This window comes from Nonomuraea sp. NPDC003804 (assembly GCF_040610675.1).
GTDB lineage: Bacteria > Actinomycetota > Actinomycetes > Streptosporangiales > Streptosporangiaceae > Nonomuraea.
In genome coordinates this window covers 1-115,343 of record NZ_JBEXMT010000025.1, presented here as the reverse complement: position 1 = coordinate 115,343, position 115,343 = coordinate 1, and the positions used below count along the sequence as shown (strand labels likewise).

At 72.0% G+C, this 115,343-nt stretch carries 93 protein-coding genes (1 of these 93 running past the window's edge); 42 read left to right on the top strand and 51 right to left on the bottom strand.

Features of this window, described 5'->3' with window-relative positions; all coding sequences use genetic code 11:
• The 9 genes in view from ABZX22_RS30730 to ABZX22_RS30690 are tightly spaced (at most 16 nt apart) and all read right to left on the bottom strand, a layout consistent with a single transcriptional unit that may run on beyond the window.
• On the bottom strand, positions 1 to 1,060 hold the 5' portion of the coding sequence (locus tag ABZX22_RS30730) for a PLP-dependent aspartate aminotransferase family protein (RefSeq protein WP_354915471.1). 68 nt of this gene lie to the left of the window's left edge; only the first 1,060 of its 1,128 coding nucleotides appear in the window; its start codon is at positions 1,058 to 1,060; its stop codon lies off the left edge, out of view.
• Positions 1,057 to 1,884 (bottom strand): class I SAM-dependent methyltransferase, encoded by an 828-nt coding sequence (locus tag ABZX22_RS30725; RefSeq protein WP_354915468.1) that lies wholly within the window; start codon positions 1,882 to 1,884, stop codon positions 1,057 to 1,059. Before ABZX22_RS30725 ends, ABZX22_RS30730 begins: the two co-directional genes overlap by 4 nt.
• An 8-nt stretch (positions 1,885 to 1,892) precedes the next feature.
• Positions 1,893 to 3,158: a cysteine desulfurase gene (locus ABZX22_RS30720; protein WP_354915465.1), complete on the bottom strand. Its 1,266-nt coding sequence runs from the start codon at positions 3,156 to 3,158 to the stop codon at positions 1,893 to 1,895.
• Positions 3,155 to 3,946 carry a crotonobetainyl-CoA--carnitine CoA-transferase gene (locus ABZX22_RS30715; protein ID WP_354915462.1) on the bottom strand — a complete coding sequence of 264 codons (792 nt, stop codon included), beginning with the start codon at positions 3,944 to 3,946 and terminating at the stop codon, positions 3,155 to 3,157. Before ABZX22_RS30715 ends, ABZX22_RS30720 begins: the two co-directional genes overlap by 4 nt.
• A 16-nt stretch (positions 3,947 to 3,962) precedes the next feature.
• Entirely contained in the window at positions 3,963 to 5,480 is a 1,518-nt protein-coding gene (locus ABZX22_RS30710) for a 4-hydroxyphenylacetate 3-hydroxylase N-terminal domain-containing protein (protein ID WP_354915460.1), read from the bottom strand.
• 5 nt (positions 5,481 to 5,485) lie between these two features.
• Entirely contained in the window at positions 5,486 to 6,799 is a 1,314-nt protein-coding gene (locus ABZX22_RS30705) for a PLP-dependent aminotransferase family protein (RefSeq protein ID WP_354915457.1), read from the bottom strand.
• A complete protein-coding gene (locus tag ABZX22_RS30700; protein WP_354915454.1) occupies positions 6,796 to 7,905 on the bottom strand; it encodes an alpha-hydroxy acid oxidase in 1,110 nt (369 codons plus the stop codon). The genes ABZX22_RS30705 and ABZX22_RS30700 overlap by 4 nt, the downstream gene beginning before the upstream one ends.
• Positions 7,905 to 8,918 (bottom strand): 4-hydroxyphenylpyruvate dioxygenase, encoded by a 1,014-nt coding sequence (hppD, locus tag ABZX22_RS30695; RefSeq protein ID WP_354915451.1) that lies wholly within the window; start codon positions 8,916 to 8,918, stop codon positions 7,905 to 7,907. The genes ABZX22_RS30700 and hppD overlap by 1 nt, the downstream gene beginning before the upstream one ends.
• Entirely contained in the window at positions 8,915 to 9,574 is a 660-nt protein-coding gene (locus ABZX22_RS30690) for an O-methyltransferase (protein WP_354915576.1), read from the bottom strand. The genes hppD and ABZX22_RS30690 overlap by 4 nt, the downstream gene beginning before the upstream one ends.
• A 122-nt stretch (positions 9,575 to 9,696) precedes the next feature.
• On the opposite strand from ABZX22_RS30690, the gene ABZX22_RS30685 reads away from it, so the two are divergent.
• Entirely contained in the window at positions 9,697 to 10,974 is a 1,278-nt protein-coding gene (locus tag ABZX22_RS30685; RefSeq protein WP_354915448.1) for an AarF/UbiB family protein, read from the top strand.
• An 86-nt stretch (positions 10,975 to 11,060) separates the two neighbouring features.
• Here ABZX22_RS30685 and ABZX22_RS30680 read toward each other — a convergent pair whose 3' ends face one another.
• The 5 genes from ABZX22_RS30680 to ABZX22_RS30660 all read right to left on the bottom strand — a co-directional run bounded on the left by ABZX22_RS30680 (position 11,061) and on the right by ABZX22_RS30660 (position 15,479).
• The gene (locus ABZX22_RS30680) at positions 11,061 to 11,660 is read right to left on the bottom strand and encodes a methyltransferase domain-containing protein (RefSeq protein ID WP_354915445.1); all 600 of its coding nucleotides are present in this window, start codon (positions 11,658 to 11,660) and stop codon (positions 11,061 to 11,063) included.
• A complete protein-coding gene (locus ABZX22_RS30675) occupies positions 11,653 to 12,936 on the bottom strand; it encodes an MFS transporter (protein WP_354915442.1) in 1,284 nt (427 codons plus the stop codon). Before ABZX22_RS30675 ends, ABZX22_RS30680 begins: the two co-directional genes overlap by 8 nt.
• A gap of 66 nt (positions 12,937 to 13,002) precedes the next feature.
• The gene (locus ABZX22_RS30670) at positions 13,003 to 13,623 is read right to left on the bottom strand and encodes a DUF6073 family protein (RefSeq protein ID WP_354915439.1); all 621 of its coding nucleotides are present in this window, start codon (positions 13,621 to 13,623) and stop codon (positions 13,003 to 13,005) included.
• Positions 13,624 to 13,746: 123 nt separating this feature from the next.
• A complete protein-coding gene (locus ABZX22_RS30665) occupies positions 13,747 to 14,514 on the bottom strand; it encodes an ABC transporter permease (RefSeq protein WP_354915436.1) in 768 nt (255 codons plus the stop codon).
• Positions 14,511 to 15,479, bottom strand: coding sequence for an ATP-binding cassette domain-containing protein (locus tag ABZX22_RS30660; protein WP_354915433.1), 969 nt, complete (start codon positions 15,477 to 15,479; stop codon positions 14,511 to 14,513). The genes ABZX22_RS30665 and ABZX22_RS30660 overlap by 4 nt, the downstream gene beginning before the upstream one ends.
• A gap of 212 nt (positions 15,480 to 15,691) precedes the next feature.
• Here ABZX22_RS30660 and ABZX22_RS30655 point away from each other — a divergent pair, with 212 nt between their 5' ends.
• From ABZX22_RS30655 to ABZX22_RS30630, 6 genes are read left to right on the top strand one after another with little or no spacing between them, the layout of a single operon-like run.
• Positions 15,692 to 16,201 (top strand): winged helix-turn-helix domain-containing protein, encoded by a 510-nt coding sequence (locus ABZX22_RS30655; RefSeq protein WP_354915431.1) that lies wholly within the window; start codon positions 15,692 to 15,694, stop codon positions 16,199 to 16,201.
• Positions 16,202 to 16,220: 19 nt separating this feature from the next.
• Complete coding sequence (locus ABZX22_RS30650) at positions 16,221 to 17,447, top strand: nitric oxide synthase oxygenase (protein WP_354915428.1); 1,227 nt, start codon at positions 16,221 to 16,223, stop codon at positions 17,445 to 17,447.
• A gap of 1 nt (position 17,448) precedes the next feature.
• Positions 17,449 to 18,912, top strand: coding sequence for an FAD-dependent oxidoreductase (locus tag ABZX22_RS30645; protein ID WP_354915425.1), 1,464 nt, complete (start codon positions 17,449 to 17,451; stop codon positions 18,910 to 18,912).
• Positions 18,909 to 19,268, top strand: coding sequence for a hypothetical protein (locus ABZX22_RS30640; RefSeq protein ID WP_354915423.1), 360 nt, complete (start codon positions 18,909 to 18,911; stop codon positions 19,266 to 19,268). Before ABZX22_RS30645 ends, ABZX22_RS30640 begins: the two co-directional genes overlap by 4 nt.
• A complete protein-coding gene (locus tag ABZX22_RS30635; protein WP_354915420.1) occupies positions 19,265 to 20,167 on the top strand; it encodes an SDR family oxidoreductase in 903 nt (300 codons plus the stop codon). The genes ABZX22_RS30640 and ABZX22_RS30635 overlap by 4 nt, the downstream gene beginning before the upstream one ends.
• Entirely contained in the window at positions 20,164 to 21,603 is a 1,440-nt protein-coding gene (locus ABZX22_RS30630; RefSeq protein WP_354915418.1) for an MFS transporter, read from the top strand. Before ABZX22_RS30635 ends, ABZX22_RS30630 begins: the two co-directional genes overlap by 4 nt.
• A gap of 204 nt (positions 21,604 to 21,807) precedes the next feature.
• Here the strand turns inward: ABZX22_RS30630 and ggt are convergent, their stop codons facing one another.
• The 5 genes from ggt to ABZX22_RS30605 are packed head-to-tail and all read right to left on the bottom strand — an operon-like array spanning position 21,808 to position 28,069.
• Positions 21,808 to 23,658: a gamma-glutamyltransferase gene (gene ggt / locus ABZX22_RS30625; protein WP_354915415.1), complete on the bottom strand. Its 1,851-nt coding sequence runs from the start codon at positions 23,656 to 23,658 to the stop codon at positions 21,808 to 21,810.
• 3 nt (positions 23,659 to 23,661) lie between these two features.
• Positions 23,662 to 25,125 (bottom strand): APC family permease, encoded by a 1,464-nt coding sequence (locus ABZX22_RS30620; protein WP_354915412.1) that lies wholly within the window; start codon positions 25,123 to 25,125, stop codon positions 23,662 to 23,664.
• A gap of 22 nt (positions 25,126 to 25,147) precedes the next feature.
• Positions 25,148 to 25,771, bottom strand: coding sequence for a flavin reductase family protein (locus ABZX22_RS30615; RefSeq protein ID WP_354915409.1), 624 nt, complete (start codon positions 25,769 to 25,771; stop codon positions 25,148 to 25,150).
• Complete coding sequence (locus tag ABZX22_RS30610) at positions 25,768 to 26,880, bottom strand: hypothetical protein (protein ID WP_354915406.1); 1,113 nt, start codon at positions 26,878 to 26,880, stop codon at positions 25,768 to 25,770. The genes ABZX22_RS30615 and ABZX22_RS30610 overlap by 4 nt, the downstream gene beginning before the upstream one ends.
• A 10-nt stretch (positions 26,881 to 26,890) precedes the next feature.
• Entirely contained in the window at positions 26,891 to 28,069 is a 1,179-nt protein-coding gene (locus ABZX22_RS30605; RefSeq protein ID WP_354915404.1) for a cytochrome P450, read from the bottom strand.
• Between the two features lie 397 nt (positions 28,070 to 28,466).
• Here ABZX22_RS30605 and ABZX22_RS30600 point away from each other — a divergent pair, with 397 nt between their 5' ends.
• From ABZX22_RS30600 to ABZX22_RS30575, 6 genes are read left to right on the top strand one after another with little or no spacing between them, the layout of a single operon-like run.
• Positions 28,467 to 32,927: an amino acid adenylation domain-containing protein gene (locus ABZX22_RS30600; RefSeq protein ID WP_354915401.1), complete on the top strand. Its 4,461-nt coding sequence runs from the start codon at positions 28,467 to 28,469 to the stop codon at positions 32,925 to 32,927.
• A 13-nt stretch (positions 32,928 to 32,940) separates the two neighbouring features.
• Positions 32,941 to 33,138: an MbtH family protein gene (locus tag ABZX22_RS30595; RefSeq protein ID WP_354915398.1), complete on the top strand. Its 198-nt coding sequence runs from the start codon at positions 32,941 to 32,943 to the stop codon at positions 33,136 to 33,138.
• The gene (locus ABZX22_RS30590) at positions 33,135 to 36,389 is read left to right on the top strand and encodes an amino acid adenylation domain-containing protein (protein WP_354915395.1); all 3,255 of its coding nucleotides are present in this window, start codon (positions 33,135 to 33,137) and stop codon (positions 36,387 to 36,389) included. The genes ABZX22_RS30595 and ABZX22_RS30590 overlap by 4 nt, the downstream gene beginning before the upstream one ends.
• A 12-nt stretch (positions 36,390 to 36,401) precedes the next feature.
• Positions 36,402 to 37,694 (top strand): LLM class flavin-dependent oxidoreductase, encoded by a 1,293-nt coding sequence (locus tag ABZX22_RS30585; protein ID WP_354915392.1) that lies wholly within the window; start codon positions 36,402 to 36,404, stop codon positions 37,692 to 37,694.
• Positions 37,687 to 39,393: a fatty acyl-AMP ligase gene (locus ABZX22_RS30580; protein WP_354915389.1), complete on the top strand. Its 1,707-nt coding sequence runs from the start codon at positions 37,687 to 37,689 to the stop codon at positions 39,391 to 39,393. Before ABZX22_RS30585 ends, ABZX22_RS30580 begins: the two co-directional genes overlap by 8 nt.
• The gene (locus ABZX22_RS30575; protein ID WP_354915386.1) at positions 39,390 to 44,870 is read left to right on the top strand and encodes an SDR family NAD(P)-dependent oxidoreductase; all 5,481 of its coding nucleotides are present in this window, start codon (positions 39,390 to 39,392) and stop codon (positions 44,868 to 44,870) included. The genes ABZX22_RS30580 and ABZX22_RS30575 overlap by 4 nt, the downstream gene beginning before the upstream one ends.
• An 83-nt stretch (positions 44,871 to 44,953) precedes the next feature.
• Here the strand turns inward: ABZX22_RS30575 and ABZX22_RS30570 are convergent, their stop codons facing one another.
• From ABZX22_RS30570 to ABZX22_RS30560, 3 genes are read right to left on the bottom strand one after another with little or no spacing between them, the layout of a single operon-like run.
• Complete coding sequence (locus ABZX22_RS30570; protein WP_354915383.1) at positions 44,954 to 45,307, bottom strand: DUF3703 domain-containing protein; 354 nt, start codon at positions 45,305 to 45,307, stop codon at positions 44,954 to 44,956.
• Complete coding sequence (locus ABZX22_RS30565) at positions 45,304 to 46,020, bottom strand: cation transporter (protein WP_354915380.1); 717 nt, start codon at positions 46,018 to 46,020, stop codon at positions 45,304 to 45,306. The genes ABZX22_RS30570 and ABZX22_RS30565 overlap by 4 nt, the downstream gene beginning before the upstream one ends.
• Positions 46,017 to 46,427: a metalloregulator ArsR/SmtB family transcription factor gene (locus tag ABZX22_RS30560; protein WP_354915377.1), complete on the bottom strand. Its 411-nt coding sequence runs from the start codon at positions 46,425 to 46,427 to the stop codon at positions 46,017 to 46,019. The genes ABZX22_RS30565 and ABZX22_RS30560 overlap by 4 nt, the downstream gene beginning before the upstream one ends.
• A 187-nt stretch (positions 46,428 to 46,614) precedes the next feature.
• Here ABZX22_RS30560 and ABZX22_RS30555 point away from each other — a divergent pair, with 187 nt between their 5' ends.
• Both ABZX22_RS30555 and ABZX22_RS30550 read left to right on the top strand, forming a co-directional pair.
• Positions 46,615 to 47,637: an MASE1 domain-containing protein gene (locus ABZX22_RS30555; protein WP_354915374.1), complete on the top strand. Its 1,023-nt coding sequence runs from the start codon at positions 46,615 to 46,617 to the stop codon at positions 47,635 to 47,637.
• A gap of 127 nt (positions 47,638 to 47,764) precedes the next feature.
• Positions 47,765 to 48,697, top strand: a complete 933-nt coding sequence (locus ABZX22_RS30550; RefSeq protein WP_354915371.1) for an NAD(P)-dependent oxidoreductase — start codon at positions 47,765 to 47,767, stop codon at positions 48,695 to 48,697.
• 102 nt (positions 48,698 to 48,799) lie between these two features.
• Here ABZX22_RS30550 and ABZX22_RS30545 read toward each other — a convergent pair whose 3' ends face one another.
• A complete protein-coding gene (locus tag ABZX22_RS30545) occupies positions 48,800 to 49,180 on the bottom strand; it encodes a hypothetical protein (protein WP_354915369.1) in 381 nt (126 codons plus the stop codon).
• A gap of 207 nt (positions 49,181 to 49,387) precedes the next feature.
• On the opposite strand from ABZX22_RS30545, the gene ABZX22_RS30540 reads away from it, so the two are divergent.
• Positions 49,388 to 51,346 (top strand): S9 family peptidase, encoded by a 1,959-nt coding sequence (locus ABZX22_RS30540; RefSeq protein WP_354915366.1) that lies wholly within the window; start codon positions 49,388 to 49,390, stop codon positions 51,344 to 51,346.
• 580 nt (positions 51,347 to 51,926) lie between these two features.
• On the opposite strand, the gene ABZX22_RS30535 is transcribed toward ABZX22_RS30540, so the two are convergent.
• Positions 51,927 to 52,931 (bottom strand): LysR family transcriptional regulator, encoded by a 1,005-nt coding sequence (locus ABZX22_RS30535; protein ID WP_354915363.1) that lies wholly within the window; start codon positions 52,929 to 52,931, stop codon positions 51,927 to 51,929.
• Positions 52,932 to 52,999: 68 nt separating this feature from the next.
• Between ABZX22_RS30535 and dnaE the strand changes: the two genes are divergently transcribed.
• The 4 genes from dnaE to ABZX22_RS30515 all read left to right on the top strand — a co-directional run bounded on the left by dnaE (position 53,000) and on the right by ABZX22_RS30515 (position 61,902).
• A complete protein-coding gene (dnaE, locus tag ABZX22_RS30530) occupies positions 53,000 to 56,539 on the top strand; it encodes a DNA polymerase III subunit alpha (protein WP_354915360.1) in 3,540 nt (1,179 codons plus the stop codon).
• Positions 56,539 to 56,862 (top strand): DUF6300 family protein, encoded by a 324-nt coding sequence (locus tag ABZX22_RS30525; RefSeq protein WP_354915357.1) that lies wholly within the window; start codon positions 56,539 to 56,541, stop codon positions 56,860 to 56,862. The genes dnaE and ABZX22_RS30525 overlap by 1 nt, the downstream gene beginning before the upstream one ends.
• Before the next feature lie 250 nt (positions 56,863 to 57,112).
• Positions 57,113 to 60,529: a protein kinase gene (locus tag ABZX22_RS30520; protein WP_354915354.1), complete on the top strand. Its 3,417-nt coding sequence runs from the start codon at positions 57,113 to 57,115 to the stop codon at positions 60,527 to 60,529.
• Positions 60,514 to 61,902: a protein kinase gene (locus ABZX22_RS30515; RefSeq protein WP_354915350.1), complete on the top strand. Its 1,389-nt coding sequence runs from the start codon at positions 60,514 to 60,516 to the stop codon at positions 61,900 to 61,902. The genes ABZX22_RS30520 and ABZX22_RS30515 overlap by 16 nt, the downstream gene beginning before the upstream one ends.
• Positions 61,903 to 62,029: 127 nt before the next feature.
• On the opposite strand, the gene ABZX22_RS30510 is transcribed toward ABZX22_RS30515, so the two are convergent.
• Complete coding sequence (locus ABZX22_RS30510; protein ID WP_354915347.1) at positions 62,030 to 63,187, bottom strand: cytochrome P450; 1,158 nt, start codon at positions 63,185 to 63,187, stop codon at positions 62,030 to 62,032.
• Between the two features lie 44 nt (positions 63,188 to 63,231).
• Positions 63,232 to 63,837, bottom strand: coding sequence for an MFS transporter (locus ABZX22_RS30505; protein ID WP_354915344.1), 606 nt, complete (start codon positions 63,835 to 63,837; stop codon positions 63,232 to 63,234).
• Positions 63,838 to 64,209: 372 nt separating this feature from the next.
• Here ABZX22_RS30505 and ABZX22_RS30500 point away from each other — a divergent pair, with 372 nt between their 5' ends.
• The 4 genes from ABZX22_RS30500 (at position 64,210) to ABZX22_RS30485 (ending at position 67,536) form a co-directional block, all read left to right on the top strand.
• Positions 64,210 to 64,722, top strand: coding sequence for a MarR family transcriptional regulator (locus ABZX22_RS30500; RefSeq protein ID WP_354915341.1), 513 nt, complete (start codon positions 64,210 to 64,212; stop codon positions 64,720 to 64,722).
• Between the two features lie 328 nt (positions 64,723 to 65,050).
• Positions 65,051 to 66,067 (top strand): alpha/beta fold hydrolase, encoded by a 1,017-nt coding sequence (locus ABZX22_RS30495; RefSeq protein ID WP_354915339.1) that lies wholly within the window; start codon positions 65,051 to 65,053, stop codon positions 66,065 to 66,067.
• Between the two features lie 171 nt (positions 66,068 to 66,238).
• Positions 66,239 to 66,595 carry a PRC-barrel domain-containing protein gene (locus ABZX22_RS30490; protein WP_354915336.1) on the top strand — a complete coding sequence of 119 codons (357 nt, stop codon included), beginning with the start codon at positions 66,239 to 66,241 and terminating at the stop codon, positions 66,593 to 66,595.
• Positions 66,596 to 67,008: 413 nt separating this feature from the next.
• Complete coding sequence (locus tag ABZX22_RS30485) at positions 67,009 to 67,536, top strand: carboxymuconolactone decarboxylase family protein (RefSeq protein ID WP_354915333.1); 528 nt, start codon at positions 67,009 to 67,011, stop codon at positions 67,534 to 67,536.
• Between the two features lie 77 nt (positions 67,537 to 67,613).
• Here ABZX22_RS30485 and ABZX22_RS30480 read toward each other — a convergent pair whose 3' ends face one another.
• From ABZX22_RS30480 to ABZX22_RS30470, 3 genes are all read right to left on the bottom strand, one after another.
• Positions 67,614 to 68,837 carry an MFS transporter gene (locus ABZX22_RS30480; RefSeq protein WP_354915330.1) on the bottom strand — a complete coding sequence of 408 codons (1,224 nt, stop codon included), beginning with the start codon at positions 68,835 to 68,837 and terminating at the stop codon, positions 67,614 to 67,616.
• Positions 68,834 to 69,904, bottom strand: a complete 1,071-nt coding sequence (locus tag ABZX22_RS30475) for a PLP-dependent cysteine synthase family protein (RefSeq protein ID WP_354915327.1) — start codon at positions 69,902 to 69,904, stop codon at positions 68,834 to 68,836. The genes ABZX22_RS30480 and ABZX22_RS30475 overlap by 4 nt, the downstream gene beginning before the upstream one ends.
• Positions 69,905 to 69,976: 72 nt before the next feature.
• A complete protein-coding gene (locus ABZX22_RS30470; protein ID WP_354915324.1) occupies positions 69,977 to 70,357 on the bottom strand; it encodes a hypothetical protein in 381 nt (126 codons plus the stop codon).
• A gap of 133 nt (positions 70,358 to 70,490) precedes the next feature.
• Here ABZX22_RS30470 and ABZX22_RS30465 point away from each other — a divergent pair, with 133 nt between their 5' ends.
• A complete protein-coding gene (locus ABZX22_RS30465; RefSeq protein ID WP_354915321.1) occupies positions 70,491 to 70,862 on the top strand; it encodes a hypothetical protein in 372 nt (123 codons plus the stop codon).
• Positions 70,863 to 70,944: 82 nt separating this feature from the next.
• The gene (locus tag ABZX22_RS30460) at positions 70,945 to 71,616 is read left to right on the top strand and encodes a DUF305 domain-containing protein (protein WP_354915318.1); all 672 of its coding nucleotides are present in this window, start codon (positions 70,945 to 70,947) and stop codon (positions 71,614 to 71,616) included.
• A 196-nt stretch (positions 71,617 to 71,812) separates the two neighbouring features.
• Here the strand turns inward: ABZX22_RS30460 and ABZX22_RS30455 are convergent, their stop codons facing one another.
• The 6 genes from ABZX22_RS30455 to ABZX22_RS30430 form a co-directional block, all read right to left on the bottom strand.
• Positions 71,813 to 73,354 carry a multicopper oxidase family protein gene (locus ABZX22_RS30455; protein WP_354915315.1) on the bottom strand — a complete coding sequence of 514 codons (1,542 nt, stop codon included), beginning with the start codon at positions 73,352 to 73,354 and terminating at the stop codon, positions 71,813 to 71,815.
• 81 nt (positions 73,355 to 73,435) lie between these two features.
• Positions 73,436 to 73,978 (bottom strand): hypothetical protein, encoded by a 543-nt coding sequence (locus tag ABZX22_RS30450; RefSeq protein ID WP_354915573.1) that lies wholly within the window; start codon positions 73,976 to 73,978, stop codon positions 73,436 to 73,438.
• A gap of 60 nt (positions 73,979 to 74,038) precedes the next feature.
• Positions 74,039 to 74,473, bottom strand: coding sequence for a cupredoxin domain-containing protein (locus ABZX22_RS30445; RefSeq protein ID WP_354915312.1), 435 nt, complete (start codon positions 74,471 to 74,473; stop codon positions 74,039 to 74,041).
• A 246-nt stretch (positions 74,474 to 74,719) separates the two neighbouring features.
• Positions 74,720 to 77,098 carry a heavy metal translocating P-type ATPase gene (locus ABZX22_RS30440; protein WP_354915309.1) on the bottom strand — a complete coding sequence of 793 codons (2,379 nt, stop codon included), beginning with the start codon at positions 77,096 to 77,098 and terminating at the stop codon, positions 74,720 to 74,722.
• Positions 77,099 to 77,201: 103 nt separating this feature from the next.
• Positions 77,202 to 77,630 carry a TIGR03618 family F420-dependent PPOX class oxidoreductase gene (locus ABZX22_RS30435; protein ID WP_354915306.1) on the bottom strand — a complete coding sequence of 143 codons (429 nt, stop codon included), beginning with the start codon at positions 77,628 to 77,630 and terminating at the stop codon, positions 77,202 to 77,204.
• Positions 77,631 to 77,737: 107 nt separating this feature from the next.
• Positions 77,738 to 78,760, bottom strand: coding sequence for an acyl-CoA desaturase (locus tag ABZX22_RS30430; RefSeq protein ID WP_354915303.1), 1,023 nt, complete (start codon positions 78,758 to 78,760; stop codon positions 77,738 to 77,740).
• A 292-nt stretch (positions 78,761 to 79,052) separates the two neighbouring features.
• Between ABZX22_RS30430 and ABZX22_RS30425 the strand changes: the two genes are divergently transcribed.
• The gene (locus tag ABZX22_RS30425) at positions 79,053 to 79,730 is read left to right on the top strand and encodes a response regulator transcription factor (protein WP_354915300.1); all 678 of its coding nucleotides are present in this window, start codon (positions 79,053 to 79,055) and stop codon (positions 79,728 to 79,730) included.
• Between the two features lie 166 nt (positions 79,731 to 79,896).
• Here the strand turns inward: ABZX22_RS30425 and ABZX22_RS30420 are convergent, their stop codons facing one another.
• The 3 genes from ABZX22_RS30420 to ABZX22_RS30410 all read right to left on the bottom strand — a co-directional run bounded on the left by ABZX22_RS30420 (position 79,897) and on the right by ABZX22_RS30410 (position 82,768).
• Entirely contained in the window at positions 79,897 to 80,256 is a 360-nt protein-coding gene (locus ABZX22_RS30420) for a hypothetical protein (RefSeq protein ID WP_354915297.1), read from the bottom strand.
• Between the two features lie 180 nt (positions 80,257 to 80,436).
• Entirely contained in the window at positions 80,437 to 81,462 is a 1,026-nt protein-coding gene (locus ABZX22_RS30415; RefSeq protein WP_354915294.1) for an alcohol dehydrogenase catalytic domain-containing protein, read from the bottom strand.
• Between the two features lie 421 nt (positions 81,463 to 81,883).
• Positions 81,884 to 82,768, bottom strand: coding sequence for an RNA polymerase sigma-70 factor (locus tag ABZX22_RS30410; protein WP_354915291.1), 885 nt, complete (start codon positions 82,766 to 82,768; stop codon positions 81,884 to 81,886).
• 194 nt (positions 82,769 to 82,962) lie between these two features.
• Between ABZX22_RS30410 and ABZX22_RS30405 the strand changes: the two genes are divergently transcribed.
• Both ABZX22_RS30405 and ABZX22_RS30400 read left to right on the top strand, forming a co-directional pair.
• Complete coding sequence (locus ABZX22_RS30405; protein WP_354915288.1) at positions 82,963 to 83,415, top strand: BBE domain-containing protein; 453 nt, start codon at positions 82,963 to 82,965, stop codon at positions 83,413 to 83,415.
• Positions 83,416 to 83,738: 323 nt separating this feature from the next.
• Positions 83,739 to 86,645: a YbhB/YbcL family Raf kinase inhibitor-like protein gene (locus ABZX22_RS30400; protein WP_354915285.1), complete on the top strand. Its 2,907-nt coding sequence runs from the start codon at positions 83,739 to 83,741 to the stop codon at positions 86,643 to 86,645.
• A gap of 88 nt (positions 86,646 to 86,733) precedes the next feature.
• Here ABZX22_RS30400 and ABZX22_RS30395 read toward each other — a convergent pair whose 3' ends face one another.
• The 7 genes from ABZX22_RS30395 to ABZX22_RS30365 all read right to left on the bottom strand — a co-directional run bounded on the left by ABZX22_RS30395 (position 86,734) and on the right by ABZX22_RS30365 (position 92,685).
• Complete coding sequence (locus ABZX22_RS30395) at positions 86,734 to 87,402, bottom strand: hypothetical protein (protein ID WP_354915282.1); 669 nt, start codon at positions 87,400 to 87,402, stop codon at positions 86,734 to 86,736.
• 103 nt (positions 87,403 to 87,505) lie between these two features.
• Positions 87,506 to 88,480, bottom strand: a complete 975-nt coding sequence (locus ABZX22_RS30390; RefSeq protein WP_354915279.1) for a radical SAM protein — start codon at positions 88,478 to 88,480, stop codon at positions 87,506 to 87,508.
• Positions 88,474 to 89,265 (bottom strand): PhnD/SsuA/transferrin family substrate-binding protein, encoded by a 792-nt coding sequence (locus ABZX22_RS30385; protein WP_354915276.1) that lies wholly within the window; start codon positions 89,263 to 89,265, stop codon positions 88,474 to 88,476. Before ABZX22_RS30385 ends, ABZX22_RS30390 begins: the two co-directional genes overlap by 7 nt.
• Positions 89,265 to 90,383, bottom strand: a complete 1,119-nt coding sequence (locus ABZX22_RS30380) for an acyl-CoA dehydrogenase (protein WP_354915273.1) — start codon at positions 90,381 to 90,383, stop codon at positions 89,265 to 89,267. Before ABZX22_RS30380 ends, ABZX22_RS30385 begins: the two co-directional genes overlap by 1 nt.
• A 41-nt stretch (positions 90,384 to 90,424) precedes the next feature.
• The gene (locus ABZX22_RS30375; protein ID WP_354915270.1) at positions 90,425 to 90,766 is read right to left on the bottom strand and encodes a hypothetical protein; all 342 of its coding nucleotides are present in this window, start codon (positions 90,764 to 90,766) and stop codon (positions 90,425 to 90,427) included.
• Positions 90,763 to 91,281 carry a TQO small subunit DoxD gene (locus tag ABZX22_RS30370; RefSeq protein ID WP_354915267.1) on the bottom strand — a complete coding sequence of 173 codons (519 nt, stop codon included), beginning with the start codon at positions 91,279 to 91,281 and terminating at the stop codon, positions 90,763 to 90,765. The genes ABZX22_RS30375 and ABZX22_RS30370 overlap by 4 nt, the downstream gene beginning before the upstream one ends.
• Positions 91,282 to 91,377: 96 nt before the next feature.
• Entirely contained in the window at positions 91,378 to 92,685 is a 1,308-nt protein-coding gene (locus ABZX22_RS30365) for a hypothetical protein (protein ID WP_354915264.1), read from the bottom strand.
• A 104-nt stretch (positions 92,686 to 92,789) separates the two neighbouring features.
• On the opposite strand from ABZX22_RS30365, the gene ABZX22_RS30360 reads away from it, so the two are divergent.
• From ABZX22_RS30360 to ABZX22_RS30350, 3 genes are read left to right on the top strand one after another with little or no spacing between them, the layout of a single operon-like run.
• On the top strand, positions 92,790 to 93,455 hold the full coding sequence (locus ABZX22_RS30360; RefSeq protein WP_354915262.1) for a glycosyltransferase family 2 protein: 666 nt from the start codon (positions 92,790 to 92,792) through the stop codon (positions 93,453 to 93,455).
• Positions 93,452 to 94,129 (top strand): TIGR04282 family arsenosugar biosynthesis glycosyltransferase, encoded by a 678-nt coding sequence (locus tag ABZX22_RS30355; protein ID WP_354915259.1) that lies wholly within the window; start codon positions 93,452 to 93,454, stop codon positions 94,127 to 94,129. The genes ABZX22_RS30360 and ABZX22_RS30355 overlap by 4 nt, the downstream gene beginning before the upstream one ends.
• A 10-nt stretch (positions 94,130 to 94,139) precedes the next feature.
• Complete coding sequence (locus tag ABZX22_RS30350) at positions 94,140 to 95,135, top strand: NAD-dependent epimerase/dehydratase family protein (RefSeq protein ID WP_354915256.1); 996 nt, start codon at positions 94,140 to 94,142, stop codon at positions 95,133 to 95,135.
• A 93-nt stretch (positions 95,136 to 95,228) separates the two neighbouring features.
• Here ABZX22_RS30350 and ABZX22_RS30345 read toward each other — a convergent pair whose 3' ends face one another.
• The 3 genes from ABZX22_RS30345 to ABZX22_RS30335 form a co-directional block, all read right to left on the bottom strand.
• On the bottom strand, positions 95,229 to 96,077 hold the full coding sequence (locus ABZX22_RS30345; protein ID WP_354915253.1) for a cytochrome c biogenesis CcdA family protein: 849 nt from the start codon (positions 96,075 to 96,077) through the stop codon (positions 95,229 to 95,231).
• Positions 96,078 to 96,107: 30 nt separating this feature from the next.
• Entirely contained in the window at positions 96,108 to 96,650 is a 543-nt protein-coding gene (locus ABZX22_RS30340; RefSeq protein WP_354915250.1) for a redoxin domain-containing protein, read from the bottom strand.
• Between the two features lie 95 nt (positions 96,651 to 96,745).
• The gene (locus tag ABZX22_RS30335) at positions 96,746 to 98,623 is read right to left on the bottom strand and encodes a LamG-like jellyroll fold domain-containing protein (RefSeq protein ID WP_354915247.1); all 1,878 of its coding nucleotides are present in this window, start codon (positions 98,621 to 98,623) and stop codon (positions 96,746 to 96,748) included.
• 292 nt (positions 98,624 to 98,915) lie between these two features.
• On the opposite strand from ABZX22_RS30335, the gene ABZX22_RS30330 reads away from it, so the two are divergent.
• The 3 genes from ABZX22_RS30330 to ABZX22_RS30320 all read left to right on the top strand — a co-directional run bounded on the left by ABZX22_RS30330 (position 98,916) and on the right by ABZX22_RS30320 (position 101,873).
• Positions 98,916 to 99,518 (top strand): TetR family transcriptional regulator, encoded by a 603-nt coding sequence (locus ABZX22_RS30330; RefSeq protein WP_354915244.1) that lies wholly within the window; start codon positions 98,916 to 98,918, stop codon positions 99,516 to 99,518.
• 73 nt (positions 99,519 to 99,591) lie between these two features.
• Positions 99,592 to 101,094 carry an FAD-dependent monooxygenase gene (locus ABZX22_RS30325; protein WP_354915241.1) on the top strand — a complete coding sequence of 501 codons (1,503 nt, stop codon included), beginning with the start codon at positions 99,592 to 99,594 and terminating at the stop codon, positions 101,092 to 101,094.
• A gap of 155 nt (positions 101,095 to 101,249) precedes the next feature.
• Positions 101,250 to 101,873: a DUF305 domain-containing protein gene (locus tag ABZX22_RS30320; RefSeq protein ID WP_354915238.1), complete on the top strand. Its 624-nt coding sequence runs from the start codon at positions 101,250 to 101,252 to the stop codon at positions 101,871 to 101,873.
• Between the two features lie 151 nt (positions 101,874 to 102,024).
• On the opposite strand, the gene ABZX22_RS30315 is transcribed toward ABZX22_RS30320, so the two are convergent.
• Positions 102,025 to 102,864, bottom strand: a complete 840-nt coding sequence (locus tag ABZX22_RS30315; RefSeq protein ID WP_354915235.1) for a LysR family transcriptional regulator — start codon at positions 102,862 to 102,864, stop codon at positions 102,025 to 102,027.
• 105 nt (positions 102,865 to 102,969) lie between these two features.
• Here ABZX22_RS30315 and ABZX22_RS30310 point away from each other — a divergent pair, with 105 nt between their 5' ends.
• From ABZX22_RS30310 to ABZX22_RS30280, 7 genes are all read left to right on the top strand, one after another.
• Entirely contained in the window at positions 102,970 to 103,695 is a 726-nt protein-coding gene (locus ABZX22_RS30310) for an SDR family NAD(P)-dependent oxidoreductase (RefSeq protein WP_354915232.1), read from the top strand.
• Positions 103,692 to 103,985 carry a zinc-binding dehydrogenase gene (locus tag ABZX22_RS30305; RefSeq protein ID WP_354915229.1) on the top strand — a complete coding sequence of 98 codons (294 nt, stop codon included), beginning with the start codon at positions 103,692 to 103,694 and terminating at the stop codon, positions 103,983 to 103,985. The genes ABZX22_RS30310 and ABZX22_RS30305 overlap by 4 nt, the downstream gene beginning before the upstream one ends.
• Before the next feature lie 727 nt (positions 103,986 to 104,712).
• Positions 104,713 to 105,645 carry a nitroreductase family protein gene (locus ABZX22_RS30300; RefSeq protein ID WP_354915226.1) on the top strand — a complete coding sequence of 311 codons (933 nt, stop codon included), beginning with the start codon at positions 104,713 to 104,715 and terminating at the stop codon, positions 105,643 to 105,645.
• A gap of 31 nt (positions 105,646 to 105,676) precedes the next feature.
• The gene (locus ABZX22_RS30295) at positions 105,677 to 107,512 is read left to right on the top strand and encodes an NAD(P)H-dependent oxidoreductase subunit E (RefSeq protein ID WP_354915223.1); all 1,836 of its coding nucleotides are present in this window, start codon (positions 105,677 to 105,679) and stop codon (positions 107,510 to 107,512) included.
• On the top strand, positions 107,509 to 110,193 hold the full coding sequence (gene fdhF, locus ABZX22_RS30290; protein WP_354915220.1) for a formate dehydrogenase subunit alpha: 2,685 nt from the start codon (positions 107,509 to 107,511) through the stop codon (positions 110,191 to 110,193). Before ABZX22_RS30295 ends, fdhF begins: the two co-directional genes overlap by 4 nt.
• A 115-nt stretch (positions 110,194 to 110,308) precedes the next feature.
• Entirely contained in the window at positions 110,309 to 110,578 is a 270-nt protein-coding gene (locus tag ABZX22_RS30285; RefSeq protein WP_354915570.1) for a DUF1876 domain-containing protein, read from the top strand.
• Between the two features lie 145 nt (positions 110,579 to 110,723).
• Complete coding sequence (locus ABZX22_RS30280) at positions 110,724 to 111,803, top strand: YbdK family carboxylate-amine ligase (protein WP_354915217.1); 1,080 nt, start codon at positions 110,724 to 110,726, stop codon at positions 111,801 to 111,803.
• A gap of 116 nt (positions 111,804 to 111,919) precedes the next feature.
• Here ABZX22_RS30280 and ABZX22_RS30275 read toward each other — a convergent pair whose 3' ends face one another.
• Complete coding sequence (locus tag ABZX22_RS30275) at positions 111,920 to 112,282, bottom strand: isoamylase early set domain-containing protein (RefSeq protein WP_354915214.1); 363 nt, start codon at positions 112,280 to 112,282, stop codon at positions 111,920 to 111,922.
• A gap of 191 nt (positions 112,283 to 112,473) precedes the next feature.
• A complete protein-coding gene (locus tag ABZX22_RS30270) occupies positions 112,474 to 114,987 on the bottom strand; it encodes a cation-translocating P-type ATPase (protein ID WP_354915211.1) in 2,514 nt (837 codons plus the stop codon).
• Positions 114,988 to 115,343: the final 356 nt, after the last annotated feature.

Genomic DNA, 115,343 nt, shown 5'->3' with positions numbered 1-115,343 from the left:
ACAGCCGGATGAGGCGATCGGACAGCCCCATGCGAAGCCGTACCTCGCGGGGGACGGGACGCTGGGTCATCATGGCGGGACACTCGATCAGGGAGTGCACCCCGCCCAGGCTCACCGCGCAGCCGAAGAAGCGCAGCCGCGCCATCAGCGCGGCGGGGTCGCCGGCGTACTCGAAGCTCAGCACCGAACCGGGGCCGGACATCTGACGCTTGGCGACGTCGTACTGGGGGTGGTCGGGCAGGCCCGGGTAGCGGACCAGGGAGACCGACGGGTGACCGGCGAGCATCGCGGCGATCGCCTCGGCGGTGCGCACCTGGCGCTCGACCCGGACCGACAGGGTCCTCAGCCCTCGGTGGATCAGGAAGCAGTCCAGCGCCCCCGGGACGCCGCCGGTGGCGGTGCGGTGGGCGAGCAGCTGGTCGTGCAGCTCGGGACGGTTGTAGACGAGCGCGCCGCCGATCACGTCGAGATGGCCCGAGATCGACTTGGTGGTGCTGTAGAGCGTGATGTCCGCGCCCCAGCTCAGCGGCTGCTGGAGCAGCGGACCGGCGAGCGTGTTGTCCACGACGACGGTGGCTCCCGTGGCGCGGGCCGCGCGGCAGACGAGGTCGAGGTCGGCGATCTTCATCAGCGGGTTGGTGGGGCTCTCCACCCACACCAGGTCGGCGCCCTGGACCGCGCGTTCGACCAGGGACGGCTCCGCCAGATCGGCGTACTCGACGGTGATGCCGTACTTGCCGGTCCACTCCAGCAGGGCGCGGGTGCCGCTGTAGACGTTGTCGGAGCAGACCAGCCGGTCTCCGGGGGACAGCAGGCCCACCACCGCGGCCGCGGCGGCCTGCCCGGAGGCGTAGGCGGTGGCGAACGCGGCGTTCTCGAGCGCCGCCAGGCACAGCTCGAGATCCTCGCGGGTGGGGTTCTCGCCGCGGCCGTAGAAGTACCGCGGCGGGTCCTGCGGTCGCCGGTCGTAGGTGGCCGACAGGTGCACGGGCGGGATCACGTCTCCGGTGCCGGATTCCCTGGGCCGCCCCGCGTGGATCAGCTTGGTGTCGGGCCTCACCGGACACCCCGCACGCACAGGCAGGTGGAGGTGAGGTCGAGCGACCCGTCCGGCCTGGCGTGGGCCGCGGCGGCCTCGGCGACCGCTTCCCAGATCAGCGGGTCGGCCGCCTCCCGTACGAGCGAACGCATCCTGGGCGGGAGCACGTCCCTGGAGAAGGCCACGAAGTGCGACACCGAGTCCATGACGAACGGCACCTTCCGCTCGGTGACGGTGACCTCGGTGAAGCCCGCCTCGGCGAGCTCGGCGGCCACCGCCTTCGGGTCGGCCATGGAGAAGGGGCCGGGCAGGCCCGGAGGCGGCGGGGCCAGCGCGAGCCGCTCGGCGATGACCCGGAAGGCCAGGCTGATCATGGGTACGGCAGGCGGCGGCGCCCACGTCGCCGCGGCCAGCACGCCTCCGGGCCTGAGCAGCCCGGCCAGCGCGCGCAGCGTGGCGGCACGGTCGGCGGCGAACATCAGCCCCCAGCGGCTGAGCACGGCGTCGAAGGCGCCAGGCGCCAGGGCCGTCGTCGTCACCTCGCCCACCACGAACTCCGCGAAGGGCAGGTGCGCAGCCCGCGCGCGAGCGGCGCTGATCATGGCGGGGGACACGTCGATCCCGATCACCCTGCCCCGTGGCCCGACCACGCCGGCGGCGGTGAGTGCCGGCTCGCCCAGCCCCGTCCCGACGTCGAGCACCGAGTGCCCGGGGCGCAGGCCGCCCAGGCGCACGAGCGCCGTGCTCACGGAGGCCGCGCCCCGCTCGAAGACGTTCTGCCAGCGCCGCCAGCCCTCGCTGACCGCGTCCCAGATCTCGCGCTGCTCGTTCACGACCGACGTCATGGCGCACCTCAGAGGAATCGGGTGGTCGGCTGCTCGAGGGTCCAGAAGCCCGGCTCGACGGTCGCCAGGACGTCGCGGAGCCGTTCGATCTCCGCCGGCGTGTTGTACACGCCGAACGAGATGCGAACGGTGCCGACCAGCCCGAGGTCGTCGAGGAAGGTGCTGGCGCAGTGCACCCCGCAGCGCACGGCGATGCCGTGCCGGTCGAGGTGGCCGCCCACGTCGTAGGGGTGCAGGCCCTCGAAGGACAGGGAGACGATCCCGCAGGGGTCGCTGCCCGGATCGCCGACGACGCGCACGCCGTCCAGGCCGGCCACGGCGTCGAGCGTCGCGCGCACCAGCGTGTCGTCGTGCCGCCGCACGGCGTCCCAGCCCAGGTGCTCCAGGTACTCGAAGGCGGCCGCGAGCGCGACCGCCCCCGCGACGTGCGGGGTGCCGGCCTCCAGCCGGTTGGGCACGGGCACGTACTCGACCGGCTCGGCGAAGGTCACCCCCTTCACCGTGCCGCCGCCCACCTGGTACGGCGGCAGCTCGGCGAGCAGCTCGCGCCTGCCGTACAGCACGCCGATGCCCATGGGCCCGTAGACCTTGTGCCCGGAGAAGCAGTAGAAGTCGGCTCCCAGCTCGGCGACGTCCACCGGCCGGTGGGGCACCGCCTGGGCGCCGTCGACCATCACGATGACGCCGTGCCGGTGCGCCTCGGCGACCAGCTCCTGGACCGGGTTGACCGTGCCGAGCACGTTGGAGACGTGCGCGACGGCCGCGAGCCTGGTGCGCGGCCCCAGCGCGGCGGCGAAGGCGGCGGTGTCCACGCGGCCCTGGGCGTTGACGGGCACGACGACGAGCTTGGCACCCGTCTCCTCGCACAGCCGCCGCCAGGGCAGCAGGTTGGAGTTGTGCTCCATGCCGGTGACCACGACCTGGTCGCCCGCCCGCACCAGCTGCCTGCCGAGGGTGTCGACCACGAGGTTGGTGGCGTCGGTCGTGCTCCTGGTGAAGATCACCTCTTCGGGGTGCCGGGCCCCGAGAGCACGCTGGACGACCGCTCTGGCCTGCTCGTAGCGCTCGGTCGACTCCATGCTCAGCCGGTAGTAGCCGCGCCCGACGTTGCTGTTGCTGCGGGTGTAGTAGTCGATCAGCGCGTCGAGGACGGCCTGCGGCTTCTGCGTGGTCGCCGCGTTGTCAAGGTAGACGAGCGGGTCGCCCTGCCGCAGGAAGGGGAAGTCCTCCCTGACCGTCTCGGACAGGACGAAGTGCTCCAGGCTGTGTGTCATCCCAACTCCCGTGTGGAGAACATGCTGTGAAACCGGTCGATGTACTTCCGCTCGAAGGGGAAGACCTTCTGCGCGGCGTACGGCCGGTCCGGAGGCGGGACGTAGCCGGGCTCGCCCGGCCTGGGCAGGAGTCCCGCCGGGTCACGCAGGTGCGGCCCGTAGAAGAACCAGCAGATCTGGCCGACGTGCTCGATGAAGATGACCGGGTGCACGTCGTCGGAGTACATGTGCATGTGGCAGTAGGCCGCCAGGAGCTCGCCCCGCGGTCCGAAGCTGTTGCCCGGCATGACGTGGCCGAAGACGTCGTGCACGACGCGGAAGATGTCGTTGTGGGTGAACTCGATGCCGCGGATCACGATCCCGGAGCCCTCCCTGAGCGGGTGGTAGCCGTGGATCCCGCCGGGACCGTGCCCGTCGCGCGTCAGGAAGACGTGGATCGTGCCCGTCCTGAACACCCCGGCCCGCAGGTCGCGCGAGCCGCGGTACGGCTGGCCGGGGCCGAGCCAGGGCTCGACCTCGATCCCGGCCGCGATGATCGCGTGGAACTGCTCGGCGTTCTCCTCCTTCATGCGGTCGTAGCTGCGCCTGACCGCGGGGGAGTAGGCCATGCGGGGGGCGCGGTCGTAGTAGTCCGCGACCTCCCTGCAGTAGTCGAGGTCCAGGTCGAGGGTGACGGAGGCGAGCCTGGACAGCGGCTGACGCCCTGACGCGAACACCGAGGCACCGTCGACGTACTTCTGTGCCACGGCCACCAGGTCGGCGCCGTCGATCAGCGGCTGGTCGCTCACCTTTCCCCCAGGATGTTCAGGGGCCGGCCAGGCGGGGGGTGATCCAGCCTGTGAGGTCGTATTCGGACAGGCACACGTCGACGAGGTCGAGCATGTCTCCCGCCACCCCCGCGGCCTTGCCCTTGCGCAGCACCTGCACCCGGTTCTCCTCGGCGTTGCCGGCGTAGCTGCGCTCGTACAGCTCCTGCCGCCCGGCGAACTCGCTGCCGACCGCGTCCCAGAGCAGCTTCATGACCTTGACCCGGTTCTCCGCGGTGTGCCCGTGCGAGCCGCGCAGGTACTGGTCCAGGTACGGCCGGACCTCCTCGTTGTGGAAGTCGGCCACGCCGGAGTTGAGGTAGATCAGCCCGCTGCCCGCGGTGTGCAGGACCAGCTCCCTGACCTTGCCGTAGGCGATGGGGGCCAGCACCCGGTAGGCCAGCGCGTACTCCTCGCTGGGCTGCACGTAACCCTCGTTCCACGGACGGCAGCCCTGGATCATCGCGTCCGACAGCGCCCACATCAGGTGCCGCCACACCATGGCCTCGCCGATGTTGGCCTGGACGCCCCTGAAGTCGTCGGTGCCGTTGATCTCCACCGCCCTGATCAGCAGCCCGCAGATGAAGTCGAGCTTGACGGCCAGCCGGGTGACGCCGTGGAGGGCGAACCTGGGCAGGAAGCCGGAGTTGTGGAAGAAGGTGTTGGCCTTCTCCACGTCGCCGTAGACGAGCACGTTCTCCCAGGGGATCAGCGCCTGGTCGAAGACGATCACCGTGTCGTTCTCGTCCATGCGGCTGGCCAGCGGGTAGTCGAACGGGCTGCCCAGGGTGGCCGCGGCCAGCTCGTAAGAGGGGCGGCACAGCAGCTTGACGCCGGGGGTGTCCATGGCGGCGATGAACACCACGCCGAACCGCTTCTCCTTCACCGGCAGGCCGTGGTGGGCGATGAAGTTGTAGTGCGTCAGGGCCGAGCCGGTGGCCACCACCTTCGCGCCGCTCACCACGATGCCCTCGTCGGTCTCCCGCTCGACGTGCACGTACACGTCGGCCACCTCGTCCGGGGGCCGGTGCCGGTCCACCGGCGGATGCACCAGGGCGTGGTTGAGGTGCAGCACCCGCTCCTGGGCGAGGCGGTACCAGCGGCGGGCGTTGCCCGCGTACTCGCCGTAGAAGTCCGCGTTGGCGCCGAGGGTGGCCAGGAAGGAGGCCTTGTAGTCGGGGGAACGGCCCAGCCAGCCGTACACCCGCCGCTGCCAGGCCGCGATCGCGTCGCGGCTGCGCCGCAGCTCGACGGCGTCGGCGGGAGAGCGGAAGAAGCGGTGGGTGAAGCCGCCGTTGCCGGTGTCGGTCTCCGTCGTCAGCACGTCCCTGTCGGGCGAGTCCCACAGCGCGTCGTAGAGACCGGCGATGGTTCTGGCGTTGTTGCGGAAGGCGGGATGTTCCGTGACGTCCTTGACGCGCTCGCCGTGGATCCAGATCTCCCGTCCGTCACGGAGACTTTCCAGATACTCGTCGCCGGTGAACGGCCGCCGGACCGCCGTTCCATCAGCAGCCATGGCAATCATCTCCTCATCTGGGCTGTGTCGCGCACCAGCAGGGCGAGCCGGCGCGCGCCCTCCTCGAGGTCGGCGGCGCTCACCGAGCTGCACGACAGCCGTATCGCGCGGGATCCGCCGCCGTCGGCGAAGAAGTAGCTCATGGGCGTCCACACCACGCCGTAGTCGCGCGCGGAGACGGTGAGCAGGTTCTCGTCCGCCGGGAAGGGCACCCTGACCACCACGAAGAAGCCGGCGCCCGGCGCGTTCCACGACACTCCGAGCCGGTGCCTGACGTCATCGGGCAGCCAGTGGTCCAGGGCGCGCAGCAGGGCGGCCAGGTTCTCGCGATAGAAGCGGATCCGCTCGGCGTTGTGCTCGCGCAGCCGGCATCGCGAACGCACCAGGATGCCGCCGATCACGGCCTGGGCCACCGACGAGGTGTTGACCGTGATCATGCTGCGGATCAGGGCGAGCTGGTCCGCCAGCGTCGAGCGCGAGCCGTCGGCGTGCCGTACCACCTGGTCGGCGACGACGTAGCCGACCCTGGCCCCGGGGAAGCACGTCTTGGCGAAGGAACCGATGTGGATCACCCGGCCCGAGGTGTCCAGCGACTTGAGGCTGGGCAGCGGCGGGTCGGCGAGAAAGCCGTAGGGGCTGTCCTCCAGGATCAGCAGCCCCTCGTCCTCGGCCACGCGCAGCAGGGCGCCGCGACGCTCCGCGCTGAGCGTGTGGCCGCTGGGGTTGGAGAAGTCCGGCACCAGATACAGGGCACGGGGGCGCCGGCCGCTGCCGCGCAGGCGGCGCGCGACGGCCGCGACGGCCGCGGGATCCACGCCGTCCTCGTCCTCGGCCACCGCGGCGCAGCCGATGCCGAGCAGCCTGGCCGCACCGAGGATGCCGATGTAGGCGGGAGAGGTGGTGAGCAGCACGTCGCCGGGCGCGTTGCAGAGCGCCCTGAGCGTGATCAGCATGCCTTCCTGCGCCCCGTTGACCACGACGATCGACTCGGCCGGCACGTGGATGCCCTCGTCGTTGGCGATCAGCTCGGCGATCAGGCCGTGGATGTGCCCGGCGGTCCTGCCGTACTGGAAGAGGCGGCGGGTGACCTCGCCGGGGGACAGGCCCTCGCGCCCGATCAGGTGCTCCTGGTAGGCCAGCAGGTTGTCGCCGAGCTCGGCGGGGTCGAAGAAGCCGTCGTACGGCCGGCCCGCGGCCAGGGAGACGGCCCGCGGGTAGCGGCCGGCGACCTCGTTGAGGAAGGCGGCCGAGCTCAGCACGGGATGCCCCAGCGCGGGACACAGGTCCTCGGCCGGGATCTCGTTGAGCAGCGCGGTCATGGCGCGCTCCACGACAGCAGGCCGGGCCCGAGATCGGCCGTGGTCGCGGCACCGCACAGGAGCATGGCCTCCTCCAGCTCCTCGAGGATCAGCGCGAGCACCTCCCGCACGCCCCGCTCGCCCGCCGCGGCGAGGCCCCACATGGGTGCGCGGCCGAGCAGCACCGCGTCGGCGCCGGCGGCCAGCGCGACCAGCACGTCGACGCCCCTGCGCACGCCGCCGTCCATGAGCACCGGCACCCGGCCGCCGAGCGCGTCCGCCACCTTGCGCAGGGCGGTGAGCGAGGACTGCGCCCCGTCCAGCTGCCGCCCGCCGTGGTTGGAGACCACGACACCCTGGGCGCCGTGCCGTACGGCCAGCGCCGCGTCGCGGTCGGTGAGCACGCCCTTGACGATCACGGGCAGCCTGGTGGTGGAGCGCAGCCACTCCAGGTCGTGCCAGGTGGCGGTGGGATCGAAGGTCCTGGCCGCGTGCGCCCTCACCCCCGACTCGCCTTCGCCGCCGCGCACCTGCACCCCGGCGGAGCCGAGGTTGACCGGGCCGAGCTCCGGCTCGATCACGAAGCGGTTGCGCAGGTCGCGCAGCCGCCTGGCCATCACGGGCATGTCCGAGGTGATGACCAGGGCGCCGTATCCGGCGCTCTCGGCCCGCCGGACGAGCTCGGTCATGAGGCCGCGGTCCCTGGTCCAGAAGAGCTGCAGCCACAGCGGGGCCCCGGCCGCCGCCCTGATGTCCTCCAGCGTCCGGCTGGCCAGCATGGGCACGATCGTGACGGCGCCCAGCGCTCCCGCTCCCCTGACGGTGGCGACCTCTCCCTCCGGGTGCAGCAGCCGGTGGCAGGCGACGGGGGCGATCGCGAAGGGCGCCGGCCACCGGTGCCCGAACACGTCGACGTGGGTGTCCGGTTCGGCCGTGCCGGTCAGGATCCGCGGGCGCAGCCGTACCGCGTCGAAGGCCCGCAGGTTGCCGGCGAGGGTGCGCTCCGCGCCGCTTCCGCCGGACAGGAAGTCCCAGACGGCGGGATCGAGCCGGGCCTGTGCCAGGACGGCGAAGTCCTCCGTCCGCAGGGCGACGGACGGCTCCTGGCCGAGCGCGGAGGTCGTCATCACGGTCTCGCCGCGAGGGAGGCCCGGCGCTCCTGCTCCACGGCCTCGTACAGCGCGCGCACATTGCCGCTGCCGAACGTCCTGGCCTCTCGCCGCTCGATGAGCTCGAAGAAGAAGGCGCCGGAGGGATGGACGGGCTTGGTGAAGATCTGCAGCAGCACACCCCAGTGGTCCCGGTCGACCAGCACGTTCCGCTCGCGCAGGACCTGGATGCGGTCGGTCATGGTGGTCACGCGCTCGGCGAGGGTGTCGTAGTAGCGCAGCGGGGCGGTGAGGAACTCCACGTTGCGGGCCTCGAGCTCGGCCACGGAGCTCACGATGTCGTCGGTCATGAGCGCCACGTGCTGCACTCCCGCGCCGCCGTGCCGGTCCAGGAACGCGTCGATCTGCCCGGGGGCGCGGGCGATGTCCGGCTCGATCAGCGTGAAGGTGATGCCGCCCGACGGGCTCTGCACCACTTTGGAGTCCATGCCCTGGTCACCGATCTCGATCTTCTCCTCGAAGATCGTCTCGAAGCCGAAGACGTCGCGGTAGAACCTGATGGAGGGGGCGAGCATCCCGGCGGGCAGGCACATGGCGACGTGGTCGACCAGGAGCAGCGGGCCGGCGCCTGAGGGCTCGCGTCCGGGCCTTTCGACGAGCGAGTGCACGACGTCTCCCGGCCCGCCGACGACCCCGATGACCGTCTGCCCGAACGTGGTGGGCTCCCGCACGGGCCTGGCCCCGCGCGCGACGGCCGCGTCGAAGGCGGCCTCCGCGTCGGCGACGCGGAGGGCGATGTCGGCGACCCCCTCGCCGTGCCTGGCGACGAAGGCGGCGGCCCTGCCCTGCTGCCGCGGCGCGCTCACGACGAGCTCGATGTGTCCCTGGGTCAGCAGCACCGACGTGCGGTCCTCGACGGGGAAGGGCACGTCGGCGTGCTCGGTGAAGCCGAGGCCGTCCCGCAGGTAGGCGGTCAGCCGGGCGGGCTCGCCGGTGAACAGTTCGAGGTGGTCGATGCCGTGCGGGGTCACGTCTGCGTTCCTCCCGGGGCACGGCGGATGAGGGTGAGCCCGTCCCGCACGCTGAGCAGCACCGAGATCAGGTCCGTACGCGCGGCCACCAGGTCGTTGAAGCGGCGGATGCCCTCGGTGCTGTCCAGCGTGTCGGACGGGTCGAGGACGGCCCCGCTCCACAGGGTGTTGTCGACGGCGAGCACGCCCCTGTCGGTGAGCTTGGGCACCAGCTCGTCCAGGTACTCGGGGAAGTGGGCCTGGTCGGCGTCGAGCAGGATGAGGTCGAAGGGGCCGGGCAGCGTGCGGATCGTCTCCATGGCCGGCCCGACGACGACCGTGATGCGGTCGTCGTGGCCCGCCGTCGCGATGTGCTTGCGCGCTATGTCGGCGTGCTCCTGGCTGAGTTCGCACGTGACAATGTGCCCGTCGAGCGGCAACTCGCCGGCCATGGACAACGCGGAATAGCCGGTGAATGTACCGATTTCCAGGACGGCCCTGGGGCGCAACGTCCACACCAGGAATTGCAGGAAACGCGCTTCCACCGGTCCCACCATCATGTGCGGCCGCTCACACCTTGCCTGGGTCTCCGCCGCGAGCGCCAGCAGGCTCGGGGGGTCCGGAGTGGTGTGCGCAAGGGCGTATTCCTCGATGCCGGGCAAAGTGATTGGTTGCATATCAGTAGATATAGGGTGCGCTTCTCTGAAATAGGTGGAATCTTTCGGGATCCAGCAATCGATCGCCATTGCCTTTTCGTATATACGGCACGCTGAGGACATCACCGACCGAGGGGCCCGCAATGGCATTTCGAACCTGGAGCCGTGCCCTCGCCATCGCCGCAGTCACCGTGCGCCGGAGCTGCGCCGCCCTGCCGGCGATCGCCCTGAGCGGCAGGGGAACACGTCGTGCGGTGCTCAGGAAGCAGCTGCGCACGCTGGTGACCGAGCTGGGGCCCAGCTTCGTCAAGGGCGCCCAGCTGCTCAGCACCCGGCAGGATCTGCTGCCGCGGGAGATCTGCGAGGCGCTCGGCCGGCTCCACGACCAGGTGGCCCCGATGAGCGAGCAGGATGCCCGCGAGGCGGTGCGGTCGGCCTACGCGGGCCGCCCGTGGCCCTTCGCCGACTTCGACTGGGAACCGATCGCGAGCGGCAGCATCGCGTGCGTCTATCGGGCCGTGCTGACCGACGGGCGGCAGGTCGCCGTCAAGGTGCGCCGCGTGGGGATCGCGCCGCGCATGCGCGCCGACTTCGCCCTGGCCGAATCGGGCGCCCGTCTCATGCGACGCCTGCCCGGCATGCGGGGGCTGCCCGCCGGCGAGATCGTCGGGCAGTGCCGCGACGCCGTGCTGGCCCAGCTCGACTTCGCGGCCGAGGCCGACGCGCTCGACGCGCTGCGCCGTAACCTCGGGGACCTGGCCTACCTGCGCGTCCCCGAACCCGTGCGCGAAGCGGGGGCCGAGGGGGTGCTGGTCATGGAGTACCTGCCCGGCCTGCGGCGGATCCGGCCGGCCGAGCTGCCCGCCGAGGTGGCCGAGCTGGTGGTCAGGCGGGTGCTCCGGTGCGCGTACCGCATGCTCTTCATCAACGGCCTGGTCCACTGCGACCTGCATCCGGGCAACCTGTACATCGCGCCGGACGGCGGCATCGTCATCCTCGACGCGGGCTTCGTGGTCCGGCTGGAGCCGAAGGTGCGCCGCCTGTTCGCCGAGTTCTTCCTCAACATGGCGCGCGGCAACGGCCCCTACTGCGCCGGCATCGTCATCCGCAGCGCCAGGAGTATCGGCGAGCACGCCGATCTGGACGCCTTCCGCGAAGGCATCGGGGCGCTGGTCGCCGGGGCGGCCAGCCGTCCGGCGCGCGACTTCCGCCTGGCGCCCTTCGCCGCCAAGCTCTTCGACCTGCAGCGGCGCAGCGGCCTGTACGCCGCCCCCGAGTTCGTCTTCCCGCTGCTGTCGTTGCTGGTGCTGGAAGGGATGATCAACGACTTCCACGCGGACGTGGACTTCCAGAACGAGGCCAAGCCGGTGCTGTTCAAGGCGCTGCTGACCGGCGTGCCGATCGAGCGCAAGGCGAGCTGACCGGCGTGCGGGTCCGCAGGACCTGCTGACCGGCGTGCCCGTCCAGGAACGTGCTGACCGGCTCCCGCGGCGAGGGCGGGAGCCGGTCAGCTCGCCGGCTCGGCGACCGCCAGCACCAGCCCGCCCCGCACCCGCCCGATGCTCCGCACCTGGAAACCCGCCTGCGTCAGCAGGTGCCGCGTCTCGTCCGGAGTGCGGTGCGCCGGCAGCTCGCCGCCGACCAGGCGCAGGAGCGGTCGGGCCCAGCGCGGCGGCGGCCGGTGCTCGGCCAGCACGAGCCGGCCTGGACGGCGCAGCACACGGGCGATCTCCCGCAACCCGGCGGGCTGGTCCTGCCAGTGGCCGAACGCCGTGGTGCTGAGCACCAGGTCGAAGCTCCGGTCCGGAAACGGCAGCCGCTCGGCGCCGCACACGTGGAGGCGGGCCCGCGGCAGCTTCTCGCCCGCCACGCGAACCATCTCGCCGGCCGGGTCCACGCCGTACAGGCGGGCCCGCGGCCACCGGCCGGCGGCCAGGCTCAGCAGCCGCCCGGTGCCGCAGCCCACGTCCAGCACCGTGTCAGGGGACAGGTCGGCCGCCGCCGCGAGCACCTCGGGGTCGGCGCGGCGGCAGCCGTACTGGCCGGGGCTGCTGTCGTAGCGGCGGGCCATGCGGTTGAACTGGTCCACTGAGCCGGTGTCACGCATCGGGCGCTCCGACGGGCTGGGGCCTGCGGAGCAGGCGCGACAGGAGGGAGGGCAGGCAGGCCAGCAGCGCCACGCCCATCATGGCGAAGGCGGAGATGAGGATGGTGGGCTGCGGCCCGAGCCGCTGCACCATGACGCCGCCGAGGGCCGAGCCGATCGGCTCGGCCACCAGGATCATGCTCGACCAGGCGGTTCCCGCGGCCACCATCGCGGCGGCGGGAATGGACTGCTGGAGCAGGGTGGTCGACAGGGCGGGGTAGGGCGCGAAGACGAAGCCGCTGATGGCGAAGCCGATGAGGGCGGGCAGGAACATGGCCGTCAGCCCGAGCGGCAGCACCGCGGCGCCGCAGCCGAAGGCGATGGCGATGGTGGCCGGCCAGAGCGGGATCCTGCGCAGGGCGCCGCCCAGGATCGCCCCCACGAGGCCGCCCACGCCGTACAGCGTCCAGAACAGCCCGAGCGTGCTCGCCGAGCCGCCCAGGATGTCGGCCACGTAGACCGGCAGGGCGACGTCGACGGGGGTGGCGATGACGGCCACCACGAAGGTCATCACGATCAGCGTGGCCACCCGCACGTTGCCGAACAGGGCGCGCAGCCCGGGGAGCATGCTGCCCAGCCCCTCGGCCTCCTCCGCCGGGGGCCGGCCGAGGCGCGGGAAGCCCACGAGCGAGACGGCCAGCACCAGGAAGCACAGCCCGTTGGTGGCCAGCACCGCGTCGGGGCCGATCGCCGTGGCCAGCAGGCCGGCGACGGCCGGGCCCAGGATCAGGCTGAGCTGGCCGCCGGAGTACAGCAGGGAGTTGGCCGCGCGCCGGTCCTCCTCCTCGTCCACGAGCTCGGCCACGACCGCTGTCCTGGCGCCCATGCCCCAGGTGTGGAAGAGGGAGGAGAGCGCGAGGATGCCGATGTAGCCGAATGCCGACAGGGCGTCGAACCGGTGCAGCACCATGACCGACGACAGCAGGGCGGCACGCAGCAGCGCGTCGGTGATCAGCAGCGTGCGGCTGTCGAGGCGGGCGCACCACCGGCCGAGCAGGAGCCCGGACAGCGCTCCCGGCAGCACGTAGGCGGCCAGGGCCAGCCCGACGACCTGGCCGCGCTGATCGGCGGGCGCCAGTTCGAGCGCCAGCCAGGTCAGGGCCACCCCGCCCATGCCGTCGCCGAATCTGGAGATCAGCAGGCCCGGCAGCAGCCGCATGAACCGGCGGTTGCGCAGGACCGGGCGGTAGCCGGGCGGGACGAGCCTCCAGCGGCGGTCTGTCGTACCGGTGTTCACACATTCTCCTCGCGCACGCTTTGAGGCGGGGCCGCTACGCGCCCCCGCCTCGAATCGGGTCGGACCTCACACCTCGGCGATGGAGCCGAGCCTGCCGGTCCGGGCGAACTCGGCGGCCTGCTCCTTGACCGCCAGGAAGTCCTCCTTGCGGGCGGCGTAGTCGCCGGTGACGTACTGCCCGACGATCTTCCTGGTGGCCAGCATGTACATCACGGGCTCGGAGTCGGGGTTGTCCTTGTCGTACATGCCGACGCGGTCGCCGGGGGCCATCTCGCCGATGGCGCCGATCGGGGGCAGGGCGCCGAAGACGCCCTCGATCACCACGGGCTCCTTGTTGATCAGCGTCTTGCCCTGGTCCAGCAGCTCGAGCTGGAAGTAGACGTTGAAGTAGCCCTTGAACCGGCTGTCGAACTTGTTGACCGCGAAGGTGGTCTCCTCGCCCATGGTGGGGATCTGCGGGTTGAGGCTGAAGACGAAGTTGCCGAGGTGCTCGCTGCGGCCGGGCAGGTACATCTGGATGATCTGCGTGACGATCGCGTTCGGGTTCTGTCGCTCGGGGTTGCTGCGGGTCACGCAGAACCAGCCGTCAGCCTCGATGGTCTCCTCGCCGCCGGCCAGCTCGATGACGGCGTCGGTCCAGAGCCGGAGGTAGTCGGTGCCGGCGGGGGGGAAGTAGTTCACGGTCATGCTCTGCTCCTGTGGTTGGCCGTGATGCTTTCGCTTTAGATTTATCTAGCGAGCGAGGGGTGTCAAGGGGCAGCATTCCTCGGCATTCGCCACATCTATGTAGTTATTTCGCTATATAAAAAGTTATCTGCCAATGCGACGCTGATAGAGCGCGGCCGTCACCGGCGCGAGGACCGCGACGATCGCCAGCGACCACGCCACCGCCGCCCACAGGTCGCCCCCCACCGGCCGGTCCAGCAGCAGCGCACGGGTCGCGTCGATGGCCGCGGTGACGGGCTGGTGGTCGGCGAAGGCGCGCAGGGGCCCTGGCAGGGTCTCGATGGGCACGAAGGCGCTGCTCAGCATCGTCAGAGGGAACAGCAGGCCCAGCCCGATGGTCTCGGTGGCCTCCACGCTCCTCAGGATCAGGGCGAGCGTCAGCGTCACCCAGGCCATGGCCACGCCGTACAACCACAGCAGGATCAGCGCGAGCAGCGCCTGCGACGGGCTCGCGGCGGGCCGGAAGCCCACCGCCACCCCCACCAGGGCCATCACCAGCACCACGACCGAGCTCCGGAGCAGCCCGGCCAGCGCGTGCGAGGCCACCACCGACACCCTGGAGATCGGCAGCGACCGGAACCTGTCCATCAGCCCCAGCCGCAGATCCTGGGCCAGGCCCGCGCCGATGGTGATCGAGCCCAGCGTGACGGTCTGCACCAGGATGCCCGGCACCATGAAGTCGGGATAGGCCAGGTCCGTGCTGAGGCCGACGGCGCCGCCGAAGACGTAACGGAACAGCAGCACCAGCACCACGGGCTCGACGATCGAGAACACCAGCAGCTCGGGACGCCGCCGCAGGTGGATGAGGTTGCGGCGGACCAGCGAGGTCACCTCGACCGCGACCGCGGTCACCGCCGGTGCCCGTTCGCCGCGGGCTCGGCGCCGGTGAAGGCGAAGAACACGTCGTCGAGGGTGAGCCTGCGCAGCCGTACGTCCGTCACGTCCACTCCCGCCTCGTCCAGCCCGCGCACCGCTCGGGACAGCACGCCCGGCCGGTCGTCGGTGAGCACGCTCACGGTCAGCGCCGCCGCGTCCACCTCGGGACGGCCGCCGAGCAGCGTCTCGAGCTCGGCCGCCGCCAGCGGGAGGGCGGCCGGATGGGCCAGGGTGACCTCGATGCGCTCACCGCCGATCCTCGCCTTCAGCTCGTCCGGCGTGCCCTCGGCGACCGCGCGGCCCTGGTCCACCACGTAGATGCGGTCCGCGAGCTGGTCGCCTTCCTCCAGGTACTGCGTGGTCAGCAGGATCGTGGAACCCGCCCGCGCTCGCGCGCGGATCAGCTCCCACAGCGTCCTGCGGCTGCGCGGATCCAGCCCCGTCGTCGGCTCGTCGACGAAGAGCACGGGCGGGGCCGCGACCAGCGCGGCCGCCAGATCCACCCGCCGGCGCAGGCCGCCGGAGTAGGTTCGCACCGGCCGCTCGGCGACCGGTCCGAGATCGAAGGCCTCGACGAGCTCGGCGACCCTGCTGCGCGCGAGACGGCGGGCCAGTCCGTTCAGCCGGGCGAACAGCCAGAGGTTCTCCATCGCGGTGAGGTGCTCGTCGACCGCGGCGTCCTGGCCGGTCAGGCCGATCAGCGCGCGGACCCGGCCGGCGGCCTGGACCACGTCGTGGCCGCACACCATCGCTGTGCCGCCGTCCGGCCTGGTCAAGGTCGACAGGACGCGGATCACGGTGGTCTTGCCGGCGCCGTTGGGGCCCATCAGGCAGACCACCGTCCCGCGGGCCGCGTGCATGGTCAGTCCCCGCAGCGCGGCGGTGCGCCCGTAGGACTTGACGAGGCCCTCGACCGCTATCGCGGAGGCTTCCGGTCGCATGCTCCGGATTAAAACCCTTATCGGCTATTCCGGTAAAGAATCTGTTAGCAGATGAAAGGTACACCTCGTGTCGCTCGGCCTTCCATCATCTCCGCCCTCAGGTGTACGGCTGGGCATACCCATTCGGGTAGGTTCAAGAATATGTAGTGCCTTTGTTAGAGTCCGAGTTGCCGATGGGTACGCAGAAACCGACCGACAAAGGGTGGGATCACATGCGGTCCACGCACAAGGACATCGACGTCGTACTTGTTCGGTGGCCCGCCGAGGAGAGTCGCCGCGAGTACTTCCGAGCCCTGGGTGTGCCGCGGCTGCTGATCGTCGAAGGCGGCTCCAAACCGCCGTTCTGCGGTGACGTCAAGGAGGACTGGGTCCGTCCGCCGATCAGCCGCGACGATCTCGAGGCGCGGGTCGCCACCCTGCGCGCCCGCGTACGGGTCGACCGGGTGCCGGAGATCGACCCCATCGGGGTGATCAGATACGCCTCCCGGTCCGCGGCGATCTCCCCGACGGAGGCCGATCTCCTCCAGTGCCTGGTCAACTGCTTCGGGGACGTGGTGCGCCGCGAAGAACTCGAGCAGTGCCTGCCTGAGCGTTCGGGCAGGTCCCTGCGCAACGCGCTCGACCTGCACATCATGCGGATCCGCCGGCGTATCCAGCCGCTCGGCCTGGTGATCCGCACCGTCTGGGGACTGGGCTACCAGCTTGAGCTCCACGAAGTCTGACCGGAGGGCCGAGGTGACCGTGAGCGGGAAGAGCGCCGCGCCTGCGCCGCGCACGGCCACGCTGTGGCCCGTCAGGGAGCGGCGCGACCTCGCCGTCCGGCGCCTGCTGGCCGAGGCGGAGCACTTCGTCAGCCTCTACCATCACGAGCAGTTGGGCGGCCACGGCCTGACCAGGCGGCTGGCGCAGGTGCGCGCGCAGATCGAGGACTCCGGCACCTACTGGCACACCCAGGCCGAGCTCACCTTCGGCGCCCGGGTGGCCTGGCGCAACTCCGCGCGGTGCATAGGGCGGCTCTACTGGCGCAGTCTCAAGGTGCTCGACCGGCGCCTGGTCGGCGACGCCGAAGGAGTCGCGGCCGGATGCCTGGAACACCTGCACGCCGCGAGCAACGGCGGCCGGATCCGCCCGGTCATCACGGTGTTCGCGCCCGACCAGCCCGGCCGTCCAGGACCTCGCATCCGCAACGACCAGCTCATCAGGTACGCCGGATACCGCACGCCCTCGGGAGTCGTCGGCGACCCGCGCAACGTCGGGCTGACCGCGGCCGCGGCGTCGCTGGGCTGGCAGCCGCCCGAACCGCGGGGCCGCTTCGACCTGCTGCCCCTGATCGTGCACTCCTCCGGCCGCGACCCGCTCCTGGTGGAGCTGCCGTCCGAGGCCGTGCTCGAGGTGCCCGTCACGCATCCCGACGAGCCCGCCCTCGCCGGCCTGGGCCTGCGCTGGCACGCCGTACCCGCGATCAGCAACATGGTGCTGCGCGTCGGCGGGGTCGACTACCCCGCCGCCCCGTTCAACGGCTGGTACATGGGCACCGAGATCGGCGCGCGCAACCTCGCCGACCGCGACAGGTACGACGTGCTGCCCGCCGTGGCCGCGATCTTCGGCCTGGACACCTCGGCCGAGCACCACCTGTGGCGAGACCGCGCGCTCGTCGAGGTCAACCGCGCGGTGCTGCACTCCTTCCACCAGGCGGGGGTGACCATCACCGACCACCACACCGAATCCGAGCGCTTCATCAACCACCTGAACCGAGAGGAGCGGGCCGGCCGCAGGTGCCCGGCGGACTGGAGCTGGATCGTCCCGCCGATGTCGGGCTCGCAGACCCCGGTGTTCCACCGCTACTACGACACCAGCCACCTGCTGCCGAACTTCCTCCCCTCGGAGATCCGCACCGGCGCCGGCCACGTGGTCTCCGACGGATCGGCCCTGGTCTTCTCACCATCCTTCGACCCTTGGGAGCCATGAGATGAGCGCACGAAAAGCCGACGTCATCGTCGTCGGCAACGGTGTGATCGGCATGTCCATCGCCTACGAACTGGCCAGGCGAGCCCCCGGCACCAGCGTCCTGGTGGTCGGCCCGGCGCAGCGGGCGGGCGCCGCGTCCGTCGCCGCGGGCGCCATGCTCAACTGCTTCGGCGAGGTGACCAAGTACACCCTGCTCTCGCCCGCCGGGCAGGCCAAGTTCCAGCTCTGCAAGGACGCCCTGGACGCCTGGCCCGACTGGCGGGCCGGGCTGGCGGAGGCGTCGGGGAACGGCGGTCTCGGCGACGGCGCGCCCACCGGCACCACGGTGCTGCTGAACGCGAAGTCCGGGCACCTCGACGATGAGAACTTCGCCGCCCTGCTGAGCGCCGCGGCCAAGTTCGACGAGCCGCACGAGGAGATCGATCCCCAGGACGTCGTGGGTCTGCAGCCCGTGGCGGAGGCCAGGCCGCTGCGTGCCGTCCACCTGCCCAGAGAGGGCGCCATCGACGCCCGCGAGGTGCTCCCCGCGCTCGAGCAGGCGCTGTCGGAGCTGCGCGTCGGCACGATCGACGACCAGGTCGCCGGGGTCGAGACGAGCGGTGGCCGGGTCAGCGGGGTCAGGCTGGCCGGCGGCGAGGTGCTGGCCTGCGACAGCGTCGTGCTGGCCGCGGGCGCCTTCAGCCGCGCCCTCCTCGACGTGCTGCCGCCCGGCAGCGTGCCGCCCGTGCTGTGCGGCAAGGGCATCGCCGTCGAGACGGTACGGCAGGCGCACCCCGGCTTCCAGCACGTGGTCCGCACACCCAACCGATCGGGCTCCTGCGGCCTGCACCTGGTCCCGCAGGGCGACGGCGTGGAGTACATCGGCGCCACCAACCTGGTCTACAGCGCGCCCGCCTACGTCCAGGACGTCGGCATGAGCGAGTTCCTCGTCCAGGTCGCCCGCGAGCAGCTGGACCAGCGGCTGTTCTTCTCCGACGTGCGCCGCTGGCTGGTCGGCAACCGGCCGGTGGCGGTCGACGGCTACCCCCTGATCGGCCGGACCTCCGTGGCGGGGCTCACGGTGGTCGCGGGCACCTACCGGGACGGCTTCCACTGCTCTCCCGAGATCGCCCGGCTCGTGGTCGACGACCTGCTGGGCGGCGCGAGCCTGGCCGAGGCGCTGCCGCACTTCACGCCCGAGCGGCGGCCGATCGAGTCGCTGACCGTCGATGAGGCGGTGAAGGAGTTCGCCTTCCACGGCGTGTCGGCGGCCATCGAGGCGGGGCTGCGGCTGCCGTCCCACACCGACACCTCCCTGTTCGAAGGCCACTACCAGGCGGCGGCCCGGAGCTTCTACGACGGCCTGGAGCACCCGATCGGCCTGGCGCCGGAGATCATCCTGGCGATCATGAGCGACCCCGACGCCAAGAGCCTGGTCACCGACTACCTGGCCGCCTCCTACCGGCACTACGGAGGCGTGTCGTGATCCCCGGACGCGTCGACTGGTTCGAGCTGCGCACCCCCGACCTCGAAGCGGCCACCGCCTTCTTCGGCGCGCTGCTCGGCTGGAACTTCAAGCCGTTCGAGCCGTTCGGCGTGACGGTGTGGAACGGCGCCGACGAGATCGGCATGATCACTACGACGGACTCGGCGCCCGGCGGCCCGCCCGGCACCCTCGTCTACGCCTTCGTGGAGGACCTGCGGTCCTCCGTCGAGCTGGCCATCCGGCTCGGCGCGCGGGTGGACGTCCCGCCCACCTTCGTCGACGCGGAGTCGGGCGCCTTCGCCTGTCTCACCGCGCCCACCGGGACGGCCTTCGGGCTGTGGGCGGGGGCGCTGTGACGCACGCGGACCTCGTCGCCGTCGTCGCCGGCGCCACCCGAGGGGCCGGCCGCGGCATCGCGGTCAGCCTCGGCGCGCTGGGCGCCACCGTGTACGCGGCGGGCCGGTCCACGCGCGACCGGCCCTCCGCCATGAAACGGCCCGAGACCATCGAGGAGACCGCCGAGCTCGTCGAGAAGGCCGGCGGGCGCGGCATCCCCGTGCGCTGCGACTTCACCGAGCCCGCCGAGGTCGACGCGCTGCGCGAGCGGCTGGAGTCGGAGGGGGCGGGCAGGCTCGACGTCCTGGTCAACGACGTGTGGGGTGGCGACCCGCTCGTGGAGTGGGGCAAGCCCTTCTGGGAGCACGACCTGGCCAACGCCCTGACCGCCTGGCGCAACGGCATCCAGAGTCACCTGGTCTCCCTGCACCGCCTGGTTCCGCTGATGGTACGGCGGGGCCGCGGGCTCGTGGTGGAGATCACCGACGGCGACGGCGACGACTACTACGGCTCCCTCTTCTACGACGTTGTCAAGGCCGGCGTACGGCGGCTGGGCCGCGTGCTCGGCGAGGATCTCGGCAAGCACGGCCTGACCGCCGTCGCGCTCACCCCCGGCTTCCTCCGCTCGGAGGCGATGCTGGAGGGCTTCGGCGTCACCGAGGAGAACTGGCGCGACGCCGTCGCCAAGGACCGCCACTTCGCGCTGGCCGAGTCGCCGCACTACGTGGGCAGGGCGGTGGCCGCCCTCGCCGCGGACCCGGACGTGGCCAGGTGGAACGGCCGCGTGCTGTCGTCATGGCAGCTGGCCGGCGAATACGGCTTCACCGACCTCGACGGTTCCCGGCCCGACTGGGGCCGCTACCGCACGGTCGCGTTCGGGCCAACGCAAGGACAGACCAATCCGGAGGACTACAGATGACCTCAGAGCAATCGACGAGCCGCGGTCCGGGCATCCTGCTCGCGGTGCTGTGCCTGGCACAGTTCATGCTGATTCTCGACGTGGCCGTGGTGGCCGTGGCACTGCCCACGATCCAGCCCGACCTCGGGATCAGCCCGGCCGACATCCAGTGGGTCGGGACCGCCTACGCGCTGGCGTTCGGCGGCTTCCTGGTCACGACGGGCCGGATGGCCGACCTGTTCGGCGCCCGCAGGCTGATGGTGATCGGCCTGGTCGTCTTCGCGGTCGCCTCCCTGGGCTGCGGGCTGGCCGAGACCGGCTGGATGCTGTTCGCCTCACGCGGCCTGCAGGGCCTGGGTGCCGCCCTCGTCTCGCCCGCCGCGCTCTCGATCGTCACCACCAGCTTCGGCGAAGGCGAGGGCCGGGCCAGGGCCATGGGCGTCTGGGGAGCCGTCTCGGCCGGCGGCGCGGTGGCGGGCCAGCTGCTCGGCGGCGTGCTGATCGGCCTGGCCGGCTGGGAGTGGATCTTCTTCGTCAACGTCCCGATCGCCGCCCTGGTCCTGCTGGCGGTCCTGCTCGGCGTCTCCGCCACTCCCGGCCGGGCCGCGGGGCGGACCGACGTCGTCGGTGCCGCGCTGCTCACCGGCGCCTTCGTGCTCCTGGTCACCGGCGCCTCCCAGGCCGCCGAGCAGGGGCTCTCGGCCCAGGTGGCGCTGCTCGGCCTGGCGGCGGTGGTGCTGCTCGGGGCGTTCTGGTTGACCGAACGGCGAGTCCAGGACCCGATCGTCCCCCTGGGGCTCTTCCGCAACCGGCACGTCACCCTCGGCAACGTGATCTGTTTCGCCTCGTCGGCCACCGTCATGGCCACCGTCTTCCTGGCCGCGATGGTGATGCAGCAGGTGCTCGGCGCGAGCGCGCTGCAGGCGGGGCTCAGCTTCGCCCCGGTGTCGGCCGTCATCACCGTCGTGGCGCTCAAGTCGGGGGCGGCCGTCGGGCGTTTCGGCGTCCGGAACGTGCTGCTGGCCTCCGCGCTCCTGATCGCCGCGGGCTCGCTGCTGCTGGCCACCGTCCCGGCTGAGGGGAGCTTCCTGCTGCACGTCGTGCCCGGACTGCTCGTCTCCGGCATCGGCGGCGGGCTGGGCTTCGCCCCCGGCATGTTCGTGGCCACCACCGGCGTCGCCGACCACCAGCAGGGGCTCGCCTCCGGGCTGCTCTCGACCTCCCAGCAGCTGGGCGGCGTGTTCGGGCTGGCCGCGCTCAACCTCGTCGCCGTCCAGGCCGCCTCCGCCGCGGCCGGGTCAGCCGACGCCGCGGTGGCCGGATACCGGGCCGGCTTCCTGGCCGCGCTGGTGTTCCCCGCCGTCGTCGCGGTCTGCTCGCTCGCGCTGCCCCGCCAGCAGGCTCCCGCCGCGATGCCGACCGGCGACTCCCCGGCCGCGCCTGACCCGGTCGGCTGACCCCGGTCGGCCGGTCGGCTGACCCCGGTCGGCCGACGCCGGTTGGCCGATCCGGTTGGCCGACGCCGGTCGGCCTTTCGGGTTGGCCGACCCCCGTCGCCTGACGCCTCCCGCGTCGGCTGGTAGCAGCGACGCCCGGCCGGGCATTGCCCGGCCGGGCGTCGCGGTGTCCGGTAGCGGTCCCCCGGACACCCGGGTCGTGCGTCAGCGGGGGCGGACGACGAGGGCGCTGCCGCCGCCGAGGCGGGTGGGTTCGGCCACGGCCAGCACGCGGTCCCCGTCGAGGAACTCCAGGGCGGTGGCGGCGCCGAGCGGCCACGGGGCCCAGGGGGGCGGCTCGAAGGCGTGGCCACGAGCCGTCAACGCGGCGCCGTACTGCTCGACGAAGCCGGGTTCGGCGAGGGTGACGGGCAGGTTGAGCTGGCCGGCCCGGGGAGCGGCCACCGCCTCGGGCAGGGGCATCCCGAAGTCGACCCGGTTGAGCAGGATCTGGATCACGGTGGTGATGATGGGCGTGCCGCCCGGTGACCCCAGCGCGAACAGCGGCCGGCCGTCACGGAGCACGATCGTCGGCGCGATGGAGGATCGCGGCCGCTTGCCCGGCCCGGCCAGGTTCGGCCCGCCGGCCGAAGGGTCGACGGTGAACCCGGACAGCTGGCTGTTGAGCAGGAACCCGCGCCCGGGGACGACCAGGCCGCTGCCGCCGATCTCACCGAGGGAGACGGTGTAGGAGGCCACGTTGCCCCAGCGGTCGGAGACCACCAGGTGCGTGGTGTGCCCGCCTTCGGCGGACGAACCGGCGGACGAAGCGGCGGACGGCGAGGCGGACGAGGGCGCGCCCGGGGCCTGGCACGGCTGGTAGGAGCCGTCGGGCGAGCCGGGGGCGGCGGGGTGCGGCATGGCGGCAGGCCCGATGAGGCAGGCGCGTTCGCGGGCGTAGCCGGGGGACAGCAGCTCCGACACCGGCACCTCGGCGAAGTCGGGGTCGCCGACGTAGCGCTCGCGGTCGGCGAAGGCCAGCCGCGAGGCCTCCAGGTAGCGGTGCAACGCCTCGACCCGGTCGGCGGGCGCGTCCATGGCCGACAGGATGGCGAGAACCTCGCCCACGGTGGTGCCGCCGGAGGAGGACGGCGGCATGCCGTACACCTCGAGGCCACGGAAGCGGGATCGGGTGGGGGCGGGTGACAGCGTGCGGTAGGCGGCCAGGTCGCGGGCGGCCATCAGACCGGGGCGGATCCGGCGGCTCGCCGAGGGGGCGACGGGCGGCTGCTTGACGGTCCTGACGATCTCCCGCGCGACGGGGCCGCCGTAGAACCAGGCGGATCCGTGCCGCGCCAGTTCCTCGTAGGTGCGGGCCAGGCCGGGGTTGCGGAAGACCGAGCCCACCGGCGGCGGCCGGCCGCCGGGCAGGAAGAGGTCCTTGGCGGAGCTGACGTCGGCGAAACGGTCCTGGTTCAGCGCGGTCTGGGCGTTGAACTCGGCGTCGACGAGGAAGCCGGAGCGTGCCACGCGGATGGCCGGGCGCAGCGCCTGCCGCAGCGGGATGGTGCCGAACGTGCGCAGGATCGTCTCCCACTGGTGCACCACGCCGGGGACGCCCACGGTCAGGCCGCTGGTGACGATCTCGTCCTCGGGGATGGGCGTGCCGTCGTCCAGGAAGGAGTCGGCCCGCATGGCGGCGGGGGCGCTCTCCCTGGCGTCCAGGCTGTGGACGCGGCCGGTGCGGGCCTCGTAGTACATCAGGTAGCCGCCGCCTCCGATGGAGGTCATGTGCGGTTCGGTGACGCCGAGCGTGGCCGCGGCGGCGACCGCGGCGTCGGCGGCGTTGCCGCCCCGCCGCAGGATCTCGAGGGCGGTACGGCTGGCGTCGGGGTCGACGGTGGCCACGGCGCCGCCGGTGCCCTCGGCGACGGGCCGTCTGCCGTCGGCGGTCACCGGTTCGGCCGTGCCCTCGGTGGCGGGCCGCTCGTCGTCCGAGACGGCGGCCGCTCCGGGCACGGGGATCATGCAGGTGCCGACGATGAGGCAGAGCGCGGGGTGCAGGATCTTTCGCATGGCTCACGGCTCCCTGTCGGCGCCGAGCCCGATGCCGGCGTACACGTCGGGGCGGCCGGCACGGACACGCAGCGCCCAGACGACGCCGGCGACGGCGGCCAGCGGGTAGATCGCGGGCAGGATCCAGCGCCAGGGCGAGCCGGGGCCGACGCCGAGCACGGTGTCGAAGTTGCCCACCCCGAAGGCGAGGACGACGCCCAGCGCGCAGCCGGCCAGCCCGGGGGCCACCAGCCGCCGCCAGAGGTTCTCGATGCCCGGCCGCCGGGCGAAGAAGACGATCACCGCGACGGAGGTGACGACAAGCAGGGCAAGGGTGCCGAACCCGCCGAAGCTGCCGACCGCGACGAAGAGCTGCCGGACGGGGTCGAGCCCGGCGGCCGCCCACAGCACGATGACGAGCAGCGCGGCCCCGCTCTGGGCCAGGGAACCGGCCACGGGTGCGCCGCGCCGGGAGGTGCGCGCGAAGACGGCGGGCAGGGCGCGCTCGCGCCCGAGGGCGAAGACGTAGCGGGCGATCGCGTTGTGGAAGGCGATCAGCGAGGCGATCACGCTGGTCGACCAGACGATGTAGGCGACCGAAGCCGCGCCCGCCCCGGCGTTGGCGCCGAGCAGGTTGAAGAACAGCGCCGAGCTCTCTGCCTGGGAGCGCGCCACGACCTGGCCGGTGCCGGTGGAGACCGCGGTGCTCCAGGCCGACAGGGCGTACAGGCCCGCCAGGACGGCCAGGGCGAGGAAGGTGGCCACCGGAATGGTCCGCGCCGGGTTCTTGGCCTCCTCGGTGAAGACCGCCGAGGACTCGAAGCCGGCGAAGGAGGCGATGGCGAAGACGAACAGCGCCCCCACTCCCGGCACGAAGAGCTGCTGCGGGCTCAGCGGCGCGAGATCCAGGCCGCCGGCGGCCGGGTTGAGCAGGTTGGCGGCGTTGAAGAGCAGCACGACGGCCAGCTCGCCGAGCAGCAGGACGGCCAGCACCTTGCTGTTGACGTCCACGCGCAGCATGCCGAGCAGCGCGACCACGGCCCAGGCCACGAGCGCGACCGCCCACCAGGGCACGGTCAGGCCCGACAGTTCGGCGACCAGGGGACTGGTGGCGGCGCCGACCAGCCCGTAGAGGCCGATCTGCAGTCCGTTGTAGGCCAGCAGCGTCATCCAGGCCGCACCGACCCCCAGCGGCCTGCCCAGCCCCTGCGCGACGAAGGCGTAGAAGGCGCCCGCGTTCCGCACGCGGCGCGCCATCTCCAGATAGCCGAAGGAGAACAGCGCGAGAACCGCGCCCAGCAGCAGGAAGGCCAGGGGGAGGCCGAGCACGCCGGTGATGGCGTAGGCGGCCGGCACGCCGCCGGCCACCACGGTGAGCGCGGCCGTCGCCGAGATCACGAAGTAGACCACGGCGGGGATGCCGAGGCGGTCGCTGGCCAGGCCCCGCGCGGCCGGCCGGAGTCGGGGTGGTCGGTCGGTGATCGTCATCGGGCAGCTCCGTGGGTGTGCGTCACGTGAACACGTGTGGTGCGGGTTCTTCCTCGGGCGTCATCTCGGGGCTGAGCCGCCCGTAGCGCCGGGACAGCCGGAGCACCGGGTCCAGCAGCGCGCTGTCGACCCGCCCGTCGTCCCACACGCTGGGCTCCACGTGGATGTGCACGACCCGGCCGATCACGAGGTTGCCGTTGCCCACGGGGTGCACGTCGACGAGCCTGCACTCCATGTGCGCCTTGGCCTCGGCGACACGGGGCGCGCGCACCACGGCCGACGGCGCCGCGGTGACCCCCACCTCGACGAACTCGTCCAGCTCCGGCGGGAAGGACGAGCCAGAGCGGTCGAGCATGTCGAGCAGGCTGCGGTCGGCGACGTTGACGACGAACTCCCGTGTCGCGCGGATGTTGCGCAGGGTGTCCTTCTCGCCGATGGAGCTCACGGCGATGTGCGGCGGGTGGTCGGCGACCAGGCTGAAGTAGGAGTACGGCGCCAGGTTGCGCCGGCCCGACATGGACTGCGTCGACACCCACGCGATCGGCCGCGGCACGACGAGGGAGGTGATGAGCTGGTACAGGTCGGGCTTCGGCAGCGCGTCGGGGTCGATCTCCCGGCCCGTGGCGAGTGTCGGGGACACGGTCATCTGGTCGTCACCTCATCGGGTCTGCGGCTTGTCGCGGTCACCCAGCGATCGCCGAACCGCATGTACTGGCAGTAGGCCGCGGCACGCAGGTGCCGCATCTTGCGCAGCGTGCTGGCGGCGTTCTGGACGGTCGTGCCCGGCTGGACCAGCGAACGCTCGCCGCCGACCATCGTGTCGGCCACGATCACGTGCCGCTCCAGGTCGATCAGGTCGGCTTCCAGCACGGCGTTCCTGGCCTCCGCGAGGGCCGGCGCGCGCGCGGCGAGCTCGTCGTAGGGGGCCGCCAGCTCCTCCAGGAGGCGGCCGAGCGCGGCGCGATACCTGCGGTGCTCGAGCTGCATGACACCGGTCAGGTTGGTCCGGACGTGCGGCGGGGCCATCGTGGGCCGGACCACGTCCAGGTAGTAGCGGGCGGGGAAGGCGCAGGAGTGCACCATGGCCGCCGTGAACCCCCTGACCAGCACGGCCGCCTGGTCCATCGCCGCGGCGGCGGGCTCGTCGCGGCCGTCGCGGGCCAGCTCCGCGGCCCGGTCGAGCCGTTCGGCCGCGAGCAGGTTGAGCAGGAAGTAGTAGTGGTGGGCCAGGAACCAGCGGTCCATCCAGTCGCCGCCGGGCACGTACCACGACTCCGGCGCGCCCTCGGAGGAGGGGTCGGCGAGCTCGTGGCTGGGCTGCGGACGCAGCAGCTCCATCACCGTGATCATGCTCTCGACCTCGCACAGGAGGTCGTTCGGGTCGAGCATGGCGACGTCGAGGTCGGCGAGCATGCGGGAGATCAGGATCGCGGCCGTCGTGGCCTGCTGCTCGGCGGTGAGCGGAGCATGCCGGATGCGGAAATAGTCCGAATGCACGGGCACGGGGGGCGGGTACGCCGACGGATCAGGCAGCGGGACGGCCGCCGCCAGCGACCTGGCCACGGCGTCGGTGGCCGCCGCGGCCTGCCGTACGGGCCGGCCCGAGCCTGAGCCGACGGCGGCCACGACGGCACGCAGGGCGGCCAGGCCCTCCGCCCAGAGCCCGCACAGGGAGGGGCGGAGCAGGGCGGTGGCACGCTCCACCGGGTCGGCCAGCAGCGCCATGGGGACGGCGCTGCCATGGCGGGTGTTCATGGCCTCTCCCTCACCCGATCGTCGCGGACACCCGGCCCAGGCTGACCGGCATCCGGGACAGCCCGCGCAGCGTGGCGTTCTCCCACCACTGCAGCTCGCCCGCCAGCCGCACCTCCGGATAGGTGCGGAACAGCGTGGTGAGCACGACCCGGCCCTCGATCCTCGCCACGGCGTTGCCGAGGCAGGAGTGGGTGCCGCGGCCGAAGCCCAGGTGCGGGTTGGGGTGCCTGGTCAGGTCGAGCTCCTCGGGCCGGTCGAAGCGCTCCGGGTCACGGTTGGCGGCGGCGAGCACGGTGACGACGAGGTCGCCGCGGCTGATCTCCCGCCCGCCGACCTCGGTGTTTTTGGTGCACATACGGCTGACCACGTGGACCGGGCCGGAGAAGCGGACCAGCTCCTCGACCGCCGTGTCGACGTCCTCCAGCGTCCCCTCCAGCAGCTCGGGGTGCCTGAGGAGGGTGGTGACGGCGTTGCCGAGGAAGCGCGCGGGCACTTCGAAGCCGGCGTGCCAGAAGGCGCGCAGCGAGTTGCACAGCACCTCGTCGGAGTAGTCGAGCTGGCTGCGGTTGTCGGCCACGTAGGCCGAGATGCCCTCGGTGGGCTCGCCGGCCAGCCACCGGGCGACGTAGTCGCTGAAGGCCTCGCGGGCCGCCAGGCCGGCCTCCTCGCTGTCGGGGTCGAGCCCGGCGTCCATGCTGCGGTGCAGCTGGTCGTTGCGCCGGCGCCACTCCTCGTCGGCCTCCGGCGGCGGCATGCCGACCAGGCGCGAGATGGTGCCCAGCGTGAACGGCGTGGCGAAGTCGTGCACGAAGTCGAAGGTCTGCCGGTCGCGCAGGCCGTGGAGCAGGACCTCGGCCCGCTGCCAGGCGTCCCGCTCCAGCTCGCCGAAGTCCTGCGCGCGCATCGCGTCGATGGCGAAGTGCCGCAGCGGCGTCTGGTCGGGCGGGTCCAGGGTCTGCAGGCTGAGCAGCGGCCCGGGGGTGGGCACGCCGACCTTCCTGAAGTCGGTGGTGAACAGGTCGGGGTTCTTCAGTGCGTGGGTGCAGTCGGCGTGCCGGGTCAGGATCCACGCGCCGAGCTGCTCGTGCCAGTAGACCGGATCGGTCTCCCTGAGCCTGCGGTAGATGGGATACGGATCGCGGATGACTTCCGGGTCGAGCGGGTTGAACAACTCGTCTCGCTTGCTCACGGCGACCTGCCCATCCGGCCTGAGGGCCGACTCTGATTCGTGCGGCGGTGGCGGGAATCGCGGCCCGAATTCCGGTAATTGATTCAGGCCGCGATCCACCGGTTTTCATTAGTGGAGGTAACGCACGTCGATCCCCTCCTCTCCGGTTCCCGGCAGGGCTTGGAAGTCGAGGATGTAGGGCGTGATACCGCCTCCGCATAGCCCTCATCATCGAGCGCCAGCACCTCGGATTCTTCGGACCATCAACCGATCCCGTCAAGAAACTCAGACAGATCTTTCGATCCCCTTCAGATACGCAAGAAGTCCGTCAGGAACGGCCGTACGGCATTTTCACTTATTAATGTGACCAGAACTGGATAGTCCAATGAATTGCGCCCGACAGAGAGGACGCGGTGCGGTGTCAACAGTTGCCGATGAGGTCGGCCGGCTATCGGAACAAGACAAACGCGCGCTCCTGGCACAGCTCCTCGGCCAGGACGGTGACCAGGGCGGGGAACGCCTGCTACCCGCGCAGCGCCGCTACTGGGTGTTGCACCAGATGGCTCCCCAGCTGCCCACACACGTCGTCCGCGTGCTCGAGGTCGGCGGAGAGCTGGACCACGAGGCGTTGCGGTCGGCGCTGGCCGCACTCACGGACGCGCGCGAGGAACTGCGGGCGCGCTTCCTGTCGATCGAGGGCAGGCCGGTACGGCCCGTCGCCGACGCAGGGACCGTCGCGCCGGAGCTGAAGACCTTCTCTGTCGCCGACGCCGAGGAGCTTCGCAAGGTCAGGCACCGCGAGGCCGGCCGCCCCTTCGACCTGGAGACGGCGCCGCTGCTGCGGGCGGCGGCCATCAGGGTCGCGGAGGACCGGCACGAGGTGGTGCTGACGGCTCACCAGGTGGTCTGCGACGAGGTCGCCATGGACCTGATCGTCGGCCAGTTGCTGGAGGCCTACGACGCCGTCCGGCGCGGCGAGCGGCCCGAGCCGCAGCCCAGCGGGATTCCCTACGCCAAGGTGGTCGACCGCCAGCGGGCCTGGCTGCGCACCCCGCTGGCGCGCCGCCAGCTGGCCTTCTGGTCCAAAGCGCTCGCCGGGATCACGCCCGTCGACCTGCCCACCGACCACCCCAGGCCGGTGGGGCGCATGCCGTCCCTGCGCGGCGCCAGGCGAAGCCGTACGCTCGGCGCGCAGGCCGCGCGCGGCGTCGGCGAGCTGGCCGCGCGGTGCGAGGCGAGCAGGGCGTCGGTGCTCCTGGCCGCCTACGCGGAGGTGCTGGGCCGCTACACCCGCGAGCGTGACATCGCCGTCGGCATCCCCGCGCCGGGGCGCGACCACACGCAGAGCGAGATCCTCGCGCCGCTGGAGAACACGCTCGTGATCCGCGCTTCCCTGGCCGACGAGCCCACCTTCGAGGAACTGGTCCGCAGGGTCCACGCTGCCTGGGCCAAGGGCCGCGACCACCAGCTGATCCCGTTCGAGCACATCGTCGGCAAGGTGCAGCCCGACACCGACCTCGGCAGGGCGCCGTTGCACCAGGTCCGGTTCGTCCCCCACCAGGCGGCCGAGCCGCGGCGTTCGGGCGGCGCCACCTGGACCGCGACCCCGGCCGATGTCGGGCTGTCCGCGTTCGACCTGAGCGTGCACCTCGTCGAGGGCGCCGACGGCGGCCTCGACCTGCACGCCGACTACAGCACCGAGCTGTTCAAGCCGGACAGCGTGGACCTGGTGCTCGGCCACATCGAGGTGCTGCTGGCCGCCGCGGCGGCCGATCCCGGCAGCCCGAGCCACCGCCTGCCCATGCTCTCCGACCGCGAGCTGGACACGGTGATCGAGCAGTGGAACCGCACCGACAGCCCCTTCCCCGGCGACCGGTGCCTGCACGAGCTCATCGCCGACCAGGTGGCGCGCACCCCCGACGCGCTGGCCGTGGTGGCGGGACCCGACCGGCTGACCTACCGCGAGCTCGACGAGTGGGCCGGTCGGCTGGGCAACCGCCTGCGCGCCGAGGGCGTCGGCCCCGAGACCCTGGTCGGCGTCGTCGCCGGCCGGCGGGTGGCCACCGTGGCGGCCTTCCTCGGCGTGCTCAAGGCGGGCGGCGGCTACGTCCCGCTCGACCCCGAGCAGCCGACCGAGCGCACCCGCGCGATGATCGCCGACGCGGGCATCAGGATCGTCGTCGTCACCGACCCCGAGGCCGCGGCGCCGCAGCCCGAGCCGGGCGAGGCGTGGATCGACGTCCACGGGGTGGGCGAGGAGTCCGCGGACCTGGCGCCGGCGGACGTCGACCCGGCCAACGTCGCCTACGTGATCTACACCTCGGGCTCCACCGGGCAGCCCAAGGGCGTCGTGGTCCCGCACCGCCAGATCGTCAACTCCACGCTGGCGCGCGGCGCCGACGGCCGTCCCGCCCCCGAGGCGTACGCGATCCCGGTCTCCCTGACCTTCGACGCCTCCGCCGCCGGGCTGTACTGGACGCTCGTCAGCGGTGGCCGGATCGTGCTGCCCAACGAGGACGAGGTCGGCAACCCGGCGCTGCTGGCCCGGCTGGTGCAGGCGGAACAGGTCACGCACATCACCCACATGCCCTCCTACTACCAGCTGCTGCTGGCGGCGGGCGGGCGCAAGCTCATCTCGCTGCGCGACATCTCCGCCGGAGGCGACGTCTTCCCCTCGCAGCTGGCCGTCGACCACTACCGGACGCTGCCCTGGGCCAAGCTCTACAACGACTACGGGCCCACCGAGGTCACCGTCTGGGCGACCGCGCAGCTGGCCAAGGCGGACGAGGACGGCGCCAGCGTGCCGATCGGCCGCCCGATCCAGAACACCAGGATCTACCTGCTCGACGAGGAGCTGAACCCGGTCCCGATCGGGGTGCCGGGGGAGATCCACGTCGCGGGCGAGGGCCTGGCCCGCGGATACGTGAACGCCCCCGGCCAGACGGCCGACCGGTTCATCCCCGACCCCTTCTCCCCGGCCCCGGGCGGGCGGCTCTACCGGACCGGCGACCTGGCCAGGTACCTGCCCGGCGGGCAGCTGGAGTTCATCGGCCGGGCCGACACGCAGGTCAAGGTCCGCGGCTTCCGGATCGAGCTCAGCGAGGTCGAGAACGCGCTGCAGCGACACCCCGAGGTGCTCAGCGCGGTGGTCGACGTCCGGCGCAACCTGGCCGGCGACGAGAACGAGCTGATCGGCTACGTGCTCCCGGCGGAACCCGGGCGGGAGGTGGACACCGAGCACCTCGCGGCGCACCTGCGCACGATCCTGCCCGACTACATGATCCCGGCCACCATCGTCGTGTGCGAGCGGTTCCCGCTGAACGCGCACGGCAAGGTCGACCGCAAGGCGCTGCCCGACCCGCAGGTGCGCACCGTGACGGTGCCCACCGAGGCCGTCCCGCGCAGGCGCATCGAACGCGAGATCGCCGAGGTGTTCGCCGAGGCGCTCGGGCTGCCAGGGGTCGGCCTGCACGACGACTTCTTCTCCTTCGGCGGCAGCTCGCTGCAGCTGTCCAAGGTGGGCGCCAAGCTTGCCCAGGTCTACGGGCTGGAGCTGCCGCTGCACGCGCTGTTCAGCACCCCGACCGTGGCCGGCGTGGCCTCCCGCATCGAGCTGTTCGAGCGCGAGGGGTTCGAGGGACTGCGCGCCACCCGCGACCCGGCCGACGACCTGGACAGGGAGGCGTTCCTGGAGGAGTCGATCACCGCGGAGAACCTGCCGCTGGCCGACATCTTCTCGCCCAGGGCGGTCCTGCTCACCGGCGGCACCGGCTACTTCGGCGTCTTCCTGCTCGACCAGCTCATCGCGCAGACCACCGCGGACATCTACTGCCTGGTGCGGGCCAAGGACGCGGCCGCCGGGCTGGCCCGGCTCAAGGCCAGCTGCGAGCAGTACGAGGTGCCCTGGGACGACCGCTTCGACCGGCGGGTCAAGGCCGTCAACGGCGACCTGGGCCGGCCGCTGTTCGGGCTGTCGCCCGAGCAGTTCGACGACCTGGCCAAGCTGGTGGACGTCATCTACCACAACGGCGCCCTGGTCAACTTCTCCATGCCGTACTCCGCGCTCAAGGCCCCCAACGTGGACGGCACCGTCGAGATCCTCCGCCTGGCCTCCCGCTACAAGGCCAAGCAGGTGCACTTCGTCTCCACGATCGACGTGTTCATCGCGGGCCACATGACCCGGCCCTTCCTCGAGGTGGAACTGCCCAGCAAGCCGCCCCAGGTGCCCTTCAGCTACCCGCAGAGCAAGTGGGTCAGCGAGAAGATCATCCTGAAGGCCAAGCAGCGGGGCCTGCCCATCACGATCTTCCGGCCGTCGATCATGATGGGGCACCCCAAGACGGGCGCCTGCCACGCGCAGAACTACGTCCTGACGGCGCTGCGCGGCTTCCTCGAGTTCGGCATCCTGCCCGACTACGCCGAGTCGATGAACGCGATCACGCTCGACTACGCGAGCGCGGCCATGGTGCACGCCTCCCGGCAGGAGTCGTCGGTGGGCAACATCTTCCACCTGTGGAACACCGACGCGATCTCCCACAACATGCTGTACCCCTGGATCCGCTCCTACGGCTACCCCTTCGAGGTCGTGCCGTTCGACGAGGCGCTTGAACTGGCCATCAACGCCGGTCCCGACCACCCGATCTACCCGATGGTCCCCGTGCTCCTGCTCTACTCCAGCGGCGACGCCGGCGTGGAGATGACCATGGAGACCGAGGACGCCATCGACAACCGGCTGGAGTGCGTCAACCTGCTCGAGGCCATCAAGGGCACCGGCTGGGAACCCGCGCCGCTGAACGAGAAGTACATGCACGACTGCCTGGACTTCCTCGTCAGGCACGGCCAGCTCGACCCGCCCGACCGTTACCCGCGCAAGCGCTGACAGGAGAGGACCGATGAGCGACATCGACGCCGCCACCTTCACGGTGGTGGTCAACCACGAGGAGCAGTACTCGGTCTGGTGGGCGGACCGGAGCCTGCCGGCCGGGTGGCGGGAGGCGGGCTACCGCGGCACCAGGAGCGAGTGCCTGGCCCACATCGACCAGGTCTGGACTGACCTTCGTCCCCTCAGCCTCAGGGAGCGGTCACAGTGAGCGACGCGAAGCAGGGCTCCGAGCTGTCGGAGCTCAAGGCGGCCCTGCTTCGCCAGTGGCGTGAGGGCAGGGTCGCGGCACCGGCGACACCGGTCATCCCGGTGCACGGTCCTGGCCCCGCGCCGCTGTCGTACGCCCAGCGCCGCCTGTGGTTCCTGGACCAGCTGACCCCCGGCTCCTCCGCCTTCAACCTCAGCCACTGCGTGCTGCTCGACGGCCGGCTGGATCCGGCCCTGCTCGCGCGGGCACTGGACGACCTGGTGGCACGGCACGACACGCTGCGCACGGTGATCAGGGTCGTGGACGACGAGCCGCTCCAGATCGTGGACGAGACGGCCAGGCCGTCCCTGGAGACCGTCGACCTGCGTGACCTGCCCGCCGCGCAGGCTCTCGAGGCGGCCCTGAGCAGGGCGAGGGCGGCGGTGGACGGGCCGATGAACCTGGCCGGCGGCCCGCTGGCCCGCCTCCTGCTCATCCGGCTGCCCGAGCAGGACATGCTCGTCATGGTCGTGCACCACATCATCGGCGACGGCTGGGCGCTGGCCGTCGCCCTGCTGGAGCTGTCGTCGGCCTACCAGGCCAGGGCCGCGGGCAGCGCCCCCGTGCACGACGCGCTGCCGATCCGCTTCGCCGACGTCGCCGCCCACGAGCGCCGCAGCGGCGGCCAGGCCGGCGACCTGGCGTACTGGCGCGACCGGCTGGCCGGGATCAGCCCGCTCCGGCTACCCGCGGACGAGCCCCGGCCGCCGGAGTTCACCACTGCCGGCGACTGGCGGGCGCTGCCGTTCCACGACGACGACGACGCCCTGATCCGCGCCGCCGCGCGCGCGGCCAACGCCACGCCGTACATGGTCCTGCTCACCGCGCTGGCCGTCCTGCTCAGGCAGACGACCGGGGTGCGGGACATCGCGATCGCCGGCGTGGTCGCGGGCCGGGACCTGCCGGAGACGCGAGGACTGATCGGCAACCTGACCAACACCGTGGGGCTGCGCGTCGACGTGGAGACCCGGCAGAGCTTCCACGAGCTGCTGGCCTCCGTCAGGCGGACCTGCCTGGAGGCGCTGGAGCACCAGCACGTGCCCTTCGACCTGCTGGTGGAGGAGCTGGACCTGCCCAGGGACGCCTCGTCGAGCGGGCCGTTCCCTGTGACGTTCGTGATGCAGCCGCCCTCTCCCGTCAGCGACTTCGCCGGCCTCCGGTTGGAGCCGGTCCAGCTCGGCTGGCGTACCGCCCGCGCCGACCTGGAGTTCTTCCTCTGGGAGCGGCCCGCCGTCCACGGCAGCCTGGTGTTCCGCGCGGACCTGTTCGGCCCGGACACCGCCGAGCTGCTGGCGCGCCGGTTCGTGGCGACGGTGCGGACGCTGCTCGCGCGGCCCGACACGCCGATCGCCGAACTCGACCTGCCCTCCGCCGAGGAGCGGCGGGAGCTGGCCCGCCTGGCGACCGGCCCGCGGCGGGAACGGCCGCCGGTGTGCCTGCACGAGCTGATCGCCCGGCACTGCCGCGAGCGGCCGGAGGCGGTCGCCGTGACCGGCGCGCTGACGTACGGCCGGCTGGACCGCCGGGCCAACCGGCTCGCGCGACGCCTGACCGAGCTGGGCGTCGGGGCGGAGTCGATGGTCGCCGTGTGCCTGGAACGCTCGCCCGACCTGGTCGTGGCCGCGCTCGGGGTGCTCAGGGCGGGCGCGGTCTACGTCCCGATCGACCCGGCGCACGGCCCGCGCCGCCGCGCCGAGGTCCTGGCCGACAGCGGCGCCACCGTCGTGATCGGGACGGCGGCGCCCGACCTGGTCCTGGACGAGGACGAGGACGACGCGCCCCCGGACGTCCCCGTGGCACCGGAGAACCTGGCCTACATGATCTACACCTCCGGGTCGACCGGCACGCCCAAGGGCGTCGAGATCAGCCATCGCGCGGCGGTGAACTACGTGCACTCCCTGTCCGAGGTGCACGGCATCGGCCCGGACGACGTGGTCGGCGCGGTCGCCAGCCCCGCCTTCGACGCCTCGATCGCCGAGATCTTCGGCACCCTGGCGCTCGGCGGCCGGATCCACCTGGTCGATCAGGACGACCTCGGCGACGGCCTGGAGAACGCGTTGGCCGAGGGCGGCGTCACGGTCCTGTCGGCCACCCCGACCCTGTGGCGGCTGCTGCGCCCCGGCAACCTGCTCCTCACCGCGCTGGTGGGCGGCGAGCGGGTCAGCCGGCGGCTGGCCACCGAGCTCGCGGCCACCCAGCGGGCGGCCTGGACACAGTACGGTCCCACCGAGACCACGGTGTGGGTGACGGTGGCCGCGCTCACCCTCGACTCCCCGGTTCCGCTGGGCGAACCCATCGCCAACACCCGGGTGCACCTGCTGGACGAGGAGCTGAGGCCGGTCCCGATCGGGGCGGTGGGCGAGATATGCGTGGGCGGGGTCGCGCTGGCCAGGGGCTATCACGGCCGGGCGGCGGCCACGGCGGAACGCTTCGTGCCCGACCCGTTCGCCACCGTGCCGGGCGAGCGCCTCTACCGGACCGGCGACCACGCCCGCTACCGCCCCGACGGCACCCTGCAGTTCATCGGCCGCAACGACGACCAGGTCAAGGTGCGCGGCCACCGGGTGGAGCCGGGCGAGATCGAGGCGGCCATCGAGGCCAACCCCCGGGTGCGGGAATGCGCGGTCGCCGTCCAGGACGACCTGCTGGTCGCCTATCTCGTCAGCACCAACAAGGCCCTGTACGAGGACACCGAGCTGATCCCCGCGGTGCGCAGGCGGCTGCGCGAGCAGCTGCCCGCCTACCTCGTGCCCGACCGCTTCGTGCTGCTCGACGAACTGCCCAGGACCCGGACCGGCAAGACCGACAGAGCGCGGCTGCCGGCGCCCGCCCAGGGAGAACGGACATCCGGCACGCCGTACGTCGAGCCGTGCACGGAGCTCGAGATCGAGCTGGCCACGCACGTCGCCGAGTACCTCGAGGTGGACCGGATCGGGCTGCACGACGACTTCTTCGACCTGGGCGGCAACTCCATCCGCGCCGCGCAGCTGGTGGTGCACCTGCAACGCCGCTACGACGTCGAGCTGGTGCTCCAGAAGGTGTTTCGTACCCCGACGTTGCAGAACCTGGCGCGGATGATCCAGGAGGACCTCGACCGGCGGCGGCAGCTCGCCGACGAAGGGGAACGCATCCGTTCCCTGGTCGAGGAGGTTCCGGCGGACCGGCTCGACGCGTTGCTCGCGGGCCTGCTCGGCGAGCGAGAACAGAGTTAACGGAGGTGAGCCATGCGGTTCGGCATGTTCTTCGAGCTCCAGCTGCCCCGGCCCTGGCGCCAGGACAGCGAGCAGGAGCTGGTCTCCAACGCCCTGGAGTGGGCCGAGCTGGGCGAGGCCGCGGGCATCGAGTACGCCTGGGCGCAGGAGCACCACTTCCTGGAGGAGTACTCCCACTCCACCGCGCCCGAGGTGTTCCTGGCGGCGGTGAGCCAGCGCACCACGCGCATGCGGCTGGGGCACGGCATCACGCTCATGCCGCCCGCCTACAACCATCCCGCCCGGGTGGCCGAGCGCATCTCCATGCTCGACCTGGTCAGCGGCGGGCGGGTCGAGTGGGGCACGGGGGAGTCCAGCTCCCGGCTCGAACTGGAAGGCTTCAGGGTCAACTACATCGAGAAACGCGCCATGTGGGCCGAAGGCGTGCGCGAGGCGGCCCGGATGATGACGGCCGAGCCGTACCCGGGCTACCAGGGTGAGTACTTCTCGATGCCGCCGCGCAACGTGGTGCCCAAACCGGTCCAGCGGCCCCACCCGCCGCTGTGGGTGGCCTGCACCAACCGCGACACGCTCAAGCTGGCCGCCCGGCTCGGCATGGGCGCGCTGACCTTCTCCTTCATGGACGCCGGGGAGGCGCGGTTCTGGGTGCGGGAGTACTACGACACCTTCAAGCGCGAGTGTCAGCCCATCGGGCAGACCGTCAACCCCAACATCGCGATGCTGGCCGGGGTCATGGTCAACGAGGACGGCGACCTCGCCCGCGCCCGCGGCGTCGAGGGGCAGCAGTTCTTCAAGTGGGCGCTGGCGCACTACTACCGGTTCGGTGCGCACGTGCCGGGCCGTACCAACCTGTGGGAGGAGTTCAAGCGCACCGAGCCCGAGCCGATGGCGGGGCTGGGGGCGGTCGGCACCCCCGAGGAGGCGGCCGAGCACTTCCGCGGGCTGGAGGAGGCCGGGGTGGACCAGCTCATCCTGCTCCAGCAGGGCGGCCGGTACGAGCACGAGCACATCTGCGAGTCCCTGGACCTGCTGGGTCGCCGGGTGCTGCCCGAGTTCGCCGAACGGCACACCGAGCGCGAGCGGGCCAAGCAGGCCGACCTGGCGCCCTACATCGACAAGGCGATGGACAGGGTCACCCCCATCGAGGACGCGCCGCCCCCGGTCGTGGAGTCCTATCCGCGGCTGTGGGAACGCGACGGAGTCACCGTGCAGCAGGTGGGCACCCAGCGCGCGCTGGACGCCGCCTCGCTGTGGCGGCTGCACATCGGCGGCGCGGGCGGGGGAGAGAGGCCGGCTCATGGCTGACACCCTGGTCGGGCTGGTCCGTGAGCGTGCGCAGGCCGGCGGTGACGGACACGCCTACGGCTTCCTCGTGGACGGGGAGCAGGACCTCAGGTCGATGACGTACGGCGAGCTGGAGCAGCGGGCCGCCGCGATCGGCGCGCTGCTCGGCGAGCGCGTCGCCCCGGGCGGGCGGGTGCTGCTGGTCTTCGAGCCCGGCCTGGACTTCCTGGCCGCCTTCTTCGGCTGCCTGTTCGCGGGCGTGGTCGCGGTGCCCGTCTACCCGCCGGCGCCCGCGCGGCCCGACGCCGGGCTCGCGAGCGTGGCGCGGGTGGCGGCCGACTGCGGCGCCGAGGCGGTGCTCGCCTCCCCGCTGACGGTCGCCCTCGCCGAGGCCGCCGCGGGCCTGGACGGGCTCCGGGGGCTGCCGTGGCTGGTGCCCGACGGACGGCCGGCGGACGCGTGGCGCGCTCCCAGGGTCCGGCCCGACACCGTGGCCATGCTCCAGTACACCTCCGGTTCGACCGGGTCGCCCAAGGGGGTCGTGCTGCGCCACCGGCACCTGCTCGGCAACCTGGCCTCGATGGACTGGTTCACCGGCCGTCCCGCCACCGGGACGGTGGTCTCGTGGCTGCCGCTCTACCACGACATGGGCCTCATCGGCACCGTGATGTACCCGCTGTTCCGCGGGATGCCCTGTTACCTGATGTCCCCGATGCACTTCCTGCACCGGCCGCTGCGCTGGCTGGAACTCATCAGCAGGGTCGGCGGCACGATCAGCGGCGGTCCCAGCTTCGCCTACTACCTGTGCACCCGGCGGGCCGACGCGATCCCGCAGGACCGGCTCGACCTGTCCAGCTGGGAGGTCGCCTTCAACGGGGCCGAGCCCATCAACCCGGACGTGCTGCGGGCCTTCGAGGCCGCCTTCGCGCCCAGCGGCCTGCGGCCGGGCACGGTGGTCGGCTGCTACGGCCTGGCCGAGGCGAGCCTGATCGTGACCGGCGCGCGGCGCGGCGAGCCGAGGTTCGCCCATGTGCTGCGCGGGGAGCTCGGCGAGGGCAAGGCGGTGGAGTGCGACTCCGCCGACCCGCGCGCGGTCGAGCTGGCCGACGCGGGTGGCCTGCCTCCTGATCACGACGTGCGGATCGTGGACCCCGGGTCGGGACGGGAGCTGCCCGACGGCGTGGTGGGCGAGATCTGGGTCGCGGCGCCCGGTGTGGCCGACGGCTACTGGCGCAAGCCCGAGGAGACCGGGGCGGCGTTCGGCGCCCGGCTGCCCGCCACGGACGCGGGCTACCTGCGCACCGGCGACCTCGGGGTGCTGCGCGACGGGCGGCTGTTCGTCACCGGCAGGCGCAAGGACGTCGTGATCGTCCGTGGCCGCAACGTCTACCCCCACGACATCGAACGGGTGGCCCAGCAGGTGGACCGCCGCCTGCGTCCGGGCGGCGGGGTGGCGTTCTCGACCCAGGGGGCGGACGGCGAGGGCGTCGCGTTGCTCCAGGAGGTCACCACGCGGGATCCGGAGGAACTGCGCACCCTGGCGACGGCGATCGCCGGGGCCGTCCTCGCCGACCAGCAGGTGCCGATCTCGCGGCTGTACCTGGTGCCCCCTCGCAGCGTGCTCAAGACCTCCAGCGGCAAGCCACGCCGGTCGGCGACCAGGGACGCGCTGCACAACGGAGACATCACGATCTTGCACACGGACGGTGATATCTCGTGAACCGGGATGATCTGCGGGAGTGGCTCGCCACCCAGGTCGCCGAGCTGGGCAGACGGCAGGACGCCGACCCCGAGCAGACCTTCGCGGCCAACGGCCTCGACTCGGTGCGCGTCGCCGAGCTGGCCGAGCGCATCGGCCGCCGGCTGGGGCGGCCCATCGACCCCGCCCTGCTGTTCGAGCACTCGACGATCGCCGCGCTCGCCGCCCACCTGAGCCGCCTCGACGGCGGCGGGGACGCCTCGGCGCCGCGGCCCGTCGGCGGCTGGGCCGTGCCCGCTTCCGGTTCCGTGCCCCGGGGCGCCGCCACGGCCGCGACCGGCCCGGCCCCCGGCCCGGTCGCCGTGGTCGGACTGGCCTGCCGCATGCCCGGCGCGGCGGACGCCGAGCAGTACTGGAACCTCCTGCTGACCGGCACCGAGGCGGTGCGGGAGGTACCACAGGACCGGTGGCCCGACGGCGTGGCCGACCCCGACCCGGCCGCACCCGGAAGACTGATCAGCACCCGAGGCGGTTTCCTGGACGGCCTGGCCGACTTCGACGCGGCCTTCTTCCGCGTCTCGGAGGCGGAGGCGCTGCGCATGGACCCGCAGCAGCGCCTGCTGCTGGAGACCAGCTGGGACGCCATGGAGGACGCGGGCAGCCCACCGGGCCGCCTGAGGGGCTCACGCACCGGGGTCTTCGTCGGCATCGCCACCGGCGACTACGCCCACCGCCAGGTGTCCGACCCCGACCGCATCAGCGTCCACACCACGACGGGCAACTCCTTCGCGGTCGCCGCCAACCGGCTGTCGTACTTCTACGACTGGCACGGCCCCAGCGTCGCGGTGGACACCGCCTGCTCCTCCTCGCTGGTCGCCACCCACCTGGCGATCCGCGCCCTGCGGGCCGGAGACTGCGACCAGGCCCTCGCCTGCGGGGTCAACGCGCTGATCGAGCCGGAACCCTCCATCGGGCTGAGCAAGGCGGGCATGCTCGCCCCCGACGGCCGCTGCAAGCCGTTCGACGCCTCGGCCAACGGTTACGTGCGCGGTGAGGGTTGCGGCGTCGTCGTGCTCAAGCGCCTGGAGGACGCGCTGGCCGCAGGGGACCGGATCTACGCCGTCCTCCGGGGGAGCGCGGTGAACCAGGACGGGGCGTCCAACGGCCTCACCGCCCCCAACCCGGCCGCCCAGCGCGCCGTCCTGCACGAGGCCTACGCCGATGCCGGGCTGGCCCCCGCCGACGCCCGGTACGTGGAGTGCCACGGCACCGGAACCCCGCTCGGCGACCCCATCGAGGCCGGCTCGCTCGCCGCGGCCCGCGGTCCCGAGGCGGGCGAGTGCCTGATCGGCTCGGTCAAGGGCAACATCGGGCATCTGGAGGCCGCGGCCGGAGTGGCCGGGCTGATCAAGACGGTCCTGGCTGTGCACCACGGCCTCATCCCGCCCAGCCTCCACTACTCCACCCCCAACCCGCGCATCCCCTTCGACGAGCACCGGCTCCGGGTGGCCACCCGTGCGGCGAACTGGCCGGACGGGCGTCGCCTCGCGGGCGTGAGCAGCTTCGGTTTCGGCGGGACCAACGCGCACGTCGTCGTCGGCGAGGCTCCCGCCACCGCGCCGGCGGCCCCGAGCGCGGGCCCCCTGCTGCTGCCCCTCACCGCGCGCGGTCACGACGAGCTCGCCGAACTCCTCTCCCGTACGGCCCGCCGCATCGACTCCGCCGACGAGCCGGAGATCCTCGCGGTGGCCGCCACCATGGCCACCCGGCGCACGCACCACCGCCCCTACCGGACGGCCGTGGTCGCGGGCGGTCCGGCCGAGCTGCGCCAGGCCGTCGCCGCGGCCCGGCCCGAGGAGGCGTCCCCTGTCCCCGCCGCGCCGCCGCGCGTCGCCTTCGTCTTCTCCGGCCAGGGCAGCCAGTGGCCCGGGATGGCCCGCGGGCTCCTGACCGGCGAGCCGCTGTTCCGCTCGGTGATCCGCCGCTGCGACGAGGCGGCGCGCGAGCTGCTGGGCTGGTCGATCGAAGCGGCGCTCGACGGCGGTGAGCCGGTGGACCTCGAGCACACCGCGGTGGCCCAGCCGCTGATCGTGGCGGTGCAGATCGCCCTGACCGAGCTTCTCGGCTCCTACGGCATCGTGCCCGCCGCCGTGGCGGGGCACAGCGTGGGCGAGATCTCCGCCGCGGTGGCCGCCGGTGAACTGGACCTCGAGGCGGGGATGCGGCTGGCCGTCGCGCGCGGGCGGCTCATGGCCGAGGCCGCACCCGGCGGCGGCATGCTCGCCGTCGGCCTGCCCGTCGCCGAGGCACGCCGGTGGTGCGAGGACGGCGTCGAGGTGGCCGCGGTGAACGCGCCCACCGCCACCGTGCTGGCCGGCCCGGCCGCCAGGCTGGCGGAGGTGGCGCGGGCCCTGACCGAGGCGGGCGTCTTCGCCAGGCGCCTGCCCGTCGCCTACGCCTTCCACTCCGCGTCGATGGCGCGGGCCGCCGAACTGCTCGACGCCGAGCAGGCCGGGTCGGCCGGGCCGGCCGAGCCGGAGGTGCCGCTCTATTCCACGATCACCGGCCGCCGCGTGACGGTGACGGACGGCGAGCGGTGGGGCCGCGGCGTCCGCGAGCCCGTCCTGTTCGCCGACGCGGTCACCGCCGCGCTGGACGACGGCGTGGACGTGCTGCTCGAGGTCGGGCCGAAGCCGGTGCTCCAGGCTTCCCTGCGCGCCCTGGCCGGAACCCGCGCACGGGTGCTGACCTGCGTCGACGACGGCGATGGGCAACAGCTCGCCGTGCTGCGCACGCTGGGCGCGTTGTTCGGGCTGGGCGCGGCCGTCCGGTGGCGGCGCCTTTACCCGTCCGGCTCGCCCGTCGTGAGCGCCCCGGTCACGCCGTGGCGCCGCCGCCGCTTCTGGCTGGACCGCCCCGCGGGCGACCGCCGCGCCGGCGCCGACCCGCTGCTGGGCGGCGCGCTGGACCTGGCCACGTCGCCGGGCCACACGATCTGGCAGGGCGACCTGGACCCGGTGACGCTGCCGTACCTGTCCGACCACAAGGTCGGCGAGCAGGTGGTCTTCCCCGCGGCGGGCTACGCGGACCTGCTGCGCCGCGCGGGCGGGCGGCACGAGGCGGTGGCGGGGCTGCGCCTGCACCGCCCGCTGGTGCTGGTCGGCAGACGCCGTCTGCAGACGACCCTCGACAGGGAGCGGCGGACGGTCACCGTCCACGCCCGCGATGACGACGGCCAGTGGCGCGAGCACGCGGCCGGACGTCTCGTGGCCGCCCCGCCCGCCCCCGCCCCCCTGGACCTGGCGCGCGTACGGGCACGCTGCCCCCACGAGGTCGCGGGCGCCGAGCTGTACGAGCTGCTGCGCCGGCACGGCCTCGACTACGGGCCCGCCTTCCGCGGGGTCGAGCGGGTGTGGAAGGGAAGCGGCGAGGCGCTGGGCGTGCTCTCCGGCGGCGGGGATCGCGTCCGCCTGCTCGACGCGGCCTTCCACGTGGTCGCCGCGCTCGTGGACCCGGGCCGCGGCCCCGCCCTTCCCGTCGCCGTCGAGGAGCTGACGTGGTGGGCCGAGCCGGACGCGGCCACCCACGTGCACGTGACGCTCGGAGCGTCGAGTGGCGCGGAGCTGACCGCGGACCTCGACCTGACCGGTGAGGACGGGGCGCCGGTGGCCCGCGTCACCGGGCTCACCCTGCGGCGTGCCGTCCTGGACCCGCAGGCCGCCCGCCTGCCCGGACTCCGGCTCTACCAGGTGACCTGGCGCCCCCGGCCCGTCCCCGCGTGCCCGACCGGCCTGTTCCCCGACGGGTGGGTGGTGATCGCCCCGCCGGGGGAGCGGCTGGCCGACCGGCTGGCCGAGCGGGCGGGATTCCGGATCTGCCGCACGACCGGAGATCTCCGGCTGGACGCCGGGGAACTGTCGATCGACCCGGGCCAGGCCGGCCACTACCGGCAGCTCGTGCACCACCTGACGGCCACGGGCCCGCTGCGCGGCGTGATCCACCTGCCCGGCGCCGACGCGGACACGGGGACGCTGTCGGCCGCGCTGCTGCTGCGGGCGCTGTCGTACGGCATCGCCGGGCAGACCCCGCGGGTGCTCTTCGCCACCACCGGCGCCCAGCCCGTGGGCGGGCACCCGGTGCGCGACCCGTTCGCCGCGGCCGTCTGGGGGCTGGCGAAGGTGATCCCGCTGGAGCACCCCTCGCTGGAGTTCCTCTGCCTCGACCTCGACCCCGACGATCAGGACCCGGTGTCCACGATCCGCGAGGAACTGGCGGCGCAATGGGCGGACGCCGAGGTCGGGTACCGCTCCGGCCTGCGGTACGTCAGGCGGATCGCGCCCGACGACGGGCCGGTGGGCCCGCCGGTCCCGGTCCGTGCCGACGGCGGCTACGCCATCACCGGCGGCACCGGCGCGCTGGGCCTGCGGGTGGCCGCGCACCTGGTCGAGCTGGGCGCCCGCCGGCTCGTGCTGATCGGCAGGACGGCACGCGAGGGCGCCGAGGTGTCCGCCTGGCGGGCGCGCGGCGTGGACGTGCGCGTCCTGGCCGCGGACGTGGCCGACCGTCGCCAGCTCGACGGCGCGCTGCGGCAGGCCCGGGCCGGCGGGCCGCTGCGCGGCGTCGTCCACGCGGCCGGGCTGCTGCACAACGGCCCGCTGCTCGACCTCGAAGCCCGCGGGGTGCAGGACGTCTTCGGCCCCAAGGTGTCGGGCGCCCGGCACCTGCACGAGCTCACCTCCGGTGACGACCTGGACTGGTTCGCCCTCTTCTCCAGCGCCGCGGGAGTGCTCGGCTCGCCGGGCCAGGCGGGGTACGCGGCGGCCAACGCCGTCCTCGACGCCCTGGCCCACCACCGCAGGGCCGAAGGCCTGCCCGCGGTCAGCTTCGACTGGGGACCCTGGGCGGCGGGCATGGCCGCCGCCTGGGAGACCGACAACGACCGCGAGCTGCGCACCGCGGCCAGGGCCATCCTCCCCGACGCCGGGGCGGCCGCGTTCGCGAGCCTGGCGGCAGGGGAGCGCGCGCAGCCCGTGGTGCTGCCGTTCGACCTGCGGAACCTGGCGCAGTTCTACCCATCCGACACGGGCCGGTCGTTCCTGTCCGAGATCGCCACGGCCGAGGTGGACCGGCTGCGGTCCATCGGCACGCAGTCCTCGCACCGGCCCGACCTGGCGACGGAGTACGTCGCGCCGCGCAACGACCTGGAGCGGCAGATCGCGGCGATCTGGCAGAAGGCGATGAGCATCCAGCCCATCGGCGTCCGGGACGGATTCTTCGAGCTCGGCGGGGACTCGGTGATGGCCAACCAGATCCTGATCGACGTCAACCGCGCCCTGGGCGTCACCGTCTCGCCGGAGCGGGCCTTCGACGACTTCTCCATCGCCAACCTGGCGGTGCTGGCCGAGCAGGAGATGCACCGGCTGCTGGAATCACTCACCGACGAGGAGGCCGAACGGCTGCTGGCCCAGGGCAGGGCCGCCCACAGCACGAGCACCTGAGCCGACGGCGGCCCGCGACCGGGATCGGGCGCCTCCACCGGGAAGGCCCGATCCCGTCGCCGCCCGGCCGGCGGCGCCCGCGATCAGGCGGCGGCGTGCAGCAGCTCGGCGAGGTCGGCAGGCATCGGCATGGGCTGGGTCAGGCCGACCCGGGCGCGGCCCGTGTTGCCCTCGGGATAGCGGCCCAGCGCGGAGCCGGGCGCGGCCACGATGATCCTGATCACCTGCCCGAACGCCTCCCGGCGATCGCGCTGGGCGACGGCCAGGGCGAACATGGCCACGTGGTTGCGGGTGTGCGGCCACGGCCAGGGCTGGGACAGGATGTGCGCCCGTTCCAGATGCCGCCACCGGGTCGCGGCGTCGGCGGCGGCGCGGGCGGCGCTCATCTCGGCGCGATATGCGGCCCGCACGTGAGCGGGCATCGGACGGCCGGTCATCGGGTGTCCTCCGTGGTGTTCGAGCAGCAGCCATCGCCGCAGGCGACGGACGTGGCAGCGGCCGACCGGCGCGACGACGTGGCCGGTACGGCGCAGCAGCCGTCCCCGCGCCAGGCCGCCCGCCCTTCCCTGACCGCCACGCCGGCGATCACCAGGGCGGCGACCGGGTCGGCCCACGACCAGCCGAACAGGCTGTTGAGCGCCAGCCCTGCGAGCAGGACCGCGGACAGGTAGGTGCACAGCAGCGTCTGCCGGGAGTCGGCCACCGCCGAGGCCGAGCCGAGCTCGCGGCCGGCCCGGCGCTGCGCGGCCGACAGGAAGGGCATCACCAGCAGGGACACCGCGGCCAGGATCAGCCCCGGCGTGGAGTGATCGGCCTGCCCGGCGCCGAGGAGCGCGCGCCCGGCCTCGACGGCGACGTAGGCGGCCAGCGCGAAGAACGAGATCGCGATGACCCGCAGTGCGGCTCGCTCCCGCCGTTCGTGGTCGGCGGCGGAGAACTGCCAGGCCACCGCCGCGGCCGAGGCGACCTCGACGACCGAGTCCAGACCGAAGCCGATCAACGCCGCCGAGGAGGCGATGCCGCCGGCCGTGATGGCGACGGCCGCCTCGATCACGTTGTAGGTGATCGTCGCCGCGACCAGCAGCCGGATGCGGCGCCGCAGGACGGCGCGCCGCGCCGGGTGCGGGCCGGGCAGGTCCAGCGCGGTCACGACACGCCCTGTCCCGCGACGAGATCGGTCCCGTCGGCGTGCTCGTCCGCCGCGATGCCGTGGACGGGGCACAGGGTGACCGCGTGGCCGGTGGCGGCCAGCAGGTGCTCGGCCGAGGCCAGCAGGTCCATCAGCTCGGGCCGGGTCAGGGAGTAGAACGACTGGCGGCCCGCGGGCCGGTAGTCGACCAGGCCGCAGTCGCGCAGGCAGGACAGGTGCTTGGAGACCGTGGACTGGGCCAGGCCGAGTTCGCAGGTCAGGTCCACCACCCTCGCCTCGCCTCTGGCCAGCCGCTGCACGATGCGTAGCCGGTTCTCGTCGGACAGGGAGTGGAACAACGCGGTCGCGGGGGACATCCCCGCGGCGATGTCGGCGCTGACGCACCGGCCACCATCATTGATCGCCATATGGCGATGATATCCCAGAATCGGATCGATAGGGAGGTCCGCGAGGTGCGGCGGCCTTCTTCGCGGTGGCTGGGTGATCGCGTCGTCCCAGGTCGGCGGGCATGTCAAGCCTTATGCCGGGAGTCGCGGAGCGATAAGGTGGGGCAGGCAGCCTCGACCTGTTCGACTTTCTGCGTGGTGAGGCTTCGTGGGGCACGACGGAGGGCTCCGGGGTCACGCTGCGACGGGCCTGCGCGTCCTGCTGGTCGCGGGCCTCTACGTCGCGGCGGCCAAACTGGGGCTCCAGCAAGAGCTGGTCCGGGGGCAGGTCACGCCGTTGTGGCCACCCACCGGCATCGCCCTGGCGTGCCTTCTGCTGCTGGGCGTGCGCATGTGGCCGGGGATCACCCTGGGCGCCTTCATCGTCAACATCACGCTCGGCCCGTCGATGCCCGCGGTCGTGGCGATCTCCGTGGGTAACACGCTCGCCCCGCTGTGCTCCTACCTGCTGCTCACCAGCGTGGGGTTCCGTAGCTCGCTGCTACGGTTGCGGGACGCGCTCGCGCTGGTGTTCCTCGGCGCCCTGGCCGGGATGCTGATCAGCGCCACGGTGGGCAGCGCCACGCTGGTGCTGGCCGACGTGGTACGGCCGGGCGAGTTCTGGCCGACGTGGTCGGTGTGGTGGACGGGCGACGCCATGGGCGTGCTGGTGGTCACGCCGTTCCTGCTCGCGCTCCACCGGGCCTTCCAAGGGCCGTGGCACCCGCGTCCGGCCCGGGTGGCGGAGGCGGTGGCGTTGCTGGTCAGCATCTTCCTGGTGACGCTGGTGGCGACGAGCAGCTCCATCAACCTGCTGTTCCTCGTCTTCCCGTTCCTCATCTGGGCCGCCCTGCATTTCAGGCTGCTGGGCGCGACGGCCTGCGCGCTGGTCGTCTCCACCGTCGCGATCGTCGCCGCCGCCCGCGGCACCGGTCCGTTCGCGCACCATGATCTGCTGGTCGACATGGTCACGCTGCAGGCCTTCAACGGGTCGGCGGCGCTGACCGCGCTGCTGCTCGCGGTGATCATCGCCGAGCGCGACCAGGCGTACCAGAACATCGAGCAGATCTGCGCCCGGCTCGTCGCCATGGCGACCAGCCTCGAGCGCGGCCAGATCGTGAAGCCGTGGCCGGCCCCGCCTGAGCAGGACTCGTCACCGACCCGCCACGCCGACAGCGAGCTGCCGGGCTGACCTGTCCCGAACTGTCACATCCGGACGGGCTGTCTCGTCCCATCCACCGAAGCGGCGCACGCCGACGTCGATGTGCACAGGGAGGACAGGTGTCGAACCACAAGCACCACGCGAAGCGAGGATCGCGATGAAGGTGCTGCTCGCCGGGGCGACCGGCGCCATCGGGCTGCCGCTGCTGTCCGCGCTGGAGGCGGCGGGTCACCAGGTGACCGCGATCATCCGCGACCCCGCCAAGGGGAGGCTCGTCGCGGATCGCGGCGCGATCGCGGTGGTGGCCGACGTGATGGACCGGGACGGGCTGCTGCGCGCCGTGGACGGCCGCGCCGTCGACGTGGTCATGCACCAGGCCACGGCGCTCCGCGGCGCGCGCCGCACGCTGCGCCCCGACGACCCCACCCTCGCCCTGCGCGGCAGGGGGACCGCGCACCTGCTCGAGGCCGCGCGCGTGACAGGCGCCCGGCGCTTCGTCACCCAGTCGCTGATCACCGGGTACGGCTACCGCGATCACGGCAGCCGGGTCCTGACCGAGGACGACGTCTTCGGCCTGCGCGTCGGCAACGTGGGCGATCTGGTGACGGACGCCAGCGTGGCCACCGAGCAGCAGGTCTTCGCCGCGGACGGCATCGAGGGCATCGCCCTGCGCTACGGGATGTTCTACGGCAGGAACGCGTTCAGCGACATGTTCGCGGACCTGATGCGCAGGCGAGCTCCGGTGCTACCGCGTGGCAGGACGGCAACCACGTCGTTCATCCATGTGGAGGACGCGGCGGCGGCCGCGGTCGCGGCCATGGAACGCGGCAGGGACGGGCAGGCCTACAACATCGTCGACGACCACCCGGCGAGCTGGCGTGACTTCATCACCGCGGTCGCCCGGGCACACGGCACCCCGCGGCCGCTCGCGCTGCCCCGGTGGATGATGCGCCTGGCCGTTCCCTACCTGGGACATCTGATGATCGACACCTCGATGCGGGTCTCCCATGCCAGAGCGACGCGAGAACTCGGCTGGACCCCGACCTACCCCGACCTGCGGGCCGGTCTCGGCCTGGCACCGTCGAGCTGACCCGCGCTCGTGACGCCGAAGCGCGTGGTCGGCCGTCCGTGTGATTGATCACGAGCCCCGGTCCGCCTTACCGGTGCACCGGGGTGTTCTCACCGACATCCGTCATCGCCGAACGGGCGGAATCTGAACGCCGTGTGCCTGGAGCCGAGAAACGATCAGATCTCGAAGCTCACGTTCCTGAGCGGCCGTGTCGTGATGTCCCACCCGGTCACCGGTTGCCGCCCAGCGCTCGAGGACGTCAACCGTGAGAAGCCATCGGGCGATCGTGAGTTCGGGTTTCACGATCTCGTCCGGCGGCGGCCACTTTCCTGAGCCCGGAACGCCGGGTGTCCAGTGGGCGATCTGATCCCAACCGGCCCGTCGGACGCTGCGCGCCCGCTGACGACTGCCGTCTACCGTCTCGACGCCGGCGTCGTTGTCCATGCACGCGTCGACGAGCCCCCACTGACGGAGGGGCATCGCGATGACGAGGCCGACACTCATGACGGGCATGGTGCCGAGATCGCGGGAGGCGGTCAAGGTGGGAATTCGGGAAAGGCTACGTCGCAGCCCTCGGAGGTTACCCGTAACTGATCTGGGGCTCATCGCGTTCCAGGATGAAGGGCCTGCCGGAGATGCCCGGTCGTCACGGATCTGAGGCATGATCGCCGAAGGGCGGATCAGCACCTTCGACGCTGGGGGACGAGTCTCATGAGTAAGGTCACGCCGCAGCTGATCGTGGACGGTGCCGCGCCGCTGCACCCGGTGATCTCTCCGGACGGTCGGCGGGTGGCCTACACGGTCGCCGCGATCGGGCGGAAAGAGCAGCACGCGATCAGCGCGATCTGGGTCGCCGCGACTGACGGGAGCGCACCGCCCAGGAAGGTGACCGCGGGTACGGCGAAGGACTTCCTCCCGCGCTGGGCGCCCGATTCGGCCTCGCTCTTCTTCGGGTCGGATCGGGTGGAGCGAGGCACCGTCCAGATACATCGGATATCGCTCGACGGCGGCGAGGCGGAGGTGCTGACCACCTGGACGAGCGGGATCTCCGACCATCTTCCGCTCGCCGACGGCCGGCTGGTCGCGGTGGTGGCCGCGGCGCAGCCGACGGATGAGGACGAGCGCCGGCAGGCTGAACGCGACGACGCCGAAGTGTGGGGAGAGCGGGTGCCTCACGGCCGGTTGTGGCTGCTCGACCTGGACACCGGTCAGTTCCGCGAGGTGGACGGATTCGGCGACAGGCACGTCGTCGAACTGGCGCAGCGTCCGGACGGCGGACCGCTCGCGGTGCTCACTTGGGCCACCCCGGACATCGATCCTGTCCGCTTCACCTGCGACCTGCATGTCGTCGACCTGGAGACCGGCAAGGTCCGGGATCTCGGCCCGGCGGCGTCGGAGGCGTCCTCGCCGACCTGGTGGAACACGGACGGCAGCTGGCATCTGTGCTACCTGGCGACGACCCCGCCTGGTCCGGTCGGGGGCCGCGCTGTCTTCGAACTCACCGTGCCCGAGTCCGGCGCTGCGGGGGATCACCGAAATCTGACCGGCGGCATGACCGTCTGCCCGTCTGGTCTGGCGCAGGTTGCCGACGGGCCGCCGCTGGCGCTGTTCGCCGACGGGCTCGACACCGCGGTCTACCGGCTCGATCCCGAATCGCGGCGGTTCCAGTGGATGTCCTCCGTGGAGGGCCACGCCGCCTCACTCACCGCGAGTCGCTCGGGCGAGGTCGTCGCCGCGCTGGCGAGCACGGCGTACGAGCCGATGAACGTCCACGCCGGGCCGCCTGACGGTCGGCTCATCCGGCTCAGCGACACCAGGCCTGAGCTGCGCGAGCTCGGGTGGGGAAGGCAGGAACGCCTCTCGTACAAGGCGTCCGACGGGCTCGACCTCGACGGGTTGCTGATCCTGCCGGCTGGGAGAAGCCGCCACGACGGCCCGTTCCCGCTCATCACGCTGGTGCACGGCGGGCCGTACGACAGGCATGCCGACCGGTTCATGCTCAGCGTGAACCCGTCCGGGCAGTGGCTCGCGACCGCCGGCTACGCCGTCTTCCTGCCCAACCCACGGGGCGGCGAGGGGCACGGGCACGCGTTCGCCGCGGCCGTGGCGGGCGCGGTCGGCATGGACGAATGGACGGACATCGTCAGCGGCATCGACCTGCTGATCGCCGACGGCGTCGCCGATCCGGATCGGCTCGGAATCGGCGGGTGGAGCCACGGCGGGTTCATGGCCGCCTGGGCCGTCGGGCAGACGAGCCGGTTCAAGGCCGCGGTGATGGGTGCCGGCATCAGCGACTGGGGCATGCTCGTCGCGACCGGTGAGTGGGGAATCCTGGAAGCAGGGCTCGGTGGAAGCTGCGGCTGGGAGGGCACCGGCCCACACCGGCACGACCAGGTCAGCCCCATCGCGTACGCCTCGAAGATCCGCACGCCGGTGCTGATCCTGCACGGCGAGGACGACACGAACGTGCCGGTCGGCCAGGCCACGTACTTCCATCGTGCGCTGCGGTGGTTCGGGGTCGAGCACGAGTTCGTCGTCTATCCGAGAGAAGGCCACGCGATCCAGGAGCGCAACCACCAGCTCGACGTGCTGCGGCGCACCCGCGCGTGGTTCGACCGGTGGCTCGCCGATCCCGCATCGGATCGCACCCACGGAGCGGCGGCTCGTTGATCTCCCATCTAGAGTGCGAGCACGAGGCCAACCGATGGTAGGCGCCTTCCCTGCGTCTGCGGAGCCGACTGCCTGAAAGGTGACTGACTGGTGACGAGGTTGAGAACTGAGCGACTGGTGCTGCGCCGCTGGCGTGAGGAGGATCAGATCCACAGCCGGTGCTGAGTCGGCACCTGGTGGTGCACAGGCCGACCTCGGTGAGGGTCCGCAGGTCCACGCACCCGCGCCGGTAGGCCTGACTTGACCGATCGCCGCGGAACGCGGCCGGATGGTCCAGGACCTGCACGCCGAGCTTGATGCAGGCCCGGTACTCGCGCCGCCGTACCTCGCAGGTCATCGTCATCATGTCCGGTTGGCGCTCCTGCCGGATCATGCCCAATAAGGGCAGGACCGAGGGTCTGGGTGTGCCATCGATGGCTGGGTGGCGGGGCGCCGACCACCCGGGGCGCCCGCGCCGATCACGAAGGCCGGCAGTCCGCCTTCTCATGGCCAGGACGGTAGGCACGCCACTGGGAGAGATCCTGCATCCGGCTGGGTCAACGGCGCCGGTGACCCGTACGGTCCAGCGGGTGAGCGCCGGCTAACGCGGTCCTGGACCGGCGGCGATGACGGCGCGGTCGGGGTCCGGCAGCCACTGGTGCCGCGGGTCGAACGGCCGGAAGGTGGCCTCGACGAAGCGGATGAGCCGGGCCAGCACCGGGTGATGGTTCTGCCGGTGGCACAGCAGCGAGCACGGGTACACGGGCACGGGCTCGACGATCGGGACCTGGACGGTGCGCGGATGCCAGGGGAGCCGGCACAGCTTCCCCACAAACCCGATGCGCTCGCCGGCGCCGATCTCCTCCACGAAGTACTCCCAGCCGAAGTCCGGCCCCGAGGTGTCGATCCGGATGTCGAACGCGGCGCCGAGGAAGCGGTAGAACTCGGCCCACTCGCTGTCCGGGACGTTGCCGGGCATCCACACGGTCGATCCCGACAGCTGTTCCATCGTCACGTCCCGCCGCTCGGCGAGGGGATGGTCGCGGCCCATCAGCAGGTGCAACGGTTCCAGGTAGGCCGGGACGTACCGGAGGTCCTCCTCCAGCGTCCCGCTGACGCGGGCGAAGGCGGCGTCGACGGACCCGCGGGCGAGCGCGCCGCGCGCCGATCGCAGCCCGTTGGAGGTGACGACGTCGATGTCGACGTCCTCGGCGGTCTGGTGGAAGGCCCGGATCAGGTCGATGGACCCGAGCCGGGTGTCCAGCACGTCGACCCGGAGCGAGCGGCGCCGGCCGCGCAGCACCTCGAGTGCCTGGTCGGCGATGCCGACGAGGGCGCGCGCGTGATGCAGGAACGTCCTGCCGTCCTCGGTGAGGTCGGCCCCGTTACGTGACCGGAAGAACAGCCGCACGCCGAGGTCGGACTCCAGCCTCGCGATCCGCTTGGAGACGGCCTGCTGGCTGATGCCCAGCCGGGCCGCGGCCTCGCTGAAGGACCGGTCCTCGGTGACGGCGACGAAGGCGCGGACCGTGCCGAGATCGAGGTCCGCCCTGCCTCGCTCGACAACCGCTGGTTGTGGCGTATCGGCGTGTCGATTGTTGGACAACCGGTCCTGCTCTCGGGTCGAATGCTCGGGTTCGCAGCCGAGCCTACAACTGGGAGGCGTGGTCTTCGGTGAGGTCATTCGTCCATCTCCACGTGCACACCGAGTACAGCATGCTCGACGGCGCCGCCAAGGTCGGCCTGCTGATGGACGAGGTCTCCCGGCAGGAGATGCCGGCCGTGGCGATGAGCGACCACGGCAACGTGCACGGCGCGTACGAGTTCTACCGAACGGCTCGCCGGGTGGGGATCAAGCCGATCATCGGCATCGAGAGCTACGTCGCGCCCGCCTCTCGGCACCAGCGGCAGCCGGTGTTCTACAGCGACAACCTGGCGCTGCGCCGCTCCGACGACGAGACCGGCGAGGGCGGTGACGTCTCCGGGCGCGGCCTGTACACCCACATGACGATGTGGGCGGCCGATGCCCGGGGCCTGCGCAACCTGTTCCGCCTGCAGTCCCGCGCCTGGCTGGAAGGACACGTCCAGAAATATCCGCGCATGGACGATGAGCTGCTCGCCGAGCACAGCCAGGGCCTCATCGCCACGACCGGCTGCCCGTCCGGCCAGGTGCAGACCCGGCTGCGGCTCGGCCAGTACAGCCAGGCCGTCGAGGCCGCCGCCCGCTGTCGCGACATCTTCGGTCCGGACAACTACTTCCTGGAGTTGATGGACCACGGCCTCCCCATCGAGCGCCGGGTCCGCGACGACCTGCTCAGGCTCGGCAAGGAGCTCGACCTGCCGCCCCTGGCCACCAACGACTCGCACTACGTCACCGAGGACCAGGCCCAGGCGCACGACGTGCTGCTGTGCGTCGGCACCGGCAAGCGGCTCACCGACGCCGGCCGCTTCCGCTTCGGCGGCAGCGGCTACTTCGTCAAGTCCCCCGAGCAGATGCGCGCGCTGTGGGACGCCGAGGTGCCGGGCGCCTGCGACAACACCCTGCTGGTCGCCGAGCGGATCGGCGACTACGACGAGGTGTTCGCCCATCGGGACCTGACGCCGCGCTTCCCCGTCCCCGAGGGCGAGAGCGAGTCCAGCTGGCTGCGCAAGGAGACCCTGCGGGGAGCGCGGCGCCGCTACGGCGGGCACCCGCCGCAGGAGGTGCTCGACCGCATCGACTACGAGCTGTCGGTCATCGACACCATGGGCTTCCCCGGCTACTTCCTGGTGGTGGCCGACATCTGCCGGTACGCCCGGGAGAACGGCATCGGCCTGGGCCCCGGCCGCGGCTCCGCCACCGGATCACTCGTCGCCTACTGCACGGGGATCACCCAGCTCGACCCGATCGAGCACAAGCTGATCTTCGAGCGTTTCCTCAACCCCGAGCGCGTCTCCATGCCGGACGTCGATCTCGACTTCGACGACCGGCGGCGCGACGAGATGATCGACTACGTCACCCGCAAGTACGGCGCCGACCGGGTCTGCCAGATCGTCACCTTCGGCACCATCAAGGCCAAAGCCGCCATCAAGGACTCCTGTCGCGTGCTGGGCCTGCCGTACGCCCTGGGCGATCGCATCACCAAGGCGTTCCCCGCGGCGGTCGGCGGCAAGGAGATCCCGCTGGCCGCCATCCACGACGAGCGCCACGCGCGCCACGGCGAGGCGGCCGAGCTGCGCCAGATGTACGAGCAGGACCCCGACGTCAAGCAGGTGATCGACACCGCGGTCGGCATCGAGGGCCTCACCCGCGGCACCGGCATCCACGCCGCGGGTGTGATCCTGTCCAGCGAGCCGCTGATCGACGTGATCCCGCTGGCCAGGCCCAAGGCCGACGGCCCGGTCATCACCGGCTTCCCCTTCACCCAGGCCGAGGACATGGGCTTGCTGAAGATGGACTTCCTCGGCCTGCGCAACCTCACCGTGATCGGCGACGCGATCGCGGGCGTCCGCGCCAACAAGGGCATCGACATCGACATCTTCGACGTCCCGCTCGACGACGCCAGGACGTACGAACTGCTGGCCCGCGGTGACACGCTCGGCGTCTTCCAGCTGGACAGCGGCGGCATGCGGGTGCTGCTGAGACTGATGCAGCCCACCACGTTCACCGACATCGCCGCGGTGAACGCGCTGTACCGGCCCGGCCCGATGGAGATGAACGCCCACACCAACTACGCGCTGCGCAAGACCGGCAGGCAGCCGGTCGAGCCGATCCACCCCGAGCTCGGGGAGGTCCTCGAGCCCATCCTGGGCGACACCTACCATCTGGTCGTCTTCCAGGAGCAGGTCATGGCCATCGCCCAGCAACTGGCCGGGTACTCCCTCGGCGCCGCCGACATGCTGCGCCGCGCCATGGGCAAGAAGAAGAAGGAGGTCCTGGACGCCGAATGGGACCGGTTCTCCACCGGCATGCGCGAGCGCGGCTTCGCCGAGGAGGCGATCACGGCGGTCTGGGACGTCCTGGTCCCCTTCAGCGGCTACGGCTTCAACAAGTCGCACACCGCCGGCTACGGGCTGGTCTCCTACTGGACCGCCTACCTCAAGGCCAACCACCCCAGCGAGTACCTCGCCGCGCTGCTCACCTCGGTCGGCGACGACAAGGACAAGATGGCCGTCTACCTGGCCGACAGCCGGCGCCTGGGCATCAGGGTGCTGCCCCCCGACGTCAACGCCAGCCGGCTCGACTTCGCCGCCGTCGGCTCCGACATCCGCTTCGGGCTGGGCGCCGTGCGCAACGTCGGAGCCGGTGTCGTGGACGCCATCGTCGCCACCCGGGAAGCCGCCGGCCACTTCACCGACTTCAACGACTTCCTCGCCAAGGTCCCGTCCGCCGTCTGCAACAAGCGCGTCATCGAGTCGCTGGCCAAGGCCGGCGCCTTCGACAGCCTGCGGCATCATCGCAAGGCCCTGGTCGCGGTCCACGAGCAGGCCGTCGACGCGGTCATCGACGTCAAACGGAACGCGGCCCGCGGCCAGGAATCGCTGTTCGGGCAGCCGGGCGAGAGCGGCGCCTTCTCGATCGCGATCCCCGAGGGAGAGTGGGACAAGGCCACCCTGCTCGCCTTCGAACGCGAGATGCTCGGCCTCTACGTCTCCAGCCACCCGCTCGACGGCGCCGAACGCGTCCTGGACGCCAACCGCGACACCACCATCGCCGACCTCCTGGCCTCCGGACGGCAGGACGGCGTGTGCCGCGTCAGCGGCATCGTCTCCGGCCTGCAGCGCAAGGTCACCAAGCAGGGCAGCCCGTGGGCGATCGTCACCCTCGAGGACCACGACGCCGCCGTGGAATGCCTTATCTTCCCCAAGACCTACACCCTGTACGGCGAAGCACTGGCCCAGGACCGCGTGATCTCCGTGCGGGGACGGATCAACGTACGCGACGAGACGGTGAGCGTCTACGGCGAGGAGGTCAAGCTCCTCGACGTCTCCCAGGCCGGCACCGAGCCTCCCGTGGTGATCTCGGTCCAGGAGACTCAGCTGAACCCGCGGCTGGTCCGGGAGTTCAGGCACATCCTGACCGCCCATCCCGGCCGGGCTCCCGTCCACGTGCGCGTGCACCGCCACGGGACCACCAGCGTGCTGATGGACCTGCCCTTCCGGGTCGCGCCGGAACCGGCGTTCTACGGCGACGTCAAGGCGCTGCTCGGGGCCAACGCGATCGGCCACGCGTGATGGGCGACTGGGCGTGCCCCCGATGCCGCGCCGACAGCGTCCTCGCCGTCCTGCGCCGCCCCCACGCCTGGACGAACACGTCGGGAAACCCGGTCCGGGGCCGCAGCGACGTGCTCCTGTGCGCCCGCTGCGACGCGGACGATCCCCTCACCGGCCCGATCGTCACGTACTTCGCCGTCCACGGATCAGCGCGGCCGGACAACGTGGGGCAGCTCGCCCGGCTCCTGCTGCGCTGGGCCGACCGGGCGCGACCGCCGGCGCCGGACGAGAAGGCGCTGCGAGCCGAGGCCGAGGCCGAGGCCTGGCGCCGGGGCGAGCTGTGACCGCCGGCGATCAACGCCGCCCGCGGTGGCGGGCCGGCGGCGGGTCCCGGCATCGGACCGAGTTCCCGTGCGCGGCGCGGGGGTGTGGCGCTGGACGGCGGGCGGCGGCGGCCACTACCAGCGCCGATCCGACCCGTGATCGCGACGTGTCACTGGAGCTTCCAGTGCCGTGAAATTTTGCGCCATCAGTGCCGATATCCCCGTACGGATATTGGTTAGGGTGATGCGGGTGGGTGACGCGGCGGGGTCCATGAGCGAGCCTTGGCGGGTCGGTGATGTCATCGACGGCCGGTACGAGGTGACCCGAGTACATGAGCACGGCGGGATGGGGCTGGTGTATCGGGTCCGGCACCTGCTGTGGGGCGCCGATCTCGCGGTGAAATGCCCCCGCTCCGAGCTGTTCCGCGACGCAGCCGACAAGGAGCGGTTCGTCACCGAGGCCGAGGTGTGGGTGTCGCTCGGGCTGCACCCGAACGTGTGCGCCTGCCACTACGTTCGCACGCTCGGCGGCATTCCTCGCGTGTTCGCGGAGTACGTCGCGGGCGGCAGCCTGCGTGACTGGATCGACGACCGCAGGCTGTACGAGGGTACGGAACGTGAGGTGCTCACCCGCATCACGGATTTCGCGATCCAGACCGCGTGGGGCCTTGAGCATGCGCACAGCCGTGGCCTGGTGCACCAGGACATCAAGCCCGCGAACGTCCTGCTCGATGAAGAGGGCACCGCGAAGGTCACCGACTTCGGGCTGGCCAGGGCTCGCGCCGTCGCCACGACGACGCCCACACGCGACAGCGCGCCCGGCGTCAGCGTGCTGGTCCCTTCCGGTGGCCTGACCCGTGCCTACGCCTCGCCTGAACAGGCCTCTGGCGAGGCGCTGGGCAGGCGTACCGACATCTACAGCTTCGCGGTGTCGGTGCTGGAGATGTTCACCGGCGGGATCAGCTGGATGGCGGGGCCGATCGCGGGGGAGGCGCTCGCGGCCTACCGCACCGAAGGACCGGGCGCAGCCGGGCTTCCTGCCATGCCCGGTGAACTCGCCGACCTGCTTGAGCGGTGCCTGAGCTTCGACCCCGCGGATCGGCCGGGCACGATGGCCGAGGTCGCCGCCAGCCTGGCCGGGATCTACCAGCGGATCTCGGGTGGCCTCTATCCACGTGCCACGCCTGTGGCGGCCGATCTGCGGGCCGGCGAGCTCAACAACAAGGGAGTGTCGCTGCTCGACCTCGACCGCACGACCGAGGCTCGGGAGACGTTCACAGCGGCGCTGGCGGCGGACCCGCAGCACCTGGAGGCCACCTACAACGCCGGCCTGCACCAGTGGCGCCACGGCGAGATCACCGACGAAGAGCTCGTCACCGGGCTCGAAGCGATCCGCGCCGATGCCGGGGACCCCTGGCAGGCCCGCCACCTGCTCGCCCAGGTACACCTCGAGCGCGGCGACCTCACCGCCGCCCGCGCGCTTCTCGAAGAGATCGGTGACGAGCCCGAGGTCCAGGCGGCCATGCGGACCGTCCAGTCAGGACGGCTCACCGACGCGCGCTGCGTCGAGGCCAGGGCGATCCCGTGGGCGCTGTACCGGGATGACGAGCTGACCGAACCTGACGGGCCGTACAGGATGGGCCCTTACATTCTCACCAGCCTCACCCCCGACGGTCGGCTGCTGCTGACCGGTGGCCGCGACGGCATGGCGAAGTTATGGGACCTGCGCAGCGGGGAGTGCCTACGGGAGATCAGGGCGCACAGCGGAGAGCTGTGCTCGGTCGCTCTCACCTCTGACGGGCGCTTCGCCGCCTCCACGGGCAAAGACGAAACCCTGCGGCTGTGGGATCTCGGCACGGGCCGCTGCGTGCGCGCTTTCCCACTCGAACCGCCGCCCCGGTTCGGATACGCGACCAATCCTGTCGCGCTGAACGCCGACGCGAGCACGGTGCTGGTGTCGAACGCGGACGGGCCGATCCAGGTCTTGGACGTCCATGGCGGAAAGATCAGGCGGACCCTCGCAGGGCTCGCCGGCGGCGTGCGCTCGATCGAACTGACCGCCGACGAGGGCTTCCTGCTCTCCACCGGCAAAACCACAGGCGAAGTCCGGCTCTGGGATCTCAGCTCAGGCCGCCACCGGACGATCCGCGCCGCCGACACTCCGACGGTCAGCGCCAGTCGCCTTGACCCGGAGGGCCGTTTCGCGGTCATCGGCGCCAAGGACGCCACGATCAGCTTGTGGGACCTCCGCACCGGCCGCTGCCTGCGGACCATGAAGGCACCCTCCGAGGTGGAGACCCTGTCACTGAGCGCAGACGCGCGTTTCGTGCTCTCCGGCTCGATGGACAAGACCGTCCGCCTCTGGGATGTCGCCGGCGGGCGTTGTCTGCGGACCTTTCGTGGGCACCGCTCCGCTGTGCGTGCCGTACGGCTGAGCGTGGACGGCCGCTCCGCGGTCTCCGCGGGCCAGGACAACGCGGCCCGTACGTGGGGCCTGCCCCTCGATTGGAACGCCACACCGCAGCTGAGCAAGCCGCGGCGGCACGAGGAACTGAGCCGGCTCGCCACCGAGGTCGAGGCCCTGGTCTCCGAGGCGGAGCAGGAGATCGCTGCCTCCCGGTACTCGCGCGCGCTCGACCTGCTCACCCGGGCAAGGGCGATCCCTGGTCACGAGCGAGCGGCTCAGGTGCTCACCGCCTGGCGGGCGCTGGGCCGGCACACGGTCCGTATCGGCCTGCGGGGGGTCTGGCCGACGACGACCTTCGCCGGGTACTCCGTCGCGCTCTCCGCCGACGGCAAGATCGCGGTCACTGACGGCGGCGACGGGGCCGCCCGGCTCTGGGACGCCGCCAGCGGAGCCTGCGTGCGCGTCCTTGAAGGCCCTGCGAGCGCGTTGAACGACCTCGCCCTGAGCGCCGACGGCCGACGAGTGCTGGCGGCAGGGCACGATGGCAAGCTCCGGCTGTGGGACGCGGGGACCGGTAAGTGCCTGCATGTTCTGTTCGCGGCCACTCACAGCGCGCACTCGGCGCGGTTCTACGACGGCGGCCGGAAAGCGGTGGCCGCCGTCAATGACCGGCTGCAGTTCTGGGACCTGGCCGAAGGCCGCCTCCTGCGGGCCGTCGAGAAATGTGACATGGCGGACTCGATCTGGGTCAGCCCTGACGAACGCGTCGCCGTGACAACCGGTCGAAGCACGAAGATCACGCTGTGGAATCTCCGAAGGCAACGGCGGTTGCGCGTCCTGGAGGGGCACGAGGACCGGGTGAGGTCGGTGTCGATGAGCACCGACGGGCGTTACGTGGTCTCGAGCGGCGACAGGTGCATCCGGTTGTGGGACGTCGTGTCGGGGGCGTGCGTGCGAGTTCTCGAGCACCCGGGCTATGCCATGGAAGCCAGGCTCAGCAGCGACGGGCGCTTCGTGCTCTCGGCTGACGGCGACTCCGTTCTCAGGGTCTGGGATGTCCAGAGCGGGCAGATGCTGCGCGCCCTGGAAGGACACCACAGGCGGATAAGCGGGCTCGCGTTCGCCCCCGACGGCAGCTTCGTCCTGTCCGCGGGCGGCGGGACCGTCCAGCGCTGGGAGCTCGACTGGGAACTGGCCGCACGCGAGCCGGCGGACACGGCCGAACACCCAGGCGCGATGTGGAGCAGGATGATGTGGAGCAGGACATGGAAACGGCGATGACGCGGCCGGCCACCGTCACGTTGAAACTGGTCAAGGGCACGCTCGCCCGGACCGACTACGTGTTCGACGAGCGGACCACCTGCGTGCTCGGCCGCGCCGACGACTGCGCGCCGCAGTTGCCGAACGACAAGGACCACAGCACCGTCTCCCGGCATCACTGCCTGCTCGACCTCAACCCGCCCGACGCGCGCATCCGCGACTTCGGCAGCCTCAACGGAACCTACGTCAACGGCAAGAAGATCGGCCAGCGCGAGGCGCACCAGACGCCCGAGGAAGGCGCAGCGCTGTCGTTCCCTGAGTACGACCTGGCCGACGGCGATGAGATCAGGATCGGCGAGACGGTCTTCAAGGTCGGCATCCTGCCCGCCGAGGGCGTGGTGAAGCGCACGCTGGAGCTGGCCAGGTGCAAGGTCTGCGACAGGGAGGTGGGCAGCGAGGTCGGCGCCCGCTCCGGTGCGTACGTCTGCGCCGCCTGCCAGGCCAAACCGGCGGAAGTGGCCGCGATGCTGCTGAACCTCGCGCGCGGCGGGCGCCGCGACCTCGCCTCCGTCGCCGGGTACACGATCCTTCGCGAACTCGGCCGAGGCGGGATGGGCGCGGTGTTCCTCGCCCGCCACGAGAGCACGGGCGAGGAAGTGGCACTGAAGGTGATGCTGCCGAGGGTGGCGGCCGGCGCCGAAGCGCACGCCCGATTCCTGCGCGAAGTGCAACTCACCAGGGCGCTGCGACACCCGAATGTCGCCGCCCTGTACGACGCCGGATCAGCAGACGGCACGTTCTACTTCACCACGGAATTCTGCGCGGGAGGCAGCCTCGACCAGCTCCTGCACCGCAGGGGCGGGCGACTCCCCGCCACGGAGGCCGTCAGCCTGGCACTGCAGGCGCTGGAAGGCGTGAGACACGCGCACGAGCAGGGCATCGTCCACCGCGATCTCAGTCCACAGAACATCCTGCTGAGTAAGGAGGCCGACGGCGCACTTACGGCGAAAGTGGGCGACTTCGGCCTCGCCAAGGCCTTCGACCAAGCCGGACTGAGCGGGCTGACCAGGACGGGAACGGCTGCGGGCAAGCCCTGGTACATGCCCCGCCAGCAGGTCGTCAACTTCCGCAACGCCTCGCCCGCCGTCGACGTCTGGGCGCTCGCCGCCTGTCTCTACCACGCCCTGACCGGCCAGTACCCGAGGGATTTCCCCGCAGGAAGGGATCCGTGGCAGATCGTCCTGCAGTCACCGCCGGTGGCGATCCGCCGCAGGGACCCAGGCGTACCCAAAGCACTGGCCGCCGTCATCGACAGAGCGCTGCAGGAGAAGCCCGCGATCGGTTACCAGAGCGCGGCCGACCTCCACGACGCGCTCCGCACCCTGACCCCGTGACCGCGACTACGGGCTCACCCGGCAGCCGCCGATGGCCCTGGTCAAGATCGCCGGGGTTCGGTGGGCGGTGGCGGCGCCGACGCCACCAGGCCACGGCCGCTGGCCGGCTACAACTGTCGACGGGTTATCACCCCCGTAGGTTCACCGGGAGAGCGGTCAACCGGCTTCCCTGGATGCCGCCGAGGTCGGTCTGCTGGAGTTCGGCGAGCGGCACCGCGAGGCGTGCGCTGGGGAAGTCGGCCCGTACGACCGCGACGATCGCGCTCAGCTCGAGTTGGGCCAGTTGGGCGCCGGTGCAGTAGTGGGGGCCGGCGCCGAAGGTCAGGTCCGGTCCGATCGACCGGCCGGGATGGGTGTTGATGCCCTGGATGTCGATGAGCACCGGGGAGCGGGCGGGCAGCCGTACCCCGGCGAGCTCGACGTCGGCGGCGGTGAACCGCCAGAGGCTGAAGGGCGCCGGCGCGTGGCGGCGCAGCGTCTCCCGGACGAAATCCTCGATCGTGACCTCCTCCGCTGGGACGCCGTCGCCGTCGAAGACGTGAGCGAGAAGGAATCCCAGCGACGGGTCGGTGGTGAGCTGACCGGCGTAGATCAGCGTGAAGATCAGGTAGTGCATCTGGGCCTCGGTGAGCTCTTCGGGGACCCGTTCGCGCAGCTCGGCGGCCAGGCCGTGCCGGCCCTCGTCGAGTGCCGCGGCGGCCAGTTGCCCGAAGGCGGCCATGGCCGCGCTCACCTCGCGGGGGTCGGCGCTGTGCATGCCCCGGCAGGCCGCGATGGCCTGGTCGATCCGGTCGAGGGGTACGCCGAGCACGTCGCAGACCACGGTGAGGGGGAACCGGGTGGTGAAGTCGGCCATCAGGTCGACCGTCTCACCGGTTGCGGCGAGTGCGGTGAGCTGTTCGCGGGCGAAGCTCGTGATCCGTCCGGCATAGTCCTGCATCCGCCGGGCGGTGAAGAGGGGAGCGTGCGCCCGGCGCAGCCGCGCGTGCGCCGGGCCGTCGAAGGTGGTCAGCGACGGCTGCGCGGCTGCGGTCGGCTCCAGACCCGCGGTTCGCGGGTCCCAGTGCGCCGGCGCGTAGGCGGTGTCTTTCACGATGTGCGGGTGGACGAGGGCCTCCCGGGCGAGGGCATCGTCGGTGATGATCCATGCCGGGCCGCCGGCCGGGGCGTCGGCCTGGACGATGGGACCGGCGGCGCGCAGGGCGGCGCGGGCGGGATGGGGTTCGCCGATCCCGCGGACGGTGACGGCGAACGGGTCGACGGTGGCACGGGGCGCGTCGGTCATGGAGTCTCCTTGGGGGCGGTCTGGATCGGAGGGTGCGGCAGGCGTCACGTGTGGGTGTGCTTGGGGAGCGTGTCGGTGTTCTTGGGGAGGAGGAACATGAGCGCGGCCGCGGCGGCGTAGCAGGCGATCTGCCAGGGCAGGATCGTGGTGAGGGCGTCGCCGTACGCGACGAGACCGGAGGCTCCGTCGCGCAGGGAGCCGTCCAACCGGGCGAAGAACACGACGCCGAGGACGGCGACGCCGAGCGCGTTGCCGATCTGCGTGATGGTGGTGAGGACACCGCCCGCGGCTCCGGCGTCCTGGGCGGGCACGCCGGCGAGAACGACGTTGATCAGGGACGGGGCGGTGAGACCCAGCCCCGAACCTCCCATGAACAGGGGCATGGCCAACTCCCAGGAAGAGGGTTCGCCGCCATCGCCGACGATGAGGAGCAGGACGACCTGGGACGCGGCCAGGAGCAGCGCGCCGTAGACGAGGAGGGCTCGACCGGCACGGTGAGCGAACCGGACGCCGATCCCGGAGGTGGTGATCGAACCGACGGCGTACGGCAGGATGACCAGCCCGGTTTCGAGGGCGGTACGTCCGGCGCCGAGCTGGAGGTAGAGGGACAGCAGCAGGAAGAAGGAACCGAGCGCTCCGAAGAACAGCACGGAGACCGACAGGCGCCCGCTCCGACCGAGAGCGTGTAGCCGGCCAGCATCCACTGCAGTGCGGCCTGGCCGGCGCCGAGGTCCTGGGCGATCGCCGGGGCCGCCACGCTGACGATCGTGGCATCGAGGAGCTCCATGAAGGACGCGGTGAGGATCGCGGCCAGGACGACGGTCGCCGTGCGGCCGGTCAGGAAGAGCGCGGGTGCCGCTCGGTCGCCGTGGCGGCGGGTGGGGGTGGTCATGCTGGGCTGAACTCCCTTGTCAGGAGGCAATGGGATAGCATGTCTGCGCAACACAGTAGCTGCGTCACGCAGCAAAAGTATCACGAACTTCACTGCGCGACGCAGCGAAATAATGGGGAGGGGTGCCACGATGGCGGAGCCGGGACCGGGCAGAGAAGCGCTGCTTGCCGAGGTCACGAAGGACGTGGTGCCAAGCTGGGCGATCCTGGTCGTCCAGCTCAACAGCCTGGTCGCCGAGCGGCTGGGGGTCACCGACACCGACGTGCAATGCCTTCACGTACTGGGCCGTCACGGCCCGACGACACCGGGCATCCTGGCCAAGCACGTGAACCTCACCACCGGATCGGCCTCACGCATGATCGACCGGCTCGTCGCCGCAGGCTGCGTCCGCCGGGTGGCCGACCCTCACGACCGCAGGAAAGTGCTCATCGAGCCCACCCGGGAAGGACTCGACCGGGTCAGTGCCGCCTACTCGGGACTGATCACCCGCACACGAGACGACCTCGGCGACTTCGACGACGCGGAGCTCGCCACTATCGTCCGATTCATGAGAACGGCCGAACGCAGCACCGCCGCCGAAATCCACCGGCTCCAAGCCACGGACGGCGGCGCGGGAGTGCACGCCCAGCACACCGCTGGTTAGCCGACGTCGGGAACCCATCGAACGACGGCGGGAAGGGACTGGCGCGCAGCATTGCCCAGGTCGAATTCGCCCGGCCAGGAGAGTGCGCGCGGTTGTCCGACCAGAACGTCGCGCCCGCTGCCCGGCCGTTACCGGCGTTCCCGGCCACTGCGGGCTGCTCGCGGTGTGGTCCGGCCCTTGATCGTTTCTGGTCGCAGGACCGGCGATGTCGGTGGTCGGTCGGCGGGTGTCCACGATCCCCCTCATCTGGTCGCCCTGACGTCGGGATTAGGGTGAAACTCGACGGAGGAATGAGGTGCCGAGATCGACGATCGGCAAGGAGACCTCGATGGACTACGACCTATTCGAACAGGGCGACATCCAACTGCAGAGCGGCGCCACACTGCGCGACGCCAAGCTGGCTTACAAGACCTACGGCGAGCTCAACGCTGACAAGAGCAACGCGATCGTCTATCCGACGTGGTACTCGGGCCAGCACTACGACAACGAGTGGCTCATCGGCGAGGGCATGGCACTCGATCCGTCGCGATATTTCATCGTCATCCCCAACATGTTCGGCAACGGGCTCTCGTCGTCGCCGAGCAACACCCCGCCGCCACATGACGGGGCACGGTTCCCGGACGTGACGATGTACGACAACGTCCGAGCCCAGCACCGTCTCATCACCGAGCGGTTCGGCATCGAGCGTCTGGAACTCGTCACGGGCTGGTCGATGGGGGCCGGGCAGACCTACCAGTGGGCGCTCAGCTACCCGGAAATGGTCCGTCGGATCCTTCCCTTCTGCGGCTCGGCGAAGACCAGCATCCACAACATCGTCTTCCTTGAGGGCGTCAAGGCTGCGCTCACCGCCGACTCGGAGTGGAACAACGGCTGGTACCGCGAGCAGCCGCGGGTCGGACTTCGGGCGATGGCCCGCGTCTACGCCGGCTGGGGCTTCTCCCAGCAGTTCTACCGGGAGAAGCGCTACGAGCGCGAGCCGCTCCGCTACGGCTCTCTGGAGGACTTCCTCGTCGGCTTCTGGGAGGGATTGTTCCTCAAACGCGACGCGAACAATCTCCTCGCCATGCTGTGGACGTGGCAGAACGCCGACATCGGCAAGACCCCGGGTTTCAGCGGCGTCGAGGCGGCACTCGCCGCCATCCGCGCACCGGCGATCGTCATGCCGGCCCAGCAGGATCTCTACTTCCCGCCCGAGGACAACGAGTGGGAGGTCGCCCACATGCCCCTTGCGGAGCTGCGGATCATTCCCGGCTCGTGGGGGCATTTCGCCGGAGGGGGCCTCAATCCGGTGGACACGAAGTTCATCGACAATGTGCTCAAGGAATTGCTCGCGCGGGAGGTCTAGAAGCTGTGTCTCAGCTCTCCTGACGGTGCGCGCCGGTTTGTCGCTCTTGGTCATCCCAGGCACCGTGACCGGCAGATTTGCGCAATCGCGTGCGGGTAGAGGTGCCGCGACCGGCCCACCGTGGCGCCGGTCCGGGGGCGCAATCTGCCACTGAAACGCATGGAGACGCGTATGACGTACGGGATTTGGGACTATCGGCCCTCGTCCAACTACAGCGCGGACGCCGGCCTGGTCGGCTACAAGGTCGAGGCGACCGACGGCTCGATCGGCAAGGTCGACGAGGCCAGCGAGCAGGTCGGCTCGGCCTACCTCATCGTCGACACCGGGCTGTGGATCTTCGGCAAGAAGGTCATGCTGCCCGCCGGCACCATCGACCGGATCGACACCGAACAGCGGAAGATCTACGTCGACCGTACCAAGGAGGAGATCAAGAACGCTCCCGAGTACGACCCCGACAGAGGCCACGACGACGTGGACTACCGCGAGCGGATCGGCGGCTACTACGGCCCGTTCTACGGCGGTGCCTAGCCCCGATGCCGTGCAGTTGACGGCGGATGTGTGAGCGGGCCGCGCAGCCGCAACGTCTCCAGAGCGATCTGGATCAGGCTCGGGCCGAGACGCGTGCCGTGCGTGAGCAGCCGGCAGGCGAAGGGAGGAACTGCGTCAAGCGCGCGCCTGAGCTTGCCCTGCTGGATGCGGCTGGTCCTGGGCCCGATCACCAGAGCGCTGATCGCGGCCCTGTCACGCCTGTCACGCCTGTCACAGCGCGACCGGCGTATTCGTCGGCCATGACCCCACCACCGACGGGTCGCATGGGTACATGCCGGAGAAGCGGGTCCCGCGCCCGCGTGCGGGCGCCGCACCCGTCAGGGCCGCGGTCAGGTCCGGACCGGCCTCCTCGTGGTATACGGTAGGGGGGTACCGTACGTTGAGGAGGACGCATGCGACGCCTGACGGCACTGGACCCGGCAGAGGCACCCGAGAAGTCCCGGGAGCTGTTGAACGACATCATCGGCAGGAGGGGCGGCGTGGGCCAGATGGTGTCCACGATGGCCCACTCACCTGCGCTGCTGCAGGGATACCTCGACTTCTCCAAGGCCATGAAGCGGACGAAGCTCCCGCGGCCGCTCAGCGAGAAGATCTCGCTGGCCGTACAGGAATGGATCGGTTGCGCCTACTGCCTCGACGCGCACGCCGAGGCCGGTCGCGCGGCCGGCCTGAGCGAGGCGGACATCGCGCTCGCCCGCCAGGGCACCTCCGTCGACGCCCGTGAGGCGGCACTCATCGCCGTGGCCGTTCGCGTGCTGGCCGAGCCGTCCTCGCTGACCGACGAGGACGTGGCGGAGCTGCGGGCGCACGGCTGGAGCGACCGGATCATCGCGGAGATCGTCGGCCTGGTCACCCTCAACCTGCTCACTGGCGCCTTCAACCTTCTCGCCGGCCTGGAACCGGCCGAAGAGAGCGTGTAGGGGGCGGGACGTCACCCCGGCCGGCTCCGGGACGGCCGCGGCCGATGGCGCCCGCGGCCGTCCCGGCGGAGGCCGTCCTACGCTCGGGCGATGCGGCCGGTCGCCGGGGCGCGGTCATCGCGGCCGGCGGGGGATCGGCCCTGCAGGTGCACGGCCGCCGCGCACGCCCACCCCACGACGGCCAAGCCGCACCACGGCAGCGCGGGAAGACCCAGCGACCGGCTCGCGTCGAGGGCCGCGCCGGTGAGCAGGTTGCCCACCGCGACGCCGATGCCGGACAGCGTGCTGTAGAACCCGTAGGAGGTCCCCACCAGCCGGTCGCCGCCCAGCTCCGTGATCGTCGCCATCTCGAACGGATAGACGACCATCGTGGCCACGGTCAGCAAGGCGGTGGTGAGCAGCACGGGAGCCAGCACGAGAGCCGGTGGCGGTGTCATCGGAACGGCCAGCGGCAGGAACGCCGCCCCCATGAGCGTCAGACCCCGCACGATGGCCTGCCGTGCCGTCCATCGGGCCCTGATCCAGGCGGTCAGCCGTACCTGGCCCGCCACGGCCAGCCCGCCGGACACGGCGAACAGCAGCATGACGCCGACCTCGCCCCCCGTGAGCCGCCGCACCTCCAGCGGCAGCCCGAGATAGACCTGGAAGTTCAGGACGTACGAGCCGGCCATGGCCAGGGAGAACAACAGCAGAGGGCGGTTGCGGAGCACCTGCCGCCAGCCGTACAGGATGGATCCGTCACGGTGGCCGGCCCGCGCGGGCATGGCCCTGACCTGCGCGACGGCCAGGAGGGCGAAGAGCGCGGCCGCCACCAGACACGTCAGCCGGAAGCCCGCGCCCTGGAGAAGCAGCCCGATGAGCGGCCCGATCAGGATGCCGGCCTGGTAGAAGACGTTGAAGGCGGCGAACGCCGCCACCTTGCTGTCGCCCGCTTCGTGGGCGAGGTAGGCGCGCGCGGCCGGGTTGAACAGGGCGCCGGCCAGCCCGGTGAGCGCGGAGGCGATGATCAGCACGGGTACCGCCTCGGCCAGGCCCAGCAGCGCGAATCCGGCGGTGCGCAGGACCAGCCCGGCCAGGATCATCGGCTTGTAGCCCAGCCGGTCGGCCAGGCTGCCGCCGAGCAAGAACATGCCCTGCTGGCTGAGGTTGCGCACGCCGAGGATCAGTCCGACGAGCCAGACGGCCAGGCCGAGGTCCCCGGCCAGATGGTTGGCCAGGTAGGGCATCAGCATGTAGAAGCCGATGTTGATGGTGAGCTGGTTGATCAGCAGCAGCCTGATCGGCTTGGTGAACGACCTCATGGCGCCACCGGGTCGATGACGGTCGTGCACCGGGTCCAGCGCCGCACTTCGGCGTCGAGCGGGTGGCCGACCTCGTCCGGCTCGGGATCCGGCTTGCGGGAGAGCAGGCCGTGGTCGTCACAGTAGGCGTCGTTGTAGATCGTGTCGGCGTAACGGTGCGGACCGTCGGGGAAGATCGCGGCGATCCGCGTGCCGTCGGGGTGCGTCCTGGCCAGCCACGAGGAGACCAGGGCCACTGCGCCCACGCTCCAGCCGCCGCTGGCGTAGTGCCCCGACGCCAGGCGCCGGCAGGCCCAGACCGCCTCGTCGGGCGCCACCCAGTGGATCTCGCTGAAGCTGTCGTAGGCGACGTTGCGCGGATGGATGCTGCTGCCCAGGCCGCGCATCAGCCGCTGCCGGGCGGGCTGACCGAAGATCGTCGAGCCGATCGTATCGACTCCGACCAGGCGAACGCCGGGGCAGAGCCGCCGAAGCGTCCGATGGACGCCCGCGCTGTGACCGCCGGTGCCGACGCTGCAGACGAGCACGTCGATCCGGCCGAGCTGGTGGGCGAGTTCCCTGGCCAGGTCGTCGTAGGCGCTGACGTTGTCGGGGTTGTGATACTGGTCGGGGCAGTGGCTGCCCGGGTTCTCCTCGAGGAGCGCGCGCACGCGCTCGCGCCGTGCCTGCTGCCAGCCGCCGGTGGGGTGCGGCGCCGGCACCGTGTCGACGCGGGCGCCGTAGGCGCGCAGCAGCCGATGCATCGCGGGCTCCATGCCAGGATCGGTCACGAGGACGACCGGGTGGCGGTAGACGATCCCGGCCAGGGCCAGTCCCAGGCCGAGCGTTCCGCTGGTCGACTCGATGATCGAGGCTCCCGGCCGGAGCGCTCCCCTGCACCGGGCCTGCGCGATCATGTACAGCCCGGGGCGGTCCTTGATGCCGCCGGGGTTGCATCCCTCCAGCTTCGCCCAGAAGCCGCGCTTCCCGTCGCCCCAGAGTTCCGGCACCCACAGCACGGGGGTGTCGCCGACCAGGCTCGACAGTTTCGGCGCACGGCAGAGCCGGCGCCTCTCGGTGGTTCCCATGATGAATGTCCTTGCCATGACGCGTGCGTACGGATGTCTCGGGCAGGCGTGTGCCGGGCACACGCCTGCCTGCTACACCCGTGTCACGCACACCATGGTGAGGATGGCGACCCCGCTCGGCTTGGCGGCGTCGGCCGGCCGGTCCGGCCGTGACGGGGGCCGCTCCGTCAGTTCCTCGGCGGCCACCCGCGCGCCGGCCGGTACGGCGAGGCCGGACCCTGGGCTCGGCTGGGTGGCCGGCATGTCGCAGCTCTCGGCGTGTTCACGGCCGCCTGGAGCATGGTGGTGCGAGTGAGAGGTGGTGGCGCCCGCCGCGTGAACGTCGGCGGCGGCGTGGTGACCGTGCGGGCCGAAGGCGCACATCAGGAGGTGGAGCACGACGGTGACCGCCAGCAGCCCGAGCACGATGGAAGCTCGGCGAGCTGGCGTCCGTGGCGCGCGGCTCCAGGTCACGCTGACGACGCTAGCTCACTGAACGTATGCATTGCTTCTACACTGAGTTAACGAGATGTGCGAGTCGCGACGCCGTCCTTTCCGGAGTCCGCGATCTACTACAGTGGATAGGACGTGTGATCGGGGGAGTGCTGTGATCAAGGGGGCGGGCGCGAGGCTGCCGCGCTGGCTCGTCGTGGTCGCGCTCGCCTTCGGCGTCGCCTGCATGCACTCGCTGGGCCACGTGAGCGCCGATCACGCGATCTCCGAGCACGCGATGCCGCACCACGGGCAGACGCCCCAGGCGGTGCCGCAGGGCGGTGACACACCCGGGCTCGACCCGACGGCGGTGTGCCTGGCCGTCATGACGCCCTTCCTGGTGCTGTGGCTGATCGCCGCGAAGGGGAGCGCCGGACGGCGCCTCCTCGTCGTGCCGGTCTCCCTCCCGGGCCCGCACCGGTTGGCCAGGCCGCCACCCAGGAAGACGGCGGTGCGCCTGGCCGAGCTCTCGGTTCTCCGCGTATAGGCCGGCCACTTCCGCGGACAGCCGGACCGGCTCTGTCCGCGGCACGGTCCAACGCATCGGAGATCGAGAGAAGGCAAGCAGTATGGACGACAACCGATCCGCAATCCGCAGGCTCGCGCTGACCGCGGTCGCGGGAGCGGCATCCCTGGCGGTGCTGACGGCGTGCGGCGGCGGCGCGACGGCCGGGCACGGCATGAGCGCCACCGGTGCCCCCGCCGTGACGACGACCGGTGCCGGGCCCGGCATGAGCGCCACCGGCAGCCCTGCCGTGACGCCGACCGGCGCCCAGCCTGGCGCCGGCTTCAACGACGCGGACGTGATGTTCGCGCAGATGATGATTCCGCACCACCAGCAGGCGGTCGAGATGGCCGAGCTGGCCGGGACCCGCGCGTCCGGGGCGGAGGTCAAGGACCTGGCCGTGAAGATCAAGGCCGCGCAGGACCCCGAGATCCGGACCCTGCGGGGCTGGCTGAAGGACTGGGGCAAGCCCGAGTCGGCCGGGCACATGGCGGGTCACGGCATGTCGGGGATGATGAGCGAGGACGACCTGAAGAAGCTCGAGGCGGCCAAGGGCGCGGCCTTCGACCGGCTGTTCGCCCAGCAGATGATCGCCCATCACAACGGGGCCATCGAGATGGCCAGGACCGAGCAGGCCCAGGGGTCCAGTCCTGCGGCCAAGGAGCTCGCCAAGACGATCGAGACGACGCAGCAGGCCGAGGTCGCCCAGCTGCAGCAGATCCTCGATCGGCTCTGAGCGGGTCAGCGGCGGCGTCGGGGCGAACCGACGCCGCCGCTGAACGGCCGATCGTCCGGGACCCGGTCGCCGGCGACAGCGGCGGCGTGGGGCGAGCCCCGCTGCCGCCCCCGAACGGCCGATCGCCCGAGGCCCGGCCCTACCGGGACGCGGGCGATCGGGGCCTGCGCCCGTCACGGGGCGCAGGCATGGCCGGTTACCGCAGGTAGCCGAGGAGCGTCATCATGCCGGACTCGGCGTGGTAGACGTTGTGGCAGTGGATCATCCACAGCCCCGGGTTGTCGGCGTCGAAGTCGACGTCCAGCGTGCCGTTCGGCATGACGATCGCGGTGTCCTTGCGGATGCCTCCCCGGGCCAGCGCGAACGTGTGGCCGTGCAGGTGCATCGGGTGCCACATCGTGGTGCGGTTCACGAACGACAGGCGGACCCGCTCCCCGGAGCGCACCGCGGAAACGATCGCCGGGTCGTACTTCCTGCCGTTGATCCCCCAGTCGTAGGCCATCATGCCGCCGGTGAGCTCCAGCTCGACGGTGCGGTCGGGCTTCCTGGGCGCGAGCCGTACGGCCTCGCCGGGGCGGAGCTCGGCGTAGCGCACCACCTCGCCCTCGAGTTCGCGTGGGCGCAGGTCCGGCTCGGGCGCCGCGGGGGTGCGGCTGGTGCGGATCAGCCCGCGCGCCACGGCGTCCTTCCCTTCCGCGAGGGCGACCAGCGGGAACACACCGTCCTTGAGGGTGACCAGCACGTCGTAGCGCTCGCCCATGCCCAGCAGCAGGGCGTCCGTCTCGGCCGGCCGGACGGCGAAGCCGTCGGTGTGCGTGACGGTCATGCGGTGCCCGGCCAGGGCCACGCGGAAGGCGGTGTCACCGCCCGCGTTGATGATCCGCAGGCGCAGCCGGGTGCCCGGCCTGGCGCGGAAGGTCTCCGGCGCGGTGGCGATCCGGCCGTTGAGCAGGAAGTGCGGGTAGCGCACGTCGCCCGCGTCCCCGCCAAGAAGCGCGCTGGTCGCGCCCATCAGCATGTGCGTGGCCGTCCCCGGCCGGGGCGGGGTCGTGCCATGGTCCATGCCCGGCATCCGCTCAGGCGTGGCGGTCGCCGTACCCCCGCCGTGATCCATGCCCATGCCGCCGGACAACGCGGCGAGCACCTCGTCCGGGGTGCCGGTGATCCCGTCGAGCCAGTCGTCGAGGACCACGATCCATTCGTCGTCGTAACCCAGCGGCTCGTCCGGGTCCTCCACGATCAGCGGGGCGTACAACCCGCGGTCGAGCTGGGTCCCGGTGTGCGGATGGAACCAATAGGTGCCCGGATCGGGAGCGGCGAACTCGTAGGTGTACGCGGTGCCGGCGGTGACGGGCCGCTGGGTGACGGCGGGCACGCCGTCGGCGTCGTTGCGGAGGGCCAGACCGTGCCAGTGGACGCTGGTGTCGGTGGGCAGGTCGTTGGACAGGCGGGCGCGGACCACCTCGCCGGCCTTGACCCGCATCGGGGTGCCGGGGATCCGGCCGTCGTAGGCCCAGGTCCGCGCGATCAAGCCGCCCAGGTCCACCTCGGCGGGGGCGGCCGTCAAGCGGAAGTCGCGCACCGCTCCCGTACGGCGGGCCCGCTCGGCGGCGCGGACCTGTTCGCTGGTCGGGCTGAGGAACGGGGACGAGGGGGTCTGGGCGCACGCGGTGAGGGCGGCGCCGCCCAGCAGGCCGAGACCGGTTCTGAGCAGGGTACGCCGGCTGATGTGGTGCATGATCGATGCCTCGCTGAAGGTCGTGCTGACGGATGGGCGGGACCGGACCGGGCGTGGAGCCGCCGCGGTCCGGGTCTCCACTCAGGTCCGCAGCACGACCGTGCGCGTCAGGGTGAGCGACAGGGGAGGCGTCCCCGCAAGCGCGGGCGGTGCTCGCCGTCCGGCGCCTGGTCGGAGCCACGCGTCGAACGGGTCGGCCAGCCGCATCCGCAGCGGGGCCAGGGCCAGCAGCGCGGCGATGATCGCCAGGCAGATCGACACGGTGCCGGGTGCCCCGCCCGGTGCGTGGCCGGGATCGGCGTCCGCACGGCCAGGATCGGCGTCCGCACGGCCGGGATCGGCATCCGGGTGGCCGGGATTCGCCTGTGGGTGGCCGGGACCCGCATCCGGGTGGCTGGAATCGACGTCTGGACGGCCGGGGTCGGCCTGTGGGCGGATGGGTCCGGCGTCCGGCCTGGTGGGGTGAGCGCCTTCCGGGTGGAGCGCGCCCGTCGTCGCGTGGGGTGTGGCTTCGTGCCGGTTGTCGAGGTGCCCGAAGGTGTGCATCGCGGCCACACCCACCACGAGGAACACAAGGAGCAGAAGGCGCGACAGCGCGCCGGTCAGCGATGCCTCCCGCTCCATTCCCACGGTCGCATGCTACCGGTATCTCCTATGTAGCGTCGTAGAAAGGTGGTCCGCCGCTCAGGTCACGGTGAGGGTGGTCTGCATGCCCTGCGCCCGGTGATTGCCGATCGGGCACCACACCGCGTACCGGCCGCGCTGGAGGGTGACGGTGAACCGGCCCTTCTGGCCGGGTTCGACGGTCTTCGACTGCTGCCCCTTCTTCATGCCCGGCCCTATGATCGCCATCGCGTGGGGTGCCTTGCCCGCGTTGTCCAGCACGAAGGTGTAGGTGCCGGCGGGCAGGGTGTTCCTGGCGAAGGCGAAGGAGAACTCCTTCATCGTCACCTCCACCAGGGAATTCTTGGGGGCGGCGGATGGCGCCGCGGTCGCGGTGGCGGGACCGGGCGCCGCGGACGCGGCCTGGAGACCGCCGGCGCCAGCGAAGCCCGTGACGGCGAGCAGGACGACCGCCGCTCCGGCTCCGGCCAGTGGAAGCTTGTTGATCGCACGCATCGAGTGATCTCCTCCCTGCGGTCGCGACGCCCGGCGTGGAGGCTGTCGGGCGCGGCCGTTCCGGATCGGCGGCAGGGCCGCCTCTGCCGAACACGTACTACCAGCCATAGTGAATTCTGCCCGGATGTCGGCCGGCTATCCTTCGCGCCGCGTCTTTGCCGTCACCCGCCGCCCGGCCGTCACCCGTCGCCCGGCCGTCGGGCGTCCGGCGGTCGGGCGTCCGGGCGGTGGCTCAGGGCCGCGGGGTCATCGAGGCGGCCCGGGGAGGCGGAGCCGCTTCAGGGCGAGCGCGTTGAGCGCGACGATGACGCTGGACCCGGACATCGACAGGGCGGCGATCTCCGGACGGAGCACCAGGCCGAAGGCAGGTTCGAAGACGCCCGCCGCGATCGGCAGCGCGATCGCGTTGTAGCCGACCGCCCAGCCCAGGTTCTGCCGCATCTTGCGCAGCGTGCCGCGGCCGATGGTCAGGGCGGTGGGGACGTCCAGCGGATCGGAACGCATGAGCACCACGTCGGCGGTCTCGATCGCCACATCCGTGCCCGCGCCGATGGCGATGCCGAGGTCGGCCCTGGCCAGCGCGGGGGCGTCGTTCACCCCGTCGCCCACCATGGCGACCTTCCGGCCGCCGGCCTGCAGCTCGGCGATCCTGGCCGCCTTGTCACCCGGCAGCACCTCCGCGATCACCGTGTCGATTCCCAGCCGCTCGGCGATCCGCCGCGCCGTGGCCTCGTTGTCGCCCGTCAGCATGATGACCTCGACGCCTGCCTCGTGCAGGGCCGCCACCGCCGCCGCGGACGTCTCGCGCGGCGCGTCGGCGATGCCGAACAGCCCGGCGGCCCGACCGTCCACCGCGGCGATCACGGCCGTGCGCCCGCCGGCGGCCAGCTCCTCGCGGCGGCCGGCCAGCTCGCCCAGCTCGATGCCTTCGGCCGCCATCAGCCTGCGGTTGCCCACCACGACGCGGCTTCCGTCCACGACGGCGATCGCGCCATGGCCTGGGACGTTCTCGAACGTGACCGCACGCGCGGAGTCGACTCCCCGCCCGTCGGCCTCCCGGACGATGGCCTCGGCCAGCGGATGCTCGGACTCACGCTCGACGGCGGCGACCAGGCGCAGCAGCCGGTCCTCGCCGATGCCCTCGGTGATCACGTCGGTGACCTCGGGCTCGCCCTTGGTCAGCGTCCCGGTCTTGTCCATGACGACCGCCTGGATGCGGGCGGCGCTCTCCAGCGCCATCGCGTTCTTGAACAGCACGCCACGCTTGGCGCCCAGTCCCGTACCGACCATGATCGCGGTGGGTGTGGCCAGGCCGAGGGCGTCCGGGCAGGTGACGACCACCACGGTGATGGCGAAGAGCACCGCCGTACTGAGGCCCGCCCCCGCCGCCAGCCAGGCGGCGAAGGTCAGGGCACCGCCGACGAGAGCGACGAGCACCAGCCAGAACGCCGCCCGGTCGGCCAGCCGCTGACCGGGCGCCTTGGAGTTCTGCGCCTGCTGGACCAGCTTGACGATCTGGGCGAGCGCGGTGTCGGCTCCCACCTTGGTGGCCCGCACGCGCAGGGTGCCGTTCCTGTTGATGGTCGCCCCGATGACGGTCGAGCCGGCGGTCTTGTGCACCGGCAGGCTCTCGCCGGTGACCATGGATTCGTCCACGTCGCTCTCGCCGTCCTCGGCCACTCCGTCGACGGGGATCTTGGCGCCGGGCCGTACCAGCAGGAGATCGCCCGTGACCACCTCGGCCGTGGGCACCTCGACCGGCTCGCCGTCGCGGACGACGAGCGCCTTGGGCGGCGCCAGGTCGAGCAGGGCCCGGATGGCGTCGTTGGCCCCGCCTCTGGCGCGCATCTCGAACCAGTGGCCGAGCAGCACGAAGGCGGCGAGCACGGTGGCCGCCTCGTAGAACACCTCGCCGCCGCCGGTGAAGGTGACGATGACCGAGTACAGCCAGCCCGCCCCGATGGCCACCGCCACCAGCACCATCATGTCGAGCGTGCGGGCGCGCAGAGCCCGCACCGCGCCCTCGAAGAAGATCCACGACGAGTAGAAGATCACCGGCAGGCTGAGCAGCAGCGCCCACACGTCCTCGCGCAGCCCGAACGGAACCGGCACGCGCAGGCCGAACACCTCGCGCCCGATCGGCGACCAGATCAGGATCGGTACCGACAGCGCGGCCGCCACCAGGAACCGGTTGCGCATGTCGGCGACCATCGCCTCCATCGACAGGCCGGCGTCACCGTCGTGCCCCGTCATGTCGTGCGGCGACGGCTCACCCTCGTGGCCCGCACCCGCCGCCTTCTCCCGTACGGCGGTCGCGGCGCCGTGGCGCGCGTGCTCATCTCCCGGCGGGTCGGGCTCCAGCATCGGATCGCAGATGTGGGCCGGCACGGACTGCCCGGCGCAGTGATAGCCGCACTCCCGCACCCACCGGCGCAGGTCGGCCACCGACGTGGCCCTGGGGTCGAACACCACGGTGGCCGTCTGCGCCACCGGATTGACCTCGACGTCCAGCACCCCGGGGCGGCGGCTCAGGACCGCGTGCACGACGCTCTGTTCCGAGGCCCACCGCAGCCCGCTCACGTCGAGGATCGCGGTGCTGCGGTCCTTGAGCTCTCCGATCGACACGTCCGCCTCCGTCCGTCCGGCGGCGCCGCGCCCCACGGCGCCTGTCCCGTTAACTACTATGCAAAATAGTTAGACGTGGCGCACGCGAGGGTCGGCGCCGGCGTCAGGAAAGGTCCAGGGCCGTGCCGTACAGGCGGGAAAGCTTGATTTTGATCACCACGCGCCGCTCGAGCGCCTGCTGCTCCAGGAAAGCCGCCGGATCGGTCACCTCTCCGGCGAACGCCAGCAGTTCCTCGGGACTGTCCAGCACCTCGGCCTCCCCCTCGGCCACCGCGAACGACCACACGTCGGGGCCACTGACATGGAGGGCGACATGCGGGTCGTTACGGACCTGCCGCGCCTTCAGCCGGTCGGCCGTGGTGGAGATCCGGATGACGCGCTCGGCGGGGCTCCAGCGGTACAGGACGGTCGACATGGCCGGGTGGCCGCTGCGCTTCACCGTCGCCAGCACCCCGAACTGCTGCTCCTGCAGGAGTGACTCCAGTTCCTCGGGGGTCAGGCGGCGCGGGGCGGGTCCAGTCTGCTCACTCATGGGCCCTTCCTATCAGCCGAACCCGCGCACCCTGGCGCCCCGCCGCCTCACGCGGGATCGGCGGCCCCTCGACCAGCGGCCTTCGCCCTGGCGGGCGGCCCCGGGCGCTACACGGCGCGGATCGGCGCGCCCACCGTGTGCAGGTGGCGGAGCATCAGCCGGTAGGACTCCAGCAACCCCGTCTCGCAGTAGGGGAGTCCGATCTCGGCGCAGTACTCCCGCACGATGACCTGGGCCTTCCCCAGGTGCGGCGTGGGCATGTTCGGGAACAGGTGATGCTCGATCTGGTAGTTCAAGCCGCCCATGGCGGTGTCGATGAACCAGCCGCCGCGAACGCCGCGGGTGGTCAGTACCTGGCGGCGCAGGTAGTCCAGCTCCTCCCCAGGCTTGAGGGTGGGCATGCCCTTGTGCCCAGGCGCGAACACCGACCCCATGTAGAGACCCCACAGACCCTGGTGCACCACGAGGAAGACCAGCGCCTTGCCGGGGGAGAGCACCAGGAAGAGCGCGGCCAGGTAGGCGATCACGTGCGCGGCCAGCAGGGTGCCCTCGACGGGGCGGTGCTTGACGGCCGGGTTGCGCAGTGAGCGGAAGCCCGACACGTGCAGGTTCAGGCCTTCGAGCAGGAGCAGCGGGTAGAACAGCGCCGCCTGACGACGTCCGATGAACCTGGACAGGCCGCTGCTGGCCCGGGCCTGGTCGGTGGACCAGACCAGGATGTCCGGCGCGACGTCCGGATCCAGCTCCTCGTGGTTGGGGTTGGCGTGGTGGCGGGTGTGCTTGTCCATCCACCAGCCGTAGCCCATCCCGATCATGAGATTGCCGGCGATCCACCCGCTGATCCTGGTCGGGCGCATGGTGCGAAAGACCTGGCGGTGGGCGATGTCGTGGCCGAGGAGCGCCACCTGGGCGAACATGATCGCGAAGAAGGCGGCGACGAGCACCTGCCACCAGGAGTCGCCCAGGGCGAAGAAGGCGGCCAGCCCGGCCAGGTAGAGTCCTGCGACCAGCGCGATCCTGCGGGCATAGTAGCCGGGCCGGCGCCCTAGCAGCCCGGCCGCGGTGACGCGCTTGAGGAGCCGGGCGTAGTCGCTGCCGGTCTGGGGCCGGACACTCTGAACGTTGGACATGCCGAGGAGTCTGGCCAGGATCCCTCCTGGCCGGGATCATGACTGCACCCGTCTCGATGGGAGGGTAAGCCCTACCATCGGAGTACGGTTGCCCACCGGTCGACCGGTCGCGGACCGTCGGGTACATGACCGCTCCTCGCTGCGGTGGGCCGGATGCCGGGCGGGTCCGCTGTTCGGCGGACCCGGCAGACCGGCAGGGTCCGCCATCCGGCGGAGTCGGCCGATGCCGCGGATGGTTACGATCGGTGGCCATGACGATGACCCGGCTGCCGGACGTCCGAGGAGCGACATCATGACGATCTCGGTAGCACTCGTCGACGACGAGGTGATGGTCCGCGTGGGCCTGCGCATGGTGCTGAGCGGCGAGCCGGACATCGAGGTCGTCGGCGAGGCCTCCGACGGTGTCGAGGCTCTCGACCTGGTCGCGCGCACCCGGCCGGACGTCGTGCTGATGGACGTGCGCATGTCCAGGATGGACGGGCTGGAGGCGTCACGGCGGCTCGTACGGGATCACCCGGACAGCAAGGTCATCGTGCTCACCACGTTCGACGAGGACGAGCACGTCGCCGCCGCCCTGCGCGCCGGGGTCAGCGGCTTCCTGCTCAAGATCGCCCCGCCCGAGCAACTGGTCGAGGCGGTCCGGACGGTCGCGGCCGGCGGGGGACTGCTGCACCCGGCGGTGACCCTGCGGGTGATCGCCGCGTTCGCCGGTCAGCCGGAGCCCACCCGCACGACGAGCCGGACAGCCGAGCTGGACTCGCTCACCAGCCGGGAGACGGACGTGCTGAGGATGCTGGCACAGGGCCTGACGAACACCCAGATCGCGGCCCGGCTGTACCTGGGCGAGGCGACGGTCAAAACCCACCTGTCCCGGATCCTCATGAAGCTCAACCTGACCACCCGCGTCCAGGCGGTGGTCTTCGCCTACGAAAGCGGCCTCGTCCGCCCCGGAGAACACGACCGTCCCTAGCCGGATGTCGCCGGCCTGTGTCCTCCTGGTCGAGGTGTCGGAGGTGGCTGTGCCCGTCGCCGGGCGGTGGGCGACAGCACTGCCGGTGCGAGGTGGGAGAGCGCGGGACTCGACATCGTGGGACAGCAGGACGCTGTCCCACCTCGCCATGAGCCGGCGCTGCCGGTCAAGGCTTCAAGGCGTAGCACTCGACCTCGGCGCGGCGGAAGGGGAGACCCTTCGCGACCGAGTCCTTCACGCACGCGCGTTCGGAGGGGCTCAGTCTCAGCTCGCCGCACACGCTCACCCCGGAATACGTGCGGCAGTCCAGCGTCGGGTCGGCTCGCCCGATGCGATAGGTCCGCCTGACCTCCGAGCGGCACTCGGCCCGCGCATCCGGCGTGTCCGCGTACCGGCACTGATTGATCAGGATCTCGTACTGCTGCTCGCTCACCTCATGCACGGGGCCGATCCCGCCCTGGGCTGAGCCCGCGGACAGGCCGAGGACGGCCACCACCCCGAGCCCGGCGACGACGATTCTGTTCATGATTCCCCCTACAGCGATCCCACCAGGCATCCTTCGGGATGCCGTCGGTCGAGCAGGCAGAGCTGGTTGTCCTCGGGATCGGCCGGCGCGACGAAGCCCTCGTCGCCGGCCCGGACCGGTGGGCCGCCACGGGAAGGGCCGGGCGTCCCGCACACGAGATATGTCCCGCACACGAGATATTCAGTTACCGGTGGTCAGGACCATGCGGAAGCGGGCCTGACCGGACATCATCTTCTGGACAGCCGCACCGGCCTCCTCCAGCGGGACCTCCTCGGTCCAGGCCCGGACGCCGCTCTGGGCCGCGAACCTCATGGTGTCCTGGGTGTCGACCGCGATGCCCGAAGCGTGGCCGTACACCCGCCTGGCCCCGCTGACGAGCTGCAGGGGCGTGATGTCCAGCGGCTCCATGTCGACGCCGACGATGATGAGCTCACCACGGCGCCCCATCCCGTCGACCGTCGCGGACATCGCCGCGGCGCTGGTCACCGTCGCCAGCACCACCTTGGCTCCCCCGTACGCCTGCAGCGCGTCGGCGGTCTGCTCGGTGGCGCTGTCGATGTAGCGGGACACGCCGAGCTTGTGAGCCAGCGACGCCTTGTCGGGACCGCGGGCCATCGCGACGGTGTTGAAGCCCATCCTCGCGGCGAACTGCACGCCCAGGTGCCCAAGCCCGCCCAGGCCGAGGACCGCGACGGTGTCGCCGGGACGCGCGCTGCTGCGGCGCAGCGCGTTGTACACGGTCACGCCGGCGCAGGCCAGGGGCGCGGCCTCCACCGCCGTCAGCTCGTCCGGGACTGCGGCCAGGGCGACGGCCGGCACCACGACCGAGTCGGCGAACCCTCCGGCGTACGCGGCACCCGGCACCTGGAGCTCGGGGCACAGGACGCCGTCGCCCTCCCTGCAGGCGTCGCAGTGGCCGCAGCTGCCTCCGTACCAGCCGACCGCCACCCGGTCACCGACGGACCAGCCGGTGACGTCGCCGCCGACCGCGTCGATACGTCCGGCGATCTCGTGTCCTGGCGTGACCGGGAAGGTGGTGCCCGGGAGGTGTCCGCCGGTGATCAACGCGTCGGAGTGGCACACCCCGCACGCCTCGACGGTGATCCGCACCTGGCCCGGGCCCGGCTCCCGGGTATCCACCAGGACCAGGGACATCTCCCCGCCGGGCTCGGCGACCTGCATGGAACGGTGTGTGGTCGCAGCCATGCCGGCTCCTTTCTCTCGAGGCTTCGCCGGCTGTCCTTCGCCGGCAGGAGGAGCACCCGTCACCCTGCCGTTCGCATCGGGCTCACCGAACGGGGCGGAGGAAGGGTGGCTCTGGCGGTCCGGAACCGGGCCGGACACCCGTCGTGCTCCGGTCCCCGCGTGGGGCAGCGCCCCGGCACCTGTGTGCCCGGGAGAAGTCCTCGGCACGGTCCAGGCCGGCGACCGGCCCCACCACGACCTCGAGCTTCATGTCCACGAGCGCGGCTCCTCCCGTCCGGTGCCGGCGGCCTGTGCGTGCCGCCGGGCCTGCTGTCGTGCGGGGGGAGTGCTCCCTTCTACAGTCGCGCCCCTCGCCGCCGAAGTCCAGGCGACCACCCTGCGTCCTTTGCTGTCGACGGTGCGGTCGGGTGGGTCGCCGGGTTCAGCGGTGCAGGGCGGTCTCCCGCTCCATGCGCGACAGCTTCTCGGGATTGCGTACGGCGTAGAGCCCGGTGATGAGGCCGTCGTCGATGCGTACCGCCATGACGGTGTCGATCTCGCCGTCGCGCCGGAGGACCAGCGCCGGGTAACCGTTGACTTGTGCCGGCCGCAGCGACGCCGCGGGGGTGATCCTGCCCAGCAGGTGGGCCACCCGGTCGGCCCCCACGACGGGCGCCGGCGCGGCCTGCACGACTCCGCCACCGTCGGCCAGGAGGACGACGTCCGGCGCGAGGACGTCGAGCAGTCGTTGTAAATCGCCGGTTTCGATCGCCCGCTGGAACGCCTCGAGCGCCTGGCGGGTCTCGGCCGCGGACACGACCCCGCGCGGCCGGCGCGCGGCGACGTGCGATCGTGCCCGGTGGGCGATCTGGCGGACCGCGGCCGGGCTCTTGCCGACGGCTTCGGCGATCTCGTCGTACTCCAGATCGAACACCTCGCGCAGCACGAACACCGCCCGCTCGGTTGGTGTGAGTGTCTCCAGCACCAGCAGCATCGCCATCGAGACGCTGTCGGCCAGCTCGACGTCCTCGGCCACGTCGGGCGCGGTCAGCAGCGGCTCGGGCAGCCAGGGGCCGACGTAGGACTCCTTGCGCCGGCCGAGCGTACGCAGCCGGCCCAGCGCCTGCCGGGTGGTGATGCGGACCAGGTAGGCACGCTGATCCCGTACGGTGCCGAGGTCGACGCCCGCCCATCGCAACCAGGTCTCCTGCAGGACGTCCTCGGCGTCGGCGGCCGAGCCGAGCAGTTCGTAGGCGACGGTGAACAGCAGGTTGCGGTGGGCGACGAACGCCTCGGTGGCGGAGCGCCGGCTGTCGTCCTGCCTCATGCCCCCGCCGCGGTCTTCGGGCGGGGTCTGCGACGTGCCGTGTGGAAGGAACATCATGAGCTCAGCGCTTGAAACCCTTCGCCGTCACTTCGGTGGCGACATCATCGAACCGGGCGGAGCGGAGTACGAATCGGCTCGTCGCTCGGTGCTGGCTTCGGGCAGTCCGGCCTATAAGACCCTATGCGGACACGCTCGTGGATGGCGCGACCCCGCCGCCTGGCATCCAGTTGCTCACCCGAAGCGCGTTCGTCGACAGGGAATCGGTGCCCGAGGTCCTTCGGATCCTTGCTGAGGTGGGGGCGTCGGAGCGGTCGCCGTTGATCGCCGTTCGCAGCGTCGGCGGGGCGGTGTCCCGGGTTCCCGACGATGCCACCGCCTACGCGCATCGCCGAGCTGAGTTGATGTTCGTGACCACCACCGCGGGTCCGCGGCCGGTCGTCGAGGCCGCTCGTCCTGCTCTGGAAGCCATCTGGGGCAGACTCGCGCCTCACGTCAACGGCGCCTACGCGAACTTCCTCGCCTCCGCCACCGAGAAGGACGTCGCCGCGATCTACCCACCGCAGACCTATGAGCGGCTCGCGGCGGTCAAGCGTCAGTACGACCCCGGCAATCTGTTCGCCGGCAACCACAACGTCCGACCTCGGTAGGCCCGGCGGACGAGTTCGGACCACAAGGAGGAGCCGGCACCCCATCCTCGACGGAACGCACGGCATGCGGGAAGCGGTCGGGCGACCGCCGCCGATCGTCAAGACGCGTCGCAGACGGAACCCCCGGCTGGAGCCGGGGGTTCCGAGGCGCTCCATCGGGGTGCCGCGCCCGGCGTGCGAGCTGCGCGGTGATCGGCCGGTACGCCAGTGGTGGGAGGTCTCCCGGGATGTGTCATCTCGCTTGACAGGCCTCGTCGGGAGTGATCCCATCAATCGCAAGTTAGGAAATATTCTTAACTATCACCCCCCGCTTAGGAGGATCCATGCGATCTCTCTCCCGGGCGCGCGCGTTGGCCGGCGCGCTCGTGGCCGCATTACTGGTGAGCGCGTTGCAGGCGGTGCCCGCCGAGGCCGCGCCCACCCGGTACGAGGCCGAGGACGCGACCGTCTCCCAGGGCGCGGTGGAGTCCAACCACGCGGGCTTCTCCGGCGCCGGCTTCGTCAACGGCGACAACGTGGCGGGCAGCCACGTCGAGTTCACCGTCAACGCCGCCACGGCCGGCCAGGCCACGATCGGCATCCGCTACGCCAACGGCACCACCGCCGACCGGCCCGCCGACATCGCGGTCAACGGCAGCGTGATCTCGGCCGGACACGTCTTCGCCGGCACCGGCGCGTGGACCACGTGGGCCACCGCCACGTTCACCGCGCCCCTCACCGCCGGTACCAACAAGATCCGTGTCACCGCCACCACGGCCAACGGCAACCCGAACCTCGACTTCGCCGACGTCGAGGTGGCCGCGCCGAGCACCGAGCTGCAGGCGGAGAACGCGACCATCTCCCAGGGCGTGGTGGAGTCCAACCACGCCGGCTTCACCGGGACCGGCTTCGTCAACTACGACAACGTGGTCGGCTCCCACGTGGAGTTCACGATCAACGCCGCCACGGCCGGCAACTACGAGGTGAAGTTCCGCTTCGCCAACGGCACCACAGTCGACCGGCCGATGGGCGTCTCGGTCAACGGGGCGGCGGCCACCAACGTCAGCTTCCCCGGCACCGGCGCCTGGACGACGTGGGTGGAGAAGACCGTGACCGTCCCGCTGATCGCCGGCGCCAACAAGCTCCGCGCCGCCGCCACGACGGTGAACGGCGGACCCAACCTGGACCGCATCACCGCCACGGTGCCGCCTGACGGGCAGCCCCCCACCGCGCCGGGCAACCTCAGGGTCGTCGGCGACGTACGGCCGAACGCCGTCGATCTGGCGTGGGACGCCTCGACCGACAACGTGGGCGTCTCCAGCTACGTGATCTACAACGGCGGCAACGTGGTCAAGACCGTCGGCGGCAACCAGACGACCGCCACGGTCACCGGCCTGACGCCCAACACCACCTACGTGCTGAGCGTGCTGGCCTACGACGCCGCCGGCAACGGCTCGCCGGCCAGCGACAACGTGTCGATCACGACGCCGCCGAGCGACGACCACGAGGCACCCGGCGTGCCCGCGAACCTGCGCTCCACGAACGTCAGCGCCACCAGCGTCACCCTGGCGTGGGACGCAGCGACCGACAACGTCGAGGTGACCGGCTACAACGTCTACCGTGGCGGCGTCAAGTTCGCCACCGTGCCCGACCTGACCGCCACCGCGGACGGGCTCACGCAGAACACCGAGTACTCCTTCGCCGTGGAGGCGTTCGACGCCAACGGCAACGTCTCGGCCAGGAGCCCGGCGCTGACGGTGCGGACCTCCACGCAGGCCACCGGCGGCGACCCGCTCTTCGACCGCGACGTCGCCAAGCTCGACCTGCCCTGGGGCGTCGCCTTCCTGCCCGACGGCAGCGCGCTGGTCGCCGAGCGCGACCGCTTCGAGGTCGTCAGGGTGACCGCCACCGGGCAGAAGACCACCGTCGGCAAGGTCACCGAAGCTGTGACCACCGTCGGCGAGGGCGGCCTGCTCGGCCTGGCGCTGTCGCCGACCTTCGCGACCGACCACTACGTCTACGCCTACCACACGGCCGCCAGTGACAACCGGGTCGTGCGCTTCAAGTACGAGAACGGCTCCATCGGCCCGCGCGAGCCGATCGTCACCGGCATCTCCAAGGCCAAGTTCCACAACGGCGGGCGGATCAAGTTCGGTCCGGACGGCATGCTGTACATCACCACCGGAGACGCGCAGACCAGCAGCAGGTCGCAGGACCTGAACTCGCTCAACGGCAAGATCCTGCGCGTGACGCCCACGGGTGCCGGCGCCCCCGGTAACCCGTTCCCGAACGCGCCGCGCGTCTACAGCCTCGGCCACCGCAACCCGCAGGGCATCGCCTGGGACTCGCAGGGCAGGCTGTGGGAGTCGGAGTTCGGCGACGGCACCTGGGACGAGCTCAACCTCATCCAGCCGGGCAAGAACTACGGCTGGCCGACCTGCGAGGGCACCTGCAGCGACACCCGCTACGTCAACCCGGTCAGGGTGTGGAGCGTCTCGTCGGCCTCGCCGAGCGGCCTGGAGATCGTCAACGACTGGATCTACATGGCGGCCGTCCGCGGCCAGCGGCTGTGGGTCATGAAGATCACCGGCAACACCACCGACACCCCGCGCGCCTTCTTCAACGGCCAGTGGGGCAGGCTGCGCACCGTCGTCAAGACTCCCGACGGCGGCCTGTGGCTGACCTCGACCAACAACGACAAGGACGGCGGCACACCCACCGTCATCGACAACGACATCGTCAGGCTGAAGTTCGCCGGCCCGCCGTTCACGCTGACCAGCACGGCCTTCGCGCACAACGGCACCATCCCGGCGAGGTACACCTGCGCGCAGGACGGGGTGTCAGGCAACGACATCTCGCCCGCTCTGGCCTGGGCGAACGGACCGGCCACGGCCAAGAGCTACGCGATCACCTTCATCGACACGGCCAACGGCGGCAAGCACTGGGCGATCTGGGACATCCCGGCGGCCAAGGCCTCGCTGCCGGAGGGACTCGGGCTCGGCTACGACGTGCCCGGCCAGGCTCCGGCCAGGCAGAAGGCGATGAGCAGCGGCAACAAGGCCCTGCAGTACTTCGGGCCGTGCCCGGGCGGCTCCACGCACAAGTACGAGTTCACCCTGTACGCGCTGGACACCGCGACCCTGCCGGGCGTGACGCAGAGCTCGTCGGTGGCCGCGGTCGAGACCGCGATCCTGGCGCACGACCTGGCCGCCACCAAGCTGGCGGGCAACTCCAACGCCGCCACCGGCTGACCCGTTTCCGGGGGCCTGGAGCGCCCAGGCCCCCGGAGACATCGGACGGGACGCGCGCGATCCCGGCGGGAGAGATCCCATCTCCACTCTAGGGGCGAGCTGGGGCCGGGCCGACGGCCTCGCCGGCCAAGGCGAAGCGGGCGACGACCTCGGTACAGGTGCCGTGCTCGCCCATCACGCACAGCGCGAGCGTGTCGAAGGCCGCCGTGAACGACCGCGCGGGTGGCAGCAGCGCCGGCGCGACTCCCTGACCAGGCTTCTGGAAACGGGTCAGGGTGATGTGCGGGCGGAACAGCGCGCCGACCTCGTCGTAGCCGTACCGCTCGAGATTGTCGCGGGCGGCCGCGGGAGCGGTGCGCCGGTAGTCCGCCAGGACGCGCCCGACCGGATCGCGCCGCCGCCATCCCGTGCGCAGCGGCGCCACCGTGGCCAGGATGTCCTCCTGCAGGGTGGTGACGGCCGCGGTCTTCTCGTAGAACAGCTCGAACATGCCGTGCTCGTTGCCCGCGAAGTGATCACCCCGCAAGGGGATCATCGTCGTCCGCGCGCTGATGTCACCCAGCAGCCGCACGGCGGCCGCGCACTGCTCGGGTGCGAAGGTGGCCATGAACAGCGACAGGTGCGGATACACCCGCTCCTCGGCCAGGACGAACTCGGCGGGAGCCGCCTCCGCGCACTGCTCGCTCAACCGGACGGCCGCCGCGGCGACGTCGGCCGGGGGCAGCAGCACGACATCGTAAACGGGAAGATCACCCATGCCGCGCAGTCTACGACCCGCAGCCTCTCCATGGCAGCGCGGAGCGTGCACCAACCAGGCCGGCGGGCCGTTTAGCGAGAACGACCGCCGCGACGAGGACGCTTCACGCGCAGGGGAAGCTCGCGGCCGCCTCCATCGCGCCACGCCGGTACTCGGCGAAGCGGCGCCGTACCTCCTCGATCGCGGCGGAGAGGGGGAAGATCTCCCGAGTGACCAGCTGGTCGAGGTGGTCGGCGCCGACGGGGTGCCAGTAGACGCCTTCGGCGGTCACGGTCACCTCGGGCACGAGGGTCTCCACGGTGAGGGCGACTCCCTCCTCGGCGGAGCCGCGCCTGGCCACCGGCCGGACGACCCGATCCTGGACGGCGATGCCGAGCCCGTCGAGACAGGCGTGGAACGCTTCGGCGTCGGTGTCCTCCCCCGGCGCGATGGTGGCCGCCACGCGGACGCGGAACCCTTCGTCGAGCGCGGTCCTGATGCCCGCCATCGCGCGGTCCCAGCTCCCCTTGCCGCGGTGCCGGTCGTGCCGGTCGGGGGTGGGCGAGTCGAGGCTGATCTGCAGCGCCAGCCGGTCGCGCGGCATGGCGCGCAGCATATTGAGCCGGTGGCCGCGGAAGAGCATCCCGTTGGTCAGCAGCGTCGTGTGGAACCGGTCGGTGCAGGCGCGCACGATCTCGTCCAGGTCCGGCAGGAGGAACGGCTCCCCGCCGGTGAGGAAGACCTCGGTGACCCCCTCGGCTTCGGCCATGATCCGGCGCACCCGGTCCAGGCCGAGCGCGCGGCGCGCGGTCCGTGGCGAGGAGCGCGAGCAGCAGTAGTCGCAGGCGAGGTTGCAGTCGAAGTTCGTGTAGAGCCAGAGCCGGGCTCCCGGCCGCCGGTCGGCCGGGAGATCGGCGACGGGATCGGGCGGGCGGCCCCGCCGGACCACGGCCACGCCCCGGCCGATCTCGACGAGCTCGTTCCCGGTCCGGGCACACCAGCGTTCGACGAGCTCGGCCTCCCCGGCGCCGAGCGGGACCTCGGCCGTCGCCCCGACGGGGAGCGCGCCCATCCGCTCGACCAGGTCGAGGATCACCATGTCGGCGAGAGTCCCTGCCGTCGCACCGCCTCGAACAGCGAGGCGTAGCCGTCCAGCTCGGGCCGCACCCACCGGCGCAGGCCCTCCATCTCGAGGATGGGCCGGTGGGCGGGATCGTTCCAGTCCATCGCGAGAAGGTGCTCCACCCACGGCTCGGTGCGCTCGGGCGGCAGGAGGGTGGTGAAGTTGCAGTGGCAGTACGGCTCGGAGCGCCACACCTCCTCGAGCGCGTCGGGCATGAGCTCGTCCTTGCCGATGGCCTCCCAGGTGGTGATGCCGATCGCGGCGGCGTCGGCCTGGTCGTCGAGCACCGCGCGGATCGCGTCCAGCTCGCTGCGGCCGGTGTCACCGTGCTTGCCCAGATCGCCGTCGATGCGGAGGTACTCGACGTCGGTGACGCCGGCGCGGGTGAGGAAATGCACGGGCAGGATCGCCGCCTGGGCGGAGTCGCGGGATCCGAGCGCGATGCGGCGACGGTGCAGGGCGTCCAGACCGCTGAGGCCGCTGCCCGCCCGCGCCACCAGGACGCTGGCGAAGGTCAGGTCGGTGTCGCGCATGGCCAGGGCGCGGCAGCTCCCGCCGGTCTGGAGCACGGTTCGCACCCAGGCCAGGTTGGTGTTCCAGGCGATGTCGACGGTGCCGGCGAGGAGGGAGTCGACCTGCCTGCCGTAGTTGGAGAACAGCACGAAGTCCATCTCGGCGCCGCTGCCGTCGAAGTAGCCGCGGATGCCCTCCCAGATGGGCACGACGTTGGGTGTGTAGGCCACCGCGCCGATCGTCAGCATCAGAACAGCTCCCGTCCGGTGATCGCCTTGCCGTAGAAGTCGTAGAGGACGTCCGCGGTCGGGGCCATGACATGGCCGGCTCGGGCGTCCCGGAAGAACCGCTCGAGCTGAAGGTGCTCGGAGAAGGCGGCGCCGCCGCAGACCCGCATCGCCGTGTCGGTGACGCGCAGGGCCATGTCGTTGGCGGCCGCCTTGACGCCGAGCACGTGCAGCATGGTCGAGTCGTCGGGCGCGGCGAGGCTGCGGGCCGCCTTCTCCACGTAGGCGCGGGCCATCGCGAGGTCCAGCGCGATGCGGGACAGCTGCGCGCGGATGGTCGGCAGGTCCGCCAGGCCCTCGCCGGTGTGCTGGAACCTGACGCCGCTCGCGTGCGTCACGGCCGCGTCCACCGCGGCCTGCGCCAGGCCGAGCGAGACGGCGGCGTTGCCGAGGTTGAACCACGGCATCACCGACTGGAGCATCAGGGGGAAGCCGCCGCCCGGCTCGCCGATCCGCTCGCGGTCGCCGGCGAGCACCTCGAAGCGCATCGGAGAGGACGCGTTGCCGCGCAGGCCGAGCCCCCGCCACGAGCCCGCGACCTCGACCCCGGGATTCTCGGCGAAGACGGCGTAGAGGTCGACCGCCCCCTGCTCGCCATCCGGGGCGAGGGTGGACACCACGTACACCTGGGCATGACCCGCCGAGGTGACCCAGCTCTTGGCGGCCCGCACGGCGATCGTGTCCCCTTCACGGCGGGCCTGCGAGACCGGGGCCCAGAAGTGGGAGCGCGATCCCGCCTCGCTGAAGGCCAGCGTCGCCAGGCAGTCCGAGGCGAGCCGCTCGAGCAGCGCGGGATGGCCGCTCGGCGGTGCCGCGGCGACCGCCATGGCCGCGCTCACATGCATCAGATAGACCATCGCCGTGGACCCGCAGACGGCCGCGAGGCTGCTCAGCACCTCCACGAGCGCCTCGGGACCGCCGCCGAGACCGCCCCGCCGCGGCGGCAGGGTCAACCCCAGCAGGCCGGAACGGCGCACGGCGTCAACCGCCTGGACCGGGAAGCCGCCGTCGGCGTCCACCGTCCTGGCCGACTGCCGTGCGATGTCCAGGACAGGTTCGAGGCGGGCTGAAAGATCCATGTCACTCCTTCCCATGGTACGGCGGGGCGTGCGAGGAGCCCTCACGGTTCCCGCGGCGTACGGCCCGCCGACACCAGCCCGATGCCGAGCCCCAGCCAGAGGCTCGCCGTGGACGCGCTGCCCGCGGTCAGCGAGAACCCGAAGGCCAGCTCCGCGAGAACCAGCAGGGCGGACAGGACGAACAGCGCACCGGCGGTCGTCTGCATCGGCGGACGCCGGAGCGCTCCGGCCAGGCAGGCCAGGACGCCGAGGACGATGGCGACCGGGACCGCCTGGCCGGTCATCTTGACCAGCTGCCACGGGTCGCCGTGCACGAAGACGAACACGGCGCTCAGCACCGAGGCGACGCCCAGGGCGAGCGCGAACCGGTCCGGAGCCCTCATGAGAACCTCACCAGCCACCGGGCCGGCAGGTTGGGCGATCTCTCCCAGGAGGGGCGCAGCAACCCGTCGGCACCGTAGAACCGGCCCGCGGCGGTGGCGAACAGCGCCACGTGCGCCAGGATCATCAGGAAGTAGGACCAGTGCCACTCGTGCGGCGCGTAGAGCACCGAGAACGTGATCGCGAGCGACTGCCCGATCCCGATCAGGGCCCACAGCCGCGTCGCCAGCCCCGCGAGCAGGAACGCCCCGAGCGCGGTCTCGACGAGCAGCGTCAGCCAGCCGAAGATGACGAAGTTCGGCAGCACGACATGCTCGACAAACCACGTGAACGGCGGGAACACCGGATGTTCGACCGCGTAGCCGGTGAACAGGTACAGCCCCCGCCGCCCCATCCGTCCGAAGTCGTCACCGGGCGTCTTCCAGCCCGAGTTCTGGATCCACAAGCAGGCGACGGCCACGCGGACGAAAGCCATCATGGCGGGGCCGCCCCGTGGCAGCGTCACGGTGTCGACCATCAGCGCCTCCCTGGTTACGGAATGTCATTCATCCAGTACCCAGACGCTATCCCTGGCCAACTACCTCGGTTCTTACCGAGTGCGAACGTCGCCGGCTCACCAAGGCGAGTCAACCAGGGCCTGCAACAGCAGCCCCGTGACCACCTGAGCCGCGAGCCACCGGCGGCCCGGCGACATGCCCGCCGCCAGGCCGATCCACACCGCGTAGGGCAGCCAGATGCGCTCCACCTCGCCACGGGTCACCCCGCTGAGGTCGAGCGCGAGCACCGCCATCCCGGCCGCGGCGACGACGGCCCGCACGCCGTACGGCGGGAGCCGTACCAGACCCGCCGCCGTCGCAGGACCGGTGAGCATGGCCAGCACGGCCAGGTCGGCCACCAGGAAATACAGGTACGGCCGGGCGGCGGCGCCCGGGTCGGGGGCCCATTCGGCGTATGTCGCGAGCACCCCGGCCGGCCACAGGAACCCCCCTGCGGCGAAGGCGGCCGTCACCGACGCCGCACCGGCCAGGGCCGCGAGCACGGTCGCGCGCGGCACCCTGGCCACCACGCCGGCCACCACGGGGATGAGCAGGTACGGCACCAGCCCGTAGCTGAGGTACGGCAGCGCGCCGAGCAGCAGCCCCGCCGCGAAGGCGATCCAGGCCCGGCCGAGCACCAGCAGGGCGACTCCCCACGCGCCGACGCCGGCGAAGAAGGCGTCCATGCTGGTGGCGATCCAGACCGCGGCGGGGGTCAACGCCAGGTAGGGAAGAGCGCGGCGGGCCATCGTCTCCCCGGCCAGCCGTCGCACCGTCACGGCGATCGCCACGGTGGCCGAGCAGCCGGCCGCGACGACCAGCAGCGCCGCCCAGGCCGGCCCGCGCAGCCCGGCCGCCGCCAGGGCCCACAGCACGAGGACGGCCAGCGGTGGATGCCCTCGCACGTGGGTCGGATAGTCAGGCAGGTGTCGGGTGAAGCCGGCCAGCCAGCCCGTCGGGTCGTTGCCCACGGCGGGCAGCACGGCGAGATAGTCGGTGGCATGGGTGAGCGGCGCCGCCAGCCCGTCGTCCGAGACCGCCAGCAGCACCGTCCAGGCCAGCGCGAAACCGTACGACACGAACAACGCCCAGCCGAAGCGCGCCCGCGCCACGAGGGGCGGCAACGTGAGGACGGCGATGGCCGCGAAGACGGCGGCGGGCAGCAGCGTGACCGTCAGCAGGCGGAGGTCGCCGTGCAGCGGCGCCAGGCGGTCGATGGGGAGCGCGCCCCGCGCGCGCAGGGCCGCGCCTTCGAAGAAGGACCACCCGATCAGCGCGGCCCAGACGGCCAGCGCGACCGGCACCCGCCGGCCCTGGCGGGCAGGCGGCCGCCCGGCAGGGGCTTCGCCGGCCGTGCCAGGCCGATCCCCGGAACGCTCGACCACCTTTCCCACGGTAGGCCCACGGCCGGTCCGAGCTGGAAACTCTTTGAGCACACCGCACCGGCGCATAGGAGTTCGCCGCCCTGGTCGGCCCTACCGTGAAAGCTGTGACCGTCGACGTGGTGCTGCCGTGCCTGGACGAGGAGACGGCCCTGCCGTGGGTGCTCGGGCGGATGCCGGACGGCTACCGCGCGATCGTGGTCGACAACGGCTCGACCGACGGCTCCGCACGGGTCGCGGCCGAGCACGGCGTGCTGGTGGTGAACGAGCCGCGGCGCGGGTTCGGCGCGGCCTGCCATGCGGGGCTCCTGGCCGCCGACGGTGAGGTGGTGTGCTTCATGGACGCCGACGCCTCCATGGACCCGCGCCAGCTGCCCAGGACGGCCGGCCCCGTGCTGGCGGGCGGGTGCGATCTGATGCTCGGCCGCCGCATACCCCGCGCCGGCGCGCGCTGGCCCCTGCACGCCCGCCTCGGAAACCTCGTCCTGGCCGCGACGGTGCGGCGCCGTACCGGCGTCCAGCTGCACGATCTCGGCCCGATGCGGGCCTGCAGACGGGCCGAACTGCTGGCACTGCGGCTGACCGACCGGCGGTCCGGCTATCCCCTGGAGATGGTGCTGCGCGCGGCGAGAGCCGGCTGGCGCATCGCCGAGACCGAGGTGGACTACCTTCCGCGCGCCGGCCGGTCCAAGGTCACCGGCACCGTGCGCGGCACGCTGCGGGCGCTCGGCGACATGCGGCGGGTGCTGGCCGAGCAGGACGGACAGGCATGATCCCGCTCCGGCGCGCCGCCGCGCAGATCGTCGTCCTCGCGAAGGAACCCCTACCCGGCAAGGTCAAGACCCGGCTCACCCCGCCGTTCACCCCCCAGGAGGCCGCGCGCCTGGCGGCGGCCTCACTGGAGGACACCCTGGCCGCCGTGGCCGCGGTCCGGGTGCGCCGGCGGGTCCTCGCCTTCGACGGCCCGCCCGGCGCGTGCTCGCCCGACGGTTTCGTGGTCATCCCTCAGCGCGGCGGGCCGTTGGACGAACGCCTCGCCGCCGCGTTCGAGGACGCCTACCGGCGGTGCCCGCTGCCCGTCGTGGTGATCGGCATGGACACGCCCCAGGTGACCGCGGACCTGCTGGCCGAGGCGGTCGCCGCGCTGCGGACCGGGGACGCGGTGTACGGCCCCGCCGCGGACGGCGGGTTCTGGCTGCTCGGCCTGCGCCGGCCCGACCCGGCGCTGGTGCTGGGGGTGCCGATGTCCCGGCCCACGACGGGAGACACTCAGCTACGGCGCCTGCGGCAGGCCGGGCTGCAGGTGGCCGTGATGCCGGAGCTGACCGACGTCGACTGCTTCCAGGACACGATCCGCGTGGCGGCCGAGGCGCCGCGCTCCCGCTTCGCGGCCGCTCTCGCCGGGATGAACCTCGTTCCCGGACGGCGGGCGCGGCGCCGGTCGTAGTCTCGCCAGCGTGAAGGTACTTCTCACCGGTTCGGCCGGGTTCATCGGCGGCCACGTCCGCGCGGCCCTGGCCGGGTCCGGCCACGAGGTGGTCGGACTCGACCTGCGCGACGGCGTCGACGTGCGGGACGGCGTGGCACTGGACCGGCTGCTGCCCGGCGTGGACGCCGTCGCGCACCAGGCGGCGAAGGTGGGGCTGGGGGTCGACGTGGCCGACCTCCCCGACTACGCCTCGATCAACGTCCACGGCACCGCCGTCCTGCTCGCCGCGATGGCCAGGCACGGCGTCGGCAGGCTGGTGCTGGCCTCGTCGATGGTGATCTACGGTGAGGGCGCCTACGACTGTGCCGAGCACGGCCGGGTCCGCCCCGCCGCGCGCGCCGAGGAGGACCTGGCACGGGGGGTGTTCGAGCCGCGCTGCCCGCGATGCGGCGGCGGCCTGTGCCCCGCCCCGATCGGCGAGGACGCGCCGGCGGACCCGCGCAACGCCTACGCCACGACCAAGCTCGCCCAGGAACACCTGGCCGCCGGATGGGCGAGACAGACCGGCGGCACGGTGGTGGCGCTGCGCTACCACAACGTCTACGGCCCGCGCATGCCCAGGGACACGCCGTACTCGGGGGTGGCGGCGATCTTCCGCTCCGCCCTGGAGGCGGGCAGGGCGCCCCGGGTCTTCGAGGACGGCCGGCAGCGCCGCGACTTCGTGCACGTGCGCGACGTGGCGCGGGCGAACCTGGCCGCGCTCGGGGCGGGGCGGCCCGGCACGCTGGTCGCCTACAACGTCGCCAGCGGCGAACCGCGCACCGTCGGGGAGATGGCCGCGGCGCTGGCCGCCGAGCGGGGCGGTCCCGCGCCGGTCACGACGGGGGAGTACCGGCTCGGCGACGTGCGCCACATCGTGGCCTCGCCCTCCCTCGCGGGTGCGGAGCTGGGGTTCACGGCCGCGATCGGGTTCGCCGAGGGCATGCGCGAGTTCGCCTGGGCACCCCTGGCTTCAGCGGGGTGACGCCGGCGCCACTCCCGGAGCGGTGCCCGCCGCCCGCCGCCCGGCGTGCCGCGCGCACTTCCCACGCTCACTTCCCAGGCTCACTTCCCGCGCTCACTTCCGGCGTGATCCGGTACGGCCGTGCCCCAGCCCGAACGCGGCGAGAGCGGCCACCGCCAGCGCGACGGCGATCCAGCCGGCGCCCAGGGCCCCGACCCATCCCGCCACCGTTCGCTGCACGGCCCTGGCGGCGCCGACGATCGGATCGCCGCTCGGGGCGCCCGTGAAAACGCGCAGCTCGTACCAGCCGTAGTAGGCGACGTACAGCCCGGCGAGCAGGAGCAGGCCGCCGCCGATCCGTGACACGTACGGCAGGACCCGCCGCAGCCCGCCCACGACCGCGTCCCTGGCCAGCGCGACGGCCAGGGAGAGAAACGCGACCACCAGCCCCATGCCGAGCGCGTAGGCCACGAAGACCGCCAGCCCGCCGAGCACCCCGCCACCGACCAGGGCGGCGGAGACGACGGCGAGGAACGGGCCGACCGTGCACGACAGCGAGGCCACCGCGTAGGTCAGCCCGTACCCGTACAGCGATCCCACCGACATCGCCGGGCGGCCGGTGGCCGGCTTCGGGATGCGCGGCGACAGCTCCCTGCCGCTCAGCAGCCACAGCCCCAGGACGGCGAGGACGACGCCGATCACGATCGTCAGCCAGGGGAGGTACTGCCCGACCGATACGGCCAGCGGGGTCAGGACCAGGCCGGACAGGCCGAAGACGGTGACGAACCCGCCCGTCATGGCCAGCGAGAGCTTGAGCGCCCGCGGCACGGGACGGCAGCGAGGCTCCGAGTCGTCGGACAGCAGCATGGCCAGGTAGGCCGGGAGCAACGCGAAGCCGCACGGGTTGAAGGCGGCCAGGGTGCCCGCGGTGAGGGCCAGCGCGAGCGGCAGGTCGGCGTTCACCGCCGTCGTGGCCCCGGCGGGGGCGTCGTGCTAGCCGGCCAGCGTCGCGGTGACATAACCGGTCAGCTCTTCGGTGGTGAGCGGCCCCGACGCCCGCCTGGTCGAGCCGTCCGGCCTCATGAACACGAAAGTGGACTGTTCGGTGACCCCCAGCTTGGTCCACACCACGCCCTTGTCGTCGGAGAGCTGGACGATGGTGCCGGTCTTGGTGCGCTGGACGAAGTCCTTCATCGCCGCCTCGGTGTCGAGGCCCGCGACACCGATGAAGGCGACGTCACCGAACTTCGCCGCGTTCGCCCTGACCGCCGGCGCCTCGTCCCAGCAGTTCCCGCACCACGGCGCCCAGAACCAGAAGACCACGTGCTTTCCCGCCAGGCTCTCGCCCTTGAAATCCTTGCCGTCCAGGGTCCTGGCGGTGAACCTCAACGCGGCGGGAACGGTCTCCGGGGCGGAAGCGGCGGCGGGGGCCGACGGCCAGGTGGGCAGCGCGCCGGCCGGGCCGTCACCCTGCGCTCCGCATGCGGCCGTCAGCAACGCGGCGGTCATGAGGACCGCCGCGGTACGGGTCCCCACCACCACTCCAGCGTAACCCCCGCACCCGAGCGACCTGCCGCAGGTCGCCGCTGGCCGGCGACCCGCGGCGAGCCCTGCCCGGCGCCCTGCCTGCGTCACGCGTTCATGAACTGCTCCACCGGCAGGGCCCGGTCGACGATGCGCACGTCGCCGACCCAGCCGTGCAGCACCTGGTCCAGCTTGCCGCCGTACTCGTAGCCGCCCAGCAGCCACGGCTGTCCCACCGTGGACAGGCCCACCGCCTTGGTGGCGGGGTTGCGCGCGACGGGGCAGCCGTCGACGTACATGGTGGTGTGGCGGCCGTCGTTCACGACGGCGACGTGCCACCACGTGTCGAGCGGAAGTTCGTGCCCCCAGTTGGTGACGGGTCCCTGCAGGTTCACCGGGTAGACGGCCCACTGCGGTTCGCGGCCCGGCGACAGGCTGAGCGTGGCCACCGGCTCGTCGGGGTCGCCCTGCGTCTTGCCCGCCTCCCTGCTCAGCCCCCAACGGCTGAGCAGGGCCGCCCAGCCGTTCTGGCCCGGATCCCAGTCGGCGGGCAGCTTGACGAAGGCCTCGACGGTGTAGCCGGTGGGGAAGGTGGCGGTGTTGATCGGCGCCGTCGGGACGGTCTGCAGGTAGGCGCCGCGCAGCGGGCTCTTGGCGCCGCCGAAGCAGAGGCTGCCGTGCCCGGGCTGGTCGGGGTGGTGCTGGGCGGACCAGGTCAGCGCGGTCGCGGGGCTGCCCTGCACGGTGACCTTGGTGAGGTCGTTGCCGCGGCCCGACAGATCCGCCACGGTGTCGGCGGCGGGCGAGCCGTCCTCGTGGGCGCCGTCGAAGCGCCAGTAGGCCACCGTGCCGGGGATCACCATGGACGGCGCGGGCCGCGACGGGCGGGGGACGACGGGTGCGAATCCCGCGAAGCGCCGATCGAAGTCGATCGCCACCGAGAAGGAGTCCTGCGGGCCCGTCTGCTCGATCTCCAGGCGCTCCAGCGCGTTGAGGCGGCCGTCGTCCTGGCCGAGCAGCCACGGGGAGAAGGTCTCGACGTCGATCGTGTTCCTGGACAGGTCGAACCGGTAGAGCCTGATCATCCCGGCGCCGCCGTAGTAGCGGTTCTGGTAGTTCGCGATGTGCGCGTGGACGTCGTTGCCCGCGGCGTTCTTCCTGGTGGTCCGCGCGGGCGGCCAGTAGTGACCGTTCAGGGCCAGGAAGATCTGGTCGTTGCCCGCGACGAGCCGGTCCCACACCTGCGCGCCGAAGTCGGAGAAGCGGCCCTCCTCGCCGTAGGTGTCGGCGTAGATCAGCTCGTGGACGGTCAGGATCACCGGCGCCGTCGGATGCCGCCTGATGACGTCCGCCGCCCAGGCGATGCCCGCCGCCGACGGCCGCCAGTCCAGCGCGAGCACCAGCCACTCCCGGCCCGCGGCGCGGAAGGTGTGGAAGGTGTTGTACCCGTCGGGGCTGGCCCCGCCGAAGGAGCGCGAGCGGCGGAAGCGGCGCGGCCCGAAGGCGTCCAGGTACGGCGTGGCGCCGCGCTGGTCGTCGGTCGAGGAGTCGATGTCGTGGTTGCCGGCCAGCACGCTGTACGGCAGGCCCCGCCGGTCAAGGAGCTCGAAGGCCTTGCCGATCGGCTCGAACTCGTGCTTCAGACCGTTCTGGGTGAGGTCGCCCAGGTGCGCCAGGAAGACGATGTTGTCCTCGCGGCCCCTGTCCAGCAGGTAGCGGAAGGACGCCTCGACGGGTTCGGGCCTGATGCTCGTGTCGTCGAAGAGGTACTGGGTGTCCGGCATCACGGCCACGGTGAAACGCGGGCTGTCCGTGTCGGGCCGCCATCCGGCCGTCCCGGCCTCGCTCGAGGCGGCCGCTTCCGACGCGGCGGCCGGCGTGACCGTCAGGCCCATCGCGGCCGCCGTGCCGACGCCGGCCAGCCCGGTGGCCCGCAGGAACGAGCGGCGGCTGGAGGCCGACGATCCGCTGGAGTGGTGCTGCATGCCGTGCTCCCCATCTCCGCCTGCCACGCGGGCATCCGGAGTCTCACAAATCCCTGGAATCGCCCACGTCTCGTGAGCCACGTCCTGATTGTGGGAGTGAACGGAAGCGCCCGGCTGATCTCCCGGCAACGGCCGAGGAAGCCCGGGTGAACATCACAGCGGAACGGCCGCGCCGCCCTGCGACGGCGACCGCTGTCCAGCGCCGAGGAAGAGGCGGCCGCGAGGTCCAGGCTCCCAAAAGATGCGTGCCACGAAAGATTGCGTGACACGCACCTTTGTGTAGAGTGATCTCATGGGGTTGAGAGAGCGCAAGAAGGAAGAGCTGCGGATCGCCCTCAGCTGGGCGGCGATCCGGCTGACCGTCGAGCGCGGCTTCGACAACGTCAAGGTGGAGGACATCGCCGCCGAGGCGGGCGTCTCACCCCGCACGTTCAACAACTACTTCTCGAGCAAGGCGGAGGCGATCGCCGCGCGGCATCGCGAGCGGGCCGCCCAGATCGCGCGGGAACTGCGTGCGAGGCCGGCCGACGAGCCGCTGTGGGAGGCCATCGTCCAGGCCGTCGCGGCACGCTTCGCCCTCGGCATGACCGAGGACGAGGCGCCCTCCGACGAGGGCTGGAACGCCGGCATCAGGCTGATGCTGCAGCACCCGGCGATCCAAGGGGAGCTCCTGCGGGCGAGCCGGGCCGCGCAGGAGGAACTGGCCGCCACCGTGGCCGAGCGGACCGGCACCGATCTCGACCGCGATCTCTACCCGCACCTGGTCGCCGGGTCGGTCGCCGCCGCCTTGTCGGCGGTGTCGGACCTGCTGCTGCGCACCGACTCGCGGCCTCCGGTCGCCGAACTGCTGCGCGACGCCTTCCGCCAGCTCACCGCGGGGCTCCCCACGCCCTGACCCCCACCCGCGAGATCAACCGGCCGCGCGCCGGTCGATCCGTCATGCCCTCGAACACCCTAGGAGAGGTGTCATGGTCACAGACGTCGTCATCGCCGGAGCAGGCCCGAACGGTCTCATGCTGGCCTGCGAGCTCAGCCTGGCCGGCGTGCGCCCGCTGGTCGTGGAACGGCTCCCCGAGCGCACCCAGGAAAGCCGGGCCAACGGACTGGTCGGCCAGGTCGTGCGGATGCTCGACCGGCGCGGCCTGTACGAACGGCTCGCCGGAACCACCGAACCGCCCGCGCCGACCCCCGGTTTCGTGTTCGGCGCCCTGCCGCTGAACCTGCGCATGCTCGACGACAACCCGCTCCACATCCTGCTGGCCCCACAGCGCAAGATCGAGCAGATGCTGGAGGAGCGGGCGATCGAGCTCGGCGTGGAGATCCGCCGGGGCCAGGAGGTCACCGGCTTCACCCAGCACGAGGACCGCGTCGTCATCGAGGTCTCCGGTGCGGCCGGGCCGTACCGGATCGAGGCCCGCTACCTGGTCGGCGCGGACGGCGGGCACAGCATCACGCGCAAGCTCGCCGAGATCGCCTTCCCCGGGGTGACCACCGACCACACGATCTCGCGCACCGCCCACGCCAGGGTGCCCGCCGAGCTCGTCGACCCGGCGACCGGCGGGCTGGACCTGCCCGGATACGGCCCGATCCCGCCGATGCTGCATCACCGCACCGAGCGCGGCATGTTCGTCTACGCGCCGCTGCCCTCCAGCCCGTGGCCACTGGTCACCACGACCGAATGGAGCCAGGAGGACGCCGAAGGGCCGCTGACCATCCCCGAGCTGCGGGCCAGCATCGGCCGGGTGCTCGGCGTCGACATCGAGCTCGGCGCGCCCGAGGGCGAAGGGCCGCACCTGCTGCGCAAGCTCACCGGCGGCAACACCCGGCTGGCCGAACGGTTCCGCGACCGGCGCGTGCTCCTGGTCGGCGACGCCGCCCACGTGCACTCCGCGATCGGCGGCCCCGGGCTCAACCTCGGCCTGCAGGATGCGGTCAACCTCGGCTGGAAACTGGCCGCCGTCATCGGCGGCCGGGCCGAGGAGGACCTGCTGGACACCTACGAGGCCGAGCGCCGCCCGGCCGCCGAGCGAGTGATCATGTCCACGCGAGCCCAGGCCGCCCTCGTCGCCCCCGGCAGCGAGGTCACCGGGCTGCGCGAGCTGTTCACCGAACTGCTCGCCGACCCGGACAGCCTGCGGCGCGTCGCCGATCTCATGTCGGGCAACGACATCCGCTACGCCGCAGGCGACCATCCGCTGGTGGGCCGGTGGGCGCCCGACCTGATCCTCGACGACGGAGCGCGACTGGCCGAGCTGACCAGGGACGCCGGGCCGCTGCTGATCGACTTCACCGGCGGGGACTGGGGGCACCCCCAGGTGCGGGGACGCTCCGCCGGGTCCTGCACGGCCCTGCTGGTGCGGCCCGACGGGTATGTGGCCTGGGCGACCGACGTGCCGGAGCCTGACGAGAAGTCGCGCGCGTCGCTCGAAGCCGCCCTCGCCCGCTGGTCGCTGACGCTCACCGCCGCCTGACCTGCTCGCAGGAGGCGTTCTTCGAACGTTGCCTGGCCGGCAGGACCATGGACCCCGGTGAGCAGGCCTAACGGCTCTGGGCGCGGAATGCGGGCGGGGAGGAGTCTGAAACAGACACCTCCTTCAAGGGGCGGAGGGATGACATGAAACGCTCCATGACCGTGGCGACGCTGACAACCGCAGCTGTGGCAACCGCCGTAGCGGTGAGCGGAGGCGTCCTCGCCACCGCCGACCGCCGGCCGGTACCCACCGCCACGGCCGCCGGATGGCAGCAGCCCTGCCGGCCGATGGGAGCAACGCACCGGATCGTGGCGGACGACGAGGCCGACTACCTGGCCCAGATGGTGGCCCACCACCAGGAAGCGATCGAGGCGGCCCGCCAGCTGCAGCGCTCAGGCCGGGCGGAGATGCGCACCCTCGGCGCGTCCATCGTCAGGACGCAGACCGCCGAGATCACCGCCATGAGAACCTGGCTGGCCACGTGGTACCCAAGCCGGCAGGCAGTGCCCTACCGGCCGATGATGCGCGATCTGTCCAAGCTGTCGGGGGACGCGCTTGACGAGACGTTCCTGCAAGACATGATTCCCCACCACATGGTGGCGGTGATGATGTCCCAGCAACTGCTCATGCACGGGCGCGTCCAGCACCGGGAAGTCGCCGACTTCGCCCGCACGGTACGCGACAGCCAGCACGCTGAGATGTTCCAGATGCAGCGCTACCTCGCCGACTGGTTCGGCACCGGCTGGCGGATGCCCTGCGCCCCGCGGGCCGGCGCCTAACTGTTGCCGGCCATGACGTTGTCGTCGGTGGTGGTCACGGCTGAACATCGTCAATCCGGCATGAGCGGTCGGATCTTGTCGCCAGTCGCTGACCGGAAGACGATATTGCTGTGACCAGCGGGAGAACCTCGGATTGTGCAGGGGATATCGGCTAGAGGCGTGTCGCGGTGCGGACGAGGTCGGCGACGGCTTTGGATCTGCTGTGGGGTGGCCAGGCGATGACGGTCGTGACGGCCGGTGCGTCCGGCACCGGCACGATGGCGTGGTCGTCGCGTAGCTGGTCTCGGAGCGACTCGGGTACGACGGCGCAGGCCAGTCCGAGCGTGATCAGTTGGAACAGTTGGGTATGGTCGCGCACCTGCGGGCCGGGGCCGTCCGGATAGCCGCCATCTCGTCCAGGCCAGCGCGGCAGGGGCAGGTCCGTCTGGGCGTTGACCTCCACTAACGACAGATGCGCCCGGTTGGCGAGGGGATGACCCTTGGGCAGGACCACGACCTGCTGTTCGGTGTGCAGATCCTCGGTGTCGAATCCGGCTGTCGTGTCGTAAGGCCGGTGGAGCAGAGCAACGTCGGCACGCCCGGTGCGCAGCAGACTTTCCGGCTCGCCCGGCCCGCACAACATCACCTCGACTGCCACCGAGCCCGGTTCAGCGGCGTAGGCGTCCAGAAGCTTCGACAACAGTTCCCTGGACGCTCCGGCCTTGGCGGCCAGCACCACACCCGGCTGGTCGCCCGCGGCACGGCGGGTTCGCCGCTCGGCGGCTTCGACCGCGTCGAGCGCGGTCCGGGCTTCCCGCAGCAGCACCGACCCGGCCTCGGTCAAGGCGATGGCGCGAGTAGTGCGGTGCAGCAGAACGACTCCGAGTCGCCGTTCCAGCTGCTGGATCGCCCGCGACAGTGGTGGTTGCGCCATCGCGAGCCGTTGTGCCGCCCGCCCGAAGTGCAGCTCCTCGGCGACGGCGACGAAGTATCGCAACTCCCGCGTCTCCACCCGCTCATCGTATCCGGCGCTGACCACGACCAATACCCGTGCGGTATCGCCGCCCACCCGACCGGTCTTGGACGCCCCACCCGAGTCCGCAACATGATCGACGGTATGAGTGAACGGACGATTGCGCTGGTGACCGGCGCGAACAAGGGAATCGGATACGAGATCGCCGCTGGCCTGGGCGCGCTCGGCTGGCGAATCGGTGTGGGCGCGCGCGATCGGCAACGCCGCGACACCGCGGTGGAGAAGCTGCGCGCGGCCGGGACCGATGCGTTCGGTGTGCCGCTCGACGTGACCGACGACGCAAGTGTGGCCGCGGCGGCCGAGCTGATCGCCGGCCATGCCGGAGGGCTCGATGTTCTGGTCAACAATGCCGCGATCACCGGCGGCGTGCCGCAGACACCTACCACGGTCGATCCCGCGACCGTGCGAGCTGTCGTGGAAACCAACGTGATCGGGGTCATCCGGGTCACCAACGCGATGCTGCCGATGCTGCGCGACTCGGCATCACCACGGATCGTCAACATGTCCAGCAGCGTCGGCTCGCTCGCCCTGCAAACCACACCCGGCATCGACATGGGCCAGGTTCCGGCCGCCTACTTGGCCTCGAAGACCTTCCTCAACGCCCTCACCATCCAATACGTCAAGGAACTGGGTGACACCAACATCCTGATCAATTCTGGCTGTCCCGGTTTCACCGCCACCGACCTCAACGGCTTTCGCGGCGTCCGTACACCACAACAGGGCGCGGCCATCGCGATTCGCCTCGCGACCCTGCCCGACGACGGACCGACCGGCGGATTCTTCGACGACGCCGGAACGGTGCCCTGGTGACGGGCACACCGGTGCCTGCCATTCCCGTTCCCGAGGTCAGCCGCGCGTCGTGCATCGAAGGAGAAGCAAGACAATGGCCAAGGCAGTCAGCCGCGAGGTACGGAGTCAAGACAGAACCCGGAACCAACGCCAGACCGGGCGCCGAGGTACTTGCCGAACTGGCCGCCCTGATCGCCGACGGACACCTCGAAGTCCCGATCGCCGACGTCTACCCGCTGACGCAGGTCCGCCAGGCATACACCGAACTCGAACGCCGACACACCCACGGCAAAATCGTGCTCAGACCCTGACCGGCACCATGCAACGCAGCGCGCTCAAGGCTCTGCTCAACCGCAGGATGATCCCCGTCGGGACTGTCCGGTCGGCCACCTGATTGGCCGCGACTACCCGGACGACACATCCGATATCCGGCAGATCCGCAAGCAAACCACGCACTCGCGCACGCTGCCTGCACCTCGACCAGGGCCGCGAAGACCGGTTCCAGTTCCGTGGCCGGGTCGACGGCGTAGTCGACCGGATCAGGTCGTCAAGGTCAGTAGCAGGAGGACCACCACCGCGACGGCCAGCAAGACAACCCACCCGGGATGCCTGGCGAGCCGAGCGGACCAGCTCCTCGAACGCGTTCGGTGCAGAGCCGCCTGCGGTGCGAGATCGCTGATGAGCCTCACTCGGTGGACGAACGCCGGATCCTCCCTGACCAACCCTGCCTCGATCCGTGCCAGGCTGTGCCGCTCACCCCACGTCAGGTCATCCATGGCCATCACCGCCACATCGCCGGGGCGCCGCCGTTGAATGGATCCCCCCATCCGAACGGTAAATGATCGCATGACGGTACGGACGGGCGGAAAGTCCGCGATCGGTGGGACCAAAGTCCCACCTCGCGGAGATCTTCCAACCGTCTGTGCCGGCATCATGCCCCGCCCTGGGCGGCTGACGGTGACAGGACAAGGACCTTTGGCCCTGACCGCGGAGTGTGGCCGGTGATTGGCTGGATGGACACCGGTGGAGGTGGTCGGCATGCGGTCGGAGGCGATACAGGCGGCGTTGCAGGCCGCGACGTGGGCGCCGTCGGTGCACAACAGCCAGCCGTGGACGTTCGCGGTGTACGGCGAGGAGATCTGCGTGCGCGCTGACGCCGATCGCAGGCTGCGGGTGAGCGATCCCGAGGGCAGGGAGATGCTGATCGGCTGCGGCGCGGCTTTGTTCAACATCCGCGCGGTGCTGCGCGAGCGGGGGTGGGCCCCGGTGACGCGGGTGCTGCCGGATCCGGATCGGCCGAACCTGCTGGCGACCGTGCGGCCGGGCGAGGCGATGGTGACCGACGAGGTCAGCCGCCTGCTGTACGGGGAGATCGAGCATCGGCGCACGCACCGGGCGGGGTTCGCCGCCGTGCCGGTTCCCGATCGGCTGGTGGAGGCCCTGGTACGGCAGGCGGCGGCCGAGCGGGCCAGGCTGATGCCGGTCGGCCAGGAGGCGGGCGTGCGGATGCTGGCCGCGGTGACGCAGGCGGCGCAGGCTGCCCGACCGCAGGATGCCGAGGCCCGGCGGTGGGCCCGCCCGCCGGGCAGCGCGCGCCGGGACGGGGTGCCGGCCGACGCCTATCCGCGTGAGCCCGCCGACACCGGGTTCCCGCAGCGTGACTACCCGTGGGGCATCGAGGGCGAGCAGTCGGCGGTGGCGACCGGGGTGGTCGCGGTGCTGACGACGGCGAAGGACGGCAGGTCGGAGTGGATCGCGGCGGGTCAGGCGTTGCAGCGGGTGCTGTTGTACGCGTGCGCGTACGGGGTGAGCGCGGCCTTCCACACGCAGGCGCTGGAGGTGCCGCTGCTGCGAGAGTTCTTGCGTGAGGAGCTGTGCGGAGGCGCCTACCCGCAGATGATCATGCGGTTGGGGTTCACGTCCGAGGCCACGCGTGGTGTCCGCCGTCCGCTCTCGGAGGTTCTCGACTGAGGAGCGGCTGGCCGAACCGGATGGGGGGACGATGGGCGCGGATGCGGGTTTCGACGCTTTCCGCGCGCTGGCCGCCCGGCGCGGGCGCGCCGGCGTCCGGCTGGTGGAGTCGCTGTCCGAGGCGGCGAAGAGCGGCGCACACGGCGGCCCCGGCGGGTGGGCGCCCGAGGTGGCCAGGCGATACGGCCTGCCCGCCGCGGCAGGACTCGGACCGGCCACCTTCTACGCCGACCTGGTCGCCCGGCACGGCCGTCGCCACGTGCGGGTGTGCACCGCCGCCGCCTGTTTCGCCGCCACCCTGGGCCGGCATGTCTCCGGTGTGGAGCAGGCGCTCGGCGTCGCCGCCGACTCGGCCCGCGCCGACGGGCAGGTCTCGCTGCAGACCGTGCGCTGCCTCGGCTACTGCTACGCCGGTCCGGCCTGCCTCGACGGCGAGACGGCCTGCACCGGGCCGGCGCTGGCCGATCAGCTGTGTGGCCGGGCCGAGCCTCAGGCGCCGCCGATCCCCTTCGCCGACGCCACCGGTGATCCGGTCGTCCTGGCGGGAGTCGTGGCCGGGGAGCAGGCCTGGCGGGTGTGGCCGGAGGTGGTGCGCACGTGGACGCCCGAGCAGCTGCGCGCCGAGGTGGCGGCCTCCGGCCTGCGCGGCCGGGGCGGAGCGGGGTTCCCGGTGGCCGCCAAGTGGGCCGCCGCGGCCGGCGCGGTGTCCGGCGCGGTATCCGGCGCGGTATCCGGCGCGGTGTCCGGGTCGGTTTCCGGGAAAGCGGTCAGGTCACCGGGCAGGAGGGGTGAGGACCCGGCGGCCAGGTCAGCGGACAGGCCGGGGGAGGGCACAGCGGATCCAGCGGCGGTTCCGGCGGCTCGCACGGTGGTGGTGGCCAACGGAGACGAGGGCGACCCTGGCTCCTACGCCGACCGGCTGCTGATGGAAGCCGATCCGGATCGGGTGCTCGAAGGGCTGGCCCTGGCCTGTTTCGCCTGCGGGGCAGGCCGTGGCGTCGTCGTGGTGCGTTCGGAGTACCCGCGGGCGCGGGCGCGGATGCGGGCGGCGGTCGATCGGACGCGCGCCGACGGGCATCTGGGGCGCGCGGTTCACGGGAGCGGCGTCGACCTGGACATCGAGGTCGTCGAGGGCGCGGGATCGTACGTCACGGGCGAGGAGACCGCGCTGATCGCGGGTCTCGAAGGCGGGCGCGGCACCGCGCGCCCGCGCCCGCCGTACCCCACCCAACGGGGCCTGTGGGACGCCGCGACGGTGGTCAACAACGTCGAGACGCTGGCCGCGGTCCCGTGGATCGTAGGACGGGGCGGGGCCGCCTACGCCAGGCGCGGGACCAGGCCGGAAACCGGCACGAAGCTGGTCTGCCTGTCGGAGAGGTTCGCCAGGCCCGGCTGCTACGAGGTCGAGCTCGGGACGCCCGTGGGTGACATCGTCGCCGGGCTGGGCGGTGGCCTGCGGGACGGCGCCGAGCTGAGCGTGCTGCAGGTGGGCGGGCCGCTGGGCGGCTTCCTGCCCGCCGGTGGGCTGGACGTGCCGCTGACCGACGCCGAGCTGTCCCGCCGTGGCGCGGCGCTGGGGCATGCCGGGCTGGTCGCCTTCGACGCGCGGGCGGAACCTGAGCAGGTACTGCGGCACGTGTGGGAGTTCGCCGCCGCCGAGAGCTGCGGCGCCTGTTCCCCCTGCCGGGTCGGCTGCCGCCGCGGTCTGGACCTGGTGACGGCCGGGGCGCCGGCCGGGCAGGAGTACGCCCGGCTGCTGCGGGTGATGGGGGCGGCCAGCCTGTGCGCCTTCGGCCGGCGGGTTCCCGCCGCCGTGCGCAGCCTGGTCCGGGCTTACGGCGAGCGGCTGCGGGGGTGGAGCGGGTGAGGGTCACGGTCGACGGGACGGCCGTCACGCCGGCCGACGGGGCGTCGGTGCTCGACGCGGTGCGCGCGGCCGGCGTGGAGCTGCCGAGCCTGTGCCACGACGACCGGCTGAGCCCGGCCGGCTCCTGCCGTACCTGCCTGGTGAGCTGCGGCGGCGCCGTGGTGGCCGCGTGCGTGACCCCGGCCGCGGACGGCGCGGTGATCGAGGTGGCCGCCGAGGAGCCGCGGACGCTGCGCCGCGAGGCGGTGGAGCTGATCGTCTCGGCCCTGCCGCCGTACGCCCTGGACGGCGGCGCGGAGGCGACCGAGCTGACCCGCGTCTGCGCCGCCCTGGGCATCGGCCCTGAGGCGGCCCGGGGCCCGGCCGGCCGGGGCGTCGACGACAGCCATCCCTACATCCGTCTCGACCGGGATCTGTGCATCGCCTGCGGGCGGTGCGTGCGGATGTGCGCCGAGGTGCAGGGCACCTTCGCCCTGACACTCGCCGGCCGGGGCTTCGACACGGTGGTCGCGCCCGGCACCGGCGGCTCGTGGGCCGGCTCCGACTGCGTCTCCTGCGGCGGCTGCGTCGACTCCTGTCCCACGGGGGCGCTGACCGAGCCGGGACTGCCGCTCGGCGCCAGGGCGTCCATCGCCACCAGGACCCGCACGACGTGCGGCTACTGCGGAGTCGGATGCTCCCTGGAGGTGCTGACCAGGGACGGCGAGGTGGCGGCCGTCCTGCCAGACCGGGACGGCCCGGTCAACCGCGGCCACGCCTGCGTCAAGGGCCGCTTCGCCCACGGCTTCCGCCGCTCGCCCGAACGGCTCACCCGGCCGCTGCTGCGGCGCGGCGGCCGCCTGGAGCCGGTGAGCTGGGCCGAGGCGCTCGACCATGTGGCCCGCGGCCTGCGCGAGGCCGTCGCCTCGGGCGGTCCGGACGCGGTGGCGGCGATCTCCTCCGCGCGGGCGACGAACGAGGAGAACTACCTGGTCCAGAAGTTCATGCGGGTCGCCATCGGCACCAACAACGTCGACAACTGCTCCCGGCTCTGCCACGCCCCGTCCGCCGCCGGGCTGACCGCCGCGTTCGGCCTGTCCGGCGGTACCGACGGCTTCGACGACGTCGAGCGGGCCGACTGCCTGCTGGTGGTCGGCGCGAACCCGGTCGAGGCGCACCCCGTCATCGGCGCGCGCCTGCTCCAGCGTGTCCTGCGAGGGGCACGGCTGGTCGTCGCCGACCCGCGATCGGTCGGCCTGGCCCGCCATGCCGACGTGCACCTGCGCCCCCGGCCAGGCACCAACGTCGCCCTCTTCCACGGGCTGGCGCACGTGCTGCTCGCCGAGGGCCTGATCGACGAGGAGTTCCTGCGCCGCCGCGCGAGCGGCCTGCCGGAGCTCACCGCGCTGCTGGCCGGCTACCCGCCGGAGCGGGTGGCCGCCGTCACCGGTGTCCCGGCCGCAGACGTGGTCGCGGCGGCCCGCCTCTACGGGCGGGCCGAACGGCCGGCGATCGTCTACGGCCTGGGCGTCACCGAGCACCTGCACGGCACCGACGGCGTGCGCGCGCTGTCCAACCTGGCGATCCTGCGCGGCGCGGTCGGGACCGAGCGCGGCTACGGCGTCAACCCGCTGCGCGGCCAGAACAACGTCCAGGGCGCCTCCGACATGGGAGCGCTGCCCGATCTGCTGCCCGGGTACGGCAAGGTCACCGATCCGGCCGCGCGGGCCAGGGCCGAGACGGTGTGGGGTGTCCCCGTCCCGGCCCGTCCAGGCCTGCGCATCCCGGAGATGTTCGCGGCCGCCCGCGCGGGGAAGCTGAAGGCGCTGTGGATCATCGGCGAGGACGTGTGCGCCACGGACCCCGACACCACCCGCGTCGCCGCGGCCCTGGAGGCCTGCCCGCTGGTCGTCTGCGACGAGCTGTTCCTGTCCGAGACCGCCGAACGCGCCGACGTCGTCCTGCCCGTGGCCTCCTGGCTGGAGAAGGACGGGACCTTCGTCAACTTCGACCGCCGGTTCCAGCGGGTGCGCCCCGCCCTCGACCCGCCGGGGCAGGCCCGCGCCGACTTCGCCGTCGTCCACGCCCTCGCCGCGGCCCTCGGCGTCGAGCTCGGCTGCCGGACGCCTGCCGAGGCGCTGGCCGAATGCGGGCGGCTCGCGCCCGTCTTCGCCGGGCTGTCCCACGAGCGGCTGGATCGGGAGGGCGCCATCGCCTGGCCGTGCCCCGACCCCGACAGGCCGGGGCAGGCCAAGCTCTACCGGGAGCGGTTCGCGACGCCGGACGGGCGCGCCCATCTGGCCGCCTGCCCCTACCTGCCGCCGGGCGAGACGCCCGACGACCGCTACCCCCTGATCCTCGTCACCGGACGCCGATGGGCGCACTACAACTCCGGCAGCATGACCCGCCGTACCGGCAACATCCGGCTCGACCCCGACGACCGGCTCGATCTCCACCCCGCCGACGCGGCCAGGTACGGCCTGCGCGAGGGCGAGCCCGTCACGGTCGAGAGCCGCCACGGTCGCGCCGTCCTCACCACGCGCATCAGCGACGAGACGGTACCCGGGCAGGTCTTCTGCGCCTTCCACTTCCCGTCCAGCGGGGTCAACAGCCTGACCTCCGGCCAGGCGGACACCGTGACGTCGTGCCCGGAGTACAAGGTCACCGCCGTGCGCCTGGGCGGCGGGAGGTGCGGGAGGTGACCTTCGCCGCCGCACCCGGGGCCTTTCGCCTCTTGGCAGGCGGCTCGCAGCGGGGGTGGATGGGAGTGAAGTCTCCATCGTGGAGAGCCGACACCTGGCTGAGGAAAGCGGCACCATGAAAGCCAAACAGTGGACCGTGCAGATCTACATCGCCGAGGACGGAGACGACACCACGGCGAAGGCCGAACTCATCACGAGGGAGGGCACGCATCTGTCCGGAACCGGCCGGGCGCGGCGCAATCCGACCGATCCGTCGATCCCCGAGATCGGTGACGAGCTCGCGGCCTCGCGCGCACTCGCCGATCTCGCCGACAAGCTGGCCGTCGTCACACAGCGCGACATCGCCCGCTTCGTGGACGCTCCGATGCCCAAATGGTCGTGGTGAACAGCCGTGCCTGCTCACCATCCGCGCGGGACATCGTCGTCGCGGCCGCCACGCTGACGAACGGGACGGACGGCCGGGCTCTTCGGCGCCGGATCCGGGACCTCAGCCCCCTGTACGGAACGTTCCAGACGCCGATACTGGAGTCATGACACGGTCGGACCCCGGCGCGTTCCCGCTGACGTTGGGGGTCGAGGAGGAGTTCTTCCTCCTCGACTCGGACACCGGCGTGCTCGCTCCCATGGCGACGCAGGTACTGGCCGGTCTCGACGGCCACGACGGCATCAAACCCGAGGCTCTGCGCTATCAGCTCGAGACGGTCACCGGCGTCTGCGCGACGATCGACCAGGTAGAGGGGGAGGTCGCCCGCCGGCGCGTGATCGCGGCGACGGCGGCAGAGCAGGTCGGCTGCCATCTGGTGGCCTCCGGGGTCGCACCGGGATTCCTTCCGGACCTGGTGCCCCTCACCGACCATCCGCGCTACCGGCGGCTGGCCCAGCGCTATCCGCGGCTGGTGGCCACGACCGGCACCTGCGGGTGCCACGTGCACGTCGGCGTCCCGTCGCGCGAGCTGGGACTGCAGGTGATCGGGCGGTTGCGGCCATGGCTGGCGACGCTGCTCGCCATCAGCGCCAACTCGCCCATCGCCGGACACCGGGACACCGCCTGGGCGAGCCGGCGGTACCTCCGCTGGTCGCGATGGCCGTCGGCGGTGGCCCCGCGTGCCTGGCGCGACGTCGAGGAGTACGACGCCGAGGTGCGCGAGCTGGTCAGGACCGGCAAGATCCTGGACGAGCGCTCGGCCTACTTCCACGCCCGGCTGTCACCCCGCTACCCGACCGTCGAGGTGCGCGTCATGGACACCTGCCTCAGCGTCGACGACACCGTGCTCGTCGCCGCGCTGGTGCGGGAGCTGATGGCCGCCGCCGTGGCGGACATCCGGGAGGGCGTGCCCGTCACGCCGCTGACCGACGACCAGGTGGCCGCGGACCTGTCGGCCGCCGCCCGGCACGGGCTCGGCGCGGCGGCCGCGCTGCCCGACCGCGTCGCCCTGGCCGAGCCGGTCTGCACGCTGCTGGCCGCCTTCGTCCAGCGCGGCACCGGCGCGGACCGGCAGCGGGCCTTGTGGCAGCGGGCCGGCACGCTTCCCGCGTTCGCCAAGCTCATGGCCGAGGCCACGCTCGGCTCGGCGGTCGCCGCCCTGTCCCGCGGCACCTGCCTGGTCTGACCACCAGCGCGCCCTGGCCCCCTATGTCTGGAAGGGCCGGCCGCCGTCGCGGTGCCAAGCCGGCCGCCGTCGCGGCACCGAGCCGGACGGCGACCGGGCGACGATCACACCGCGCCTCAGGCCGACACCGGCTCGGGCTCGTCGCTGCTGTCCTTGCTGTCCTTGCTGTCCTTGGCGGCCGGACGGCCGGCGTCCGAGGCCGGGACGTGGAGGATGCCGCCTCGCGCGTCGTACTCGTCGGCCTGCGGGTCGTCGAACCAGATGCCGCCGTCCCGCAGGTAGCGGAAGGCGAAGGTGAGCCCCTGCGGCACCGTCACGGTGACGGCGTGCCGGCCGTCGGGGCCCTTGGTCATCGGGTGGACGTAGGGGTCCCAGTCGTTGAAGTCGCCGACGACTGAGACCGGCCCGGTGACCTCGCCGGGCAACGAGAAGGTGATCGCGACCATGGCATTCTTGTCCGGCTTACCGCGCGAGATCATCTTTTCCCCCTGCATGCAGTGATGACTGGTGATGTCTCCTGCCGTCGTACGGCAGTCCGCGTACCCGGACAACGGAGCCACGCCGTCCATGACAGGCTCTTGACCGCGAAAGCACGTTCATCCCCGATTCCGGGCTTTTCGCCGCTGCCGGACGTCACCTCGCCCGCGAACGGTCCTACCCACCGCCGACGTCACTTCCGCGATCGGTGCAGGATCCGGTCCAGGCGCGCGGCGGCGTAGCCGAGGACCGACAGCGCCGTGACGATGAGGAGATCGCCCGCGGCCAGCGGCTCGGTGCCGAGCAGCTCTTGCAGGGGCGGCAGGTACAGCCCGGCCAGTTGCAGGACGAAGGCGCCCGCGACGGCGAGCAGCAGCAGCGGGTTGGCCAGCGAGCCCGGCCGGGTGCGGGAGCCGAGCGCCACGCCGAGCTGGGCGGCGCCGAGAGCGAAGAAGATCATGCTCTGCCAGGGGCGGCCTGTCTGGTAGGCCCACACGCCGACACCGAGGCAGACCGCGGTGAGCACGACGGCCACGCGGACGACGCGTTGCCACAGCCCGGCGCCCAGGATGCTCTGCGACGGCGGACGGGGCGGTGTCGCCATGGCCTGCGGGATGGCGGGCTCGCCGCCCAGCGCCACCCCGGGCAGCCCGTGGGTGAGCAGGTTGATCCACAGGATCTGGGCGGGCAGCAGCGGAAGCGCGAGGCCGACGGCCGGGCCCAGCAGCATGACGGCGATCTCGGCCGCGCCGCCGGACAGGCCGTAGACCAGGAAGCGGCGGATGTTGGTGTAGACCCGGCGACCCTCCTCGACCGCCGCCACCACGGTGTTCAGGTCGTCGTCGGCCAGCACCAGATCGGCGGCCTGGCGGGCGACCTCGGTGCCGCGCCTGCCCATGGCCACCCCGATGTCGGCGCGGCGCAGGGCGGGCCCGTCGTTGACGCCGTCGCCGGTCATGGCGAGGATCTCGCCGCGTTCGCGCATGCTCTGGACGAGGACCAGCTTCTCCTCGGGGGTGGCCCTGGCGTAGACGGCGGCGTTCTGCCCGTCGAGCCCCTCGGCGGCGCGGCAGTCGACCACGGCGTCGCCGGCGTCGATGATGCCCAGGTCGGTGGCGATGGCGCGGGCCGTACCCGGATGGTCGCCGGTGATCAGGACCGGCCGGATGCCCGCCCGCCGGCACGCGGCGATGGTCGCCGCCGCGGCGGCGCGCGGCGGATCCATGATCGCGACGAGCCCGAGCAGGGACAGGCCCCGCTCCTCGGCGTCCTGCGGTACCTCGGCCAGGTCGGCCCTGGCGACGGCCAGCACCCGGTAGCCGGCCCGGGCGAGCTCGTCGGCCCGCGCTCTGGCCCTGGCCAGCAGGGCGGGCTCGTCCACGAGGGCAGCCGCGTGGAGCAGCGCCTCAGGGGCGCCCTTGCACAGCACCACGGCGCCCCGGCCACCGGCCCGCCGGTGCACGGTGGTCATGCGCTTGCGCCCGCTGTCGAAGGGAATCTCGGCGTACCGGGGCAGGCCGCGCTCCAGTTCCGGACGGCGCAGGCCCGCCTTGGCCGCGGCCGCGAGCAGCGCCGCCTCGGTGGGATCGCCGATCGCGATCCACTCTCCCCCGTCGCCGGCGGACAGGGTGGCGTCGTTGCACAGCGCGGCCGCGGTCAGCAGGCCGGTGAGGCTCCGGTCATCGAGGGTCCCCTCCCGGGTGATCTCGCCGTCCGGCCCGTAGCCCGAGCCGGAGACCGCCGCCTCACCGGCGGGTGTCCACAGCCGCCTGACCACCATGCGGCCCTCGGTCAGCGTGCCGGTCTTGTCGGTCGCCAGCACGGTCACCGAGCCCAGCGTCTCCACCGCGGGCAGCCTGCGCACCAGCGCGTTGCGGGCGGCCATCCGGCGGGCGCCCAGCGCCAGGCTCAAGGTCACGACGGCGGGAAGCGACTCCGGTACGGCGGCGACCACCAGGCTGATCGCCGTGATCACCATCAGCTCGATCGGCTGGCCGCGCACCAGCCCCAGGGCCAGCACCAGCGTGCACAGCAGGACGGTGACACCGGCCAGCAGGCGACCGACCCCCATCAGGCGCCGCTGCAGCGGGGTCAGGCCCGACCCCTGGGCCATCAGGGCGGCGATCCGGCCGGTCGCGCTGGCCACGCCGGTCGCGCCGGCCACCGCCCGCCCACGGCCCCGCACCACGACGGTTCCGGACGACACCTGCTCCTCACGCGCCTTCTCCACGGGGACCGACTCACCGGTCAGGGCCGACTCGTCGACGAGCAGGGCCGCCGACTGCGTCACCCTGGCGTCGGCGGGCACGATGTCGCCCTCGGCCAGCACCAGGAGGTCGCCCACCACCACGTCGGCGGCCGGCACGTGCTGCTCCACGCCGTCCCTGATCACCCGGGCGGCCGGGGCGGTGAGCCGCGTCAGCGCCGTGATGGCGCGGTCGGCCCTGATCTCCTGGCTCACGCCGACCGCGGTGTTGACCACGATCACCAGCATGATCACCGTCGTGTCGCTCCAGTCGCCGGTGACGATGGTCAGCACCACGGCCACCAGCAGCACCAGGATCAGCGGATCGCGCAGCTGGGACAGGATCCGGCGCCACAGCGGCACCGGGGGCTTCTCCGGCAGCAGGTTCGGTCCGTCGCGATCGAGGCGGGCAGCCGCCTCGGCCGATGAGAGCCCGCGGGGCGCGGTGGTGGTCGCCGACATCCTGCCCGTCCTCCGGTGTCTGCGTCGAGTGTCTCCGTCGAGTGCCTGGCACGTGATCTCAGTCTTCGGCGTGCCGCGCGGCCTGAACAGGGACGAAGGTCCCCGATACCCGGCCGTGCGAGGTGGCGTGCCGCACACCGGCGGGACCGCCGGGCAGCGAAGAGCACGCCGAGGGTGACCCCTCGCCGCGCTGCTGAGAAGATGTGAAACGTGCCTGATCCACTCATGCCGAACATGCGACTCGACGAACTGCTGGCCGAACTCCAGGTCCGGTTGAACGCCGTGCTGGCCACCCGTGACCGGGTGCACGCGTTGCTGGACGCGGTGGTGTCGGTGGGCAGTGACCTGGATCTGGA

What these genes read in the sequence shown, in the direction of transcription:
- ggt (WP_354915415.1), bottom strand. Translation starts at nt 23,658, where the DNA reads ATGCGAAAGATCCTGCACCCCGCGCTCTGCCTCATCGTCGGCACCTGC.
- ABZX22_RS30525 (WP_354915357.1), top strand. Translation starts at nt 56,539, where the DNA reads ATGGGCGACTGGGCGTGCCCCCGATGCCGCGCCGACAGCGTCCTCGCC.
- ABZX22_RS30275 (WP_354915214.1), bottom strand. Translation starts at nt 112,282, where the DNA reads ATGATCTCGCGCGGTAAGCCGGACAAGAATGCCATGGTCGCGATCACC.
- ABZX22_RS30480 (WP_354915330.1), bottom strand. Translation starts at nt 68,837, where the DNA reads ATGAGGTCGTTCACCAAGCCGATCAGGCTGCTGCTGATCAACCAGCTC.
- ABZX22_RS30455 (WP_354915315.1), bottom strand. Translation starts at nt 73,354, where the DNA reads ATGCACCACATCAGCCGGCGTACCCTGCTCAGAACCGGTCTCGGCCTG.
- ABZX22_RS30685 (WP_354915448.1), top strand. Translation starts at nt 9,697, where the DNA reads ATGGCATTTCGAACCTGGAGCCGTGCCCTCGCCATCGCCGCAGTCACC.
- ABZX22_RS30380 (WP_354915273.1), bottom strand. Translation starts at nt 90,383, where the DNA reads ATGGATCTTTCAGCCCGCCTCGAACCTGTCCTGGACATCGCACGGCAG.
- ABZX22_RS30615 (WP_354915409.1), bottom strand. Translation starts at nt 25,771, where the DNA reads ATGACCGTGTCCCCGACACTCGCCACGGGCCGGGAGATCGACCCCGAC.
- ABZX22_RS30570 (WP_354915383.1), bottom strand. Translation starts at nt 45,307, where the DNA reads ATGACCGGCCGTCCGATGCCCGCTCACGTGCGGGCCGCATATCGCGCC.
- ABZX22_RS30370 (WP_354915267.1), bottom strand. Translation starts at nt 91,281, where the DNA reads ATGGTCGACACCGTGACGCTGCCACGGGGCGGCCCCGCCATGATGGCT.
- ABZX22_RS30310 (WP_354915232.1), top strand. Translation starts at nt 102,970, where the DNA reads ATGAGTGAACGGACGATTGCGCTGGTGACCGGCGCGAACAAGGGAATC.
- ABZX22_RS30490 (WP_354915336.1), top strand. Translation starts at nt 66,239, where the DNA reads ATGACGTACGGGATTTGGGACTATCGGCCCTCGTCCAACTACAGCGCG.
- ABZX22_RS30400 (WP_354915285.1), top strand. Translation starts at nt 83,739, where the DNA reads ATGCGATCTCTCTCCCGGGCGCGCGCGTTGGCCGGCGCGCTCGTGGCC.
- ABZX22_RS30645 (WP_354915425.1), top strand. Translation starts at nt 17,449, where the DNA reads ATGAGCGCACGAAAAGCCGACGTCATCGTCGTCGGCAACGGTGTGATC.
- ABZX22_RS30720 (WP_354915465.1), bottom strand. Translation starts at nt 3,158, where the DNA reads ATGACACACAGCCTGGAGCACTTCGTCCTGTCCGAGACGGTCAGGGAG.
- ABZX22_RS30680 (WP_354915445.1), bottom strand. Translation starts at nt 11,660, where the DNA reads ATGCGTGACACCGGCTCAGTGGACCAGTTCAACCGCATGGCCCGCCGC.
- ABZX22_RS30580 (WP_354915389.1), top strand. Translation starts at nt 37,687, where the DNA reads ATGGCTGACACCCTGGTCGGGCTGGTCCGTGAGCGTGCGCAGGCCGGC.
- ABZX22_RS30670 (WP_354915439.1), bottom strand. Translation starts at nt 13,623, where the DNA reads ATGACCGTGAACTACTTCCCCCCCGCCGGCACCGACTACCTCCGGCTC.
- ABZX22_RS30355 (WP_354915259.1), top strand. Translation starts at nt 93,452, where the DNA reads ATGATCCCGCTCCGGCGCGCCGCCGCGCAGATCGTCGTCCTCGCGAAG.
- ABZX22_RS30595 (WP_354915398.1), top strand. Translation starts at nt 32,941, where the DNA reads ATGAGCGACATCGACGCCGCCACCTTCACGGTGGTGGTCAACCACGAG.
- ABZX22_RS30705 (WP_354915457.1), bottom strand. Translation starts at nt 6,799, where the DNA reads ATGACCGCGCTGCTCAACGAGATCCCGGCCGAGGACCTGTGTCCCGCG.
- ABZX22_RS30690 (WP_354915576.1), bottom strand. Translation starts at nt 9,574, where the DNA reads ATGCAACCAATCACTTTGCCCGGCATCGAGGAATACGCCCTTGCGCAC.
- ABZX22_RS30270 (WP_354915211.1), bottom strand. Translation starts at nt 114,987, where the DNA reads ATGTCGGCGACCACCACCGCGCCCCGCGGGCTCTCATCGGCCGAGGCG.
- ABZX22_RS30560 (WP_354915377.1), bottom strand. Translation starts at nt 46,427, where the DNA reads ATGGCGATCAATGATGGTGGCCGGTGCGTCAGCGCCGACATCGCCGCG.
- ABZX22_RS30725 (WP_354915468.1), bottom strand. Translation starts at nt 1,884, where the DNA reads ATGACGTCGGTCGTGAACGAGCAGCGCGAGATCTGGGACGCGGTCAGC.
- ABZX22_RS30520 (WP_354915354.1), top strand. Translation starts at nt 57,113, where the DNA reads ATGAGCGAGCCTTGGCGGGTCGGTGATGTCATCGACGGCCGGTACGAG.
- ABZX22_RS30425 (WP_354915300.1), top strand. Translation starts at nt 79,053, where the DNA reads ATGACGATCTCGGTAGCACTCGTCGACGACGAGGTGATGGTCCGCGTG.
- ABZX22_RS30395 (WP_354915282.1), bottom strand. Translation starts at nt 87,402, where the DNA reads ATGGGTGATCTTCCCGTTTACGATGTCGTGCTGCTGCCCCCGGCCGAC.
- ABZX22_RS30545 (WP_354915369.1), bottom strand. Translation starts at nt 49,180, where the DNA reads ATGAGTGTCGGCCTCGTCATCGCGATGCCCCTCCGTCAGTGGGGGCTC.
- ABZX22_RS30630 (WP_354915418.1), top strand. Translation starts at nt 20,164, where the DNA reads ATGACCTCAGAGCAATCGACGAGCCGCGGTCCGGGCATCCTGCTCGCG.
- ABZX22_RS30710 (WP_354915460.1), bottom strand. Translation starts at nt 5,480, where the DNA reads ATGGCTGCTGATGGAACGGCGGTCCGGCGGCCGTTCACCGGCGACGAG.
- ABZX22_RS30445 (WP_354915312.1), bottom strand. Translation starts at nt 74,473, where the DNA reads ATGCGTGCGATCAACAAGCTTCCACTGGCCGGAGCCGGAGCGGCGGTC.
- ABZX22_RS30430 (WP_354915303.1), bottom strand. Translation starts at nt 78,760, where the DNA reads ATGTCCAACGTTCAGAGTGTCCGGCCCCAGACCGGCAGCGACTACGCC.
- ABZX22_RS30540 (WP_354915366.1), top strand. Translation starts at nt 49,388, where the DNA reads ATGAGTAAGGTCACGCCGCAGCTGATCGTGGACGGTGCCGCGCCGCTG.
- ABZX22_RS30495 (WP_354915339.1), top strand. Translation starts at nt 65,051, where the DNA reads ATGGACTACGACCTATTCGAACAGGGCGACATCCAACTGCAGAGCGGC.
- ABZX22_RS30390 (WP_354915279.1), bottom strand. Translation starts at nt 88,480, where the DNA reads ATGGTGATCCTCGACCTGGTCGAGCGGATGGGCGCGCTCCCCGTCGGG.
- ABZX22_RS30550 (WP_354915371.1), top strand. Translation starts at nt 47,765, where the DNA reads ATGAAGGTGCTGCTCGCCGGGGCGACCGGCGCCATCGGGCTGCCGCTG.
- ABZX22_RS30280 (WP_354915217.1), top strand. Translation starts at nt 110,724, where the DNA reads ATGACACGGTCGGACCCCGGCGCGTTCCCGCTGACGTTGGGGGTCGAG.
- ABZX22_RS30410 (WP_354915291.1), bottom strand. Translation starts at nt 82,768, where the DNA reads ATGAGGCAGGACGACAGCCGGCGCTCCGCCACCGAGGCGTTCGTCGCC.
- ABZX22_RS30620 (WP_354915412.1), bottom strand. Translation starts at nt 25,125, where the DNA reads ATGACGATCACCGACCGACCACCCCGACTCCGGCCGGCCGCGCGGGGC.
- ABZX22_RS30295 (WP_354915223.1), top strand. Translation starts at nt 105,677, where the DNA reads ATGGGCGCGGATGCGGGTTTCGACGCTTTCCGCGCGCTGGCCGCCCGG.
- ABZX22_RS30475 (WP_354915327.1), bottom strand. Translation starts at nt 69,904, where the DNA reads ATGGGAACCACCGAGAGGCGCCGGCTCTGCCGTGCGCCGAAACTGTCG.
- ABZX22_RS30485 (WP_354915333.1), top strand. Translation starts at nt 67,009, where the DNA reads ATGCGACGCCTGACGGCACTGGACCCGGCAGAGGCACCCGAGAAGTCC.
- ABZX22_RS30660 (WP_354915433.1), bottom strand. Translation starts at nt 15,479, where the DNA reads ATGCGACCGGAAGCCTCCGCGATAGCGGTCGAGGGCCTCGTCAAGTCC.
- ABZX22_RS30375 (WP_354915270.1), bottom strand. Translation starts at nt 90,766, where the DNA reads ATGAGGGCTCCGGACCGGTTCGCGCTCGCCCTGGGCGTCGCCTCGGTG.
- ABZX22_RS30300 (WP_354915226.1), top strand. Translation starts at nt 104,713, where the DNA reads ATGCGGTCGGAGGCGATACAGGCGGCGTTGCAGGCCGCGACGTGGGCG.
- ABZX22_RS30325 (WP_354915241.1), top strand. Translation starts at nt 99,592, where the DNA reads ATGGTCACAGACGTCGTCATCGCCGGAGCAGGCCCGAACGGTCTCATG.
- ABZX22_RS30500 (WP_354915341.1), top strand. Translation starts at nt 64,210, where the DNA reads ATGGCGGAGCCGGGACCGGGCAGAGAAGCGCTGCTTGCCGAGGTCACG.
- ABZX22_RS30335 (WP_354915247.1), bottom strand. Translation starts at nt 98,623, where the DNA reads ATGCAGCACCACTCCAGCGGATCGTCGGCCTCCAGCCGCCGCTCGTTC.
- ABZX22_RS30585 (WP_354915392.1), top strand. Translation starts at nt 36,402, where the DNA reads ATGCGGTTCGGCATGTTCTTCGAGCTCCAGCTGCCCCGGCCCTGGCGC.
- ABZX22_RS30285 (WP_354915570.1), top strand. Translation starts at nt 110,309, where the DNA reads ATGAAAGCCAAACAGTGGACCGTGCAGATCTACATCGCCGAGGACGGA.
- ABZX22_RS30510 (WP_354915347.1), bottom strand. Translation starts at nt 63,187, where the DNA reads ATGACCGACGCGCCCCGTGCCACCGTCGACCCGTTCGCCGTCACCGTC.
- ABZX22_RS30330 (WP_354915244.1), top strand. Translation starts at nt 98,916, where the DNA reads ATGGGGTTGAGAGAGCGCAAGAAGGAAGAGCTGCGGATCGCCCTCAGC.
- ABZX22_RS30415 (WP_354915294.1), bottom strand. Translation starts at nt 81,462, where the DNA reads ATGGCTGCGACCACACACCGTTCCATGCAGGTCGCCGAGCCCGGCGGG.
- ABZX22_RS30450 (WP_354915573.1), bottom strand. Translation starts at nt 73,978, where the DNA reads ATGGAGCGGGAGGCATCGCTGACCGGCGCGCTGTCGCGCCTTCTGCTC.
- ABZX22_RS30700 (WP_354915454.1), bottom strand. Translation starts at nt 7,905, where the DNA reads ATGACGACCTCCGCGCTCGGCCAGGAGCCGTCCGTCGCCCTGCGGACG.
- ABZX22_RS30320 (WP_354915238.1), top strand. Translation starts at nt 101,250, where the DNA reads ATGACCGTGGCGACGCTGACAACCGCAGCTGTGGCAACCGCCGTAGCG.
- ABZX22_RS30610 (WP_354915406.1), bottom strand. Translation starts at nt 26,880, where the DNA reads ATGAACACCCGCCATGGCAGCGCCGTCCCCATGGCGCTGCTGGCCGAC.
- ABZX22_RS30435 (WP_354915306.1), bottom strand. Translation starts at nt 77,630, where the DNA reads ATGAGTGAGCAGACTGGACCCGCCCCGCGCCGCCTGACCCCCGAGGAA.
- ABZX22_RS30420 (WP_354915297.1), bottom strand. Translation starts at nt 80,256, where the DNA reads ATGAACAGAATCGTCGTCGCCGGGCTCGGGGTGGTGGCCGTCCTCGGC.
- ABZX22_RS30460 (WP_354915318.1), top strand. Translation starts at nt 70,945, where the DNA reads ATGGACGACAACCGATCCGCAATCCGCAGGCTCGCGCTGACCGCGGTC.
- ABZX22_RS30385 (WP_354915276.1), bottom strand. Translation starts at nt 89,265, where the DNA reads ATGCTGACGATCGGCGCGGTGGCCTACACACCCAACGTCGTGCCCATC.
- ABZX22_RS30515 (WP_354915350.1), top strand. Translation starts at nt 60,514, where the DNA reads ATGGAAACGGCGATGACGCGGCCGGCCACCGTCACGTTGAAACTGGTC.
- ABZX22_RS30655 (WP_354915431.1), top strand. Translation starts at nt 15,692, where the DNA reads ATGCGGTCCACGCACAAGGACATCGACGTCGTACTTGTTCGGTGGCCC.